This is a genomic window from Thalassospira sp. ABD4_177 (assembly GCF_056160125.1).
On the sequence record NZ_JBSWWO010000001.1, the window covers coordinates 1,644,151 to 1,757,519 of the forward strand.

At 55.8% G+C, this 113,369-nt stretch carries 106 protein-coding genes; 68 read left to right on the forward strand and 38 right to left on the reverse strand.

Annotated elements, in window-relative coordinates:
- The first annotated feature begins 4 nt into the window (after positions 1-4).
- The 12 genes from ACXAF0_RS07520 (at position 5) to ACXAF0_RS07575 (ending at position 9,021) form a co-directional block, all read left to right on the forward strand.
- Complete coding sequence (locus ACXAF0_RS07520) at positions 5-1,408, forward strand: hypothetical protein (RefSeq protein ID WP_475345270.1); 1,404 nt, start codon at positions 5-7, stop codon at positions 1,406-1,408.
- Positions 1,409-1,452: 44 nt separating this feature from the next.
- Positions 1,453-2,559, forward strand: coding sequence for a phage head spike fiber domain-containing protein (locus tag ACXAF0_RS07525; RefSeq protein ID WP_475345271.1), 1,107 nt, complete (start codon positions 1,453-1,455; stop codon positions 2,557-2,559).
- Positions 2,560-2,568: 9 nt separating this feature from the next.
- Complete coding sequence (locus tag ACXAF0_RS07530; protein WP_475345272.1) at positions 2,569-2,874, forward strand: hypothetical protein; 306 nt, start codon at positions 2,569-2,571, stop codon at positions 2,872-2,874.
- A gap of 125 nt (positions 2,875-2,999) precedes the next feature.
- The gene (locus ACXAF0_RS07535) at positions 3,000-3,263 is read left to right on the forward strand and encodes a hypothetical protein (protein ID WP_475345273.1); all 264 of its coding nucleotides are present in this window, start codon (positions 3,000-3,002) and stop codon (positions 3,261-3,263) included.
- Positions 3,264-3,516: 253 nt separating this feature from the next.
- Positions 3,517-3,762, forward strand: coding sequence for a type II toxin-antitoxin system ParD family antitoxin (locus ACXAF0_RS07540; protein ID WP_475345274.1), 246 nt, complete (start codon positions 3,517-3,519; stop codon positions 3,760-3,762).
- Complete coding sequence (locus ACXAF0_RS07545) at positions 3,752-4,048, forward strand: type II toxin-antitoxin system RelE/ParE family toxin (protein ID WP_475345275.1); 297 nt, start codon at positions 3,752-3,754, stop codon at positions 4,046-4,048. The genes ACXAF0_RS07540 and ACXAF0_RS07545 overlap by 11 nt, the downstream gene beginning before the upstream one ends.
- A gap of 146 nt (positions 4,049-4,194) precedes the next feature.
- Positions 4,195-5,697, forward strand: coding sequence for a phage terminase large subunit (gene terL, locus ACXAF0_RS07550; RefSeq protein WP_475345276.1), 1,503 nt, complete (start codon positions 4,195-4,197; stop codon positions 5,695-5,697).
- A gap of 285 nt (positions 5,698-5,982) precedes the next feature.
- Positions 5,983-6,288: a hypothetical protein gene (locus tag ACXAF0_RS07555; protein WP_044829400.1), complete on the forward strand. Its 306-nt coding sequence runs from the start codon at positions 5,983-5,985 to the stop codon at positions 6,286-6,288.
- Between the two features lie 143 nt (positions 6,289-6,431).
- Positions 6,432-6,755, forward strand: a complete 324-nt coding sequence (locus ACXAF0_RS07560; protein ID WP_475345277.1) for a hypothetical protein — start codon at positions 6,432-6,434, stop codon at positions 6,753-6,755.
- Positions 6,752-7,213, forward strand: coding sequence for a cell wall hydrolase (locus tag ACXAF0_RS07565; protein ID WP_475345278.1), 462 nt, complete (start codon positions 6,752-6,754; stop codon positions 7,211-7,213). The genes ACXAF0_RS07560 and ACXAF0_RS07565 overlap by 4 nt, the downstream gene beginning before the upstream one ends.
- A 174-nt stretch (positions 7,214-7,387) precedes the next feature.
- Complete coding sequence (locus ACXAF0_RS07570) at positions 7,388-7,873, forward strand: 3TM-type holin (RefSeq protein WP_475345279.1); 486 nt, start codon at positions 7,388-7,390, stop codon at positions 7,871-7,873.
- A 416-nt stretch (positions 7,874-8,289) separates the two neighbouring features.
- Entirely contained in the window at positions 8,290-9,021 is a 732-nt protein-coding gene (locus ACXAF0_RS07575) for a hypothetical protein (protein ID WP_475345280.1), read from the forward strand.
- Positions 9,022-9,057: 36 nt separating this feature from the next.
- On the opposite strand, the gene ACXAF0_RS07580 is transcribed toward ACXAF0_RS07575, so the two are convergent.
- Positions 9,058-9,450: a hypothetical protein gene (locus ACXAF0_RS07580; protein ID WP_475345281.1), complete on the reverse strand. Its 393-nt coding sequence runs from the start codon at positions 9,448-9,450 to the stop codon at positions 9,058-9,060.
- A 100-nt stretch (positions 9,451-9,550) separates the two neighbouring features.
- Positions 9,551-10,471 carry a PhzF family phenazine biosynthesis protein gene (locus ACXAF0_RS07585; RefSeq protein WP_475345282.1) on the reverse strand — a complete coding sequence of 307 codons (921 nt, stop codon included), beginning with the start codon at positions 10,469-10,471 and terminating at the stop codon, positions 9,551-9,553.
- Positions 10,472-10,544: 73 nt separating this feature from the next.
- Here ACXAF0_RS07585 and ACXAF0_RS07590 point away from each other — a divergent pair, with 73 nt between their 5' ends.
- A complete protein-coding gene (locus ACXAF0_RS07590) occupies positions 10,545-11,462 on the forward strand; it encodes a LysR family transcriptional regulator (protein WP_475345283.1) in 918 nt (305 codons plus the stop codon).
- A 37-nt stretch (positions 11,463-11,499) separates the two neighbouring features.
- Positions 11,500-11,859 carry a DUF952 domain-containing protein gene (locus tag ACXAF0_RS07595; RefSeq protein WP_475345284.1) on the forward strand — a complete coding sequence of 120 codons (360 nt, stop codon included), beginning with the start codon at positions 11,500-11,502 and terminating at the stop codon, positions 11,857-11,859.
- Positions 11,860-11,938: 79 nt separating this feature from the next.
- Here ACXAF0_RS07595 and ACXAF0_RS07600 read toward each other — a convergent pair whose 3' ends face one another.
- Positions 11,939-12,112, reverse strand: coding sequence for a hypothetical protein (locus ACXAF0_RS07600; RefSeq protein WP_475345285.1), 174 nt, complete (start codon positions 12,110-12,112; stop codon positions 11,939-11,941).
- A 126-nt stretch (positions 12,113-12,238) separates the two neighbouring features.
- Between ACXAF0_RS07600 and ACXAF0_RS07605 the strand changes: the two genes are divergently transcribed.
- Together ACXAF0_RS07605 and ACXAF0_RS07610 are read left to right on the forward strand one after the other, a co-directional pair.
- Positions 12,239-12,823 carry an exopolysaccharide biosynthesis protein gene (locus tag ACXAF0_RS07605; RefSeq protein ID WP_475345286.1) on the forward strand — a complete coding sequence of 195 codons (585 nt, stop codon included), beginning with the start codon at positions 12,239-12,241 and terminating at the stop codon, positions 12,821-12,823.
- A gap of 152 nt (positions 12,824-12,975) precedes the next feature.
- Positions 12,976-13,914, forward strand: coding sequence for a UDP-glucose 4-epimerase family protein (locus tag ACXAF0_RS07610; protein ID WP_475345287.1), 939 nt, complete (start codon positions 12,976-12,978; stop codon positions 13,912-13,914).
- Positions 13,915-13,989: 75 nt separating this feature from the next.
- On the opposite strand, the gene ACXAF0_RS07615 is transcribed toward ACXAF0_RS07610, so the two are convergent.
- Positions 13,990-15,102: an NADH:flavin oxidoreductase gene (locus tag ACXAF0_RS07615; RefSeq protein ID WP_475345288.1), complete on the reverse strand. Its 1,113-nt coding sequence runs from the start codon at positions 15,100-15,102 to the stop codon at positions 13,990-13,992.
- A gap of 153 nt (positions 15,103-15,255) precedes the next feature.
- On the opposite strand from ACXAF0_RS07615, the gene ACXAF0_RS07620 reads away from it, so the two are divergent.
- The 10 genes from ACXAF0_RS07620 to ACXAF0_RS07665 all read left to right on the forward strand — a co-directional run bounded on the left by ACXAF0_RS07620 (position 15,256) and on the right by ACXAF0_RS07665 (position 24,838).
- Complete coding sequence (locus ACXAF0_RS07620; protein ID WP_475345289.1) at positions 15,256-15,633, forward strand: winged helix-turn-helix transcriptional regulator; 378 nt, start codon at positions 15,256-15,258, stop codon at positions 15,631-15,633.
- A gap of 208 nt (positions 15,634-15,841) precedes the next feature.
- Positions 15,842-16,354: a sigma-70 family RNA polymerase sigma factor gene (locus ACXAF0_RS07625; protein WP_044829386.1), complete on the forward strand. Its 513-nt coding sequence runs from the start codon at positions 15,842-15,844 to the stop codon at positions 16,352-16,354.
- A gap of 141 nt (positions 16,355-16,495) precedes the next feature.
- Positions 16,496-17,551 (forward strand): FecR family protein, encoded by a 1,056-nt coding sequence (locus ACXAF0_RS07630; RefSeq protein ID WP_475345290.1) that lies wholly within the window; start codon positions 16,496-16,498, stop codon positions 17,549-17,551.
- Positions 17,552-17,737: 186 nt separating this feature from the next.
- A complete protein-coding gene (locus ACXAF0_RS07635) occupies positions 17,738-20,197 on the forward strand; it encodes a TonB-dependent siderophore receptor (RefSeq protein WP_475345291.1) in 2,460 nt (819 codons plus the stop codon).
- A 7-nt stretch (positions 20,198-20,204) separates the two neighbouring features.
- Positions 20,205-21,452: an MFS transporter gene (locus tag ACXAF0_RS07640; protein ID WP_475345292.1), complete on the forward strand. Its 1,248-nt coding sequence runs from the start codon at positions 20,205-20,207 to the stop codon at positions 21,450-21,452.
- Positions 21,452-21,898 (forward strand): hypothetical protein, encoded by a 447-nt coding sequence (locus tag ACXAF0_RS07645; RefSeq protein WP_475345293.1) that lies wholly within the window; start codon positions 21,452-21,454, stop codon positions 21,896-21,898. The genes ACXAF0_RS07640 and ACXAF0_RS07645 overlap by 1 nt, the downstream gene beginning before the upstream one ends.
- A gap of 102 nt (positions 21,899-22,000) precedes the next feature.
- Positions 22,001-23,131 (forward strand): quinone-dependent dihydroorotate dehydrogenase, encoded by a 1,131-nt coding sequence (locus ACXAF0_RS07650; RefSeq protein ID WP_475345294.1) that lies wholly within the window; start codon positions 22,001-22,003, stop codon positions 23,129-23,131.
- Between the two features lie 72 nt (positions 23,132-23,203).
- A complete protein-coding gene (locus ACXAF0_RS07655; RefSeq protein WP_475345295.1) occupies positions 23,204-24,085 on the forward strand; it encodes a TIGR01459 family HAD-type hydrolase in 882 nt (293 codons plus the stop codon).
- A complete protein-coding gene (locus ACXAF0_RS07660) occupies positions 24,082-24,663 on the forward strand; it encodes a hypothetical protein (protein WP_475345296.1) in 582 nt (193 codons plus the stop codon). The genes ACXAF0_RS07655 and ACXAF0_RS07660 overlap by 4 nt, the downstream gene beginning before the upstream one ends.
- Positions 24,644-24,838, forward strand: coding sequence for a hypothetical protein (locus tag ACXAF0_RS07665; protein WP_475345297.1), 195 nt, complete (start codon positions 24,644-24,646; stop codon positions 24,836-24,838). The genes ACXAF0_RS07660 and ACXAF0_RS07665 overlap by 20 nt, the downstream gene beginning before the upstream one ends.
- A gap of 54 nt (positions 24,839-24,892) precedes the next feature.
- Here ACXAF0_RS07665 and ACXAF0_RS07670 read toward each other — a convergent pair whose 3' ends face one another.
- Positions 24,893-25,807 carry a DMT family transporter gene (locus ACXAF0_RS07670; RefSeq protein WP_475345298.1) on the reverse strand — a complete coding sequence of 305 codons (915 nt, stop codon included), beginning with the start codon at positions 25,805-25,807 and terminating at the stop codon, positions 24,893-24,895.
- A gap of 195 nt (positions 25,808-26,002) precedes the next feature.
- Between ACXAF0_RS07670 and ACXAF0_RS07675 the strand changes: the two genes are divergently transcribed.
- The 4 genes from ACXAF0_RS07675 to ACXAF0_RS07690 are packed head-to-tail and all read left to right on the forward strand — an operon-like array spanning position 26,003 to position 30,766.
- Positions 26,003-27,553: an ABC transporter substrate-binding protein gene (locus tag ACXAF0_RS07675; protein WP_475345299.1), complete on the forward strand. Its 1,551-nt coding sequence runs from the start codon at positions 26,003-26,005 to the stop codon at positions 27,551-27,553.
- The gene (locus ACXAF0_RS07680; RefSeq protein WP_475345300.1) at positions 27,550-28,491 is read left to right on the forward strand and encodes an ABC transporter permease; all 942 of its coding nucleotides are present in this window, start codon (positions 27,550-27,552) and stop codon (positions 28,489-28,491) included. Before ACXAF0_RS07675 ends, ACXAF0_RS07680 begins: the two co-directional genes overlap by 4 nt.
- Positions 28,488-29,330 (forward strand): ABC transporter permease, encoded by an 843-nt coding sequence (locus tag ACXAF0_RS07685; RefSeq protein ID WP_475345301.1) that lies wholly within the window; start codon positions 28,488-28,490, stop codon positions 29,328-29,330. Before ACXAF0_RS07680 ends, ACXAF0_RS07685 begins: the two co-directional genes overlap by 4 nt.
- Positions 29,330-30,766: an ABC transporter ATP-binding protein gene (locus ACXAF0_RS07690; RefSeq protein WP_475345302.1), complete on the forward strand. Its 1,437-nt coding sequence runs from the start codon at positions 29,330-29,332 to the stop codon at positions 30,764-30,766. Before ACXAF0_RS07685 ends, ACXAF0_RS07690 begins: the two co-directional genes overlap by 1 nt.
- A gap of 124 nt (positions 30,767-30,890) precedes the next feature.
- Here ACXAF0_RS07690 and ACXAF0_RS07695 read toward each other — a convergent pair whose 3' ends face one another.
- Positions 30,891-31,745: a D-amino-acid transaminase gene (locus ACXAF0_RS07695; RefSeq protein ID WP_475345303.1), complete on the reverse strand. Its 855-nt coding sequence runs from the start codon at positions 31,743-31,745 to the stop codon at positions 30,891-30,893.
- Positions 31,746-32,131: 386 nt separating this feature from the next.
- On the opposite strand from ACXAF0_RS07695, the gene ACXAF0_RS07700 reads away from it, so the two are divergent.
- Entirely contained in the window at positions 32,132-33,040 is a 909-nt protein-coding gene (locus ACXAF0_RS07700; protein WP_475345304.1) for an arylamine N-acetyltransferase family protein, read from the forward strand.
- Between the two features lie 135 nt (positions 33,041-33,175).
- Here the strand turns inward: ACXAF0_RS07700 and ACXAF0_RS07705 are convergent, their stop codons facing one another.
- Positions 33,176-33,937: a substrate-binding periplasmic protein gene (locus tag ACXAF0_RS07705; RefSeq protein WP_475345305.1), complete on the reverse strand. Its 762-nt coding sequence runs from the start codon at positions 33,935-33,937 to the stop codon at positions 33,176-33,178.
- 89 nt (positions 33,938-34,026) lie between these two features.
- Positions 34,027-34,410, reverse strand: a complete 384-nt coding sequence (locus tag ACXAF0_RS07710; RefSeq protein ID WP_475345306.1) for a c-type cytochrome — start codon at positions 34,408-34,410, stop codon at positions 34,027-34,029.
- Between the two features lie 195 nt (positions 34,411-34,605).
- Here ACXAF0_RS07710 and ACXAF0_RS07715 point away from each other — a divergent pair, with 195 nt between their 5' ends.
- Positions 34,606-34,875 carry a hypothetical protein gene (locus ACXAF0_RS07715; RefSeq protein WP_475345307.1) on the forward strand — a complete coding sequence of 90 codons (270 nt, stop codon included), beginning with the start codon at positions 34,606-34,608 and terminating at the stop codon, positions 34,873-34,875.
- A gap of 24 nt (positions 34,876-34,899) precedes the next feature.
- Here the strand turns inward: ACXAF0_RS07715 and ACXAF0_RS07720 are convergent, their stop codons facing one another.
- Positions 34,900-36,063 (reverse strand): hypothetical protein, encoded by a 1,164-nt coding sequence (locus ACXAF0_RS07720; protein ID WP_475345308.1) that lies wholly within the window; start codon positions 36,061-36,063, stop codon positions 34,900-34,902.
- 218 nt (positions 36,064-36,281) lie between these two features.
- Complete coding sequence (locus tag ACXAF0_RS07725) at positions 36,282-36,950, reverse strand: TetR/AcrR family transcriptional regulator (protein WP_475345309.1); 669 nt, start codon at positions 36,948-36,950, stop codon at positions 36,282-36,284.
- A 163-nt stretch (positions 36,951-37,113) separates the two neighbouring features.
- Here ACXAF0_RS07725 and ACXAF0_RS07730 point away from each other — a divergent pair, with 163 nt between their 5' ends.
- Both ACXAF0_RS07730 and ACXAF0_RS07735 read left to right on the forward strand, forming a co-directional pair.
- On the forward strand, positions 37,114-38,253 hold the full coding sequence (locus tag ACXAF0_RS07730) for an efflux RND transporter periplasmic adaptor subunit (RefSeq protein ID WP_475345310.1): 1,140 nt from the start codon (positions 37,114-37,116) through the stop codon (positions 38,251-38,253).
- 11 nt (positions 38,254-38,264) lie between these two features.
- A complete protein-coding gene (locus ACXAF0_RS07735) occupies positions 38,265-41,411 on the forward strand; it encodes an efflux RND transporter permease subunit (protein WP_475345311.1) in 3,147 nt (1,048 codons plus the stop codon).
- Positions 41,412-41,658: 247 nt separating this feature from the next.
- Here ACXAF0_RS07735 and ACXAF0_RS07740 read toward each other — a convergent pair whose 3' ends face one another.
- Positions 41,659-43,248: an FGGY-family carbohydrate kinase gene (locus ACXAF0_RS07740; protein WP_475345312.1), complete on the reverse strand. Its 1,590-nt coding sequence runs from the start codon at positions 43,246-43,248 to the stop codon at positions 41,659-41,661.
- A 213-nt stretch (positions 43,249-43,461) separates the two neighbouring features.
- Between ACXAF0_RS07740 and ACXAF0_RS07745 the strand changes: the two genes are divergently transcribed.
- Complete coding sequence (locus ACXAF0_RS07745) at positions 43,462-44,223, forward strand: HAD family hydrolase (protein ID WP_475345313.1); 762 nt, start codon at positions 43,462-43,464, stop codon at positions 44,221-44,223.
- On the opposite strand, the gene ACXAF0_RS07750 is transcribed toward ACXAF0_RS07745, so the two are convergent.
- Positions 44,220-44,951 (reverse strand): FadR/GntR family transcriptional regulator, encoded by a 732-nt coding sequence (locus tag ACXAF0_RS07750; RefSeq protein WP_475345314.1) that lies wholly within the window; start codon positions 44,949-44,951, stop codon positions 44,220-44,222. The genes ACXAF0_RS07745 and ACXAF0_RS07750 overlap by 4 nt on opposite strands.
- Before the next feature lie 163 nt (positions 44,952-45,114).
- On the opposite strand from ACXAF0_RS07750, the gene ACXAF0_RS07755 reads away from it, so the two are divergent.
- The 3 genes from ACXAF0_RS07755 to ACXAF0_RS07765 all read left to right on the forward strand — a co-directional run bounded on the left by ACXAF0_RS07755 (position 45,115) and on the right by ACXAF0_RS07765 (position 47,919).
- A complete protein-coding gene (locus tag ACXAF0_RS07755; RefSeq protein WP_475345315.1) occupies positions 45,115-46,104 on the forward strand; it encodes an aldose epimerase family protein in 990 nt (329 codons plus the stop codon).
- Between the two features lie 98 nt (positions 46,105-46,202).
- Entirely contained in the window at positions 46,203-46,919 is a 717-nt protein-coding gene (locus ACXAF0_RS07760; protein ID WP_475345316.1) for a FadR/GntR family transcriptional regulator, read from the forward strand.
- Positions 46,920-47,022: 103 nt separating this feature from the next.
- Positions 47,023-47,919, forward strand: a complete 897-nt coding sequence (locus ACXAF0_RS07765) for an SMP-30/gluconolactonase/LRE family protein (protein WP_475345317.1) — start codon at positions 47,023-47,025, stop codon at positions 47,917-47,919.
- Positions 47,920-48,003: 84 nt separating this feature from the next.
- Here ACXAF0_RS07765 and ACXAF0_RS07770 read toward each other — a convergent pair whose 3' ends face one another.
- Entirely contained in the window at positions 48,004-48,768 is a 765-nt protein-coding gene (locus tag ACXAF0_RS07770; RefSeq protein ID WP_475345318.1) for a 2-keto-4-pentenoate hydratase, read from the reverse strand.
- Positions 48,769-49,046: 278 nt separating this feature from the next.
- Here ACXAF0_RS07770 and kdgD point away from each other — a divergent pair, with 278 nt between their 5' ends.
- The 5 genes from kdgD (at position 49,047) to ACXAF0_RS07795 (ending at position 53,974) form a co-directional block, all read left to right on the forward strand.
- Positions 49,047-49,973 (forward strand): 5-dehydro-4-deoxyglucarate dehydratase, encoded by a 927-nt coding sequence (kdgD, locus tag ACXAF0_RS07775; protein ID WP_475345319.1) that lies wholly within the window; start codon positions 49,047-49,049, stop codon positions 49,971-49,973.
- Between the two features lie 247 nt (positions 49,974-50,220).
- Complete coding sequence (locus ACXAF0_RS07780; protein WP_475345320.1) at positions 50,221-51,213, forward strand: TRAP transporter substrate-binding protein; 993 nt, start codon at positions 50,221-50,223, stop codon at positions 51,211-51,213.
- A 96-nt stretch (positions 51,214-51,309) separates the two neighbouring features.
- Positions 51,310-51,855, forward strand: coding sequence for a TRAP transporter small permease (locus ACXAF0_RS07785; protein ID WP_475345321.1), 546 nt, complete (start codon positions 51,310-51,312; stop codon positions 51,853-51,855).
- Positions 51,856-53,142 (forward strand): TRAP transporter large permease, encoded by a 1,287-nt coding sequence (locus ACXAF0_RS07790; RefSeq protein ID WP_475345322.1) that lies wholly within the window; start codon positions 51,856-51,858, stop codon positions 53,140-53,142.
- A 37-nt stretch (positions 53,143-53,179) separates the two neighbouring features.
- Complete coding sequence (locus ACXAF0_RS07795) at positions 53,180-53,974, forward strand: NAD-dependent epimerase/dehydratase family protein (protein WP_475345323.1); 795 nt, start codon at positions 53,180-53,182, stop codon at positions 53,972-53,974.
- 111 nt (positions 53,975-54,085) lie between these two features.
- Here the strand turns inward: ACXAF0_RS07795 and ACXAF0_RS07800 are convergent, their stop codons facing one another.
- The gene (locus ACXAF0_RS07800) at positions 54,086-55,432 is read right to left on the reverse strand and encodes a flagellin N-terminal helical domain-containing protein (RefSeq protein ID WP_475345324.1); all 1,347 of its coding nucleotides are present in this window, start codon (positions 55,430-55,432) and stop codon (positions 54,086-54,088) included.
- A gap of 249 nt (positions 55,433-55,681) precedes the next feature.
- On the opposite strand from ACXAF0_RS07800, the gene ACXAF0_RS07805 reads away from it, so the two are divergent.
- The 4 genes from ACXAF0_RS07805 to ACXAF0_RS07820 all read left to right on the forward strand — a co-directional run bounded on the left by ACXAF0_RS07805 (position 55,682) and on the right by ACXAF0_RS07820 (position 60,388).
- Positions 55,682-56,206: an RNA polymerase sigma factor gene (locus tag ACXAF0_RS07805; protein ID WP_475345325.1), complete on the forward strand. Its 525-nt coding sequence runs from the start codon at positions 55,682-55,684 to the stop codon at positions 56,204-56,206.
- Positions 56,207-56,281: 75 nt separating this feature from the next.
- A complete protein-coding gene (locus ACXAF0_RS07810) occupies positions 56,282-57,352 on the forward strand; it encodes a FecR family protein (protein ID WP_475345326.1) in 1,071 nt (356 codons plus the stop codon).
- Positions 57,353-57,478: 126 nt separating this feature from the next.
- Positions 57,479-59,884 carry a TonB-dependent receptor gene (locus ACXAF0_RS07815; protein WP_475345327.1) on the forward strand — a complete coding sequence of 802 codons (2,406 nt, stop codon included), beginning with the start codon at positions 57,479-57,481 and terminating at the stop codon, positions 59,882-59,884.
- Positions 59,885-59,974: 90 nt separating this feature from the next.
- Entirely contained in the window at positions 59,975-60,388 is a 414-nt protein-coding gene (locus ACXAF0_RS07820) for a hypothetical protein (RefSeq protein WP_475345328.1), read from the forward strand.
- 15 nt (positions 60,389-60,403) lie between these two features.
- On the opposite strand, the gene fhuB is transcribed toward ACXAF0_RS07820, so the two are convergent.
- From fhuB to ACXAF0_RS07840, 4 genes are read right to left on the reverse strand one after another with little or no spacing between them, the layout of a single operon-like run.
- Positions 60,404-62,416 (reverse strand): Fe(3+)-hydroxamate ABC transporter permease FhuB, encoded by a 2,013-nt coding sequence (gene fhuB / locus ACXAF0_RS07825; protein WP_475345329.1) that lies wholly within the window; start codon positions 62,414-62,416, stop codon positions 60,404-60,406.
- On the reverse strand, positions 62,413-63,348 hold the full coding sequence (locus ACXAF0_RS07830; protein WP_475345330.1) for an ABC transporter substrate-binding protein: 936 nt from the start codon (positions 63,346-63,348) through the stop codon (positions 62,413-62,415). Before ACXAF0_RS07830 ends, fhuB begins: the two co-directional genes overlap by 4 nt.
- 12 nt (positions 63,349-63,360) lie before the next feature.
- Positions 63,361-64,326, reverse strand: a complete 966-nt coding sequence (locus tag ACXAF0_RS07835; protein WP_475345331.1) for an iron-siderophore ABC transporter substrate-binding protein — start codon at positions 64,324-64,326, stop codon at positions 63,361-63,363.
- Between the two features lie 42 nt (positions 64,327-64,368).
- Positions 64,369-65,145 (reverse strand): ABC transporter ATP-binding protein, encoded by a 777-nt coding sequence (locus ACXAF0_RS07840; protein ID WP_475345332.1) that lies wholly within the window; start codon positions 65,143-65,145, stop codon positions 64,369-64,371.
- 304 nt (positions 65,146-65,449) lie between these two features.
- On the opposite strand from ACXAF0_RS07840, the gene ACXAF0_RS07845 reads away from it, so the two are divergent.
- Both ACXAF0_RS07845 and ACXAF0_RS07850 read left to right on the forward strand, forming a co-directional pair.
- Positions 65,450-66,340 carry an SMP-30/gluconolactonase/LRE family protein gene (locus tag ACXAF0_RS07845; RefSeq protein ID WP_475345333.1) on the forward strand — a complete coding sequence of 297 codons (891 nt, stop codon included), beginning with the start codon at positions 65,450-65,452 and terminating at the stop codon, positions 66,338-66,340.
- A 135-nt stretch (positions 66,341-66,475) separates the two neighbouring features.
- Positions 66,476-68,038 carry a YbaY family lipoprotein gene (locus ACXAF0_RS07850; protein WP_475345334.1) on the forward strand — a complete coding sequence of 521 codons (1,563 nt, stop codon included), beginning with the start codon at positions 66,476-66,478 and terminating at the stop codon, positions 68,036-68,038.
- A gap of 81 nt (positions 68,039-68,119) precedes the next feature.
- On the opposite strand, the gene ACXAF0_RS07855 is transcribed toward ACXAF0_RS07850, so the two are convergent.
- Together ACXAF0_RS07855 and ACXAF0_RS07860 are read right to left on the reverse strand one after the other, a co-directional pair.
- Entirely contained in the window at positions 68,120-68,626 is a 507-nt protein-coding gene (locus ACXAF0_RS07855) for a GNAT family N-acetyltransferase (protein ID WP_475345335.1), read from the reverse strand.
- 23 nt (positions 68,627-68,649) lie between these two features.
- Positions 68,650-69,783 (reverse strand): type III PLP-dependent enzyme, encoded by a 1,134-nt coding sequence (locus tag ACXAF0_RS07860; RefSeq protein ID WP_475345336.1) that lies wholly within the window; start codon positions 69,781-69,783, stop codon positions 68,650-68,652.
- Positions 69,784-70,409: 626 nt separating this feature from the next.
- Here ACXAF0_RS07860 and ACXAF0_RS07865 point away from each other — a divergent pair.
- Together ACXAF0_RS07865 and ACXAF0_RS07870 are read left to right on the forward strand one after the other, a co-directional pair.
- Positions 70,410-70,823 carry a DUF3830 family protein gene (locus ACXAF0_RS07865; protein WP_475345337.1) on the forward strand — a complete coding sequence of 138 codons (414 nt, stop codon included), beginning with the start codon at positions 70,410-70,412 and terminating at the stop codon, positions 70,821-70,823.
- 110 nt (positions 70,824-70,933) lie between these two features.
- Positions 70,934-71,539 carry a DedA family protein gene (locus ACXAF0_RS07870; protein ID WP_475345338.1) on the forward strand — a complete coding sequence of 202 codons (606 nt, stop codon included), beginning with the start codon at positions 70,934-70,936 and terminating at the stop codon, positions 71,537-71,539.
- A 742-nt stretch (positions 71,540-72,281) separates the two neighbouring features.
- Here ACXAF0_RS07870 and ACXAF0_RS07875 read toward each other — a convergent pair.
- From ACXAF0_RS07875 to ACXAF0_RS07895, 5 genes are all read right to left on the reverse strand, one after another.
- Positions 72,282-73,928, reverse strand: coding sequence for a U32 family peptidase (locus ACXAF0_RS07875; protein WP_475345339.1), 1,647 nt, complete (start codon positions 73,926-73,928; stop codon positions 72,282-72,284).
- A gap of 207 nt (positions 73,929-74,135) precedes the next feature.
- Positions 74,136-75,656: an alanine/glycine:cation symporter family protein gene (locus ACXAF0_RS07880; protein WP_475345340.1), complete on the reverse strand. Its 1,521-nt coding sequence runs from the start codon at positions 75,654-75,656 to the stop codon at positions 74,136-74,138.
- A 33-nt stretch (positions 75,657-75,689) separates the two neighbouring features.
- Positions 75,690-76,124, reverse strand: coding sequence for a universal stress protein (locus ACXAF0_RS07885; RefSeq protein ID WP_475345341.1), 435 nt, complete (start codon positions 76,122-76,124; stop codon positions 75,690-75,692).
- 349 nt (positions 76,125-76,473) lie between these two features.
- Complete coding sequence (locus ACXAF0_RS07890) at positions 76,474-77,721, reverse strand: allantoate amidohydrolase (protein WP_475345342.1); 1,248 nt, start codon at positions 77,719-77,721, stop codon at positions 76,474-76,476.
- 20 nt (positions 77,722-77,741) lie between these two features.
- Positions 77,742-78,407, reverse strand: a complete 666-nt coding sequence (locus ACXAF0_RS07895) for a DUF1028 domain-containing protein (protein WP_475345343.1) — start codon at positions 78,405-78,407, stop codon at positions 77,742-77,744.
- A gap of 243 nt (positions 78,408-78,650) precedes the next feature.
- On the opposite strand from ACXAF0_RS07895, the gene ACXAF0_RS07900 reads away from it, so the two are divergent.
- From ACXAF0_RS07900 to ACXAF0_RS07925, 6 genes are all read left to right on the forward strand, one after another.
- Positions 78,651-80,219, forward strand: a complete 1,569-nt coding sequence (locus ACXAF0_RS07900) for an ABC transporter substrate-binding protein (RefSeq protein WP_475345344.1) — start codon at positions 78,651-78,653, stop codon at positions 80,217-80,219.
- Positions 80,220-80,308: 89 nt separating this feature from the next.
- Positions 80,309-81,256, forward strand: coding sequence for an ABC transporter permease (locus ACXAF0_RS07905; protein ID WP_475345345.1), 948 nt, complete (start codon positions 80,309-80,311; stop codon positions 81,254-81,256).
- A complete protein-coding gene (locus tag ACXAF0_RS07910) occupies positions 81,253-83,190 on the forward strand; it encodes a dipeptide/oligopeptide/nickel ABC transporter permease/ATP-binding protein (RefSeq protein WP_475345346.1) in 1,938 nt (645 codons plus the stop codon). Before ACXAF0_RS07905 ends, ACXAF0_RS07910 begins: the two co-directional genes overlap by 4 nt.
- Entirely contained in the window at positions 83,183-84,190 is a 1,008-nt protein-coding gene (locus tag ACXAF0_RS07915) for an ABC transporter ATP-binding protein (RefSeq protein ID WP_475345347.1), read from the forward strand. The genes ACXAF0_RS07910 and ACXAF0_RS07915 overlap by 8 nt, the downstream gene beginning before the upstream one ends.
- A 37-nt stretch (positions 84,191-84,227) precedes the next feature.
- Positions 84,228-85,097, forward strand: a complete 870-nt coding sequence (locus ACXAF0_RS07920) for a FadR/GntR family transcriptional regulator (protein ID WP_475345348.1) — start codon at positions 84,228-84,230, stop codon at positions 85,095-85,097.
- A gap of 33 nt (positions 85,098-85,130) precedes the next feature.
- Positions 85,131-86,195, forward strand: coding sequence for an osmoprotectant NAGGN system M42 family peptidase (locus tag ACXAF0_RS07925; RefSeq protein WP_475345349.1), 1,065 nt, complete (start codon positions 85,131-85,133; stop codon positions 86,193-86,195).
- On the opposite strand, the gene ACXAF0_RS07930 is transcribed toward ACXAF0_RS07925, so the two are convergent.
- The gene (locus ACXAF0_RS07930; RefSeq protein ID WP_475345350.1) at positions 86,186-86,611 is read right to left on the reverse strand and encodes an acyl-CoA thioesterase; all 426 of its coding nucleotides are present in this window, start codon (positions 86,609-86,611) and stop codon (positions 86,186-86,188) included. The genes ACXAF0_RS07925 and ACXAF0_RS07930 overlap by 10 nt on opposite strands.
- A 791-nt stretch (positions 86,612-87,402) precedes the next feature.
- On the opposite strand from ACXAF0_RS07930, the gene ACXAF0_RS07935 reads away from it, so the two are divergent.
- Genes ACXAF0_RS07935 through ACXAF0_RS07945 form a run of 3 tightly spaced genes read left to right on the forward strand, consistent with a single transcriptional unit; the run spans position 87,403 to position 91,371 of the window.
- Positions 87,403-88,761, forward strand: coding sequence for an NAD(P)-dependent oxidoreductase (locus tag ACXAF0_RS07935; RefSeq protein ID WP_475345351.1), 1,359 nt, complete (start codon positions 87,403-87,405; stop codon positions 88,759-88,761).
- A 26-nt stretch (positions 88,762-88,787) separates the two neighbouring features.
- The gene (gene preA, locus ACXAF0_RS07940) at positions 88,788-90,065 is read left to right on the forward strand and encodes an NAD-dependent dihydropyrimidine dehydrogenase subunit PreA (RefSeq protein ID WP_475345352.1); all 1,278 of its coding nucleotides are present in this window, start codon (positions 88,788-88,790) and stop codon (positions 90,063-90,065) included.
- A 34-nt stretch (positions 90,066-90,099) separates the two neighbouring features.
- Positions 90,100-91,371 (forward strand): allantoate amidohydrolase, encoded by a 1,272-nt coding sequence (locus tag ACXAF0_RS07945; RefSeq protein WP_475345353.1) that lies wholly within the window; start codon positions 90,100-90,102, stop codon positions 91,369-91,371.
- A gap of 109 nt (positions 91,372-91,480) precedes the next feature.
- On the opposite strand, the gene ACXAF0_RS07950 is transcribed toward ACXAF0_RS07945, so the two are convergent.
- The 3 genes from ACXAF0_RS07950 to ACXAF0_RS07960 form a co-directional block, all read right to left on the reverse strand.
- Complete coding sequence (locus ACXAF0_RS07950) at positions 91,481-92,296, reverse strand: substrate-binding periplasmic protein (RefSeq protein ID WP_475345354.1); 816 nt, start codon at positions 92,294-92,296, stop codon at positions 91,481-91,483.
- 161 nt (positions 92,297-92,457) lie between these two features.
- Entirely contained in the window at positions 92,458-93,234 is a 777-nt protein-coding gene (locus tag ACXAF0_RS07955) for a substrate-binding periplasmic protein (RefSeq protein ID WP_475345355.1), read from the reverse strand.
- A gap of 186 nt (positions 93,235-93,420) precedes the next feature.
- Positions 93,421-94,059 carry a TetR family transcriptional regulator C-terminal domain-containing protein gene (locus ACXAF0_RS07960; RefSeq protein WP_475345356.1) on the reverse strand — a complete coding sequence of 213 codons (639 nt, stop codon included), beginning with the start codon at positions 94,057-94,059 and terminating at the stop codon, positions 93,421-93,423.
- A gap of 755 nt (positions 94,060-94,814) precedes the next feature.
- On the opposite strand from ACXAF0_RS07960, the gene aptA reads away from it, so the two are divergent.
- The 7 genes from aptA to hydA all read left to right on the forward strand — a co-directional run bounded on the left by aptA (position 94,815) and on the right by hydA (position 103,055).
- A complete protein-coding gene (aptA, locus tag ACXAF0_RS07965) occupies positions 94,815-96,146 on the forward strand; it encodes an omega-aminotransferase AptA (RefSeq protein WP_475345357.1) in 1,332 nt (443 codons plus the stop codon).
- A 276-nt stretch (positions 96,147-96,422) separates the two neighbouring features.
- Positions 96,423-97,259, forward strand: a complete 837-nt coding sequence (locus tag ACXAF0_RS07970) for a nitrilase-related carbon-nitrogen hydrolase (protein WP_475345358.1) — start codon at positions 96,423-96,425, stop codon at positions 97,257-97,259.
- A 256-nt stretch (positions 97,260-97,515) separates the two neighbouring features.
- Positions 97,516-98,307 carry an ABC transporter ATP-binding protein gene (locus tag ACXAF0_RS07975; protein WP_475346232.1) on the forward strand — a complete coding sequence of 264 codons (792 nt, stop codon included), beginning with the start codon at positions 97,516-97,518 and terminating at the stop codon, positions 98,305-98,307.
- Positions 98,297-99,226: an ABC transporter permease gene (locus ACXAF0_RS07980; protein WP_475345359.1), complete on the forward strand. Its 930-nt coding sequence runs from the start codon at positions 98,297-98,299 to the stop codon at positions 99,224-99,226. Before ACXAF0_RS07975 ends, ACXAF0_RS07980 begins: the two co-directional genes overlap by 11 nt.
- Entirely contained in the window at positions 99,223-100,380 is a 1,158-nt protein-coding gene (locus tag ACXAF0_RS07985; RefSeq protein ID WP_475345360.1) for an ABC transporter permease, read from the forward strand. Before ACXAF0_RS07980 ends, ACXAF0_RS07985 begins: the two co-directional genes overlap by 4 nt.
- 61 nt (positions 100,381-100,441) lie before the next feature.
- Positions 100,442-101,422, forward strand: a complete 981-nt coding sequence (locus ACXAF0_RS07990) for an ABC transporter substrate-binding protein (RefSeq protein ID WP_475345361.1) — start codon at positions 100,442-100,444, stop codon at positions 101,420-101,422.
- 181 nt (positions 101,423-101,603) lie between these two features.
- Positions 101,604-103,055: a dihydropyrimidinase gene (gene hydA / locus ACXAF0_RS07995; RefSeq protein ID WP_475345362.1), complete on the forward strand. Its 1,452-nt coding sequence runs from the start codon at positions 101,604-101,606 to the stop codon at positions 103,053-103,055.
- A gap of 81 nt (positions 103,056-103,136) precedes the next feature.
- Here hydA and sugE read toward each other — a convergent pair whose 3' ends face one another.
- Positions 103,137-103,457, reverse strand: coding sequence for a quaternary ammonium compound efflux SMR transporter SugE (gene sugE, locus ACXAF0_RS08000; RefSeq protein WP_475345363.1), 321 nt, complete (start codon positions 103,455-103,457; stop codon positions 103,137-103,139).
- A 260-nt stretch (positions 103,458-103,717) separates the two neighbouring features.
- Here sugE and mobA point away from each other — a divergent pair, with 260 nt between their 5' ends.
- Positions 103,718-104,353 (forward strand): molybdenum cofactor guanylyltransferase MobA, encoded by a 636-nt coding sequence (gene mobA, locus ACXAF0_RS08005; RefSeq protein WP_475345364.1) that lies wholly within the window; start codon positions 103,718-103,720, stop codon positions 104,351-104,353.
- An 8-nt stretch (positions 104,354-104,361) separates the two neighbouring features.
- Here mobA and ACXAF0_RS08010 read toward each other — a convergent pair whose 3' ends face one another.
- The 8 genes from ACXAF0_RS08010 to glpD form a co-directional block, all read right to left on the reverse strand.
- A complete protein-coding gene (locus ACXAF0_RS08010; RefSeq protein WP_475345365.1) occupies positions 104,362-105,228 on the reverse strand; it encodes a tetratricopeptide repeat protein in 867 nt (288 codons plus the stop codon).
- Positions 105,229-105,355: 127 nt separating this feature from the next.
- A complete protein-coding gene (locus ACXAF0_RS08015) occupies positions 105,356-107,104 on the reverse strand; it encodes an ABC transporter substrate-binding protein (protein ID WP_475346233.1) in 1,749 nt (582 codons plus the stop codon).
- A 137-nt stretch (positions 107,105-107,241) separates the two neighbouring features.
- A complete protein-coding gene (locus tag ACXAF0_RS08020; protein ID WP_475345366.1) occupies positions 107,242-107,514 on the reverse strand; it encodes a DUF2160 domain-containing protein in 273 nt (90 codons plus the stop codon).
- 24 nt (positions 107,515-107,538) lie between these two features.
- On the reverse strand, positions 107,539-108,342 hold the full coding sequence (locus tag ACXAF0_RS08025; RefSeq protein WP_475345367.1) for a carbohydrate ABC transporter permease: 804 nt from the start codon (positions 108,340-108,342) through the stop codon (positions 107,539-107,541).
- A gap of 1 nt (position 108,343) precedes the next feature.
- Positions 108,344-109,216 (reverse strand): carbohydrate ABC transporter permease, encoded by an 873-nt coding sequence (locus ACXAF0_RS08030; RefSeq protein ID WP_475345368.1) that lies wholly within the window; start codon positions 109,214-109,216, stop codon positions 108,344-108,346.
- A gap of 14 nt (positions 109,217-109,230) precedes the next feature.
- Complete coding sequence (locus ACXAF0_RS08035) at positions 109,231-110,325, reverse strand: ABC transporter ATP-binding protein (protein ID WP_475345369.1); 1,095 nt, start codon at positions 110,323-110,325, stop codon at positions 109,231-109,233.
- Positions 110,326-110,340: 15 nt separating this feature from the next.
- Positions 110,341-111,441, reverse strand: coding sequence for an ABC transporter ATP-binding protein (locus ACXAF0_RS08040; protein ID WP_475345370.1), 1,101 nt, complete (start codon positions 111,439-111,441; stop codon positions 110,341-110,343).
- Positions 111,438-112,994, reverse strand: coding sequence for a glycerol-3-phosphate dehydrogenase (gene glpD, locus ACXAF0_RS08045; RefSeq protein WP_475345371.1), 1,557 nt, complete (start codon positions 112,992-112,994; stop codon positions 111,438-111,440). The genes ACXAF0_RS08040 and glpD overlap by 4 nt, the downstream gene beginning before the upstream one ends.
- Positions 112,995-113,369: the final 375 nt, after the last annotated feature.

Consider the following 113,369-nt stretch of genomic DNA (forward strand, 5'->3'; position numbering starts at 1 on the left):
AGCTATGGGCGCTGTTTTTGCCAATCAGATCCGGGCCGCCATCGCCTTTCTCGGCGACGGCGCGCGCGAGAATTTTCCGTTTGATTTTGATGTGTTTGATGCCGGTGATGTCCGGGTCGTCATTGATGGCAGTGAAACCGAAACCGGCTTTCACATCGCCCTAACGCCCACTGATCAGGGCGGCGGTGGTGTCGTGCGGTTTGAAACCCCGCCGGCACATGGCAGCACCATCACCCTTGCAAGGCAATTGCATTTGCGCCGGCTGAGTGCCTTTGACGCCATGTCGATCCCGCGGGGTGATGCGCTGGAGCGCGATCTTGATTTCATGACGGTGGCCCTTGGCGATGTCGACCGCGCCCTTTCGGGGACCTTGCGGTTCGGTGCGGACCAGGATGTACCGGCATCGGCGGAATTGCCGGGGGTTGAACCCGGTCGGGCCCTGATCTGGAGCACGGATGGCAGCGGGCTTGCCAATGGTCCAACCGGCGATGAAATCGCGCAGGCGGCCACCAAGGCAAGCCAGGCACAGGATGCCGCCAGCCGGGCCGAGGCCGCCGAAAGCCGATCTGAAACGGCTGCTGCGTCGTTCGAGCGATCAAACGCCTCGGCGATGCTTAATCTTGATTTTCGCAGTGGCGATTTGCTGGCGTGGGAGGATGAGCGTCGCATGCCAGTGATCGATGCGCCGGTCAGTCGGATCATGGATATCCGCGAAACCGGATCGCTGGTCAGGCTATCGAGCGGGGCGCAATTGACCCTGCCGGTGGCATCGCTTGCGCGCAATGGCGTGCGCTATCGCGTGTTTAACGGCGACGGAACCGTGGTCGATATCACAACAGCCGCGGGCAATGTCATCCGTCCGACAAATGGCGGGGCGGAGGCGACGGTTTATCCGCTGCCAACACGCGGTGACATGGTCGATCTGATCTGTGATGGCACGCGCTGGTTTGCGGCCCCGATCCATGAGAGCGGCCCGGTGATCAAGCTTTCGCGCGTCGCCAGCCAATCCATCCCGGCGGGTGGTGCGTTTCTGATTGAGTGGGATCAGGTGATCGAAGACAGCCACGGGCTTTATGACAGTGGCGTGCATGGCGTGACGGGACTTCCGCCGGGCTTTTATCATGTTGATATCGCTGTGCATTTTCCCATTACCGACCAGTCGGTCTCTACGACATTGTCGCTCGAACGCTTTGATGGCACCGATTGGTCCAGCCATTTGCAAAGCAATGACATCACCGCCATGGGCAGTGGCGCGTCGCACAGTTTGCGGCTGAATGGTATCGCCCGGATCGGCACCACGCCGGGGAACGGATTGCGCCTGCGCCTTTGGCATAGCGATAGCCAAACGCGCGAGATCGGCGACCATGATCTTTTGACCTGGTGTCACATCCATCGCATTGGCGGCTAGCGCGCCACCTTCAACCCACAGCCAATTAAATGGAGATGCATCCAATGGGATTGCGTTATCAGCCGCTTGCGGCCGGCATGAGCGTCGCGCGCGCCAGCACCAAACTTGTGCGTGGCCCAACCGGCCTGCTTGAAACCCGCGCGATTGATGAGCCCGCCTATGATCATGATGGGCTTGGCCGGCGTCTGGGCCTTTTGATTGAGGGGGCGGCGACCAATTTGCTGCGCTACTCGGCCGCCTTTGACAATGCGCTTTGGGAAAAGAACAGCGGTGTGACGGTCACCAACAGCGCCATTGCTGCCCCGGATGGCAGCCTGACCGCGATGCAACTTGATCTGCCCGGTAGTTCCGGCGGTGCGGACGGGCTTTATCAGAATGTCGGTGGGCTTGTCTCAAGCGAAACCTATAGCTTCGCCATCTGGATGCGGGCTGTTTCGGGCACGGCCGATATCACGCTTGGCGGCATTGACGGGCCGTCCGCACATGGTTTTACGGTGGATGAAACCTGGCAGCGGGTCTGGACTTCGGAACCGGCATCCGGCACCACGCGCTATCCGAAAATCAGCACGGCGATCAGCGCGCTTCCGGCCTCCGTCCTGATCTGGAATGCGCAGCTTGAAATCGGACCGGCACCGACGAGCGATATCATCAGCAACGGCATCCCGGCCGCGCGGGCGTGCGATGATGTGCGCCTGATCCCTGGCGACTGGTTCGCGCAAGGGCGCGGCACATTGGTGTTTGATATTCAGACCGCGCGCGATTGGGTGGGTATCTGGCGGATTGTGCAGCTTTATTCCTTAAGCCTCAATGACGATCATCTTGATCTTGGTTATGACAGCGACGCCGATCAGCTGCGCATTTCGCTGCGCAAGGATGGCGCGCCCATTGTCACCCAGTCGCTTTACGGCACTCTTGCCAAGGATACCAGCCATCGCATCGCGCTGGCCTGGGATGATGATGTGATTTCGGTCGGGCTCGATGGTGTGGTGCTGTCCTCACCCGACGGCTTTGCCATGCCACGCAATTTTTCCAACATCGTGCTGGGATCATTTGGCGGTACGGAAAAGGCGATGAACGGGCACCTGCGCAATCTCGCCTATTGGCCGGAAAAGCTCAGTAACGCGCGGTTGTCGGAGCTTTCAACGATTTAGGGATGGGGTATGCGTGAGCCGGAAAACACCGATCCAGTCGCGATCTTGCGCGCCGATCTGCTACGCGATTTGCCCGGTGATATCAAGCGGGTGCGCAATGCCTATCGCCGGGCCGCACAGCAAGCGGCCCTTCTGCGCGATGCCAAGGATTTCAATACCCATCAGGCGGCGTGCAAAACTGCACTCGGGCATCTTGATGGTTTGATTAAGCTCTTGCGTTGGGCGTCGGAGGGGCATGGCGAAGCGGTGATTGCTTCAGATGACGCTAACGATCTGGTCGCCAAAGCGAAGGAGGCGCTTGGAGGCACTGGTTGAAGGATTTGTGCAAAGCGTTGTGATCTGTGTGCGTTGGCATCACATCCGTGATTGTTGAGACGTCCTTGAAAGCTGCCGGCATAGGTCGCGCAGCGATAAATGCCTAACTTTAGAAAGGACAAATCATGAAGAATGCGATGATTGTTTTTGCCAGCTTGATGTTTATCGCAAGCCCCGCGCTTGCAAATGGAAGTGATGAGGAATCGTCGAGCTCAAGCTCGGAAGACAGCCTGATTGAACTGGTGCAGGGCGCGACCCAAAAGCAGAAATGCTGGTCTGCTAAAGATTGCACAGGCAAGGTCCTTAGCAATCGTGATGCCCATAACTGCAAGGTCAAGTCAAAGGGCAAATCCTGGGAAAGCAAATTCGGGGTTTGCACAAACCTGTGAGGTGGAATTTCCATCGTGATCTTAGGGGCATTCGGCGGCAATCGTCGCCGAGTGCCTTTGGGGCCGCTTTATGTCGATGGTATCGACACATTGTCACTGTATGTCGAAATTTTGCGGTTTCATCGACATGACGTGACATCACAAGTTTGCCAAGGGAGAGGTCCGGCGGATGATTTGGGATCGCTTGATATCTGCGATTGCACAAACGGAAGATACCAAGATATAGTAGTTATTGGTATCAAGGAGGTTCGTCATGGCACGGAACACATCAATTTCGCTGGGTGAGCATTTCACCGGTTTTATCGATGGACAGGTCAAGTCGGGGCGTTACGGCTCTGCCAGTGACGTTGTGCGTGCGGGATTGCGGCTTCTGGAAGAGCACGAAACGAAGGTGCGCGCATTGCAAGATGCGTTGATTGAGGGTGAGCAATCCGGGCCTGCAAAACCGTTTGACGGTGATGCCTTTCTGGCCCGGATGAAAGCCGAGCATGGCGAGTAATGCACGCTATCGGCTTTCCCCACGGGCGGAGGCCGACCTTGAAGGCATCTGGCTTTACACAAAGCAGCGTTGGTCGGTCACACAAGCGAATAATTATATCGGCAAATTCTTACAGGCATTTTCTGACTTGGCGACATCACAACGCACTGGTCAGAAATGTGATGTGCGCGAGGGATACTTTAAAATTCCGGTCGGCGCGCATGTGGTTTATTACCGGCAGCCAAAGGGTGCCATTGAGGTTGTCCGTGTTCTCCACGCGCGGATGGATGTGAACCGGCACCTTTGAGGGTTTGTCTCCTCCCGTTTTTGCGGAAACTTACCAGACATTGCCATTATCAAATCGATGTTGCTCGTGCCTTCCGAATTTGGAACGCGTGATGTGTCATATCTGCTTGGGTCAATGATTCATAATATGGATAGGGAGGCGGGGTGATGCCAACAACTCAGTTTGCCCGCTTCGCCGAATTCGTCTGGATATGGGATCAGATGTTGGGGCTTGGCTTGCCCGCCCATCATCGCAAGATGGCGGACTGGCTGGAGGAGTGCTGGGAGAGCGGCAAGCGTGAGATGCTTTTGATGGCGTTTCGCAATTCCGGCAAATCGACGCTGGTCGGGTTGTTTTGTGCCTGGCTGCTCTATCGCGATGCGGATTTGCGCATTCTGGTTCTGGCTGCCGATCTGGATCTGGCGAAAAAGATGGTGCGCAACGTCAAGCGTGTGGTTGAGCGTCATCCGTTGATGAGCACCCTTTTGCCCGAAAAGCTTATCGATTGGGGGAGCGAGCGGTTTACGGTGGCGCGGACGGCGGTGCTGCGTGATCCGTCGATGCAGGCGGTGGGGATTGGCGGCAATATTACCGGGTCGCGTGCCGATATCGTCATTTGCGATGATGTCGAGGTGCCGAAAAACAGCGATACCGCCCACAAGCGATCAGAACTGCGCGAAAAGCTTTCCGAGATTGCCTATGTGCTGGGGCCAAAGGGCGCGCAGCTTTATGTCGGCACGCCGCACAGCTATTACTCGATCTATGCCGATGAGGCCCGGGTTGAGGTCGGCGAGGCCGCGCCGTTTCTGTCGGGTTTTTCACGCTTTGAGCTGCCCATCGTCAATAAGGACGGGACATCAAACTGGCCGGAACGGTTTGATGCGGCCGCGATCAAGGCGATGCGTGCCCGCACGCCGGAGCGCAAGTTTCAAAGCCAGATGATGCTTGAAATGGTCGCACCCGTGGCCGGGATGCTCGACCCGGAAAAACTGCCGTTCTATGACAGCGTGGCCGAGATCACCCACGGCAATGGCCGCATGACGCTTCGCATTGGCGGGCGCACCATGGTCGCCAGCGCCTGTCATTTTGATCCAAGTTTTGGCTCGATGCGCGGCGACGGGGCGGTTGTGGCATGTGTTTATATCTGCGATCAGGGTGAATACTGGCTGCAGGATATGGCCTGGTTACGCGCATCTGATCCGGCAGAAAATGGCGACATGCCCTGGCGCGATGAGGCCAGCCAACTTTGCGCGCAGGTCGCAGGCTTCATGGCGCGCCATCATTTGCCGTCGGTTCGGGTGGAGACCAATGGCATTGGCCGGTTCCTGCCCAATATCTTGCGCCGGGAACTGAAATCAATCGGATGGGCGGCCAGCGTCGTAGAACATTATGAAAGCACGCACAAAGCCACCCGGATCGAGGATGCCTTTGGGGCGGTGATGGGGGCGGGGTTGTTGCATGTGCATGAAGGCGTTCGTCAGACGCCGTTTATCCGCCAGATGCGTGATTGGCATCCCGATGGCAATGGCCCGGATGACGGGCTGGATGCGGTGGCGGGCTGCATTTTGCATGATCCGGTGCGTCTGCCACGGGTTGATATGCCGATCAGGCGCGCCGACTGGCGGGGCAAAAGCGGGATGTTCCGGGCCGAAAGCCAATTCAATCCGTGAGGGAAGAAAAAACTTTCCCACAATGCCAAATGGTTAGCAGGGCCCTGTATCACATTTGTGAAATGTTCATGGAAAATTCAGCTTTGATCCCTACGTTTATTATATGAAAGAATAGTTTTTAGATTGTTTCACTATACTAAAGTGAGTTTTGAGCCAGATAGAACAGGGTTTCCGGCCCGATGTTGTCGGGGCAGGAAGCGGCCAAAGATCATTTGTTGATCCATTTTGCAGTACAGGAAAACAAGACGTCCATGTGGGCGCACCTGACTGTCAGGAGGCCTTGCCATGTTGAAAACACTGAGCTTGATCGCTGTGGTGGCAGGTGCCGTTGCAGTTACCATTCCCCAAGCCTCGGCATCCCCGGTTTGCGGGGATCGATCCAAGGTGATCGATAGCCTGAGCGCGAAATATTCCGAAGAACCGGTCGCGGTCGGCGTGACGTCCAATGGTGGCGTGATCGAGGTGCTCAAGGCACCCGATGGCCAGACCTGGACCATCCTGTTTACCTATCCATCCGGCCCAAGCTGCCTTGTCGCCTCTGGCGAGGCCTGGCAGGACCTGGAAGAAAAGCTGAAAGGCCCGGCAGCTTAAACACAGTGCCGTTCGCCTCCTGAATATTCCTGACCGTTTATCCTGCCCGGGGTGCTCCCTGTCGCTCCGGGTGGAAGGGACGGTGACCTAACCCGCAAGCCGTTGGTTTGCGGGTTTTTCTTTGTCTGAAAATCGAGGCCCTCATGACCTTGCCTGTGACCCAGACGGTTGATGTGATCTGGTGGATCACGGCTGTTGAAATTCCTGCTGTCGCCAGCCTGTTCTGGCTGCATTGGCGCATGCGATCCGAACTGCTGGGTCGCGTTGAACAGTTGCGCACCCGCGAAGAAACGGATGCTAGCGACCTGCGCGATGCCGTGGCGGCGTTTAAGCTCGATGTCGCGCGCAATTATGTCTCCATCCCCTATCTCAAGGATGTCGAAAAACGCCTGACCGGTCATTTGCTCCGGATCGAGGCCAAGCTCGACATGCCCCCAATCCCCGGCAAAAAGGATCTGAGCCTATGACCGAACCCCAAACCCTGACGGCACAGCCGGTTACCGACCCCGATGCCCTGTCCGAGGTAGAAGTGCTTGCCCGAACCCTTTATGGCGAGGCGCGCGGCGAAGAACTCGCCGGGATTGAGGCGGTGGCAGCGGTCATCCTCAACCGCGTGGCGGTGGCGCAAAAGCGCGGGCGTTATTGGTGGGGCAATGACGTCAAATCGGTGTGCCTGAAACCGGCACAGTTTTCCTGCTGGAACGAAGCGGACCCCAACCGCAAGAAGCTTCTGGCCCTCAGCCCGCGTGACCCGGCCTACCGTTTGTGCAAACGCATCGCCAAGCGCGCGGTGGCGGGCGATATTCCCGATCCGACCGACGGCGCCACCCACTATCACACCCATGCGGTCGATCCGTTCTGGGCGCGCGGCCATGTGCCGGTCGCCGAGATTGGCGGGCACCTGTTCTATCGCGACATCGGATAGTCCGATGGCCGCTATTGCCGCCAAGACGGACTGCAAAGAACCATTGGCTCCGCTTCCGGTGCTCACGTACTAAAACGTACGCTGCGCGCCGGTTCTCGCCAATGCTCCTTTTCGTCACGCCTTAACGACAATCCCGACCATCGGTTGGATGTACGAATTTGATGGAGAACTTAGATGATCCCGGCATTGCTCGCCCAAATCGGCCTGCCGCTTTTGATGAAGGCGGTGGGTGCGGGGCTTGATCATATCGACAACCCGATCGCCAAAACGGCGGCCGAGGGCCTCAAACAGGTCGAAACCGCCGTCACCAAGGGCGACGTCACACCCGAACAAATCACGGCCGCCAACCGCCACACCGAACGCATGGCCGAAATCGAGCTAAAGCGTGATACCGAAACACTGAAATCGGTCAACCGCACCATCCGCGCCGAGGTGGCCAGCGAAGATGCCTTTGTCAGGCGCTGGCGTCCCAGCTTCGGCTATGCCGTCGCACTCACCTGGATCATGACCATGGGCGCAATTGCGGCTGCCATCATCCTCACCCCGCTCCAGGCCCCGGCCATCATCGCCGCCCTGGTCAATACCAGCCCGATCTGGGGCATTGCGTTGGGGGTTTTGGGCGTGAGTGTGGTCAAGCGGAGTGCGGATAAGCGAACTTGAAATCGTCTAGCTACTTTAGTTTTCAGACTTAACGAATGATCTCACATTTTGAACTTGGAGAAACACGTGAAAATTTGTGAAGCGTTTCTTAACCAACTTTTTGTAACGTTTTACGAACAAGTTTGTGAGAGTATTTTGAAACACAAATTCGTGTTCGTGTTTTAGCACGAATTTCGTTGCAAAATTGCGGGCGGTCTTCTACAAACATTTTTGTGAGCTTTGGGAAGGTTTCCTCATGCACGCGTTTGTGTGAGACAACTCCCTTAGTCAAAGTTTCGGGGCCGGGTGACAGTTTGCTGTTACGCCGGCTCAACTTTTTTCTACTTTCTTGAGCTAAATTTGCAATCTAGTGATTTGGGTGAAAGTAGATGTAGTGCATTCTTGCGCAACTTACGCGTAAATTATAAAAAACAAACATGCACTATATTAGAGAAAATCGACCAGTCACTCCAGTGGTGCCGATCGGCAAAGCTCCAAAGTACATTGTGCTCGGGACTGAGCATGGCTATGGCAAGTTCATTTCAGAGCCAAGATTGGCAAAATACAGGCAGATCGCGAAAGACGATGAAGCGCTAGCAATGCGCTATTACAACTGGAATATCCGGTTGTCCGAATCTCTGCACTTGCCTTTGCATTACTTAGAGGTTGGTCTTAGGAATAGCATTTCAGAAGTCATGAACAAGAGGTTCGGCGTAGAATGGCCGTTGCTTGCAAAACAGCGCCGCGACTGGGGGAATAATTGGGGGCCTATTCCTGAATTAGGTGCAGGAGCTCAAGAAAAAATAGTACATGCGAGAAAAAAGGTAAGGCGAAGGGATAAAACGCCAAACTGTGTTATTGCGCAGATCACATTTGGTTTTTGGAGGCGAATGTTTGATCGGGAGTATGATCAAACGCTTTGGAAAAATGGTGTGCGTTCTGTCTTCAGGAATTCTAAGGACTTATCTCGTGAGGATGTGTTTAGGCTTCTGAGAGGGCCAGTTGAGTTGCGTAACCGTATCGCTCATCACGAGATCATTTTCACCAAAGATGTTCAGAAGACATACAAGTCGACTGTCAAGTTAATCGGCTGGATGAATCCTAACGTGCAGGATTTGGTGAACTATCACTCAGATTTTCCCAAGGTTCTTGGAGCTCGGCCAAAGTAGGCTGTCCCTCTAAAGGAATGTGAGAGTGTAGCAGCTTCAACTGCGTTGAAGGTGCTCTAAGAAGGTCTCAACGTCTTTTTCCGAATATCCCAATAAAGCTCCCATCCGCGCGGAATCAGCGTCGTGATCTGCGACCATTCCGGCGCATAGATTTCGGCACATCTCCAACGCTTCATCAATCCGCCATTCTTCGCTAGGGAGGGCGTAGAACAGATAACGCATTGGGTAAGGGTCTTTGGGGATGATCTCTTCAACGCGGATGATCTGGCCTGCGTCGACATGCGGGGCGAAGTCGGATTCTGGGAAGTAGTCGCTGACGTGGACCGCGTCCGAGAACATCGCCATCGGCTTTGTACCGGCCAGCATCAGTTCCAGTTCGCGGTCATTGTGCGGGCCGATGCCCGGCGGGAGTTCGAAATCATCATCCATGCGGCAAGTTTGCCACGAAAGTCGCTTGAAGCACAGGGAGGACGTTTCTGCGGGCGTCAGAGTTTGGCTTGCCCGCAGAAACGTTTGTTTTGGGTGCTGATTATAGCGCAATCTCAAGGTTCTTCATCACCTTGCCCTGGCCGCCGGCGAGAAGGCCGGTGATGCGGTCGTTTTTGAGCTCCAGCGTGACCTTGATCTGGCTTGGGGACGGTTCGGTCATGAACTCGCCCTGGGCGATCAGGAACGTGTCCTTTTTCATGTCCAGAAGATCATGGAGCACGCAGGCCAGCGGGCCGGCGGCCATGCCGGTGGCGGCTTCCTCGGCAATGCCATAGCGCGGGGCGAACATGCGGGTGGTGGCGTCGATGTTTGCGTCGTCAGCGCCACCGGTTTCGGTGGTGAAGATGTAATAGCCGATCAGATCCAGCTTCTCGCTGATCGCATTGATGGCGTCCTGATCGGGTGTGATGTTGGCCAGCGTTTTCTGATCTTTGACCGCGATGACGATGAAGTTATTGCCGGTGTTGACCAGAACCGGGCGGGCGCGGTCATCGAGATCATCGGATGTGATCGCAAGCGATTTCAGTACATCACACAGCGTGACACCGTGATCCGTCCAGCTGCTGGCCGGGGTGTAGGTCGGGGCGAGTTGCTCCATATAGGCCATGCCGTGATCAAGGATGATCTTGCGCGGGCCATCGACGGTTTCCTTTGACGTCTCGCCATCGCCAAAGCGTGCCAGCTCGGCGAGGTAGGAGAAGGTCGCGATGGTCGCGTGGCCGCAATGGGCGATGCGTTTGGTGGGGGTAAAGAAATCAAGTTTGATGCCGCAGGTCTCGGATTTCGAGACAAAGGCGGTTTCCGACAGACCGACTTTCTGTGCAATGATGAGTTTTTGATCGTCGCTATATTGATCGGCATCAAGCACGACACCGGCCGGGTTGCCGCCCTGACCATTTTTCACAAAGGCATTGACGATCTGGACCGGGACGGTGTGGGTGTTTTCTTGAGATGTACTCATGACTCTATTCCTGCTAAAATCTGTGTTGAAGCTGTTTTAATCGTTTTGGCAGGGATTCTGGACTCATATATAGATGAAGAAATCTCATGAAAGTGGACGGGAATACCTGATTGCCCGGGCGAGTCATCTGGCCCCGGTACTTGCCGCGATTGCCAGTGAAAACAGTTTCAGCAAGGCGGCCGAAAAGCTGGGCGTGCATCAGTCGGCTGTTAGTCACCGGATTACGCAGCTTGAAGAGGCGCTTGGCTTTGCGCTGTTTGAGCGCACCACGCGCCAGATCACGCCGACCGAATATGGCCGGGTGCTGTGTGCGGCGGCGATTGAGTCCGTCAATGTCTGGAATCAGGCGTTTGACCGGCTGGAGAAATTCAGAACGGCGGGGACGGTGCGGCTGTCGGTGGCATCGGCCCTTGCGATGAAATGGGTGCTGCCCAATCTGGCGTCGGCACAAGACGCCGGGCTTGAGATTGCTTTGGATGTCAATGACAGGCCGGTGGATTTCAGCAATGGCACGATTGACGCCGCCATCCGCTTTGGCGCCGGGCCGTATCCTGGGCTGCATTCGACATTGTTGAAAAAGGCCGAGATCGTGCCGGTAGCCAGTCCCGGTTATTGCGACGAGGATCGGGCATTTGCGGATGTGGTTGGCGCGTCCGAGATTACCCTGCTCAAGGATGCGGTGGGCGAACGCGATGGCACGGATTTCAGTTGGGGCTATTACGCCGGGCAGGCGGGGTTGGATATCAACGAGGATGCCAAGGCACTCGCCTTTGATCGCGCCGATCTGGTGTTGCAGGCCGCCATCAATGGCATGGGCATCGGGCTGGGTCGCACCCTTCTGATTGAAGGCGATATTGCCCAAGGGTTCCTTAAGGCCGTGGGCAAGCCGGTGCCGATGAAATCGGCTTATTGGCTGGTTTGCAGCCCGGAATTTGCCAAGACAGAGCGCCATGCGGCACTTCTGGGGTGGCTTAAAGATCAGATGAAATAGGCTTGCCGTTTCGGGTTCGGCTGCCTAAATTCCCGCCATGACAAATATAACAGATAACATCATCTACCGCGTTCTTGGCGCGGATGAATGGGCGGAAGCGTTAAGCACGGGTCAGTATGACGGTGCGCCGCATGATATTGCCGATGGCTTTATCCATTTCTCGACCCGGGACACGTTGGCCGCGACCCTTGCCCTGCATTATGCCGGGCGGGATCATTTGAAGCTGCTGCATGTCCCGGTTGATCCGATTGAGGCCAAGCTGAAATGGGAACCGGCCCGAGGCGGCACGCTGTTCCCGCATCTTTATGATGTGCTCTCGGTCGAACATGTCACACGCGTCGATGACATCCGCCTTGATGAAGACGGTGTGCACATCCTGCCCAAAGATTTGCGTTAAACGCGCATGCGCGCGGTTTGCATGCCGCGCGGCTTCCACAGATATAACCGCCCGCCGCCTTTCTTGGTGCCGGTATCGATCACGCCGGGCAGGTGTCCGGCGCGCACGGCATTGAGGAATCGTGGCCAAGTTTGACCTTGTCGCCGATATAAAGCCCGTCCCAGTCATCCCGAAAGATTTCATGGAAATGAAACGGGCCGGGATCGCGCGCGGCAAGGGTTGCTTTCAGTTTATCGATATCAAGCTGTGTCATGATGTGATCCAACCATGATCGCAACAGGACTGCATTGTTCTGGCGCAATTTCGCGGAAACAACCGCGGGCGCCTGGCGTTATGGGATCATGCAAATCAAAGTTTTCAATGGCCGAAAGTTCGGGTGATGGCAGATCACAAACGATCGTCAGTCAAGGATATCGTTGCGCGCATTGATACATGCGCGGCGGAAAACCGGCAGATTTCGGTTGGCGATATTGTGGCCGAGTTCGGCCAGCGCAGTCAGGGGCCGTTTCTTTTGGTGCCGGCCCTGATCGGGATTTCACCGATTGGCGGGATTCCGTTTGCGCCGAGTTTTCTGGCGGTGTTGATTGCGGTGTTTTCCCTGCGGATCATCATCGGACGCACATCCTTGTGGTTGCCGGGTATCCTGTCACAGCGCGAAATCGAAGGCGACAAGGTGCATGCGGGGCTCAAACGGATTGATCCCGTGGCCAAACGCATGGATCGCTGGTTTCACGGGCGACTTGAAAGCCTGATCAGCCCGATTGCCGTGCGGGTGGCAGCGGCCATGTGCCTTATGCTGTCGCTGTTTGTGCCGGTGTTTGAGCTGGTGCCGTTTGCCGCCATTGCCCCGATGTCAGCGATTGCCGCCTTTGGCCTGGCGATCCTGGTCAGTGACGGGCTTTTGATGTTGGCTGCCCTTGGCTTGACAGCAGGCACGGTGATTTTCCTGTTCCAAATCATTTGAAGACCAAAGAAGGAACTGACAGGCAAGATTGCTGTCTTGATATCTCTTCAGTGGTAAAAAGTGCTTTCTTGCAGGAATGGGAGGCTTTAGCTTTTGGCGGCAAGCTTAGCCCGCGGGCGCCGTGATGATTTCGTTTTGCTAACTGGGATTTTATGAAGATATTGCTGACCGGCGCGACCGGATTTATGGGAAGTCGTCTGGCTGATGTTGTGGCACACCGCCCGGATGCGGAGTTGACGGCAGCCGTTCGTCGCCCTGTTAAAGATCTGCCCGGACGCGTTGTTAAGGTTGATGCGCTTGACAGTGATACGAACTGGCATGCTGCCTTAGCTGGCCAACAAATCGTCATCCATGCAGCAGCGCGTGCCCATGTCATGAAGGATAGCGCAGCGGACCCACTGGCCGAATACCGGCGTGTCAATGTTGATGGCACGCTTAATCTGGCGCGTCAGGCAGCAGAAGCGGGCGTTAAGCGCTTTGTCTTTATCAGTTCGATCAAAGTTAATGGGGAAGAGACCCGCAAAGGCCACCCGTTCACAGCTGATAGCATTCCGGACCCGCAAGACGATTACGGCATCTCCAAATGGGAGGCAGAACAGGGACTGGCGCAATTGGCTTCTGAAACCGGGATGGAGTTCGTTGTCATCCGCCCGACGCTTGTTTACGGGCCTTCGGTCAAAGGCAACTTTGCCAAACTGATCGCGCTGCTTGATAAGGGTTTTCCGCTGCCTTTCGGGGCCATTCACAATCAACGCTCGCTGGTGGCGCTGGATAATCTGATCGATCTGATCATGACCTGCGCTGAACACCCCAAAGCGAAAAACCAGGTTTTTCTGGCCAGTGATGGCGCGGACGTCTCGACAACGACGCTGTTGCGTGAGTTGGCTTCAGCCATGGGTAAATCTGCCCGATTGGTGCCTGTGCCAGAGTCCTGGCTGATGTTAGGGGCCAAACTTCTTGGCAAAGAAGCGGTGGCCCAACGGGTTTTGGGATCGCTTCAGGTCGATATTTCCAAAGCACGGGATCAATTGGGATGGCAGCCGCCTTTGACGTTGCGTGAGGGCTTTTCAAGATGTTTCGAACCCAAGTGAAGTAAGAAAACAGCCCGCTGGGGAAAGGGCGGGCTGTTTTTGCGTGGCACAACAGGGGGGGATGGTGCAGCGGACCTACACCAGTTCTGCCAACGCAGAGGCGTTGAAATCTTCAAGCTGATCAAAGGCGCCGTTTTTGACCTTGCTCGGCCATTGGGCATCGGTGATCAGCGCACGGCCAACCGCGATCAGATCGAACTCGTTCTTTTCCATGCGCGCGATCAAATCATCGAGGCTGGATTTTTCGGAGGCTTCGCCGGAAAACGCGCCGATGAAGTCCGAGGACAGGCCGACAGAGCCGACGGAAATTGTCGCGGCCCCGGTCAGTTTTTTCGCCCAGCCGGCAAAGTTAAGGCCCTTTTCGCCGTCGATCTCGGGGAATTCCGGTTCCCAGAAACGGCGTTGCGATGCGTGGATGATATCGACACCGGCCTCGACCAGCGGGGCCAGCCAATCGGTCATTTCATCGGGGGTGTAGGCAAGGCGGGCGGTAAAGTCCTGCTGTTTCCATTGGCTGACGCGCAGGATGATCGGGAAGTCAGGGCCGACGGCTGCGCGCATGGCCGAAACCACTTCGCGGGCAAAGGTTGAGCGTTCCTTGATCGTCTTGCCGCCAAAGCGATCGGTGCGCAAGTTGGTGCCCGACCAGAAGAACTGATCAATCAGATAACCGTGCGCGCCATGAATTTCAAAGGTATCAAATCCGGCATTCTTGGCATCCAGGGCGGCCTTGGCAAAGGCCGCGATGGTATCAGATATATCCGCATCGCTCATGGTGTTGCCGCGCGGATCATCTAGGCCGACAAGGCCCGACGGGCTTTCGACCGGGGCATCGGGTTCCCACTCATCCGGGGTCCGGGTGGAGCCGGTATGCCAGATCTGCGGGCCCATTTTACCACCAGCGGCATGCACGGCATCGGCAACCGATTTCCATCCGGCCATGGCGGCATCCCCATGGAACAGCGGAATATGTGGCAGGTTACGCGATGCCGGGCGGTCGACAACCGTACCCTCCGACAGGATCAGGCCAGCACCGCCTTCGGCGCGTTTGCGATAATATTCCGCATTGGCCGGGCCCGGAATGCCGTCCGGCGCCTTGTTGCGGGTCATCGGCGCCATCACGATGCGGTTGGGCAGTTCGAGCGTTTTCAGCTTGAAAGGCTGAAACAGAATATCTGTTTTCGTCATCACGGAATTCTCCGGTTCATGAAAGTCTATGATGGCAACTAGATATATGTTATATACTTGGTGTCAATCAGGCACCTTGAGGTAACCAGGTATACTCGAGGAAACTGCACATCTCTGGTTGAGGCTGCCGCAAGATGATTGGAAAGCGCGCTGATGAAAGAATGTTCGATCGAAAAATTTCATGCCACATGCCCGTCGCGCGAGCTGTTTGATCAGATCGCCGATAAATGGTCGATGATGATTTTGGCCGTGCTGGCCGACGGGCCGCTGCGCTTTAACGCGATCAAGCGCGGGCTTGAGGGTATCACGCAAAAGGCCCTGACCCAGACCCTACGTAAGCTGGAGCGCAACGGCATTGTCGCGCGTAATGTGATTGCGACATCCCCCGTCGCCGTCGAATACGAAATCACCCCGCTCGGCCGCAGCCTGATCGAGCCGTTCAAGGCGCTGTATCACTGGACGCGCGAAAAAATGCCCGAAGTCGAAGCGGCACGCGAAGCATTTGACAAGCGCATTAAAGAAAGTGCCTGAGCAGCGGCAAGGGCCAGATATAAGCATCATTCCAGTTTGATTTTCCCCGCCATTGCGACGGATCGGTCCGGGTAATGCGTGAAAACTGTTGCGTGGTTCATCGCAAAATATTAGAGGTTATTGCGAATGATCCGCATTTGAATATTTGAATGCGGTGGCGGTCGCCGGTTCCAAGGGGGCCGCAAGGCCTGTGCAGGAATGACCAGCTTTGGGTAAGCAGCCAAGCAGCATTGATATCTTTGTCACGCACCGTCGGGCGTTGCTGAATTATGCCAGCAGCATCGTCGGCAGCCGTGCGCATGCCGAAGATGTCGTGCAGGAGGCCTGGCTTCGCTTTGACGAGGCATCAAGCGGCAAATTCCTTGAAGATTCGACAAGCTATTTGTTCCGGATTGTCCGAAATCTGGCCTTTGACGGTCAGCGCCGACTAAAGCGCGAAGGGCAGGTCATTACCGATGATGATTTCGAAGCGGCAGCCAATATGCCCGCCAATAGTGCGCCGTCACCGGAAATGGTCGCGCTTTACAAGGACGAATATGCGCTGGTGATGGAGGCGTTGGCAGAACTGCCCGAACGCACCCGCATGGCATTTGAAATGCACCGGTTTGGCGGGGCGAAGCTGCGCGAAATTGCGCTGGCGCTTGATATCTCGTTGCCACTCGCACACCGTCTGGTTGCCGACGCGCTACAACACTGCAAGGAGAGGCTCGGATGGCCTTGATCTTGTTTGGGTTTGGAAAGTTGTATAAAAACGCGCGCGCCAGACGTTTCATCATTAGGGAAACTGTTTTGAGCCGGTTTCGTGATTGTTCCGGCAGATCACCGGTGCTGTGGAAAAGACGGGCAGCGTTGAAGGAAGCTTATGACGGCAGACGCGCAACAGATTGAAAAAATCGCATCTCGCGAAGCGACGGACTGGTTCCTTTTATTGTCCGAGGAACCGGACGACGTATCGTTGCGTCGTGCGTTCGAGGCGTGGCTGGCCGACAGTCCTGTGAATGAAACGGCATGGTACGCCATGCAGCAGGCGTCCGAGGCGATGGATAAAACAAAACCTGTCTTGGCGGACAAATGGCAGGCCCGTTTGGCGGAAGTCCGCGATGAGGCGGTCAAGCCGTCGGACGCGGAAAATGTCACCAACATCGCATCACATCCCCGTCGCGGTGTTCAAGCTCCAAGCTGGAAAATTGGTCGGCTTGCGACGCTCGGTGGCGGTGTTGTTGCCTTGGCAGCATGTCTTCTGATTGCTGTAATCGGTCCTTCGGTTCTGCGTGGGATTCAATCAGACTACGCGACAGGAACTGCGGAAACCCGGACGGTGATGCTTGATGATGGCAGTGCAATTACACTGGCCCCGGAAAGTGCGGTAACGGTTTCGTACAGTGCTGATCAGCGTACCATCGGACTTTTGGAGGGCGAGGCGTTCTTTGACGTTGCGGCGAATCCCGAACGTCCTTTTGTTGTTGAGGCCAGCGAGGTTGAAACAACCGTACTTGGTACCGGGTTCGAGGTATTGCGGGGGCAGGACGGTGTCGGTGTTTCGGTCGAGCACGGTCAGGTCCGCGTAGATTACGTCAAGGAGGGCATGTCGCCGGTCATGGCGACACTTGAGGCCGGGCAATCGGTCCATGTTGATTGGTCCGGTGGGGCTGCTCGCGGTGAAAAACCGCTAACCCAGATTGCGACCTGGCGCGCACACCAGCTGATCGCACGTGATGAAGCGCTTGGATCGGTGGTTGATCAGATGCGCAGCTACTATGGCGGGAAAATCGTCGTAGTGGGTGATGCACTGTCGGCCGAACCGGTCACGGGCGTTTATAATTTGGCCGATCCGATAGAAGCCCTGTACGGGATTGCCCGCGCAGGCGATGCCGAGATCTGGCAGGTTTCCCCATGGTTGGTGATTGTTTCGCGTTAATTTAACTACGCAAAATCAGTTACTTACAAAAAATCTCCAAAAATTTAGAGAAAAAACGAAACAGGCGACGTTCCATCAATAGAAGCGCCATTGAGATGCAATCTCATTCGCAATGGCGGAATGCAAACAAGCCAATAGAAGGTGGAACAGATTGTGACTATGGGGGTTATTACCTGCTTCGGGGGAATGAAACGCACGCTTGCTTTTGCTGGCGCGTTGGCGGTGACAACGGCTTTGAGCTCTGTATGTGGCTCTTTGCCGGTTATGGCGCAGGAAACATCTGCGTCATCGGGGTTTGCTGAAAAGTTTCAGGCCGTTCAGAATTTTGACATTGCCGCCCAGCCGCTGACTGATGCGCTCGTGGCCTTTGGTCAGCAATCGGGGATTCAGGTTACGGTGAATGGTGATGTTGCCCGCGATGTGTCGGCACCTGCTGTGACGGGGGATATGTCGAGCGAAGCCGCCCTGCGCCAGCTTTTGGCAGGCAGCGGGCTTACATTCACTGTTTCCAGATCGACGGTCGAAATCCAGCGCGTGGCTGCAAGCGGCGAAGATAGCAGTGTGCTTCCGGCGGTTGTTGTTGAAGGCAGCGCGCGTCGCGGCGCATCAACAGATGTCGTCGATGGCTATATCGCAACGACGAGTGTGAGCGGAACCAAAACCAACACGCCGCTGATTGAAACACCGCAATCCATTTCGGTCGTGACACGTGATCAGGTCGAGGTCCAGCAGGCGCAAAGCATCACGCAATCCTTGCGCTATACATCCGGTGTTGCCGCCGAGGTGCGTGGTTCGGCATCGCGCTATGACATTCCCTATATCCGTGGTTTTGGCTCGCCCAGTGATCCGATCCAGTATCAGGACGGGCTTAATATGGTGCGCGGTCCGGGATATGCCTTTCCGCAGACCGAGACATACGGTGTTGAGCGGGTAGAAGTCCTGAAAGGTCCGGCCTCGACGACCTATGGTTCGGCCATGCCGGGTGGTCTGGTCAATGTCGTGACCAAGCGCCCGACCGAGGAAGAACGTGGCGAGGTCGAAGTTCTTGTTGGCAGCCATGATCGCTATCAGCTGGCAACCGACGTTTCCGGCCCTGTGACCGAAGACAATTCGCTGCTCTATCGCTTTGTTGCGCTGGGTCGTGACAGCGAAACACAGGTGGTCAACACCAAGGAACAGCGCGTCTATGTCGCACCGGCCCTGACCTGGAAGCCGGCCGATGACACTACGCTGACCATGCTGACCCATTATCAGCGCGATCCCGAAGGCGGCTATTACGGCATCCTGCCAACCGTCGGGACGGTCTGGAGTAGCCCGGCTGGTGCCATTCCACGCAGCTTCAATGATGGTGACCCGGCTTTCTCCGACTTTGATCGTGAACAGTTTTCTGTTGGGTATGAGTTCGAGCATGTCCTGAACGACACTTGGGCGTTTCGCCACAATCTGCGCTATCTCGACATTGATGTCTCGACCAAGGATATCGCAACCAGCAGCCTTGCCGCAGACAACCACACGATTAACCGCTATGCGCTGACCACGGATGAACAGACCCGGGGTATCAGTTCGGATTTGCAGGCGCAGGCCGATTTTGCCACGGGTATGATCGATCATACGGCACTGTTCGGGTTTGATTACAAATACTCGGATTCCTCGCAATATCGTCTTTATGGCTCCAGCGCGCCGACGATTGATTATCTCAACCCGGTTTACGGTGTTGCGACGTCTGTATCCCTGTCGTCCTTTGTTGATCAGGACCAGACCATGAGCCAGTCCGGACTTTATGTTCAGGATCAGCTTGATATCGGCAACTGGAACTTCCTGTTCGGCGGGCGCTATGACAACGTTCAGACCATAACAGACAACCATCGAACCAGCGTGCGTCAGACCCAGAATGATGACGCCTTTACCTGGAAATCCGGTGCTGTGTACAACTTTGAAAACGGCATCGCGCCCTATGTCAGCTATGCGACGTCCTATCTGCCGGTCAGTGGCACTGACAATAACGGCGATGCAATGGACCCGACGACGGCCGAGCAATATGAAGTCGGTTTGAAATATGAACCGACCAGCTTTGATGCCCTGTTTACCCTGGCCTATTTCGACATCACTCAGGAAGATGTCGTCAGCCAGATCAACCCCAACCAGCGCTATCAGACGGGTGAGGTGGAATCCAAAGGTGTCGAGCTTGAAGCCAAGGTTGCCCTGACCGAGCAGACAAACGCGATTGCCAACTTCACCTTCACGGATGCCGAAATCACCAAAAGTGTCGTCAACGATCTTGGCGATGCGCCGATTGCCATTCCCGATATGACCGCATCCCTCTGGCTGGATCACAAATTTGATCGTGGCTTTGTTGATGGTCTGAAGATTGGCGGTGGCGTGCGTTATGTCGGCGAAACGGTCGGCGGGTATAGCCCGAATGCCGCGAGTGCAAGCGCGCAGCGCATCGATGTGCCGGGCTATACCTTGTTTGACGCCATGCTGGGTTACGATCTTGGTGCGCTTGATAGCAGTCTGGAAAACCTTTCAGCCCAGATGAATATCACCAACCTGGCTGATGAAACCTATGTCACCTGTCTTGCCAATAACTTCTGTAACTATGGCAATGGCCGGACGGTTTATGTCTCGCTGAAATACGCATGGTGAGGCACGCATGTCTTCGATGATGAATGCAGGTGCGGAGGGGAAATTCCCCTCCGCCTTTCGCCGTCAAGCCCTGATCCTGTTTGGGCTAAATGCGCTTTATGTCGGGTTTGGCATGATCATTGGCGTGGTCAATGGTGGTTTGCCGACCGTGATGCGCGCACAGGGGATCGACATTTCGACCGCGGGCTGGCTGTATCTTTTGTATTTGCCCTTTGGTCTGACGTTTCTCTGGGCACCGGTGATTGACCGGTTGCGTGTGCCGTTTTCATCGCAACGGGTTGGCTGGATCGTCTCCATGCAGGCGCTTGCGGTTCTGGGGTTGGTGGTTGTTGCCTTTAACGAAGGGCTTGCACCACTGGCACTTTTTGTTTTGGGCTTTGGCATCGTCCTTGCCATTGCGACGATGGACATTGCGCTCGATGCCCTGGCGGTAAAGCTTGTGGAGGCCGACTGGCGACCGAGCGCATCTGCAACCAAGCTTGCCGCACTGTCGGCGGGCAGCATGATCGGCGGCGGGGCATTTGTTGCCCTTGCGGGTGATCTTGGCTGGCAGCTGACGTTTCTTATTCTGGCTGCTGTGCTGGTGGTTCTTCTGTTTCCGGTGTTGTCGCTACGCAAGTTTGACGGGCAGGAAAGCGCGGCGCCAGAACAGCTTGAGGCGATCAGCGGTGGTGCCAGTCTTCTGCGTTTGTTGCGTGACCGGGCGTCGCGCAACAGGTTGATCATCTTGTGTATTGCCTGTGGCATCATGTTTCCGCTGGTCGGGTTGAACCGATTGATGCTGGTCGATATTGGCGTGCCGGTATCTGAAATCGGCTGGATCGTCGGGACGTTGGGCCCGGTTGCGATGTTGGCAACTTCGGCGGTGTCGATCCCGTTGATGCGGTATCTGGGCCTTGTGCGAACGATGCTGTTCTTTGCCGGTATTGCCTTGGCTTCACTCGTTGCGATGCTTGTTGGCTATTCCATCGAACATCAGCTGGTCGCGATCATCGGGGCGGTGGCGATTGGCGCCGGGGTCAGTGGCGTTTACGTCACAATTGCTGCCAAAATCCTTGGCTGGTCAGTTGGGGCGCAGCCCGCAACCGATTATGCCGCCTATTACGGAATCAGCCGTTTCGTCAGCACACTGATGACGGTTGGCGCGACCCAGATCGTACCCCTTTTGACGTGGGGACTGTTTTACGGGGCCGGTGCGGTTGCATTCCTTGTGATGGTGTTCCTGTTGCTTGTCCTGTTTGGAAGAAATGACTGATGACTGTTGAAAATTCCGTTCCCGCCGGTTTCATCGGCCCGGCCCCGCGTGCAGACTTTTTTGATCTTGGCCACTGGCCGGTCGTGTTTGTCCGCTTTCCAGAGCTTCACGAAGAAGACCGCGTGAATGGCGTGCTTGAAGGGTTGGCACGTTTGCTGGCGCAGGAGAAACCGTTTGTCGCGGTCTGGATCCCGGCAAGCCATGATCATGATGACGAACCGCATGAGGATGAAAAGACCTCCAATATCTGGATCAAGAACCATCGCGAGGCGCTTAATACCTACTGCAAGGGCTATGTTTATGTGACGACGGATGCAGAGCTTGGCGCACTTCTGACCAAGCGGATCGATACGATTTCGGGCCGGTTGTTCAATTTCCCGATGGAAGTCGTTGCCGACCGGGACGCTGCACTTGCAAGTGCACGCCGTATGCTTGATCAGGCATAAAATCGGCCATATTCTAACAGGGCAGGGCGCGATTGTGCCTTGCCCTGTCGGGCGTGCACGCGTAAGAAAAGGGCATGTCTTTTCAAGCACGGAGTGTGACGCGTGGGGTGGTATAAGTCACTGGTTTTGCCGATTGTCCGCTGGATCGATGCCGAGACCGCCCATGGTCTGGCCATCTGGGCGTTGAAAAACAATCTGGTGCCGCGCGATGATGACGCGACGGACGCAACCCCGATCCTCGAGACCGAGGTTTTCGGACGCAAATTCGCCAATCCGGTCGGGCTTGCTGCCGGCTTTGATAAAAACGGCGAAGTCCCCAACCAGATGCTGTCGCACGGGTTTGGTTTTGTCGAAATCGGCTCCGTCACGCCACTGCCCCAACCGGGCAACCCGAAACCCCGTCTTTTCCGGCTTTATTCCGACCGGGCGGTGATCAACCGCATGGGCTTCAATAATGAGGGTGCTGAGGCCGTTGCCAATCGCCTGCGCAAACGCGCGCGCCGTGGCATTCTTGGCGCCAACCTTGGTAAAAACAAATATTCCGAAGATGCCGCTGATGATTACGCCAAGGGGGTCGAGGCCCTTGGTCCCTATGCCGATTATCTGGTGGTCAATGTGTCTTCGCCCAACACGCCGGGCCTGCGCGCTTTGCAGGGCCGTGCCCCGCTTGAAAAGCTTTTGAAAGCTGTCATCAAGGCGGGCAACAGCTTTGCCAAGGGTGTGCCGGTGTTGCTCAAGGTCGCACCGGACCTGACTGAAGAAGACAAATCCGACATCGCCGCCGTGGTCACCAAGGTCAAGCTGGATGGCATGATCGTTTCCAACACCACGATTGATCGGCCGGTTGGGCTTAATTCCTATGATCAGGATGAAAAGGGCGGCCTGTCCGGCCCGCCATTGATGGCGCCCTCGACCAAGGTTCTGGCAGATTTTTACCGTTTGACCGAGGGCAAGGTTCCCTTGATCGGGGTTGGCGGCATTGCATCGGGCAAGGATGCCTATGAAAAGATACTCAATGGCGCATCGCTGGTGCAGCTTTATTCCTCGCTGGTCTATCACGGGGTTGAGCTGGTCGCGGACATCAAGGAAGACCTGTCACGGCGTCTGCGCAAGGATGGCTTTTCCAATGTCGCGGATGCGGTCGGGGCGGCCTTCCCGGAAATTTCGGGCAAGAACATCCCGGTCGATGAAGCCCGTGCCGCGCGTGAGGCCGAGGCCGCCAAGAAAAATTAAGCCTGTGTTTTTTGGTTTCGCCCATGCCGATAACCCCCAAGGCAATTTTTATCTTTAAACAGGAACACCCGAATGCAAACCGCCTCCTATGAAATGATCAATGGCCTGTCCGAGGTGATTGGCAAATATGATGCCGTGATCCTTGATCTTTGGGGCGTGGTGCATGACGGGGTGACACCCTATCCAAGCTCGATTACCGCGATGACAGCCCTTAAGGAAGCCGACATTCCGGTTGCGCTTCTGTCGAACGCGCCGCGCCGGTCCTCGGTCGTGATCAAGCGCATGGAAGATATGGGCATTTCGCGTGATCTGTATGGCCCCGCAGTCGCGTCGGGCGAGGTCGCCTATGCCCAACTGGTTGCGCGCTCTGATCCCTGGTACGCCAAGCTGGGCCGCAAGGTGCTGATGGTCGGGCCCGTGCGGGACATGTCGATGTTTGAAAAGCAGGATGTCGAAATCGTCACCGAGGTCGCGGATGCCGACTGGGTCCTGGTCACCGGCCCGAACGAGGATCATGATCCTGTTTCGAAATACGAGGACCTGCTGCATGCGCTTAAGGCCCGTGACCTGCCGGTGCTGTGCCCGAACCCGGACCGTGAAGTGATCCGCGGTGGCAACCGCATCATCTGTGCCGGTGCCATTGCCGGACGTTACGAAGAGCTTGGCGGTAATGTCCGCTGGGAAGGCAAGCCATTGGCAAGCGCCTATGACTTCTGTCTGCAGGCGTTTGACAAGGGGCCGGATGCCAAATTGCTGGTCGTGGGTGACAGTATCTCGACCGATATTGCCGGCTCCAACAATGCCGGTCTTGACGTTGCCCTTGTCACGGGCGGCATCCACGCCGATGAACTCGGTGCTCCGCGCGGCACCCTGCCGGAACGGGGAAAGCTTGATGCCCTTCTGGCCGCCACGGGTCGTCACATCACCTACGCGATGGGGGATTTCTGCTGGTGAGCGAGTTCTACCGGCCAGAACTGGTTGAAGCACTCAGGTTGGTTGCAGAGGCATCAGATGCCGTTGCCAATCAAGGGCATCTGAGACCGGTTCTTGTTGGTGGCGCAGTCGCTGAACTTGCTACTTTGGGAGAGCTGGTTTCCGGTGATCTCGATATCGTCACACCTTGGCAGGAAGAGTTCGAAGCTGCGTTGCAGGATGCCGGTTTTGTCAGAAGTATCGGGCCGGGTTCCTTTTCGCGTGGATTTCAGCATCCATTTCTTGATGTTGGCGTGGAAGTCGTTGGCAGAACGCTGATGGATGGCCGCGGAAGCTATGATCGCGTTTTTCTTTTGCGTCTCGACAATGGCCGTGCCGTGAGCGTCATCTGTATTGAGGATCTGATTGCAGACAGAATGGCGCAATATAACTGTCCGCCTAACTATGACGAGCAGGCCTTGGATCAGGCGCAAAAGCTCTACCAGCTTGCGTTTGAGGTCGATAAAGACTACCTTAATAAGCGAATTGTCGAAGAGACAGTTGGTGATTTTGATTTGGCGTTTTTGGAAAAGAAAGCTGATGCGCGAGATAACGATTGAAGAATTGGCAGCGAAAGTGAGCCAGAAGAAAGCCGAGCTCGGCTATTCTGGTGGTGGCTTTGTGCAGCCAAATTCTGGTCGTCGTCGCACCGAAAGCAAACGCGCGCTGCTTCGAAATATTGCTGCCGCTGCCGCTGAGCGCGGTGAGGAGCCGACCTTCAAAGCAAACTACTGAGCTGTTTTCACGGCTGTTGCTGACACCCGCTTTCAGTTTGAAGGCGGGTTTTGTTTACTCGCTCTCTGCCGCGACCTTGCTTTCACGGAAGATGACGAAGAGGCCACTGGCGGTAATGATCGCCGCGCCGACAAAGGTCAGCATGTCGGGCGTTTCACCCCAGAACAGCCAGCCAAGCGCGGTGGCCCAGATCAGTGCGGTGTAGTCAAACGGGGCCACCGTGGGCGCCTCGGCAAACCGAAACGCCTGCGTGATCATGGTGATCCCGATCGAACCAAAAGCAGCAATTGCGAGAAACAGCCAGATGTCTTCGGCCCGGACCGCTGTCCAGACAAACATCACCGGAATGCTGGTCAGGATCGCACTGGTCAGGCTGAGATATAGCAACAGCGTCCACATGGTTTCGCGGGTATCGACAAAACGTGCGCTTAGCATCAACAGCGCATAGGCGAGTGCGGTGGCGATGGGCAGCAGCGACATGACTTCAAACGTTGCCGCCCCCGGCCGGACAATCACCAGCACACCGAGAAAACCGACACTGACGGCAAGCCAGCGCCGCCAACCGACCCGGGCAATGAAAATTGCCGATAGGGCGGTGATGAAAAGCGGGGCGACAAAGGCCAATGCTGTGGCCTCGGCCAGACCCAGATGGTGGATGCTGGTAAAGAACATCACGGTGGCGGTAATCCAGATGACGCCGCGCATGAAATGCACACCCACCCGGCTTGAGCGCAACCCGCGATAGCCGCCCATCTTAAGGGCGAGCAGAAAGGCAAAGGGCAGGGCGATCATGTTGCGCAGGAAGATGATCTGGAACGGGGAATAATGATCCATCAGGCTTTTGGCCAGCGCATCATTGATGCAAAGTGCGGCCACCCCGCCACACATGGTCATGATGCCGGCAAGGTTGTTCTGGCGTGAAGGCGTCTGGCTGGCCAATGGGGCTTCCTGCTTTGTGGTGGTGCGCATTTCCACCTTTAGGGCAATTGCGATGATGTGACCAGAAAAGAAGCTGGGCGGTATCGGTTTAATGGCATCTGCCCTCGATTTCACGCCGATGACAAACTTAATTGAGAGTACTTCGCAAAACCGATTGACATTGAAGGCGGGATCGGATTTGTAACGTTACGTTATAACATTACATTTGTGATTGAGGAGTTCACAATGACCCAATCGGTTTTGCGTAACCTGTATGTATCCGCCGGAATTCTTGCTCTGGCGATGACGACAGGATTTTCTGCGCCTGTGATGGCTGCGGCTGATGATGAAATCCTTGATATTGCCAGCCCGCTTGAAATTTCCGGGCTTGATCCGGCCAAGTCGGGATACGTTTTTAGCCGCATGCAGGTAGCTGAAACTCTGTTCACCGTCAACCGTCAGGGTCAACTGGTGCCGATGCTGGCAAGCGACACCCATGTCAGCGATGACGGTTTGACCTGGCATATTGAGCTGCGTGATGGTGTTGAGTTCCATGATGGCAGCGCCATGACGGCGGAGGTCGTGGCAGGTGACCTCAAGCGTGCGTTTGATCGCCCGGGTGTTCTGGGTCGTGCACCGATTACGGGGATTTCGGCGGAAGGTAATGAAGTCGTCATTACCCTGTCAGAGCCGTTTTCCATGTTGCCGGCCTTTCTGGCCCATTACAGCACCATCATTCTGGCACCGAAATCCTTTGATGAAGCTGGCGATGTTACTGCGATCATTGGGACTGGTGCCTATCGCGTGGATGACGTGATCCCGCCGCTGCGTGTCGAGATGAGTGCCTTTGAAAACTGGTGGAATGGCAAGGCCGAGATTGAAAAGGTCAGCTACCTTGCTGTTTCGCGTGGGGAAACCCGTGCGATGATGGCGCAAAGCGGTGATGCTGATCTGGTTTTGTCTTTGCTGCCGGTTGCGGTCAATCAGTTGAATAATGATCCATCGGTCAATGTCGAGATCGCGACAGTTCCGCGTACTCGTCTTTTGAAATTCGATGTGTCAAAGCCGTTCTTTGATGACGTGATCGAGCGTCAGGCGCTGAGCCTTGCGATTGACCGTAAGGCGATTGCTGCTGTGGTCATGCGCAATGTTGATCTTGCGGCAACCCAGATGTTCCCGCCATCGATTGTCGGCTGGAACAATCAACAAATCCCGGCTTTTGAATTTGATCCGCAAAAGGCGCGCGATCTTCTGGCCGAGGCAGGCTGGGTCGAAGGATTGGACGGTATTCTTGAAAAGGATGGCAAGCGTTTCTCAATCACGCTGCGCACCTATGCCAGCTGGCCGGACCTTCCTTTGATCGCGACCGCGCTTCAAAGCCAGTTGAAAGCGGTGGGTATCAATCTGGAAATCTCCGTTGGAAGCTATACCGAAATTCCGTCGGGTCATGCAGATGGCACCCTTGAGATCGCGCTGATCACACGCAGTTTCTCGATGGTGCCTGATCCCTTGGCAACCGTGATGGCCGATTATGGTCCCGGCGGTGCAGATTGGGGGGCGATGAACTGGAACAATGACGAGGCCGCTGATCTTCTTGCCGCACTTGGTCGCACGACCGACAGTGCTGTCCGCGCTGATATGCAAAACCAGCTAACATCGATCCTGCAATATGAGCTGCCGACCATTCCGGTGGTCTGGAGCGAACTGGCCGTGGCGACAACGGACAAGCTTGAAAACCTGTTTGTCGACCCGTTTGAGCAGAACTACTACCTGTCTGACCTGCGGTGGGTAAAATGAAGCAACTGATAGCAACCCGTTTGTTACAGCTGGTTGCCGTTGTCCTGATTGTCGGATCGATCAGCTTTGCGCTGATGTATTTCCTGCCGGGTGATCCGGCCTTGCGCATTGCCGCAGGTCGCTATGGTCCGGACATGATGGATAATGCGATATCGGATATGGTCCGGGCCGAACTTGGCCTGGACCAGCCGGTATTGTTCCGGTTTCTGGCGTGGATGGGGGACCTGATCCGCTTTGACCTTGGCCATTCGCTGGTGTCTGGTGCGCCGGTTCTGCACGAAATTGCCCTTCAGCTTGGCTATACCCTTTGGCTGGCAGCGCTTGCCTTTGTGCTGGCGCTTGTGGTCGGCCCGCTTGTCGGGGCGATTGCCGGGTTGTTCCCGGGATCAATTTTTGATCGGGTCAGTCTTCTGGTTGCCGTTGCCTTGCGCGCCGTGCCGCCCTTTGTGCTGGCGATTGTTTTCATGATGGTGTTTGGCGTGACATTGCGCTGGTTCCCGACCGCCGGATTTGGCGGCTGGAGCAACATGGTCCTGCCATCCCTGACACTGGCGCTTGGTCTGGCGGCGATGTCATCAAGGGTGATGCGCGACGCCATGAGCGAAGTGGCGGCAAGTCCGTATTTTGCCCATGGCCGCTATAAGGGGCTGTCAGACCGCACCGTCGTGATGCGTCACGGCATACGAAACGCGTCGTTACCAGTGGTGACCTATCTTGGTTTGCAGATGGTTTATCTGGTCGAAGGCGTGGTGGTGGTTGAATCCATCTTTGCCTTTCCGGGCATTGGTCATGCGCTGGTCCATGCCATCATTGCGCGTGATGTGCCGATGGTGCAGGGAACGGCGCTGGCGATGGGCGGCTTGTTTGTGCTGCTGAACATCATTGTCGATCTGATGTGTTTGCGTCTTGATCCCCGACTGGGTCGGAGGGCCGCATGAATACAGCATCTTTAACCCACTTGCCGGTCGAACTGCGCGATGGTGCCAAGCCGACCTTCTGGCAGCCGGTGCGTATTGTCGGTGCGGTCATCCTTCTGGCCCTTTTGGCGTTTGCCTTTGTCGGGCCCTTGGTGGTCGGGGCCGATCCGCTTTTTCAGGATTATCTTGCGGTGCTTGTCGCGCCGGGTGATCCGGCCCACTGGTTGGGGACGGACCATTTCGGGAGATCCATGGCCGCGCGCCTGGTGCACGGAGCCCAGCTTTCCTTTGTCATGGCCTTTGTTACAGCACTGAGTGCTGCTGTGCCGGGCATTGCTCTTGGCATTCTTGCGGCCAGCCGGGGTGGTTGGGTCGAGCGCGGGCTTGTTGCCCTGTCTGACATTATTCTGGCCTTGCCGGGATTGTTGTTGGTGCTTTTGTTGATGGCGTTTGCGCCGGGTAAGTTTGGGCCACTTTATCTTGGTCTTGCGCTTTATCTGTGGGTGGAGTTTTTCCGCGTGGCACGGATTGAAACGGCGCGTGTTTTGGCTTTGCCATGTTGTGAAGCCACCCGGTTGCTGGGCTTTGGGCCGTTTTACGTGTTTGCTCGGATCGTTCTGCCGGCTCTTGCGGGGCCGATGATGACGCTGTTTGCCTTTGCCATGGGCTCGGCCATCATTGCGGTCAGTACATTAAGCGCCATTCATGTGGGGCTTCGTCCGCCGACCCCGGAACTTGGCGCGATGATCGTCGAACTGATGCCCTATTACAGCGAAGCCCCGCTTCAGGTTCTGATGCCCGCAGGCGTGATTTTCCTGCTTGTGCTGTCGCTTCAGTTGCTTGCCGGGAGAAAAAGCTGATGAGTTCTGAAATCAGACTGGAAAACCTCAGCATCAAGACCCGCGATGGCACGGTTCTGGTGCGTGATGTGTCTTTTGCGTTTGGTTCGGGTAATCCAATCTGTCTGATTGGGGAAACCGGATCAGGCAAAAGCCTTGTCATGCATGCGGTGATGGGAAGCCTGCCGGATGAATTGATCTGCGAAGGGGCCATCTTGCTTGATGGTGAAAACCTTCTGGCATTGTCAGCCGCAGAACGCCGCGCATTGTGGGGACGCAAATTCTCGTTGCTGCCGCAAGAACCGTCGCGATCGCTTGATCCGACGATGAATATCCGATCACAAGTCGCCGAGATTTATCCGGCCTTGCATCGGGTGTCATGGAATGACGCCAAGACCCGTGCGATGAAGGATTTGCAATCGGTGGGGCTTGATCACGCGGCCAGATCATTTCCGTTCGAGCTGTCTGGCGGTATGGCGCAGCGCGCGTCAATTGCGATGGCGCATGCGGCGGGAAGCATGGTGCTTCTGGCGGATGAACCGACCAAGGGGCTTGACCGTGCCCTTTGTGACGTTGTCGCCGGGATGATCAATCATGAAGTATCACTTGGCCGTACGGTGATGGTGATTACCCATGACCTTGAACTTGCCATGCAGACCACGGGCATGATCGGCGTCATGCGCAATGGTGTGCTCGTGGAATTGGGCAAGGCCGATAGCGTGCTTCATGCACCAAGTGACCCATACACCAAGTCGCTTGTCGCAGCCCTGCCCAGTCAGTGGGATGCGTCTTCGCAAAACACCAACGTATCAGACGATGCGGTGATTGCAGCCCGCAGCCTTGGCAAGTCTTTTGGCGAGAAGGCGCTTTTCAAAGAGCTTGACCTGACATTGCGATCTGGCGAGATCACGGTTGCGCTGGGGCCAAGTGGCTGTGGGAAAAGCACGCTCGGCAATATCCTGCTGGGATTGATCAAGGCCGATTTCGGTACGGTCGAAAGACCGGGAAATCTGCCTTCCTTCAAATACCAGAAAATCTATCAGGACCCGCCAGCCGCCTTCATTCCCCATCAAACGCTTGGCGATGCCTTTGCCGACTTGCGTAAACGTCATGGCATTGATGGTGCGTCGATCAACCGGATGCTTGAGGGGCTGGGGCTTGAGCCCGGACTGTTGGCTCGTCGACCCGATGCGATTTCTGGCGGTGAGCTGCAACGCTTTGCCATTGCGCGGGCCTTGTTGCTTGAACCTGCAATGCTATTTGCCGATGAAGCAACATCGCGCCTTGATCCGGTCAGTCAGAAACGGGTGATCGACCTTCTGGTCGCACAGGTACGCGAACGCAATCTGGCCCTGATGCTGGTGACCCACGATCATGTCCTGGCAAACAAGATTGCCGATCACGTGATTGATCTGGGCTCTTTGCCTGTCAACGGGGATCAAAGGACTGCTGCCTAAGGGGCTGGCAATAGCCCAACTTGTTAATGCATGACCAAATGCAAAAACGCCGCCCGAAAACGGGCGGCGTTTCGCAGTTTGATCGACATTGAGGAGACGATCATACGGATCATTTAACGGCAGATCAGAGGGCCATCTTGCGGTTGGCTTCGATATAGATCTCGCGCAGGCGTTTGGCGACCGGGCCCGGTACGCCTTCGCCAATCGGCTTGTCGTCAATTTCAACCACCGGGCAGACAAAGGCCGATGCCGAGGTCGAGAAGGCTTCAGCCGCGTTCTGGGCTTCTTCGACGGTGAAGTGGCGTTCTTCGACCTTGAGCTGCAGTTCTTCGGCGCATTTCAGAACCGATGCGCGGGTGATGCCATGCAGGATGTCGGTCGACAGTTCGCGGGTGACGATCGTGCCGTCCTTGGTAACGATATAGGCGTTGTTGCTCGACCCTTCGGTGATGTAACCATCCAGCACCATCCAGGCATCATCCTTGCCTTGTGCGGCGACGTCGGTTTTCAGAAGCGACGCATAGAGCAACTGCACGGTCTTGATGTCCGAGCGGCGCCAGCGGATATCGGGGAAAGTCATGATCTTCTGACCGCGTTCGGCCAGCGGCGAGTTGATCAGCGATTTGGATTGGGTGAACATCACGATGGTTGGCGGGGTGGTTTTGGAAATCGCGAAATCACGATCACCGGCCGAGCCACGCGAAACCTGCAGATAAATCAGGCCTTCGGTGATGTCATTGACTTTCACCAGTTCGCGGTGCGCTTCAAGAAGCTGGTCGATATCGGGTTTGAAATCGAATTTCAGTTCCTTGAGCGAGCGTTCCAGGCGCTTCATATGACCCATAAAGTCAATCAGCTTGCCATCAAGGACCGAGGTGACCTCATACACGCCGTCGGCGAACAGGAAGGATCGGTCAAAAATCGAAATCTTTGCTTCGGTTTCCGGCAAAAACTCGCCGTTCACATAAACAGTGCGCATGGTAACTTTCCTGTCTGACAAGCGGATCTTTTGCGATCCGTTCTGTGTGGATAAAGCGACGTTCCCAAAGGTCTGCCTTATGATGCGATCTTGTTTCGACCCACGGCGACCGTCTGTTTTACGTTCCTTAGACTCTCAAATATCACAGGCGCACGCAATCTGTCGTGCAAAAGCTCTATATCGTGCGTGTAAAAGGTGAATTGTTGTTTCTGTGGGTGGGAGTCAACGTGATTTGAGTATTATATGGTCCGCATTTTGCGGATTTATTCGCAGATTATTCGATTTCATCTTTGTGGTGATTTTCTTTTTGACCTTAACATAGGTTTAGGTTCTATCGTCCTGCATCAGAGGAACAAAAACGTCTTTGAAACGGATGGAGCCCTGTGATGAACAGCCCGCAACCAATCGCCGACGAAGTGCTGGTCGCCAATGACCGCCATGGTCTTCAGGGCCGCATCAATGCCAGTTGGGCAAAGCCGATCCGCGCGCCGGAACCGGAAGTCGATCTGGACGCCTATTTCGACCGGATCGGCTATGAGGGCCCGCGCACGGCCACCCTTGATGTGCTTCAGGCGTTGCATGCCCTGCATCCGGCCAACATCCCGTTTGAGGCGATTGACGTGTTGCTGGGCAAACCGATCAGCTTGGCGCCTGCCGATATTGACCGCAAGCTGATCCACGAAGATCGCGGCGGATATTGCTTTGAGCATAATTCCCTGTTTGGCCGGGTGTTGCGCAGTCTGGGTTTTGAGGTCCAAGCCCTGGCGGGGTGCGTTTTGTGGGGCTATGGCGCCCATGAATTGCCCCGCCCGCGCTGTCATATGGCCAATCGGGTCATGATTGACGGTGAAGCATGGCTGGCTGATGTCGGTCTGGGCGGCTGTGTACCGACCGCACCGCTTTGGCTGGCCACCAGTGCGCCGCAGGTCACCCCGCATGACACCTATCGCGTGATCACGCTCGCGCATGGCTATCGTATCGAGCTTGAACGCGGTGGTGTCTGGAAGCCCGTGCAAGAGATTGATTTCGCGCCGGTGGCGGATGTCGATTTTGATGTCATGAACTGGTATGCCGCCCATCATCCGGAAGGCGGCTTTAACACCGATCTTGTTGCGGCCAGATCCGCCGCATTTGCCCGCTTTACGCTGCGCAACAATCATCTGACCATCCGCTTGGTCAGTGGCGAGGAGGAACGTCACACGCTTTCGATCGGCGACATTGCCCAGACGCTTGAGGATATCTTTGGCATCACGCCCAAGCCGGAATGGCAAAAGGTTTTCACCAAACTCGCATAGTGCCACAGCACCACAACGAAATAACGAATAGCACCGGGGTCCGCGGACGATTGTGCGGTGTGCGCGGGACCGGTGTTATAAAGGCCATGACGGGGCTGCACCCCTGTCATGGCCTTTTGTTAGTGATCGCGTGAGTTAGAACCGCAACATCAGCCCGTGTTTCTCGACAAGTTGGGCGTAGGTACCTGATGATTTGACCTCTGCCATCGCGGTGTTGAAGCGTTTGAGCAATGCGTAAGTATCAGGATAGGTTTTTGATGTCATCAGATGCAGGCCCGCGCCGTCAATCAGCGGGTTCTCAAGCGTATAGAAGTTCGCTGCCTCTTCGGGCGGGAACAGTTGACGGATCTGATACCACCCCAGCGTGGTTGCCCCGGGAAAGAGATCGATCCGTCCGGCTTTGAGGCGTCTTAAATTCTGTTCTTCGGAATGGGCGAAATCGACATCAAGGCCGGCTTTTTCAAACCAGCTTTCATAATAGTAGCCATGAACTCCGCCAATTCGAAGACCTTGAAGGTCAGTTAGGTCTGAATAGTTATATCGCGGTTTGACACCAGCAGCGTCGTAGGCAAAGAAATGGGAGTCAGCCAGGTATATTGTGTCTGAGAAGGCGAAACTCCGTTCGCGAACATCTGTTTTAAGGTAAGGGATGGCACCCCAGGCATTATGGTTTTCGACTTCCTGCTCGCAGCGGCGCCAGGGCATGATTTCAAAGCGGAATTTTACCCCCATCTTGGTCCCGATTTCGGTAAACAGTTCGGGCAGAAAACTGTTTTCAACATCCTCGTTGATATAGGGCGGATAGATGTTGGTGGCGATCACGATCGGTTCCTGCGCCTTTGTGCTCAAAGGTAACAAAAGCAATGTCAGGGCCGCAATAATAAGCCGGTGAAACAAGGCCGTCTCCGGTGCCGAAAAAACAGGGGATATGTTTCATATGGCAAGCGGATCGGGATTGTTAAGGGGCTGAGATGCGCAAAGGTTTACTAATTGGTTTTTGCATTCGCTTCCTGCGTGAGTTTTTCCATATAGCTCAGCAGATCGGCGATGGTTTCCGGCGTAAAGGAAAATTCCGGCATCGTCATGTTGTCATGCGATACCGTGATGCCCTCGGCCAGGGCTTCTTCAAGGTTTTCAAGCGGCCAGCGTTGCCCGAAACTGGCAAGCGGTGGGGCGCTGGTCACGTTCGGATAGGGCAGGGGATCCCCGTCAAACTTGGGGTGGCAGCGCAAACAGGTTTGTTCCGCAATGGATTGGCCGCGGGTTACATCACCATATTCCTCGCCCTTGTGCGACATGTAATCCCCGATCCCCCACATGCCGGCGGCGAAAATGCCGGTCACAAGAATGACAAGGCTGCTTTTCTGCATGCTGTGCTCCCCAAAGGCCGTGTGGATTGTCTTATGATCGGTTGTATAGCAAGGCAAGGTAACGAATTTCCTAAGGCATTCCGATACGAAGAAATGGCAGATTGGACTTGATGGTCAGGCGAATGCGCGGCTTGAGATAGACACCGAATTCTTTGCCGGATCCTTGAGGTTTGCAAACTGATAATTGTCCGCCTGATGGATCGGTCCGACATCCAACCCGGCGTTAATAAACGCGTTTCGGACGCTTTCGACATCTTCGACGTCGAACACCAGCTTAAGCAGGGATTGACCGGCTGTCTGGCCCTTGCTTGCGGGATGGAGCATCAGGATCAACCCGCCATCCGGGCGACGGAGTTCAACAATGCGATCACCGTCAATGACAAAGGCCTGCTAGCCGAAATGCTTGCTGTAAAACGCCACCACGGCGTCAATGTCATGGCAATAAAGCACTATTCGGCTGCATAGACCGGTGGTTGCAGCCGCCATTACCTAGCTGCCATCCGCGGTACGAAACACCGTCAGGCCATTGATCACAATCCGGCCATCGGGCAGCAATTGGCCATCATATTCGGTGGTGCCTTGCGGGCCGGGGCGACCGGCGGCAAGGCCGTTGACGGCAAAGGGGACAAGCGCGCCAAGCAAGGTCGGGCTGTCGGGCGTGCCCAGCAGATCGACAAGCTTGTCCTGACCCAGAAGACGAAAATCGAAATCACCGGTAAAGCCGTATCGTGCGGCGGCCTGGGCCATGAATTCGCCGGAACCAAGGGCTTCAAGGCCACGGGATTCGACATAGAACTCGTCAACCGTGACCGGGGCGCCATTTTGCGCGGCCTTCTTCCACAGTGCATCGCCGATCTGGCGACGGGCAAAGCGCGGAGCGGTGCCGGTCAGGATATCGTGGAAGCCCTTTTCAATGATCGGCTGGGCTTCGGACCAGGGCAGGCCCGCACTGCTGGTTTTGACCCTTACTGTGCGCGGCTGCAGAAGGCTTGGCAGCCACAAGCCATCATGGGCGTAATCAAGATGGGTGCTGCCGTCTTCACCGGGATAGAGCGTAAAGTTGGCCGATTTGATCGAGCCCCGCTTTTCCCGGTTCGGGCCGGTCCATTCTGCCGCCTGCCAGGCAATGCGTGCCATTTCCGGCAGCCATTGAATGATCAGGCCATTCAGCATCCAGTGTTTGCGCGTGACCGTTTCTTCACCAACCAGAAAATCGGCAAAGCCGTCAAAGGTCACCGGCACATTGCGCGCGGTATCCCAGCGCAAATAGCCCCCTGCATTACGCAGCGTCAAATCGCGCTGATCGCTGGTGGCTTCGGCCAGCATCTTGGCGGTTTCGGGCAGTTTGACATCGAGATCAACCTGTTCGGCGCTGTCGGTGTCGCGCACAGAGACCAGAACATCATCCATCACCAGTTGGCGCGGGGTGGAATAACCGCTGAGATCAAGCGAAATACCGTCATAGACCAGCTCGACCGCATCACCGTCCACGGTGCGCGCATCGACCTCGGTCGCAGCGATACCCGATTGCATCAGGATGGCATCAACCGCAGTGCGGGCATCTTCGATGGAGATGGCGTTGGCGCGCGGGATCAGACCTGTAATCGAAATTGCAAGGACGCCAAAGCCGGTAAGTGCCTTTCGCAGCTGCATGTCGTGATCCTTTTGCTTTGCCTGGATGCAAAAATGCATCGCTCTCATTTGGGGAACACGAACCAGAGTTTATCGCAATTTTGGTAATGTTAGGGCAAAATAAATCACATGTGATGCAGGTCACCTAGGGGCAAAATGGCCGCGCCCATACCGTTCCTGACAGGATGTTGTCAGCAGCGAGGGGTTAGGAATACCTGATGTCATCTAGAAGATGGGGGCTATTCACCGCAGCCAAACGTTTCGCGCGTTTCGGGTGTCGCAATACCGCACAGGAATGTATCAACCGCCCGCGATACGCGTTCACTGATTTCCTGTTCGGTCATGGGCGGGCGGGGATTGTGTTTCATGATGCGCGATTGCCAGTCACCAATGATCAGGCATTCGAACATTTCCGCCGAATGGTCCGGATCGTCAATTTTTATCCGGCCAAGTTTTTCCTGACGCGACAGGTAATCGGCAAGGTGCTTGCGGGTGCTGTCGGGTCCGACTTCAAAGAATTTCTCAATCAGGGGGAGAAAATGCTGGCCTTCGGAATACAGAATTTGAGTGAAGCGGGCGACTTCCTCGGTTACAATCTTTTGGGCCAATTTGGTCCCGAAGTCCGTCAGGGCATCACGGGGAGGGAGATCGGTTTCCAGCGAAATATGCAGTTCCGCGGAGAACTCCTTGCATTGTTCGGTCATGACGGCTGCAAGCAAGCCATCCTTTCCGCCAAATGCCTCGTAAAGGGTTGTACGTGACCCGCCTGATTGCGAAATAACATCGTTAAGGGTCACGCCGGAAAAGCCACGTTCAAGCAATAACGCCCATGCAGCATCCATCATCGCGCGACGGCGTGCCGTACCGCGAGCGTGTTGTTTTTCAAGCTTTTCTGGCGTTTCACTCATCTTTCTTGGCTTTGCTCTGATTGGGCCTTGATCGTGCAGCGCACAAAGTGTACTGTACCGTACAGTATTTATAAAAGCAATGGCAAAGCCCACCACACTGCTTTGCGCGGACTTAGAAGGAATAAGCATTTTGTCCATGCGATCTTGTTTGAAATTCGCTGGTATGGCAGCGCTTGTCGTTCTTGTTGCAGCCTGCAGCGAGGAAAATAATGGCGGCGAGCAGCAGGCCAACGCCCAGCAGCAGCCCCAGGCGACACCGGTCGGCACCGTAACGCTTGAAGCGCAGACCGTTGGTCTGGTCGAAGAAATGCCGGGCCGTACCGTGGCCTTCCGTCAGGCAGACATCCGTCCGCAGGTCGATGGCATTATCAAGGAACGCAACTTTACCGAAGGTGCGTTTGTTGAAGCCGGTCAGCAGCTTTACATGATTGATCAGGAAGTTTACCTCGCCCGTGTTGACGCGGCGCAAGCCGAACTTTCCCGTCAGCGTGCCACCCTTGATCAGACGACCAAGACGCGTACGCGTTATGACCCGCTGATCAAGTCGCAGGCCGTCAGCCAGCAGACCTATGACGATGCGGTTGCCGCCGAAGCACAGGCAAAGGCAGCGGTTGCCGCAGCCCGTGCCGAGCTGGAGCAGGCGCGTATTGATCTTGCCTACACCACGGTCACGGCACCGATTTCCGGTCAGATCGGGTCTTCGGATTATTCCGAAGGTGCGCTGGTCACGACCAACCAGTCGGCAAAACTGACGACGATTACCCAGCTTGATCCGATCTATGTTGATGTCACCCAGGCCGGTGGCCGCTTGCTTAAAATCAAGCAGGCGGTTCAGAACGGCCGCATCAAGGGTGTTGCCGAAGGTCAGATTGAAGTTAACCTGATCATTGATGCGACCGGTGCTGAATACCCGCATGTCGGAACGCTGCAATTCTCCGACGTTACGGTGAATGAAACCACCGGCACGGTCCGTCTGCGTGCGGTCTTCCCGAACCCGGAAGGTACCCTTCTGCCCGGCATGTTTGTCCGTGGTCAGGTCCGTCAGGGCCATCTTGAGGACGCCTTCCTTGTCCCGCAGAAAGCCGTCATGCGCCGCCCGGATGGTTCGGCTTATGCCTATGTCGTCGAGGATGGCAAGGTTGCTTCGCGCGATCTGACGATTGAAAAATCGCAGGGTCAGGATTGGCTGGTCACCGATGGTCTTGAAGACGGTGTTCAGGTGATTGTTGATGGCCTTCAGCGCATCGGACCGGGTGCCCCGGTCGCGCCGCAGCCTGTTGAAACCGCCAAAGCCGCCGAATAAGGACTTATTCAATGGCAAAATTCTTTATTGATCGCCCCGTCTTTGCCTGGGTTGTCGCCCTGGTGATCATGCTGGCGGGGGGACTTTCGCTTTGGCAGTTGCCGGTGGAGCAGTATCCATCGATCGCGCCGCCTTCTGTCGAAATTGAAGCATCCTATCCCGGTGCTTCGGCCCAGACTGTTGAAAACACGGTCACCCAGGTGATCGAACAACAGATGAACGGTCTTGATTATCTGCGCTACATGTCCTCGACCTCGTCGGGCAATGGTCAGGCGTCGATTACCCTGACCTTTGAACCCGAAGCCGATCCGGACATCGCCCAGGTTCAGGTGCAGAACAAGCTGCAGGCTGCCATGTCATCCCTTCCGGCCGAGGTGCAGGAACAGGGTGTGACGGTCAGCAAGTCCAGCGGTTCGTTCCTGATGGTTGTCGGCTTTGTGTCGGGCGATGGTTCGATGAATGCCGAAGACCTTTCGGACTTTGTTGTCTCGTCTGTCGAAGACCCGATTGCGCGTGTGAACGGTGTTGGTTCGGTGCAGGTGTTTGGTGCCCAGCATGCCATGCGCATCTGGCTCGATCCGAACAAGATGCTGTCCTATAATCTGACCGTGATGGATGTGAATGCCGCCATCGAGGCGCAGAACACCGAAGTCACGGCCGGTCAGATTGGCGGTGCACCGGCAATTTCCGGCCAGCAGATCAACGCAACCATCACGGCCCAAAGCAAACTGCAAACGGTCGATGAGTTCGCCAACATTCTGTTGAAAGTTGAAACCGACGGGGCGCAAGTCCGTCTGGGTGACGTCGCACGTATCGAAATCGGCGGCGAAAGCTATGACATTGTCGGGCGCTACAATGCGCAGTCGGCAACCGGTATCGGTATCAACCTTGCAACCGGTGCCAACGCGCTTGATACCGCCGAGGCGATCAAGGCCCGCTTGGCCGAGTTGCAGCCGTTCTTCCCGCAAGGGATCGAGATTGTCTATCCCTATGACACGACCCCGTTTGTCGAAGTCTCGATCGAGGAAGTGGTCCACACCCTGTTTGAGGCGATTGTGCTCGTCTTCCTGGTGATGTTCCTGTTCCTGCAGAACTGGCGGGCGACGCTCATTCCGACGATTGCGGTGCCGGTTGTCCTGCTGGGGACCTTCGGGGTGCTGGCGGCATTCGGCTATTCGATCAACACGCTGACCATGTTTGCCATGGTTCTGGCCATCGGTCTTCTGGTGGATGACGCGATTGTTGTGGTGGAAAACGTCGAACGTGTGATGCACGAAGACGGTCTGCCGCCGCGCGAAGCCACCCGGAAATCCATGGGCCAGATCACTGGTGCGCTGATCGGTATTGCGTTGGTTCTCTCAGCCGTGTTTGTGCCGATGGCGTTCTTTGCCGGGTCGACCGGGGCGATTTATCGTCAGTTCTCGATCACGATCGTTTCGGCGATGGTGCTTTCGGTGGTCGTGGCAATCGTTCTGACACCGGCCCTTTGTGCGACCATGCTGAAACCCGGTCACACCGACCCGTCCAAGAAAAAAGGTCCGTTCGGCTGGTTTAACCGCGGCTTTGATAAGACCAACAACTTCTATCAGGGCAGTGTTGGCCATGTCGTGAACCGTAAATGGCGCTATCTGTTTGTGTACGGCATTCTTGTTGCCGCACTCGTTGCATTGTTTGGCCGTTTGCCGGGCTCCTTCCTTCCGGAAGAAGACCAGGGCATCATGTTCACCATGGTGCAGTTGCCGGCCGGTGCTTCACAGGAACGTACGCTTGAGGTTCTGAAAAAGCTCGAAACCCACTTCATGGAGAACGAGGCCGAAAATATCGATGGTCTGTTCACCGTTGCCGGCTTCTCCTTTGCCGGGAGTGGCCAGAATGCGGGTATTGCGTTCGTGAACCTCAAAGACTGGTCGGAACGTACCCGTCCGGATCAGTCAGTCGATGCGGTGATCGGGCGTGCCTATGGTGCGTTTGCCGGTATCCGCGAAGCCATGGTCTTTGCCTTTGCCCCGCCGGCGATTGTCGAACTGGGTACGGCAAACGGCTTTGACCTGCAGCTTGTTGACCGTGGTGGCGTTGGCCATGAGGCCCTGATTGCCGCCCGTAACCAGCTGCTGGGCATGGCATCACAGGACTCCCGTCTTGTTGGTGTGCGTCCGAACGGTCTGAACGATACGCCCCAGTTCAACATCAACATTGATCAGGAAAAGGCCAGCGCCCTTGGTGTAGACCTTGCTGATATCAACCAGACGCTGGCAGCAGCTTGGGGTTCAAGCTACGTTAACGACTTCATCGAAAACGGTCGCGTCAAACGGGTCTACATGCAGGCGGATGCCAAATACCGCATGATGCCCGAAGACATGGATTACTGGTATGTCCGCAACCAGTCGGGCGAGATGGTACCGATTTCGGCTGTCTCGACCAGTGAGTGGACATATGGTTCTCCGCGTCTGGAACGCTTCAATGGCCTGTCTTCGCTCAACATTCAGGGTGCAGCCGCACCGGGTGTTGCGTCTGGTGATGCCATGAACGCGATGGAGCAGCTTGTCTCGCAGCTTCCGGGCGATATTGGTCTGGAATGGCAGGGGCTGTCTTATGAGGAACGCGAAGCAGGCGAACAGGGCCCGGCACTTTATGCCCTGTCCATGATCGTCGTCTTCCTATGCCTGGCTGCCCTTTATGAAAGCTGGTCGATCCCGATTTCGGTGATGATGGTTGTGCCGCTGGGTGTCCTTGGTGCGGTGATCGCAGCGATGCTGCGCGGCCTGCCCGATGACGTCTACTTCCAGGTGGCCATCCTGACCACGATTGGTTTGTCGGCCAAGAACGCCATTCTGATTGTCGAGTTCGCCCGCGAACTGTACGACGACGGCATGAGCCTACTTGATGCAACCGTCGAAGCTGCCCGTCAGCGTCTGCGTCCGATCATCATGACGTCGATGGCCTTTACGCTTGGTGTTGTGCCGCTGGCGATCTCGACCGGTGCTGGTGCCGGGGCCCGTGTGGCCGTTGGTACCGGTGTGATGGGCGGCATGATTTCGGCAACGGTGCTTGCGATCTTCTTCGTGCCGCTGTTCTTTGTTCTGATTGTTGGCACCTTTGCCAAGAACCGGAAGAAAAAGGACGAAGTCCAGGCAGCCCACGAACATCCGGCTGAATAATATTTAAGGCCAGCCTTGATCAAAAGGCTGGCCTTAAACGGCATCGCGCCGTGACGGTGCAGAATTTTTACTTCTGCATGATCCCCCGACCCCGCCGTTGCGCGTGCGAAAGAAAGGGCCGATGCGTTTGCATCGGCCCTTTTGTTTTGACCTCAACCCATAGGGACGTCAAGCGCCTTTTGGATAGGGTGGGCTGCGCCAAACCTGCTTTTGGGGGGCAAATATGGCGCTTTTCCGCGGCGAAAGATCAGGATTTGCTCATAAGATCAAGGTTCTGGCGATCTGTGTGCATCTGATGGAAAATCGCGTAGCGGCGGTCATGATCGGCCTTGGCAGCAGGGTCGGGCGCATGATTGCTTTCCTTGCCCGCCATCTTGCGGGCCGCCGTTGCAAGACCGCCATCGGCGTCAAGTGCACCAGCCGCCAACATGGCAGAGCCGAGAAGAACCGGCTCCTCACAATCTGACATCACAACCGTGCAGCCGGTCACATCGGCATAAAGTTTCACCAGCACCTGGCTTGCCGTGTGTCCGCCACTCAGATGGATATGGGTGATGTCATAGCCGGTATCGTTCATCGCATCGATGATATGGCGCGTGCCGTACGCAATCGCGCAGGCGGTCGCCCAGTAAAGCTTAAGGAAGCTTTCCTCGCTTTGATCAAGTGTCAGACCGGAAATCACACCCAGCGCCTCGGGATCGGCCAGCGGGGACCGGTTGCCATGGAAATCAGGCAATACATGCAAGCGCGGGGCAAGGTCGGTTTTCTCTGCCATCATCGGCATCAGTTTTTCACCGGCAAGCTTGTGCGCATCGCGCCCCATGGCATGGGAAAACGGATGCATGGCAACGATATGATCGAGCAACGCGCCGGTCGCTGACTGCCCGCCCTCGTTGAGCCAAAGGTTGGGCGCAATTGCCCCAAAATAGGGGCCCCAAACCCCCTTGATAAAGCGCGGTTCACGTGACATCGCCATATGGCAGGTCGAGGTCCCCGCGATCATTGCGAAATGCTGATCAAGGTTGCCATCAAGATATTCACCCAGCGTGCCCAGCGCGCCGGCATGGGCATCAATCAGACCGGCACCAACAACACAATCGGTCGTCAGGCCAAGGTCAGCCGCCCCCTGTTCGGACAACGATCCGATCAGCTCGCCAACCGCAAGGGCAGGGTCATGCATGTTGATCTTGTCGTTCAAGTCTTCCATGTCGATGGATTTCAGGAAATCGCGATCCCATGGTTCATCCTGATGGGCAAGATAGGTCCATTTACACGTCACCGTGCAGCAGGACCGCGCGTTGCTGCCGGTTGCGCGGAAAGACAGGAAATCGGCCAGATCATAGGCCGCGCCCATTTTCTGCCAGGCGGCATCATGATGGCGTTTCAGCCACATCAGCTTGGGAATTTCCATTTCCGGCGACATGGTGCCGCCGATATATTCCAGAACCTTCGCACCGGTGGCGGTGCATTCCTCGGCCTCGCGCACCGCGCGGTGGTCCATCCAGACAATCACATCCCAGTTATCTGCGCCATTGGGGGTCACGCCCAGCGGCCGGTTATCCTGATCACGGATCACGAGCGAGCAGGTCGCATCAAAGCCGATGGCCGCAACATCGCGCGGTGCGACCTTGGATTTGTCGAGTGCATCACGGACCGACTGGCAGACCGACTGCCAGATATTTTCAGAATCCTGTTCAACGAAATCGGGTTTTGGCCGGTTCATGGCAATCGCATGGGCGGCACTGCCAAGCAGTTTGCCATTGGCATCAAACACGCCGGCGCGCGCACTTCCGGTGCCGACATCCACGCCGATAAAGCAAGGATCACTGGGACTCATGATGGGATACTCCTCCGCAATTCCCCCGGCTTTCTTGGTGTTTGATGGGGCCGGGAGGTCTTTTGTCTGGTCTGTTATTTGATCTGTTCTGGGCTCAGTTTGGCCTGAGTTGATCAAAAGTTCATTGATTGGTCAAATGTTCATTTTTGTTGACGCTGAACTTGCCTGTTCGATACGCTAGCCACAACATAAATGAAACAAGCCAGGTTCAACATGGCCCGAGGAAACGAAGTCCAAGGCCCGACCGATGCTGTCGGTGCCAAGATCGTAACGTCAGCATCAGACATCAAAGGTCTGTTTGACGCCTGTCGTGTTGTCCTGTTTGACTGCGACGGGGTGCTGGTCAATAGCGAACCGATCTCGCTGGCGACCCTTGTCGATGTGCTTGATCATTTTGGCGCCCCGCTAAGCCTTGCTGAAGTATCAGATCGCTTTACCGGAAGATCAAGCTCCGCCCCGATCGAATATATCAAGGAGCAGACCGGGCAGAACGTAACGGCGGCCTTCAAGCCGTTTTACTATGAAATGCTGTTTGCTCGTTATGACCGCGATCTGACTAAAATCGATCAGATCGATGATGTGCTGGCCGCCCTTCAGGCGCGCGATGTTGCCTTTTGCATTTCATCAAGCAGCTCGGTCGAACGTCTGGAAAAAACCATGCAGGTCACGGGCCTTGGTCCATGGTTCGACGGTCGGGTCTATAGTGCCGATTTCGTCCAAAACGGCAAACCGGCCCCGGACCTTTTCCTGCATGCTGCCAACGGCATGGGCCATGCGCCGACTAACACCATCGTGATCGAGGATTCCGTTGCCGGTGTGACGGCGGCACGGGCTGCTGGCATGAAATGCATCGGGTTTGTTGGTGGTGGGCATTATGTCGCGGACCGCGAAGCGGCAAGCCAGCGGCTTTACGCAGCCGGGGCCGATATCGTGATCGCGGACATGGCCGTTCTGGCCAGGGCGATTGCGGCTTAACGCTGTGTCAGAAGTTTCTGATAGCGGGTCTGGCTTTGGCTCAAATGGGCGCGCATCGCCTTGCGGGCGGTATCCTCGTCGCGGGCGGCAATCGCATCATAAATACTTCGATGTTCACCCATGATCATCTGCATATAGGCTTTCTGATCCTTGGCCTCGGGCGGGCGGCGGCGCAGCTGGGCGCGCGGGATGGTTTTATCGCCCAGATGTTCCAGAAACTCGGCAAAGCGACGGTTGTTGGTTGCTGCGGCAATCGCGCTGTGAAACTCGAAATCGGCCTGTTCGGTGGGATCGCCTTTTTCAAGGGCCTGTTCCATTTTGACCATCGCTTCAAAGATTTTGGTCTGCTGCGCGACCGAGCTTCGTGTGCAGGCAAGGCCGGCGGCCTCGATCTCGACCGCCATGCGCAGCTCCAAGATTTCCAGAACGTCCGAGACTTGCGCGTAATCGACCGCAAAGATCGATGTTTCGCTGCTGCGTACCTGTGGTGAAAGAACAAAAACGCCGGCCCCCTGGCGCGGCTCAAGCAGGCCATCGGCTTTAAGGGCGGCAATCGCTTCGCGCACCACGGTCCGGCTGACCCCGAACTGTTCGGTCAGAACCGGTTCGGTTGGCAGTTTGGTTCCGGGTTCACGTTGGCCACTTTCAATCTCGTGGCGCAGGCTGGCGATGACTTTTTCGGTCAGCGAAACTTTGCGGGGCGGTGTCGCTACACGGGGCTTGTTCATTTTGCGTATCCGATAAATCCGGTGTAAAACAACCAGATATAAAAATGGCGGTTTGGCGTTAAGGTTTGGTTGGCGCCAACAGAGTTACCATCTTCAATTAATCGAGGAATGATACCTCTGTAAAGTCATCATATGATTTCGGTTGGATTTGAGGCGCGCAGGAATGGCCAAAAAAGGCGAACCTGAATACCGCTGGAACAGTGGTCCTTTTCAGATCGGGATTGTCCCCGATGGCGGGGCGATATCGCTGATCGACTGGATCCGGCCAGATGGCAAAGGCATCATCAATCTGTTGCGGCCCGTAACGGCTGATGCGATTGCATCTGGCAATCCGTCAAGTCTGGGCTGTTTTCCGATGGTGCCGTTTGCCAATCGGCTGGCCTTTTCCGAATTTGAATTTGATGGTCGCATCGTCAAGGTCCCGGCCAACCGCCCGCCAAGCCCGCATGCCATTCATGGCTTTGGCCGGTCTTCGGAATGGAAGATTGAACGGCCAACGGTCGACACATTGCGCTTCAATCACAAACATGACGATCCGCACAGCGGCTTTGTCTATGTCGCCTGGCAGGAATTCAAGGTGACCGAGAGTGATGTGACGATTGAAATCGGTGTGCGCCATCTTGGTCGGACCCCGATGCCCTATGGTATTGGCCTGCATCCTTGGTTCCCGGGGGGCGATGATGTATCGGTGGCCTTTATTGCATCGGACAGTTTCGCAACTGACGAGGACATGCTGCCAACCGCGCGCACGGTGATTGATCTTGGCCGGGATTTCTCCGATGGCCGCATGATCCGTCATAACCTGGCGCTTGATGCACATTATGCCGGTTGGCATCTTGAAGCTGACATGCTTTGGGGCGATGCGGGCTATGGCGTGAAAATGATTGCCAGTGACACGCTTTCCAACGTTCAGTTCTATATCCCCGAAGACGGCAAAACGTTTTGTGTTGAGCCGGTCTCACACGTGCCAAACGTCCATAACCGCCCGGAATTCAAAGAACATGGCGACCTTGTCGTACTGGATAAGAACCAGACGCTTAGCGGTACCATGACGTTGATCCCCCATCTGCTCGATCAGCCCGATAACGATCTGGTCGATGAAGACGAAGTATTTGGAAAGCCCGGCAACCGCGACTATTCACTGGTCGATTGACGCGCAAAAGCCCGCCAAAGTGCCGGGGCTTTACCGACCCGGATTTTGTCGATAAAACTTACAAGTAAGTTTTACAAGATAACAAGTCCGGGGGACGGATGTCCGAGCTGCTGCTAAGAGTCCAGAAACGCGAAAAACTCGCCGATCAGCTTTATGGCCAGATCCTTGAGCAGATTGTCTCTGGCGATCTCGCCGAAGGATCAAAGCTGCCGTCGGAAAACGAGATTTGCGCGTCCTTTGGCGTGTCGCGCCCGGTCGTGCGCGAAGCCCTGCGCAAGTTGCAATCCGATGGGCTGGTCTATGCCCGTCAGGGTGTTGGGTCATTCGTGAAAAAGCGCCCGCCCCAAGGCCTGATCGAGTTTGGCGGGGTCAGTGATGTCGCAGGGCTCCTGCGCTGTTTTGAGGCGCGCTCTGCGATTGAAGGCACGACCGCCCGCATGGCGGCCCAGCGTGCCAGTTCCCGTCATCATCGTGAAATTGAAAACGCGCTTAAAATGCTTGAAGACGGGGTGGCAGCAGGCGACATCGCCGATAAGGCCGATCTGGCCTTTCACATGGCGATTGCGCGCGCCAGCGGCAACGAGATTTTCGTCACCATCCTTAATTCCCTTCATGAAGTGATGGCAAAATCCATGCGCGTGGCGCTGAACATCACGCGCGGCGGATCGGCCGAGCGCGCCCAAAAGGTCCTGTCCGAGCATCGCCAGATTTATGATGCGATCCTGGGCCATGATGGCGATAGTGCCGAACTTCTGATGCGCTATCACCTCCATCAGGCGCGCCAGCGCGTTACCGATCACGCCCGCGACAAATAACGTCCATCCCCCATCCTGATGGCAAAGCCCTGTTGACAAGCAGGGGCCGGTTACGGCACACCTGAACACAACAATAATTAATCATATGAATTCGGGAGTGTATATGATGATGGGTGGTGTGATGTATCAGCCGGAAGTGCTGTCTGATGAAACCTTCACATTGGCGGAATGCCCCAACTGGGACGCAGACCGCAACCGGCTTTACTGGACCGATATCCTCAATGGCAAGCTGCACGCGCTTGATATCGAAACCGGCGCGCGCAAGACATGGACCTTTGACAGCGAGCTTGGCTGTTTTGGGCTGACCGATCGTGGGCGCATCATCGTGGCGCTGCGCAAGGATATCGTTTTCCTTGATCCCGAAACCGATGAACGCACGCCGCTGTGCCGGATCGAAGACGGGATCAACAGCCGCACCAATGACGGCAAGATCGGCCCGGACGGGGCGTTTTGGGTCGGCACCATGGACGACAATCCGGAAAAGATGCCGATTGCCTCGCTCTATCGCATCACGGCAGATGGCAAGGTCGAAGAAAAGGCGACCGGCTTCAAGATTTCCAACGGCATTGCCTGGTCTTCGGACGGATCAAAAATGTATCATTCCGACTCACGCGGGCCATGGGTCAATCGTTGGGATTTCGATGTTGCGACGGGCAAGATTTCCAACTGCACGCGCTATCTTGATCTGGATGACACATTGGGCCGCCCGGACGGTGGCGCGGTTGATCTTGAAGGCTGCTACTGGTCTGCCGGGGTGTCGGCGGGCAACCTCAATCGCTTTGCCCCGGATGGAACGCTTTTGAAATCCATTCCGATGCCCATGCCCAACCCGACCATGCCATGTTTTGGCGGGCCGGACATGAAAACGCTTTATGTCACCAGCCATCAGGAAAATTACAGCCCGGAAAAACGCGCCGAATTCCCCGATGCCGGCAAGATCGTCAAGCTGCGGGTTGAAGTGCCGGGTGTACCGGTCACGAAATTCCGCGAAAACGGCTAAGCCAGCCAAAAGGTAAAACAAAAGCCATGCGATGGGATGTCGCATGGCTTTTTTGTTGGGGCTTTGCTGATCGCAAATCGGCGGTCAGACCTTTTTGATTTCAGCCGTCACCGTGCCAAGCCCTTCAAAGATGGCTTCGATTTTACCATGCGAGATAATGGTTGGAAGTGCGCAGGCCCCGGTGGTCACAACGTCCCCAGCCTCCAGGCTTTTACCCCGCTTGGCAAGGAAACCGACCAGATATTCAAGGCCGCCAAAAATTTCCGGCCAGGCATCAGGATCGTCGTTGCAGGCAAGCACTTCACCGTCGCTTTTGGTGGTGACTTTGCCGCCGATGAAGCCAAGATCGCGCCAGCCTTCAATCTCCTGACCCAGGACAAAGTGACTGGTCGAATTAAGGTCCGCCAGCGTCTGGATCGGATCCTGTTTTTCATGATAGCGGCGGCTGGCAATCTCGATCGCCAGATGCATGCTTTTGATGTGATCAAGGATGTCGCTTGATGTCGCATCCGGGGCAGGGGTGCTGTCCATGACAACGGCAATTTCCGCCTCGATATTGGGAAAGTTGATGTCATCGGTGGTGATCACCGCGCCATCACCCAGGATGCGCCCCGCCAGCAACGGCCCGACAAGCGGGCCATTCGCGCCGATCTTTTCCTGTGCCGCGTGGGTGGCAACCGCAAGCTTCCAGCCAGCCTGTGCAATGCCGACCTTTTCCAGGGTGGCATCCTGAATGGCATAGGCTTCGTCAAAGCTCTCGGGGGCGATGTCTTTGGGCAGGGGATCAATCAGGGTGTGGTTGGTAAAAGCATCGGCAAGGATGCGACTGGCGGCAGTGATATCGGTCATGTTCGGGCTTCTTGCTTGTGGCGATAGAATTGGATCGCCAGAGCCTAGCGGGCTTTGACGGAAAAGTCATCATACCAATCGACCCGATTCGAAAAATACACCCCGAATATTGCGCTTTAGACCAAAGTCGCAGACCAGAAGAATATGGCTCAAACCTTAGTTTTTCCGTGTTTCAAGGGGCTGTTGAAAAGTCTGAGTATTATGTTTGACAAAGTAATATGATGAATTTATAGAATCGTCATGGTTATTTTGACGCATTCAGACATTAGGGACGCTTGATGCACTATCTAGAGATGAAAAAGGCGATTGGCGCCGGGTTGCTTTCTTTTCCGGTGACGCCTTTTGATGCCAACGGGGCGCTTGATCTTGCAACCTATCGCGCACATGTCAGCTGGCTGTCGCAATTCCCGGCAACCGCGCTGTTTGCTGCGGGTGGGACGGGCGAGTTCTTTTCCCTGACCCCGGGCGAGGTCGTCGAGACCGTCCGCGCGGCCAAGGAAGTCGCGGGCGATACCCCGATCATCGCTGGCTGTGGCTATGGTACGGCCATGGCCGTGGATCTGGCCAAGGCCTGCGAAGAAGCTGGTGCGGATGGTCTGTTGCTGTTGCCGCAATATCTGATCGGGGCGGAGCAGGAAGGCCTGTTTGCCCGGGTGAAGGCAGTGTGTGATGCGGTTGATATCGGCGTGATTGTCTATAACCGCGACAATTCCATCATTACGGCAGAAACACTCGCCAAGCTGTGTGAGGTTTGCCCGAACCTGGTCGGGTTCAAGGATGGCCATGGCAATATCGAAATGGTGACCAAGGTTTGCACCGTTATTGGTGATCGCCTGTCCTATATTGGTGGCATGCCGACGGCTGAGGTTTTTGCCAAGGCGTACAAGGCGGTTGGCGTAACGACCTATTCCTCGGCGATTTTCAACTTCCTGCCGCAGCAGGCGCTTGATTTTTATGATGCGCTGACCCGCGATGATGACGCGGCCATGGAACGCGTGCTGAAGGAATTCTTCTATCCGTATCTTGATATTCGTAATCGCGGCAAGGGCTACGCCGTTTCCATCGTCAAGGCCGGCATGCGCGTGATCGGACGTGATACCGGCCCGGTACGCAGCCCGCTGACCGATTTGACGGACGGGGAACATGACATGCTGGCCGATGTGATCCGCAAGGCTTATGGCGAGGGCGCATTGCGCGCCGCATAAACCGATGTTGGCGATGCCAGCACAAGACCTGCTGATACCCCGGCAGGTGGTTCTGCCGGGGGTAACTTGTGAACCCAACTGACAATTGGGACACAGGATTTTGAATGGACTATTCGACTAGTTGTTAATATTTCTTACAGTTGTGTTTACAAGTAGCGATTTGTAAGATTATATGACAAGAACAAGACCCAAAAGGGCGAACAAGGCTTTAACGCAATAGACAGCTAATTGTCTGGGAGGAACCCAAATGAACAAGTTTATGAAGACCACCACACTGACGATTGCGGCCGCAGCCGTTTCGGTTGCGCTGGCATCCGGTGCGCAGGCCAAAGAATGGCGCGGCTGGAACATCCATCCGCCGGAATACCCGGTTTCGACCGGCATGGAAGAATTTGCCAAGCAGATTAATGAAAAATCCGGTGGCGACCTTGAAGCCAAGGTCTATCACGGCGGTGTTCTGGGCAACCAGCCTGATGCCATTCAGCAGGTTCGCCTTGGTGGTCTGGACTGGGCTGTTTTCAATCTCGGCCCGCTCGGTGAAGTGGCGCCCGAAGCCAACGTTGTTTCGCTGCCCTTCATCTTCAAAAGCGTCGATGCCATGCATGACGTCATGGACGGCCCAGCCGGTCAGCAGATCGCCGATGGCCTGATCGAAGCCGGCCTGCAGCCGCTTGGCTGGTATGATTCGGGCGCGCGTTCCTTCTATAACTCCCAGCACCCGATCAACACACCGGCCGACCTTGAAGGTCTGAAATTCCGTGTGATGAGCAACGATCTTTATGTGCAGATGGTTGACTCGCTTGGCGGTAACGCAACGCCGATGGCTTATAGCTCGGTCTATCAGTCGCTGAAAACCGGTGTGATCGATGGTGCGGAAAACAACTATCCGTCCTATGACAGCTCCGGCCATTTTGAGGCGGCCAAATACTACTCGGTCACCCAACATCTCATCCTTCCGGAATGCCTGTGCATGAACAAAGCGCTTTATGACGGCCTTTCGGACGAAGAGAAAAAGATCGTTCACGAAGCTGCTGATGCGTCGGTAACGCTACAGCGTGCGGCCTGGGCCGCCCGTGCCGAGCAGTCCAAGGAAAAAGTCATTGCAGCGGGTATCGAAATTAACGAAATCGCTGACAAGCAGGCGTTCCAGGATGCCATGCAGCCGGTCTATGACAACTTCCTGAAAGCCAACCCGGATCTGGCAGGTCTGGTAAAGGCGATGCAGGACGCGCAGAAATAAGACCTGAAAATCTTGATGGGCGACGAGAAACTCGTCGCCCTTCTTTTTGACTGTGTTTATTCTATTTCCGGTTTATCTTTTTCTGGCGGCGCGTAGATGCTTTCTCGTCTTATCACTTTGATCGACCGTCTCGGGGGGGGCATCGCAGGTGTGCTGAACCTGATTGGTGGTTTGGCGCTTGTGAGCCTTATCCCCAGCTTTGCCTGGCTGGTGTTTGGACGATATGTCCTTAATGAAACGCCAACCTGGGTGGAACAGGTGTCACTTATCCTGATTGTCCTGATCACCTTCCCGGTGGCCGCAGCCGGCATGCGCGACAACAGCCATCTTTCCGTTTCGTTTTTCCGTGACGCCTTGCCGCCTAAAATCGCGGCAATCGTGGCTGTGATCAGTTATGGCGCCATGGCGTGGTTTGGCTACTGGATGCTGATGGGCGGAATGGATCTGGTGGCCTTTAACTGGGCCAAAACCATGTCGATCATTCATATTTCCGATGGCTGGCGATCCGTGCCGATGGCGGTCTGCGGTGCCGGGATCATGTTTTACAGTGTGGTGCATATCCTCAAGATCATTGCCGGATGGAAAACTATTGCACGCGCCGGACTTTATCACGATGACTTGCTTAACAAGGATGCTGAATAAATGGGCATGACCATTCTTCTTGGCGTGTTTGCCATCGGTATTCTGATTGGTATGCCCGTTGCTATCGCACTTGGTGTTGCTGCCCTTGGTGCGTTTTTCTTCGAAGGATTGCCCACCCTGATTGCCTTTCAACGCATCGGATCGGGTGTCAGTGCCTTCTCGCTTTTGGCCATTCCGTTCTTCATCTTTGCCGGCGAATTGATGCTTCATGGCGGGATTGCCTCGCGGCTGGTACAATTTGCAACCGCCCTTGTCGGTAGTCGCCGCGGCGGCCTTGGCATTGTGAACGTGTTTTCATCGATGCTCTTTGGGGGCATCTCTGGATCAGCCGTGGCCGATACTTCTGCCCTTGGCTCGATCCTGATCCCGGTGATGAAAAAGGAAGGCTACCGCGCGGATTATGCCGTCAACGTCACGGTGACCTCATCGATTGCGGGCATCATGATCCCGCCCAGCCACAACATGATCCTGTATGCCGTGGCCGCAGGCGGGGGCATTTCGATTTCCAAGCTGTTCATGGCCGGTGTCGTGCCGGGTATCATCATGTGTGTGTTGCTGGGCCTTGCCACCTGGCTGGTTGCGATCCGGCACGGCTATCCGGCGGAACCGTTCCCCGGTTGGTCGGTGGTCTGGCGCACCGCAGTTCGCGCCATTCCGGGATTCTTTACGGCCGTGATTATTGTCGGCGGTGTCTTGAGTGGCGTGTTTACCGTCACGGAATCTGGCGCCATCGGGGTTGCCTATGCGCTGATTATTACCGGCTTTGTCTATCGCGAGCTCAGCTGGACGGGCTTTGTTGCCGCGGTCAAACAATCGGCCAAGACGACAGCCCTTGTGATGCTTCTGGTCGGCTGTGCGTCGGCTTATGGTTACATGCTGGCTTTTTATCAGGTGCCTGATGCCCTGGCAGAGGCGATTACCGGCATCACCGACAATCCGATCATGGTTCTTCTGATGATCAATGTGATGCTGCTGGTGGCTGGCATGATCATGGATATGGCGGCCCTCATCCTGATTTGTACGCCGATCTTCCTGCCGCTTGCCATGCAGTTTGGCATGGATCCGATCCAGTTCGGCATGGTGCTGATGATGAATTTGGGGCTTGGTCTTTGTACGCCGCCGGTCGGATCGTGCCTGTTTGTCGGGTGCGCAATTGGCGGGGTCAAAATCGAAAAAGCCGTGCAGTCGATCTGGCCATTTTATCTGGCGATCCTGAGTGCGCTTTTGCTGACAACCTATATTCCTGCGATCTCCATGACGCTTCCGAACCTTGTGTTCGGCGGGTAAGTGGTCGCCGGAAGATTTGATATCAAAGAGGATGGTTATGAAACGTTTGCTGATTACCGGTGCCGGTGGAAACCTTGGCAAGATCTGCCGCGAAGGGCTTAAGGGCTATGCCGATGTCATTCGCCTGTCCGATATTTCGCCGATGGATCCGGCTGGTCCGAACGAGGAAGTCGTGCAATGCGATCTGTCCGATCGTGCAGCCGTAATCGAACTGACCAAGGATGTTGATGGCATCATTCATCTGGGCGGGATTTCGATCGAGGCGGCTTTTGATGATCTGCTTCAGGCCAACCTTGCCGGTACCTATAACCTGTATGAAGGTGCGCGTCAGAACGGGGTGGGTCGGATCATGTTTGCCAGCTCCAACCATGCGATTGGCTTCCACAAACGCACCGAAAAGCTTGATGACAAATCCGAACTGCGCCCCGATAGCCTGTATGGCGTGACCAAATGTTACGGCGAAGCGGTGGCGAGCTATTATTACGACAAGTTCGATGTTGAAACCGTGTCGTTGCGCATCGGGTCGTGCTTTGAAAAGCCGCGTGATCGCCGGATGCTCTCAACCTGGATGAGCCCGCGTGATTTCATCTCGCTGATGAAGGCGATCTTTGCCGCCCCCATGACAGGCCATCTCGTGATGTATGGGGTGTCGGACAACAAATCGAAATGGTGGAGCAACGCCCATGCGGACTTCCTCGGCTGGAAACCGCAAGACAGTTCCGAGCAATACCGTGCCGAGATCGAGGCGGCCTTCCCGCCCGAAGACCGCAAAGATCCGGCTGTGATCTATCAGGGCGGTGGCTTTGCCGCCAAGGGGCATTTCGAAGACTGATTTAACAGCGACCTTCGATCTCAAAACCGCAAAAAGGGCCCGAACGAATCTCGTTCGGGCCCTTTTTGCAACAGGTAGGCACGTCCATAAAGTTTGCCGGAACTTATGCCGTTATTGCAGCAACCTTAAAAGGTTTTGCGGCATCTGGTTGGCTTGGGCCAGCATGGCGACGCCGGACTGAACCAAAATCTGTTTGGAGGTAAAGGCCGTCATTTCGGCTGCAACATCCAGATCAAGCAGGGTGGAACGCGCTGATTCCGTATTTTCCTGCGTCGATGCAAGGTTTTGTGCGGCGAAGTCCAGACGGTTCTGGGATGTGCCGATGGCGGCACGGGCGCGCTGCAAATCATCAATCGCACGTGTCACAACTTCGACCGCGTTCTGGGCACCAGCAGCAGTGTTAATAGCATTTGTGCCAAGGTCTTCCAGCGTTTCCTGACCGAGCCCGGACGCCCCCAAAACCGAAGAGTCAACCGCGCTCAGGTCAATTGAAAGACGATCATTCGCGGTGTTGCCGCCGCCAACCTGGAAGTCAATTGTGTTGGCAAGCTTCTGCCCCTTATCCTCTTCCATGAAGAAGAACTGGCCCGCGGATGTATCGACCCCAGTTCCCATGAAATCGGTATTGGCTGAATTGAAACCGAAATCGTTGGAGCCACCCGTACCGGCTCTGACGTAATCAACAGAATCCGAGAAGTTGGTGTTTACCGTAATTGAAAGGCCCAACTCGTCGAAGTTCAACACCGCATTTTCACCGGCAGCGATCGCGCGCGTTCCGCCGGTTGCTGCCAAATCAGTGATATCAATTGATTGGGTCCGCTCGATAGAGCCGTCAATTGCCGTAAGCACAGTCATGATGACCTGCTCGCCGGAACCTTCGTTAATTCTTATCTCAATCCCGTTATCGTCGACACCATCTTCAGCTGCGTCTTGTGCCCAGTAATTGTTGTCCGTGATCGCGAACCCGTCAAAGCCGAAAGCGGGCGTGAGCGCGGCATTGGCAGTACCAGGTGTGAGGTTAATCGATACGTCACCACCATCGCCAAGCAACTGAATGCCATTAAAGTTGGTCGAGGACGCGATCCGGTCGATTTCGTCACGCAGCTCGGTGAATTCGTCATTGAGGAAGCCGCGTTCGGTATCAGAAAGGTTGCCCGATGATGCCTGCACCGCCAGCGTTTTCATCCGGACAAGGACGTCATCAATGGTGGCCATGCCACCATCGGCGATCTGCAGCATCGAGTTGGCTTGACCAACGTTAACAGATGCAGTTTTAAGCGCCTGGGTCGTCGCATTAAGTCGTGCGCCGATCGCCATGGACGCAGCATCATCGCGCGCAGAAACAACGCGCGTACCGGAGGACAGCTTTGATAGCGACCGCGTCGCCATCGCGTCAGAAGCAGACAGGTTGCGATGTGCAACATTGGCTGCATAGTTTGATATGATGTTTAGTGCCATTTTGTTGTCCTACTTGGAAATTGGCGACGATTTACTACTTGTAAAATGCGCAATTCAGGATTGAATCCTGTATTTATAATTATTATTAAAGTGCGATCTTGTCTAGGAAATTCTAATTTAGGGGAAAGGGGGCTCGTTATCGCCTCCCAAAAGGCCATCTGCTTTTTGAATTGACGCATGGTCGGGATTGCTTATAAGCACTAATGAAAATGATAACAGTTATCATTATCGAATTCTGGATGTGCAGCTATGGCGGTCTGCGACCGTTCCTGGGATAGTCTTTATCAGCAATATCGTGATCGTTTGCTGCGGCAGGTGCAGAAATATCTGCCCGCGCGCGACGAAAGCCATGACGTGTTGCAGGACCTTTATGTCCAACTGCGCCACCGGAATATCGACCCGGACGATATCGCCAACCCGCCAGCTTTTCTGATGCGCATGGCCACCAACCTGGCAATTGATGCCTTGCGCCGGAACAACCGCAACCCGGTTGAATTCACCGATCCGGCAGAAATCAGTGACATGAACGGGGCGACAAGCCAGTCAGCAACCCCGGAACAGATCAGCTCGGATCGCCAGCGCCTTGATATCATTCGACGCGCGATTGACGACCTGCCGCCGCGCTGCCGCGAAGTGTTCTTGCTGTGCAAGCGTGATCACCTCAGTACGGTGGAGGCGGCGGACCATCTTGGCATCAGTCGCAATATGGTCGAAAAGCATTTGCGTCAGGCGCTTGGACATTGCAAACAGGTGTTGGCACGCCATGAAAATTAAACATCCTCTTTTGCGCGGCTTGTTCGTCACATATACAACAACATCATCAGCCAGAAGCCGGGTTACGACACTGCCATGACCGAATTCCGCTATCCCGACGACTGCCAAAGCAATGATGACATTGCCGATTACTGGGCTGTGCGCCTTGATGATGTGCAGCTGACGGCGGCTGAAGAAATCGCCTTTGAACGCTGGCAGGCAGCAGACCCGCAAAATCCCGAACGCCTCGTCCGCGCACGTCAGATATGGCAAAGCATGGAAATCGCCGCCGCTGATCTTTCCGGTCTTGAGGATATTGGCAAAGAATCACAAGCGCCTAAGCAGGAAGACCATCTTGGCTTTGATAGCGAAGCCGTGCGTCGTGATCTCGAACGGCTGGGCGCGCTTGAAGGTGGCAATGGCCGCCTGCCGGGCATGCGGTCAGCCAAACGGCGCGCGCGTCCGATGCTGGCAATCTTCACCATTTTGTTGCTGGTAGGGCTTTGGGGCTACTCGGCGTTTCAACCCGATGCGGATCTGATTGCCGCCAGCAATCCCGGCGTTGTCAGCGAAGTGCATGAACTGTCTGATGGATCGCGTATCTGGATGGAGCCGGGCACGCGCGTTGCCATGGCCTATAGCGATCAGTACCGCGATCTGACCGTCCTTGAAGGCGGTGTATTTGTCGAGGTTGCCAAGGACAGCACAAGACCCCTTCGCATTCACCTCAATAAACTGACAGCCACGGCGGTGGGCACGGCCTTTAGCGCCTCGAAATGGGGTGGGCATGTCCGGGTTGAGGTGTCCGAAGGCACGGTGGACCTGGAAAACCGCACCGTCCGTTTGGCACGCCTGGTCGCCGGGCGGGCATCCTGGCAGGACGGGGATGGTGATATGCATTATGGCACGGTGACACTGGACCGTGTCGCGGCATGGCGCAAGGGACGCTGGGTGGTCAATGACATGCCGATTGATGAATTGTTCGCCCGTCTGTCGCCGCTGATGGATGATCAAAGCTTCGTGCGTGATCCGCGCATGGGCGACATCACCGTTTCGGGCAGTTTCGATCTGACCAAACCGGATGGGGCCTATGGTGCCATTCTGGCGGCCTATGGCCTGACAGACCGCACTGTTCCGGGCGGGTTCAGAATAATTTCAAAAAAATAGAAAATTTTACCTCCTCATTTCGCGGGGGTGTTCGTCATGAAGGTAATAGTGATTTGCATTATTATTTTCATGCGAAGGGGTTCGAACTTGAATATCGTGAAATTTGGGGAAACCGGGAAGCTCGGAATGTCCCGTCTTTTGGGCAGCACGGCACTTGTTGCCACACTGATGATTGCATCAGTTCCGCAGGCTTTGGCACAAAACTCAGCTGACACCGCACAGACCGTTACGGTCGCGGCCGGCGATCTACGCGCCGCCCTTGATCAGGTGGCCGATCAGTTTGGCTTGCAGCTTGTCGTGCAGGGGGATCTTTCCGGGATGGAAAGTGGCAACCTGTCTGCGGACATGTCGGCGCGTGATGCTTTGCAAAGCCTTCTGTCGGGGTCGGGCTACGGGTTTGAGTTCGTCTCGGATGACAGTGTGATTATCCGCCCGGTATCGGCGACCACCAGCAATGCACAAGACAACTTGATCCTGCCCGAAGTCATGGTGACCGCGACCCGTTCGCGCCGCTCGATTGCCACCATGTCGCCGTCGGTCGTGGTAATCGGCTCGGATCAGATCGAAGCCCAGTCGGCCAAAAGCAGCGATATTACCAATGTCATTCGCAACAATGTGCCGGGTTTCATGTTTGATGACCAAAGCCTGATCGCCAGCACGGAAACCTTCCGTGGCCGCGATGTGCAGGTGCTGGTTGACGGGGTGGCGCGGAACACTCCACTGCGCAATAGCAGCCGTATTCTTTCGATGATCGACATCCAGCAGGTTGAAAGCATCGAAGTCATCCCGGGCTCGAACGCGTTGAACGGTGACGGCGCGACCGGGGCGACGATCAATATCATCACCAAGACCGGTGAAGTCGGCAAAAACGTGTTTGTCGTCGATGGCCATGTCAAAAGCTACACCGATGACATCGGCGAAAGCTTCTCACCGTCCCTGACCCTGTCGGGCAGCGGTGGTATCGGCGCGGTTGATCTCGCTGCCAGCGTTACCGGCTCAAAAACCGGCAATGCCTATGACGGTTATGGCAATCAGGTGCCATCCGACGCGATGCTCGGCCAGGGCGGTTTTGACAACGCCGAAGACCTCAATGTCTTTGGCAAGGCGGGTGTGACGCTTGCAGAAGGCCATCGCATGTTCCTGTCTTCGGAAGTCGTGCGCTATCGTCAGGATATTGAATATTATCCGGACCTCGAAACCGATCCGGTGTCGGTCAAATACGACACGCCTTACCTCGCCCAGCCGCTTGAGGATGAAAGTCAGTATTTCACTGCCGGGTACGAGTTTGATTTCGGCAAGATCGGTGTTGGCGATCTGAAGCTGTTTTACAATGACAGCTACAAACAGGCTGCACGGGCAGAATACCATGCCGACCATAACCCGGGGCTTGTCTCGCTTGCCAGCAATGGCGCGATTGAAGATCCGCTGGGCCAATCGGTTATTGATACCGTCAAATACGGTGTGAAGCTCTCGACCGATACCAACCTTGATGCTGCCTATGAAGGCCTGACCCTGACTTGGGGTGGGGACCTGACCTTTGATGATGTCAAGTACCGCACGGTCAGTGACCGGGATATCGGTGCGCCGATGGAACAGGATGGCAAGGCGGTCTTTGCCCAGCTTTCGGCACCGGTCACCGAATATGTCGATCTGTCCGGTGGTGTGCGTTACGAGGAATATGACCTGACGGTCAAGGATTTCACCCGCCCGAGCTATATGCGCTACAACGGCGGTGTTGCGCAGCAGATCCTTGCCGCTGCGGCCTTTACCGGCGGCGAAACGACCTATGATGCCGTGACCTACAATGCATCTGCCGTGGTGCACTGGACGGATCGCATTGATACGTCATTTAGCTATAGCGAAGGTTTTTCTGTGCCAGATGTCGGTGCCTATACCCGCCGTGCCGGTCTGACGGGGACATCCATTCCGCTTAACTTCAATGACATCGATGTCGAGGCGTCCAAGGTCAAAACCTATGAGCTGGCAGGACGCTATGACGGGGATGATTTCCGTTCCACGGCTGCAGTTTACATGAGCACCAATGACCGCGGCGATAACTATGACAGCTCGACCAATACGCTCAGCCAAGAAAAGGAACGCATTATCGGGGCGGAGCTGACCGGCGAGTATGACATCTCGGACGATACCTATATCGGGGCCTTGGCATCCTATGTCGAAGGCCGTTATGACACCAACGAGGACGGTGATCTTGACAGCTGGCTGCCCAATAACCGCATTCCGTCGCCGTTCCGCTTTACCGGTTATGTTGATAGCTATGTCTGGGATGATCTGAACATGCGTTTTGACGGCACCTATACGGCGGGCCGTTACCGGATTGCTGATGAAAAGATCAAGCCGAGCCTGGTTTTCAATCTGTCGGGGAACTACCCGTTGCTGGGCGGTACGGCGCGTTTCGGGGTCGAGAATATTCTTGATACCAGCTACGAAAACCCGGCCGCAACAGCCCTGCGTGGCTATTCGGTTGCCGGTCATGGTCGCACGATCACGATTGGCTATCGTCGCGAGTTCTGATCGCGATCTGGCCAAGTACGGCCTGAGACATTCATAAGACCCCTGGCCCGGCGGCACCCCGCCGGGCCAATCGCGCAAGGAGAAGGCGAGATGTTCCGATCCTCAACACCGCAAAGCGACATCGTTTTGTTTGAAATGATCGATCAGCAAAGTGAGGCGGATGGTGCGGCCTATATTGCGGCCCTTGATGCATTGGCCGAACGCCGCGAACCGGCCATTCTGATCTTTCGCGTGGCGGGTTTCATCAATCAGGACCACGAAATCCGCAAACAGGCCGCCGCTTGGTTCAAGCGCAACCGCGACCGTCTGGATGTGTTTGCCAAGGGTCTGGTCCGTGTAGATGAAGGCCATCATCACGGTGATGAAGGTCATGACCATCATGATCACGACGATGAAGAAGACAGCAACTTTGCCCGCATGCTGCCCTTTGCGGTCAAACGTACTGACAACCTTGATCACGCCTTTAAACTGGCGCGCAACTGGGATTCGGTTTCAAGCGATTAAGGGGATTTCCCCGGGCTAACGTTTGCGGGCCGCCAAAATCAGGAAATAACCGGTGCCGATCAGGGCGGCGATCAGGCCGGTGGGGAGTTGGGCCGGATAGATCATGTTGCGCGCCAGCCATTCGGCGACCATCATGACATTGACCCCGATCAGAACCGCACCCAGCAAATGCCCGCCGGCAAGGCGATAACCCGCCACACGCGCCAGATGCGGGGCCATCAGTCCAACGAAGCTCAGCGGTCCGACCAGAAGTGTTGCACTGGCGGCCAGAATGGCGGCCAGCAGCATCATGGCGAACTGGAATCCGGAAATGCCAAGGCCAAGCGAAATCGACTGGTCCGTGCCAAGGGACGCCAGTTCAAGCGGTCGTCGCAGGGCGATGGCCATCATCAGAAGCACACCGGTGACACCGGCGACAATCATCACCTCGTTCATATTGGTGAAATAGGTCGTCCCGGCCAGCCATGACATCAGCATCGATGTCTGGGTGCCGCTTCGGGTCAGGACAATCCGGACCATCGCGCCCAGAATGGCGGTCATGGCAAGGCCATTGAGCAACATGTAATGCGGCGCATGGGTGAATTTGCGACAAAGGGCCAACAACACCAAAAGCGATGCAATCCCGCCCGCAGCCCCGATCACCATCAGTTCCGCGCGCTGCCCAAACCCGAAAACAGACAGCGCAAGGATCATGGCAAGGGCGGTGGCCGAGCTGACCCCGGTGATTTCGGGGCTTGCCAGCGGGTTGCGCCCGACGCGCTGAATAAGCGTCCCCGAAACCGCCAGTGCCGCGCCGCAAATCATTGCGGCAAAGGTGCGTTCTGATCGCCCGATCAGGATATCAAGACTGCTGTCCTGCCAGCCCAGAATGACAAAGCCGTTGCCATCAAGCGAGACGAACAGCGAAAACACAACACCGATCACAAGGCTGACGGCAAGCGCAATCGAAAGGTCGGTTTTGGAGACGATCTGTTGATCGCTGTGCTGATCATCATTCTGGTTGCCCGGCATGATGCGCGCCTTGCGCAGCATGAAGATGATAAACGGCGCGCCAAAAAGCGCCGTCGCCGCCCCGGTCGGCAGCGGGTCGCCGCCAAAGGCATTCAGCTGGCGGACCAGAAAGTCGACAAGCAGAAGCGCAAAGCCGCCTGTGAAAACCGAATAGATCATCAAATCGCGCGATCGCGATAGCCCGGCAATGCGAAGGGCGGCGGGGATGGCAAGCCCGACAAATCCGATCATGCCCGCCGCCGAAATTACGGATGCGGTGATAAATACCGCGAGCCCAAGGATCAGCAGGCGCAAGATGGTGACCTTTGCGCCCAATGATCCCGCCGTGTCATCGCCAAGGGCCAAAAGATCAAGCGGGCGCGACAGGGCCAGAATGGCAATCATGCCAATCAGCACACGTGGCCAGACAAACTGCGTATCGTCCCAGCCATTCTGGGCCAGATCACCGGCCCCCCACATGAAGATCGATTGCAGATATTGCTCGTTAAACAGCAAGATGATCTGCGATCCCGACTGCAACAGCAGATTGACGATCATCCCGGCGAGAATAAGCCACAGCGTCGCATTGCCGCGATTGGCTGCAATCAGATAAACCGCACCGAGCGCAATCAAACCCCCGGCAAGGGCAAAGGCCTCCTGAAACATGGCGAGCGATGCCGGGGCCAGAAGGACAAACAGGGTCAGCGCAAATTCAACACCGGCACCAACGCCAAGGGTGGTTGGCGATGCCAGCGGGTTGCGCAACACCGTCTGGATCGCCGCCCCGGCGAGTGCCAAACCCGCCCCACACAGAAACGCCATTGCAAGGCGGGGCAGGGTGCTGAAATGAAACAGGATTTGATCAAAGTCGGTTTCATCCGGGCTGAACAGGGCCTGCGAGATATTGCCGTTGGCAAGATAGGGCCAGAAATCAATCACCAGCACGGCAAGGGTCAAAACGCCCAGAATACCGGTCAGGATGGCTGGAAGGGACAGTGCCCCCCAAAGGTCCGCATTGCGCGCGGTCGCGGTGCTCATTCTTGTGGGCTGCTTTCAATCGTCTCGGTCAGAAGGCGGGCAAAGCGAAGCGCGGATGGCACCCCGCCATAGGCCCAGACGACGGGCAATTCATAAACCCGGTTGTTGCGGGTGAAATCCATCACCTTCCACATCGGGGAATTCAAAAGCTTATCGAGCACCACATCAGGCACCGGATTGGTATAGACCAGTGTTTCCTTGGCATAGGGGGCCAGGATTTCGAGCCCGCCCCGGCCAAAGCCCCATTTATTGACCTCGCCGTCATAGGCAACCGGCACATCCATCGCCGTCATCACCGACCCGGGCAACGAGATATCGGCAAAAATCCCGACATTGCTTTCATCAAAGAAGAAAACAACGTTGATCTTCTGATCCGGGCCGATGGCGGTTTTGATCCGCTTGCCATAATCGAGCATCTTTTGATCGACATCGGCGAGATAGGCTTGGGCTTCTGCCTCGCGCCCGGTGGCCTTGGCGATCTTGCCCAAAACCTCGCGGGCGGTTTCAAAGGCCGCGGTCTTGCCGTTAAACAAACGCAGTTCCAGAACCGGTGCGATTTCGGCCAGTTTTTCATACGCCATGCCGATATCGGGCACCACGATGATCAGATCGGGCTTTGATGCGCGAAGCGCTTCGAGGTTGGGCGATGCGCGCTGGCCAAGATCAACAAAGCTTTCGGGCAGGTCAGGCTTGGCAACCCAGTCGACATAATCTTGCGGGTCGGCGATCGCCACCGGATCAAGACCAAGGGCAATCACGCTTTCGGTAAAGGACCAGTTGATGGTCGCAACCCGCTTGGCCGGGGCATCAAGGCGCAGGATGCCGCGTTCATGCTCGATCTCGATCGGATCGGCCATGGCGGGCGACATCGCCGTGATCATAACGGCAGCGCACAGCAAAACCGGGCCGACAAGCGCGCGAAGGATCTTCATGCCACGTATCCCTTACGAACCACTTGCGGAGGTGTCAGTGCCGGTGACGGCATCGGCCAGCAGTTCGGCAAAGCGTGCAGCCGACAAAACCCCGCCAAAGGTCCAGCTGGACGGGATGGCATGGACATTGCCGTTACGGGCAAACGGCATGGCCTTCCAGATTGCGGAGTTAAACAGGCTTTCGCGTGTGGTCGGTGCGACCGGTTCGACATAGGCAAATTGTACATCGCCCATCTTTGCCAGATCGGACACATCGCCATTACGAAATGCCCATCCGTTGACGTCCCCGTCCCAGGCATTGTCAAAGCCCATACGACCAAGGACAGAGCCAAACAGCGACGTCTTGCCATGAATGCGGAAATGAGAGTCATCAAGAATGCGCACGACGGCGAATTTGGCATCATCGCCGACATGATCGCGAATTCGCGCTGCTGCGGCTTCAATCCGGGCATTGACCGATGCAATGACGTCTTCGGCGGTATCCGGTTTGCCCGCCAGTTTGGCAACATTGCGCAAAAGCGCCTCGGCCCGGTCAATCGCGGGTTCGTCACTGCCGGTATTGTAGATCGAATAAACCAGGGTCGGCGCATAGTCTGATAACTTGTCATAGGCCATCGAGATTTCGCTACCGATCAGGATGGCGTCTGGTTTCGCTTCATCAAGTGCTTCAAGGTTGGGTTCGCGACGGTTGCCGAGATCAATGAAATTTTTTGGCAATTCGGGTTTTACCACCCACAGGCGGTATCCGTCTGGCTCGGGGATGGCGACCGGATTAATGCCAAGCGCAAGAAGGCTTTCAGTCAGTGACCAGTTGGAGGCCACAAAGCGTTTCGGATGGGTCTCAAGTGTGATTTCGCCCATTTCATGGGAATAGGTTTCCCCAGCACTGGCAGGCAGGGACGTAACGACCACAGCAGCGGTTCCGGCGGCAATTGCAAGGCCCGCAATTTTGCGAGCCACCCAAGGCTTGAACATCATGATTTCCCTGATCCCTGTTGGCGTTGTGAAAGAACTGGCATGTTAGGCGACATAGCTGACAAACCGCTCCGGATTGCTGAGTTTGATGACGTCGATATCGGTCTGAAAAATATCGCGCAGGGTTTCGCCATGCATGAAATCACGCGGTTTCCCCTGCCAGCAGGTCTTGCCACCCCGCAGGGCCAGAATGTGATCGGCAAACCGCCCGACCATGTCGATGTCGTGCAACACGGCGATGACAGTCAGATTGTTCTGATCCTTAAGGTCGGCGACCAGTTGCAGAATGTCGCGCTGATGGCCGACATCAAGGGCCGAGGTCGGCTCGTCGAGCAACAGCACTGGTGCATCTTGGGCGAGCAGCATCGCAAGCCAGACGCGCTGGCGTTCCCCGCCCGACAGGCTTGCGACCAGACGATCGGAAAAGCCGGTCACATGGGTCAGTGCCATCGCATGATCAATCTTGGCATGGTCTTCGTCGCGATAGCGCCCAAAGGCGCCGCGCCATGGATAGCGGCCAAAGGCCACCAGTTCGCGCACGCTTAAGTGCGGCGGCACAACCGGGTTTTGCGGCAAATAAGCCACCTTGCGCGCGAAATCGCGCGTGCCATGATTGGCAAGGTCCAGCCCATCAAGGGCAATGGCGCCGGAGGCCGGTTTGTTTTTGCGCGCCAGAAGCTTGATCAGCGTGCTTTTGCCCGATCCGTTATGGCCGACAATCGCGCTGAACGCCCCGGTCGGAAAGCCGACCGTGATGCCCTCAAGCAATGTCTTTGGCTTTTTGCCATCGCTTTTGAAAGCGACGTCTGTCAGATCGAACATGGAAAGAACTCATGCGCCGGGGATGGATCACTTGCGCCATCGCCAATCGGCGGCAGATAAGCGCACTGTAAAGTCTGAGAATGCTTATCAATTACGCAACTCAAATGCAACCGAGTTGCGATTGCACGGCGCCAAAAAATAACGCGGATTGTCTATTCATCATATAAAATGACTTTTCAGATGAAGCCATTTTGGGTAGCACTAATAACCAGGGATTGTGATTGCATCCGGCTGTGTGCCGGGATTTGAATAATCACACAAATACAAAGCGGAAAAACAACCGCATCGTCATCAGGGAGAAACCATGTCCAACGTCAAAACCGTTTTGCCGAACCTGCGATGTACGCTGGGCGAAGGCCCGCATTGGGATGCCCAGGACGGGGTGCTGTATTGGGTCGATATTGTCGGCAAAACCGCCTATGCCCTGCGCCCAGACGACGGCGGGTCACGCAGTTGGACGTTTGATCAGCCGGTTGCGGCCATCGTGCCGCGTGAACAAGATGGTCTTCTGGTGGCCCTTGCCGACGGGTTGGCCTTTCTTGATCCCGAAAGCGGCAAGACCACACCGTTTGTCGCCCCTGATAGCGACCATGCAAGCAACCGATCAAATGAAAGCCGGGTCGATCCGATGGGCCGGTTCTGGCATGGCACCATGCAAAACAATATCGGGCCGAATGGCGAGGACCTGCCGGTGACGATTTCGACCGGGACGCTTAATCGTGTCGGGCCTGACGGTGAAGTGGTCCGGTTCGGCGCCAATATCGGGATTTCCAACACCTTGTTGTGGTCGGATGACGGCACGAAAATGTTCTTTGGCGATACCATCACCAATACGCTTGATGTCTACGACTTTGACATGGAAACCGGTGTTCCTTCCAACCCGAAGCCGTTCTTTGGTCCGCAGGAGCGCGGCAATATGGATGGCTCGGCGATGGATGCGGATGGTTATATCTGGAACGCGCGCTGGGGTGGGGGATGCCTGATGCGCTTTGCCCCGGATGGCAGCGTGGACCGCGTGATCGAATTGCCGGTCACCCAACCGAGTAGCTGTGTGTTTGGCGGCACTGACCTTAAAACGCTTTATATCACCTCGGCCGCGGTCGGGCTGGAAGGCAATGGCAACGCCCTTGAAGGGGCGCTTTTGTCGATCCAGGCCGATATTGCCGGGCAACCGTGCCACCGATTTAAGGGCTAAGGCGACCTTTGTGTGCCCATAATCGGGCAAGGCAGCTGTTTTGCCCATTTTTGGCCTTGGTTTTCGCTATGTTTGGCGTCACCATTATGTTGCGCGGCAAACGCGCCACCAAAAAACGAGCAAACCGGGGTTAAAATGAAACCTGTAACCGCCACAACCATGTGGGCGAGGGCAATGATTGTCCTTGGCATGGTCGGGATATTGTCGGGCTGTGCAGCCCTGCAACCGCCCGGCAACAGTGTCACCGGGTCGGTCAGTTATCGCGAACGGATCGCCCTTTCGCCAGACAATACGTTTCTTGTCGTGCGCTTGCTTGATGTATCGCAGGCCGACGCGCCGTCGGTTGAAATCGCGTCCTTGCGTCAACCGGTTGCCAACCCGCCGATGGTTTTCATCCTGCCCTATGAAGCAGAAGATATCGATCCGCGCATGAGCTATGTGGTCGAAGCGAAAATCGTCAATGAAAAGGGCGACCTTCTGTTTCGCAATGATCAGGCCTATCCGGTCCTGACCCGCGATGCGCCAAGTGATGTTGACATCCTTGTGCGCCAAATTGCGCGTCCGCAAAGCAAGGGCGATGCGTCGGGCGTTGACGCTGATATTGCCGCAATTGACGCCAAACTGACCGACATGCGGGTCATTCCCGGGCAGTATTCCGCATCCGATTATACCGTGACCTACAATGCTTATATCTCGCCAGAGGGCGAACCGGTTCTGGTCGATGAGCATCGCGATCTTGGCGATTACGGAACCAGTGACGTGAAGCTTTACTACCGCAATGGGCAGCTTTTGCGCTTTGCCGAGGACGCAAAGCGGGTCAATTACGGTGGGGCCAACGATGATCAGCCGTTGCAATACACCCTTAAACTTGATTTTGCGAAGGGTCGGTTCAAATCGGGGAGCAAAACCGTCAATGGCTTTGTCAGTCAGCCCGACGAACATGAAATCAGCGGTGCGCTGTCGCAAAGCAAGGTGGCGCTCAGTCGGATTGATGCCATGCTAAGTCAGCTTAACAGCACGCCTGACCCGCGCACCGGTCCGGAGCTGTTCATCTGTGATGACAAAAGCCGTTTTGCTGTGACCTTTGATCAGGATGCCAAGCGCGCCATTGTTGAATTCCGGGGCCGTGAACCGATCATTCTGGCGCAAATGCCAACCGGATCAGGATATGGTTATGGCAATGAAATCTATGAACTGCGCGGCAAGGGGGCAGATGCCATCTGGACAACCCCGTCCGGCGATTTCCATTGCGCCGTTTCTGCCATGCCAACCGAGGCCGCCAGCCTTACCCTTGCACCCGGCGATTTCCCGGTGGTTTCAGTCGAGGAGCTGAAAGCAGAAGGGGACGGGGTCTGGACGCGTTATTTTGATGAAATGATGCCAGCAATCACCACCTGCCTTGCCAAAAATCCCGGTGATCTGGTCTCAGTGCTGAAAGCCTGGCCGATGAACCATGGCATGGTCGGTGTGCGCACCATCAATGGCAATGGCGGGCGTCATGATTGTCTGGTGCCAGCAGACGGCATGGGGACCGCGCAGACCGAGTTGGTCGAAGTCACCACCAACATTCTGCCCGGCGAAGACATCGTCCGTTTCACTCCGGCCAGTGGTGCTTATCCCGACGGGGAATGCTTTGCCCATGAACGGCTTGTGCAGAAGGGCGTCTTTGTGGGTTGGTTGTCTGAGAAAACCTGCTGATTTGTTCAGGATCACATGCAAAACAAAAATCCCGGCCGGGGAAACCCGGGCCGGGATTTTTTGTCGATATGTTTTGATGTTCTAGTGGATCATCGCCCCGGTGGCACTCAGCATGCCGGTTGATCCGCTCAAAACATCGTCATTGCCAAGATGGATCGCCTGGAACCGGTGACGATCAAAATGGCCGGGCATCAAAAGCCCGCTTGCAGGCGCGGCATTGAAGCCAAAGCGCGCATAGTAATCCGGATCGCCGACCAGAAGAACCGAACGGTGACCGCTAGCTTGTGCGGCATTCAGGGCAGCATAAACCAGACCGGCACCCACACCGGACCCGCTATAGATCTTGTCGACAGCAAGCGGGCCGAGCAGCAAGGCATCCCCGGCATCGCCGGCATTGACATTCCACAGCCTGACCGTGCCGATCAGTTGTTTGTCATCAAAGGCGACAAACGCCAGACCGTCGGCCGGAAGGCGGTTACGGCGCAGGGTTTCAGACGACTTCTGAAACCGTGCCGGCCCCATGACACGATCCAGCAGCTTTTCACGTTCGATGTGCGCATAGGCACCTTCGCGATCAATCGTGATCATTGGCCTGTCTTTCCCAAGCGGGGTCAGATCACATAGGCGGCAAGCGGCGAGAAGCCGTTGAACGCCACGGATGCATAAGTGGTGGTATAGGCACCGGTTGCTTCAATCAGGACCTCGTCCCCGATGGTGAGCGAGACCGGCAAGTCATACGGGGTCTTTTCATAAAGCACGTCGGCAGAATCACAGGTCGGACCAGCCAGAACACACGGCGCAACATCGTCGCCGTCATGGATGGTTGTGATCGGATAACGGATCGCTTCGTCCATGGTTTCGGCAAGGCCACCGAATTTACCGATATCAAGGTACACCCAGCGCACCGGATCGTCGGCATGTTTGCGCGAAATCAGAACGACTTCGGCCTTGATCACGCCAGCATCACCGACCATGCCACGGCCCGGTTCGATGATGGTTTCTGGCATGTGGTTGCCAAAGTGGCTGTGAAGCGCATCGACAATCGCCGCACCATAAGCTTCGGTTGCCGGGATATCGCGCAGATACCGGGTCGGGAAACCGCCGCCCATATTGACCATGCGAAGATGAATGCCCTTGTCCGCCAGGGTCCGGAAGATCGACGATGCCTCGGAAAGGGCGGTGTCCCATGCATCAAGGTTGCATTGCTGCGAGCCGACATGGAAGGACACGCCATAGGCATCCAGACCCATGTGATGGGCATGCTCAAGAACTTCGAGTGCCATGCCTGGTGCGCAACCGAACTTGCGTGACAGCGGCCATTCTGCGCCAACGCCATCGGTCAGAATGCGGCAGAAAACCTGCGCACCCGGTGCTACACGGGCGATTTTTTCAACTTCTTCGACGCAATCAACGGCATAAAGACGCACACCAAGTTCAAAGGCGCGCGCAATGTCGCGTTCCTTTTTGATCGTGTTGCCAAAGGAAATGCGGTCCGGGGTGGCACCGGCAGCCATCGCCATTTCGATTTCCGGGACGGATGCGGTGTCAAAGTTGCTGCCAAGATCGGCAAGCAGGCTCAGAACTTCTGGTGCCGGGTTGGCTTTGACAGCATAGAAAATGCGCGAGCTCGGCAGGGCACGGGTAAAGGTCTCGTAGTTGCGCTGAACAACATCGAGATCAACAACAAGGCACGGGCCTTCCGGACGGTTCTGTGCGAGAAAATCAATAATACGCTGAGTTGCCATTGGGGCGTTCTCCCATTCCACGATATGGCAGCGTGCATGTACCTGATGCGTGCGCGCGGTGGAGGCGCGATGACGCGGACTACCTGCATGCTGTTTAGTCCCGGGGCCAACCGGAACTTGCGAAGTCTGCCTCGCTATGGAATGGAAAAGCCACTCCGCACGTGGGCAATGATGGTGTGCCTCTTTAGTGTCGGTGGATTTGGACGCCACCTGAGACCAAAAAAGCCCTACACCGTCGTTGCTTTAAGTAAGTCCTACGGGTTCCAGTAAGCAGGACCACCACAGGCACGTGCGACTTTGGGCAAGGCGGGATTTACGCCTGTTCCAATCTGGGCGCAAGTGGAATTTTCATGCGTTTTGTCTTGAAACAATCGCAGGATCGTCGAAGAAGTGATGCCGCAACGCAAAAAATGGCGCGAATGGCCGCGTCCGGGATTTGCAACAGGTTCAGCTGGTAGGTTTTGGTATGGGGCAATGCAATTTGCGCATAAGTTGAGGCCGATTTTCAAGGCGATTGACGCTTATGGGCGGGCGGTGTAGCCCTTGGGACATGCATTTGTCCCGGCCCGAATTTGCCGCGTCGTCTGACGCGCTGCACTTTGGAGCCACCCAGTCAGGAAGTTCTTATGTCCAATATCAAAATCACTGCAGGCCCGTTCACCTTTGACGGGGTGCTTGAAATCGAAAAGGCGCCCCATACCTGCAAGGCGTTCGTGGATCGCATGCCGTTTGAAAGCAAGGCCGTTCATGTGCGTTGGAGCGGCGAGGGTGTGTGGATGCCGCTAGGGGATTATCAGTTCGGTGTCGATTATGAAAACCACACCAGCTTTCCGGCCCCGGGCCAGATCATCCTTTATCCGGGCGGGATCAGCGAAACCGAAATCCTGCTGGCCTATGGCGGGGTGCATTTCGCCTCCAAGGTTGGTCAGCTCGCTGGAAACCACTTCATCACCATCACCAGCAATCTCGAGGACGTCGAGAAGCTTGGCAAGATGACGCTTTGGGAAGGCGCGCAGCCGATCAAGTTCGAGCTGGCATAAGTAACAGCCACTGTGGTTGTGGGATGCCTGTGTGATCGGGCGCACTTCTCTGTGCGCGCCGATTGGCATAAAAGGCCATCCCGTCTGCAATTTTTCCGGTCAGGTATAGCGTGTTTGAAACAATCAATCAGTGGGTTCAGGAATATCAGCAGTTCATCTATATCCTGATCTTTACCTACTGTGTCAGCAAGGCCAGTATCCTGCCGGTCTTTGCGGGCATGCTGGTTGCGGCTGAAAGCCTGATGGCTGTTCCGGCCTTGACTGCGATGATTGTCGGCGGGTTCATCGGCGACATGTTGCGCTTTGGGCTGGCGCGGAAATATGGCGATGCGATTGTCGCGAAAATGCCCGACGCGCTGTCGATGTGGATGCGCAAGACCCTGCGTCTGTTTGAGCATTATGGCATCGCCTATATCCTCCTGTGCCGTTATCCGCATGGGGTACGGTCCTTTGGCGTCTTTCCGGTCGGCATGAGTTCGATGTCGTTCATCCGCTTCCTGCCGCTCAGCATCACATCAGTGGTCCTCTGGGCCGGACTTTACTTCAGTCTTGGCTATAGCGTCGGCGAGGGGATGTCAGAGCTGATCGAACATAACCTTGCGATGCTGAGCCCGATGTTGCTTTTGGTCTTTATCACGATCGGCTGGTTTGCCCTGCGCCGGATCGACAAGCTTGAAGCACAGGCTGAAAAGGCCGCGGAAAGTGCCGAACACTGATCACAGGCGCATGATTACCTGACAAAGCAAAACGGCAGCCTGATGAGGCTGCCGTTTTTCGTTTGATGAAAAGGCAAATGCGACTCTTAAGTAAAGGGTGACCAAACGAAAATACTTTATACACCCAGCATGCGTTTCATTTCAGAAGTCATTTTGCTGGGAGCCCCAGATGAGGAATTTATAAATCCCGGGACATTCATGTCTCTAAGAAACTTAGTCGCCTTAATATTGAGTAGGTGTGGATTTTTTCTAATTGTGACACCGATCAGGAGACTTTCTAGAAAATCAATATCCTTATGGCCATTTTTGGAGGGATTTGAAAACGACTTACGTTTTTCAGTTATCCTAGCGTAAAAGTACAACAGAGGCGTGCACTTGTCATACGATAACAGTGCTCCATTGTATTTAACGACTTTGTGGTCCGTTAGGCATTCTTTCCGAAAAGATTGCCTGGCAGCTTTACCGACATACCAAGGTGTAACTCCTCTACCGGAACGTAGAGCAAATATATAGCAGCCACAACCATCAGCTAAGCCTGGGTCCGTTGCATCTGTTGCTTCCCAAAACGCCCTTCTACTCTCTCTATCTAGAAGGAGAGTTCCTTTGTCGTCTCTGTTCAGCTCAAACGCGCTATAAGGCAAAAATTGCACTTTTTATCCCCCCACCCTTTTTTACGTGTGTGAGGATAACTATGCGGTTATTTGTGTTACTTAGTCAACTTTGAGTGGAATTTATGGAGGGGTTATTCAGCGGCAATCGTCTTGCCGTCTTTTTCAAGCATCTCGCCCTGTTTGCGCTTGGCAAGAACTTCGCGGGCCTTGGCGTAGGTTGGGTCGTGCCAGAAGATCAGGCAGCCATTGCACCCCCGGCCACAGCAACCCTTGGTGCCAACACGTGGTGTGCGGAAGGAGCGTTCCTTCTGACGGTCATCAAGGGCGGTCTGAAGCGCATCACGCTTGGCGTCATAACGGTCTTCGTTGCCCTTGCCCATCTCGATCTTGTGGCCTTCCTGATCAAGTTTCAGGCGTTGCCATTCATCTTCCGAAAGCGCCTTTTCCTTGCGCACGATGGTCATCGGAACGATTTCGCGACGCAGGAATTCCGGGTCTTCCTGTTCAAACAGCGAGAACGGCAGACGGATCAGCGGATGGGTGTTGGCGTGCACCGCTTCACCGACCTTGCCGGTTTTGGCATCGATGAATTCATACATGCGGATGAAAATGGTCTGGCGCGAACGCGGCGGGACGATTTCGATCACGTCACCCGGCAGCATGCGGTTTTTCACCGTCATGATAAACGCGTCGTCTTCGACCTCGACGATCTGACCGGCAAATTCCCAGTCCGAGACGTTGGTGTTGCTGTCATAGCCGTGCGCGTAATTGGTCAGGCGCCCGTCATGGAAGGCAAGCGTGTAGCCCCGGTTCGGAATGGTCGAGAGTTCCTTCATATATTCTTCGGCCGACCAGTTTTCCGGATCCTTGTACCAGTCATCAATTGCCATGCGGTAGGCACGGGCAACGAGACCGGCGTAATAGGGGCTTTTGCCACGGCCTTCGACCTTGAGGCTGTCGACACCGATTTTGAGGTAATCCTCAAGCTTGGGCATGATGCAAAGATCGCGGGAGTTCAGGATGTACGATCCGCGCTCGTCCTCCTGAATTTCCATCAGCTCGCCCGGACGCATGTCTTCTTCAAGGAAGAAGTCAAACATCTCGAGGTTTTCCTCGGTCAGTTTGAGTTCCTTGACCGTGCCGTCCTTGAGCTTCATGTGGACTTTGTATTTCCAACGACAGCTATTGGCGCATGCCCCCTGGTTGGCCCCACGTTCAGCCATGAAATTCGAGAGCAGGCAACGACCGGAATAGGTCATGCACATGGAGCCATGCACAAACGCCTCGATCTTGATGTCGGGGCATTTTTCGCGGATTTCGGTGAGTTCCTCATAGGAAACCTCACGGCCGAGCACGACGAGCTTCGCGCCAATGCTCTGCCAGAATTTCACAGACTGCCACGAACAGACATTGGCCTGGGTCGAGACATGAAGATCAAGCTCCGGCGCATGTTCGCGGACAAACATGAAAACACCCGGATCGGCAACAATCAGGCCGTCGGGCTTACATTTGCGCACGGTATCGACATATTCCGGCAGCTTGTCGATATCCTTGTTATGCGAAAACAGATTGAGTGTCAGATAGACCCGCACACCATGGCTGTGGGCAAATTCGATGCCGTCGACCACGTCTTGCAGCGACATCTGGCTTTTGACGCGCAGCGACAGGTCTGGCGTGCCCATGTAGACGGCATCCGCGCCATAAAGCACGGCAACTTTCAGCTTTTCGAGCGAGCCTGCGGGCATCAGCAATTCGGAACGGCGCGATTGATCACTCATCACTTGCGGGTCTTCTTATAGGTCATACGGGAAATCTCTCTGGCGCGGCTTCTATCACAGCCTGCTGCCTGTGCCGATTAAAATCGCATATTTGCCGGGGTTTGCATAGTCACCGCCATGATCGGCTGCCATGCCATCAGCGCAAGGCGCAAACCAAAACACCCCCGCCAAGGGCAGGGGTGTTTGGAATCGTTTCAAAATTTCGGCTTACTTGACCTTTTTGATCTCGCCGCTGTCGATCTTGTTCCAGTATTGATTGATCTCGCCGCGCACGACGGGCATCAGGAAATAAAGACCGATGATGTTCGGGATCGCCATGGCAAAGATCATGGAGTCCGAGAAATCAATCACGGGACCGAGGCTCATGGAAGCCCCGACAATAACGCACAGGCAGAAGAACAGCTTGAAGATGATCTCCTTGCCTTTGCCTTCACCGACCAGATAGGTCCAGCTTTTAAGCCCGTAATAGGACCATGACAGCATGGTCGAAAAGGCAAACAGCACGACCGCCAGCGCCAGGATCAGCGGGAACCAGGTAAAGGCCGAAGCGAATGCCGCCGATGTCAGCTCAACACCGGTCAGGCCGGAATTAAGCTCGCCACTGATGGTGATGACAAGGGCGGTCATGGTGCAGATCACGACCGTATCAATGAACGGTTCAAGCAAGGCGACATAGCCCTCGGTGACCGGTTCCTTGGTGCGTACGGCCGAGTGGGCAATGGCCGCCGAGCCAATCCCCGCTTCGTTCGAGAAGGCTGCACGTTTGAAGCCCTGGATCAGCGCACCAACCACACCGCCGGCAACACCGGCACCGGTAAAGGCCCCGACAAAGATCTGGGCAAAGGCATCGCCAACCATGGAGATGTTGCTGATGATAATGATCAGGCCTGCGGTGACATAGATGATCGCCATCAGCGGCACGATTTTTTCGGTCACCTTGGCGATAGATTTAATCCCGCCAATGATCACGACGCCGACAATGATTGCCATGATGAGACCAAACAACCAGCCTGATCCCGCCAGGAAGCTGTTTTCACCGCCGGTGACATTGACGACCTGCTGGAAGGCCTGGTTGGCCTGGAACATGTTGCCCCCGCCAACAGCACCGCCGATACAGCAGATCGAAAACAGGATGGCCAGAACCTTGCCAAGGCCCGGTTTGCCTTTTTCAGCCAAACCTTTGGACAGGTAATACATCGGACCGCCCGACACACGCCCGTCAGGCAGTTCGGTGCGGTATTTCACACCCAGCGTACATTCGGTGAATTTCGATGCCATGCCAAGCAGACCGGCAAGGATCATCCAGAATGTAGCACCCGGTCCACCGATGGAAACAGCCACGGCCACACCGGCAATGTTGCCAAGCCCGACCGTGCCCGAAAGGGCGGTGGCGAGCGCCTGGAAGTGTGAAACTTCACCGGCATCTTCGGGATGGGAATAGTCGCCCTTCACCAGCGATATGGCGTGGCCGAATTTGCGAAACTGCACAAAACCGAAATAGAGCGTAAAGATCGTTGCAGCCACCACCAGCCAGCCGACAATCAGCGGAAAGGCAGTGCCGGCAATCGGCACGGAATAGAACATGGTACCGGCAATCACATTTGAAATCGGTGCGATCGCCTGATTGATTTTCTCATCAAGGCCGGCTTCCTGCGCGTGTGCGATTTGCGGCAGGATGGCCGACATCATTGCAACGGCGCTGGCCGCTGCTGTCTTTTTCCAGAACATGATGCTTCTCCGGTTAAACTTCGTGTGATTGCCTCAGGGAACGACAGTGACCGGAACAGGCGATGCCTGAACCAGAGTAAGCGGCAAACTGCCCAGCAGCCGCGCGCCCAGCGCCGATCCACCTTTCCGGCCGACAATGATCTGGCATGCGCCCTTGTCTTCGGCGATTTTGCAGATCAGTTCGCCGGAATGGCCGTAACGGACTTCCGAAGTTACCGGTATTTTAAGCTTGTTAAGTGCCTCCAAGGCGGGCTTGAGCGTTTCCTCTGCCCGCGACAATTCTTCTGTTCGCCGTTGATGGCGTTCTTCAAGTTCCTGTGTCGACAGGAAGCTGTATGGGGACCATTCAAGGACGTAAACCAGATGGAGGGCGCAGCCCTCGGCCGTTGCACGTTTGCCCGCGAATTCCACGGCGCGCTGTGCGGCATCAGTTCCGTCATAGCCCACAATAATTGGCTGATCGGTCATGTGCTTTCTTCTCCTGATCAGAGACTGAAATGTCGAACTGAGATACTCCCACTTCTCAAAATACAGGTGTCGGCCTGTACCATGCCGCCCCAGGGTCGCAACCCCGGCCAATGACGCCAGCACACGACGGTTCCCCCGAATTGCATTTCACCGACGTCACGTGAAACGACATGGAGGAATGATACATAAAACTGAAATAAATTCGCCAAAAAGTTGATCAGGCGCGATGTTGGTTTCTGGTTTGGATGCGTTTTTCAGGGGTAAAACAAAATAAAACGCGCCGAAAGGATCGGCGCGCGTGGGAATATTTTGCAAGAACGCTTAAAAAAAGTGCGTATAACCGGCGCCGTCAGCGCGAAGATTTGCCCAAAAGCCCCTTAATTGGCCCGACCATTTGTAAAAAGTCGATCAGAACCTTGGCGGCAACATCAATGTCCTCAGGCGTGACGGCCTCATCGGGATGGTGACTAAGCCCGTCGCGACAGCGTACAAACAGCATGCCGATATCACACAGGTCATGCATGGCAAGCCCGTCATGGCCCGCTCCGCTAAACAGGCGATAAGGTTCAATCCCCTGTTCGCCAATCGCCTGACCCAGCCCATCCATGATCCAGTTGGCACAGGGCACACCTTCGGCCTCGTAGGTCAGGTCGGCTGATATTTCTACGCGCCGGTTGGTCCCGATATTGGGCAGGGCAGACAGGATCTGCCCGCGGCCATTGACCCGGACAATGCGTTCAGGTGCGCGCAGCTCAATGGTCAGGTCCACATGATCGGGGATGACATTGACCGCATTCGGGCTGACTTCAATTTTGCCAACAACACCAACCATACCGTCGGTCATCGAACAGACGCCTTCGACCTGATGGATGACATCGGCGGCCGCGACCAGCGCATCATGCCGGTCATTCATGGGCGTGGTGCCAGCATGGCTTGCCTTGCCCTGAATGCGGATGCGGTGGCGTTCAATGCCGGTCAATGCCGTGACAACGCCGACCGGCAGGCCCCGTTTTTCAAGAACCGGACCCTGTTCGATATGGGTTTCGATAAAGCCCAGCACATTGGCCTTGTCGTGTTTGAGGGCAGGGATGTCTTCGGGCGTACAGCCAAAGTCACGCAAGGCGTCGGCAACCGAAATGCCCTTGTCATCGTTGGCTTCAAGCGATTTCGGGTCATGCTTGCCGGCAAGGGCGCGCGACCCGACAAGGGTTGATTGAAAGCGCGTGCCTTCCTCGTCGCCAAAGGCGACGACTTCAATCCCGAATGGCAGATCGACACCTGATTTATTGAGATGCTCAATCACCGCAATCGGCAGGGCCACGCCCAGCATGCCATCATACTTCCCGCCAGAAACGACCGTGTCCTGATGTGATCCCATGATCAGGGTGGGGGCGCCATCAAGTGCCTTTTGGTCGCGTCCGACAATGTTGCCCGCGGCATCGATTTCACTGATCAAACCGGCCTTGGTCATCCAGTCCTGGATCATTGGGGTGACCGCGCGGTGCTCGTCACTCAAAAACAGGCGGGTAACGCCCGGGCCCGGCTGGCTGTGGGTGGCGGCGTCTTCAAGGCGGTCATAAATCAGTTGGCCAAGCATGGCGGTTGGGGCCCTGTTTCCTAGTATTGGTGGGGATTGTCGGGTGTCGGCAGGCGATCAAAGAAGCGGCGATATTCCGGGTTCTGGGTTTTACCATACAAGCGCATCAGTTCGCGCAGCGGATCGGAATGATCATCAACGCGCAGATCAAGCGGCAGGCGGTCTGGTGACATGACCTTGATCATGGCCGATGTCGTGCCGCGCACATCCCCACCGGCATCAAACCCGGCAATCAGGGCTTCGAGGATGCATTTTTCAAACGGCTCCTCGCCATCACGCATGGTTTCGAACCGTTCGCGCATGACATCGGGCACGTTGGGATGGGCCAACATATTGCCGGCAATCGCCAGATCGCGTTCGGTAATCTGGGCGGTTTCTGATCGGTTTTTCTCGCCGGTCCAGACGGCGGTTTCACCGTTGTGATCAAGAATGATCAGCTGTCGCCAGTCGCGTCCATTGTCCTCGCGGGTCAGTTTTTCACGCACCGACTCCGCACGTTCGCCCTGTTCAAGCAGTGAAAGCCCGTTGATCCCGTACCAGAAATTTGTCGAGAATCCCTGTGTGGCGATGGCGCCGACACCGGGTCTGATATGTGGAACAAATCCGCCCACAGCCAGATTTCCCGTCGCACTCGCAATGCCGATCGCGTTGGTTTTCGGGTCTCTGGCAACGATTGTGTAGGTCATGTTTCCCGCCTGATGGACAGCTTGGTCGAAGGTGCTGCCTTGCATTTATCATGATAAATATTTGCTCAATTCGAATTTATCATTATAAATATGTTTTGCAACCGTGACATCCGAATGCATCGACAACGGGTTCGGAACTCGGGAAACGTCCAATCAAAAAAAGAACACCTCACAAGCGGTGCGTTGTCGATCGGTTCGGTATGAACCGGGGGTAACAGGAAGGTTTCAACATGGGAGGCTTGAATGAAAAGCCTGTTTAAGGGGGTGCTTGCAGCAGCAGCCCTTGCGGTTTCCGCAATCGGTTTCGGCCCGGCCGAAGCACAGACACCACCAGGTGTGCTGGTGGTCGGTCAGATTGCCGAACCCAAATCACTTGATCCGGCGGCGGTGACCGCCGTGAACGATTTCCGCATTCTGATGAATGTTTATGATGGTCTGGTGCGTTACAAGGACGGCACGCTCGAAGTCGAGCCCGCCCTTGCCGAAAGCTGGACGATCTCTGATGACGGGACGGTTTACACCTTCTCCTTGCGCGATGGTGTGACCTTCCATGACGGAACGCCGTTCAATGCCGAGGCGGTGAAATACAATTTCGACCGTATGCTCGATGAAAATCATCCCGAACATGACACCGGTCCTTTCCCGCTTTCGTTCTTCTTTAGTGCGGTGGAAGAGGTCGAGGTCGTTGATGATCTGACCGTCAAATTCCAACTGAACGCGTCCTATGCGCCGTTCCTGTCCAACCTTGCCTATCCAACCGGCCTGATCGTTTCGCCGACGGCAGTGCGCGAAGGTGGCGCGGATTATGGTCGTAACCCAGTGGGAACCGGCCCGTTCAAGTTTGCCGAATGGGAAAGTAACGCCAAGGTGGTTGTCGTGCGCAACGACGATTACTGGGAAGATCCCGCCAAGCTTGAAGCGGTGGTGTTCCGTCCGATCACGGATGCCAACACCCGTGTGGCAGAGCTGATGGCAGGCGGTATTGATCTGATGGTCGAAGTGCCGCCAGACAGCCTGACCCAGCTTTCGGGTGATGATAACTTCAGTGTCTATGAACAGGCAGGCCCGCACCTTTGGTTCCTGATCCTGAACTTGAAGGAAGGTCCGTTCAAGGACAAGAAAGTCCGTCAGGCGATCAACTATGCCATCGATAAAAAGGCACTGGTTGAAAACGTGCTTCAGGGGACCGCCGAAATCGCAACCGGGCCGACCCCGCCGGCATTTGCATGGGCCTATAACGAGCAACTGCAGCCTTATCCGCATGACATCGAAAAGGCCAAGCAGCTGATCAAGGAAGCCGGTGCCGAAGGTGCCGAGGTGACCTTCTATGTCACCGAAGGCGGTTCGGGCATGCTTGATCCGGTGCCGATGGGCGCTGCCATTCAGGCAGACCTGGCCCAGATCGGTCTGACCGTGGCCATCGAGACCTATGAGTGGAATACCTTCCTTGGCAAGGTGAACCCGGGTCTTGAAGGCAAGGCGGACATGGCAGAAATGGCATGGATGACCAACGATCCGGACACCCTGCCGTATCTGGCACTGCGCACCGATGCATGGCCGGACAAGGGTGGCTTCAATTCGGGGTATTATTCCAACCCGGAAGTCGACAAGCTTCTTGAAGCAGCCCGCTCTTCGACCGATCAGGCCGAACGTGCCAAGCTGTATCGCGAGATGCAGGAAATCGTCTATGACGATGCGCCGTGGGCCTTTATCGCGAACTGGAAACAGAACGCGGTTTCAAGCACGCTGGTTGATGGCTTCAAATTGCAGCCGTCCTTCTTCCTGCTGCTTGATGACGTCGTAAAGAACTGATCTGATACATCAATGCCGGGGCATGGCCAGCCTGCCCCGGCATTCTTGTTTTAATTCCCGTTTCCCGCACATAGCCAGACGAGCCTGCCATGCACGTCTATATTTTACGTCGATTGATCCTGATGGTGCCGGTGTTACTCGGCCTGACCGTGATCGTTTTTCTGATTATGTCGATGATCCCCGGTGATCCGGCATTGGCGATCCTTGGATCCTATGCCACGCCGGACAATGTCGCGAAATTGCGCGCCGATCTTGGTCTGGACAAAACCATGGTCGAACAATACTGGATCTGGCTGACCAATATGCTTCAGGGCGATTTCGGGCGATCCTATAGCCTGAACCGACCGGTCCTCGATGAAATTCTCGAACGGTTTGGTGCGACCCTGATCCTTGCGGGAACGTCGCTTGTTCTCTGTACAATTTTTGGCCTTCTGACCGGTATTATTTCGGCCGTGCGTCAGTATGGCTGGGCCGACAAGGCCCTGACCTTCGCGGTTCTGATTGGCATTTCCGTGCCCAGTTTCTGGCTGGGTCTTTTATTGATGATGTTCTTTGCCGTTGAATTGCGGTGGCTTCCGGTCAGCGGCATGTATGCGATTTATGGCGGCGGGGATTTGCCCGATCTGATCCGCCATCTGATTTTGCCCTCGGTAACGTTGGCGGTCGTGGCGACCGGGATTATTGCCCGACTGACGCGATCCAACATGCTTGAAGTCCTGCGTCAGGATTTCATTCGGACCGCGCGGGCCAAGGGGCTTGATGAAAATCGGGTGATTTATCGCCATGCTTTCAAGGCGGCCCTCGTCAATGTCATTCCGGTGATCGGGGTGCAGGCGGGCTTTGTTCTGGGGGGCGCGGTTTATATTGAAACCGTGTTCCAGTGGCCCGGTATCGGCCGCATGCTGGTCAATGCGATTTCAACCCGTGATATCCTGCTGGTGCAGGGTGGGGTTGTTCTGGTCGCGGGCAGTTATGTGCTGTTCAATCTGTTTGCTGATGTGTTGCAGCATCTGCTTGATCCGAGGGTGAAGGCATGACCAGCAACACAGCAACAGCACCAGACATCAAAACCAAAAAGCGCTCCGCACGGCCATCGGCCCTCAAGCTTCTGGCGCGCAACCAGCTTGCCCTGATGGGGGCGGCGATCCTGGCCCTTGTGGTGGTGATTGTCCTGATCACGCCGATCCTGCCGCTGCCCGATCCGGATGTGACCAACCCGGCGCAACGTTTGTTGCCGCCACTATCCGATGGGCATCTTTTGGGCACCGATCACCTTGGCCGTGATTTGCTGTCGCGTTTGCTTTGGGGCACGCGGGTCAGTCTTGCAGTCGGGATTTCGGCATCTTTGGTTGCTGCCCTGTTCGGGTCGACCATCGGGATCGTGTCGGGCTATTTCGGTGGGCGGACCGACAACATCATGATGCGCGGCATCGATATGTTGATGGCCTTTCCATATATCCTGCTGGCCCTGGCGATTGTCGCGGCCCTTGGTCCGGGGCTCATGAATGCGCTTTATGCCATTGCGGTCGTCAATATCCCGTTCTTTGCGCGAAACATTCGCGGTGTCACGGTGGGCATCGCGCACCGGGAATTCGTTGATGCCGCCAAGCTGTCGGGCAAGGGGCATATCCGGATCCTTCTGACCGAAATCCTGCCCAATGTGATGCCGGTGATCGTGATTACGATTTCGACCACGGTGGGTTGGATGATCCTTGAAACCGCGGGGCTTAGCTTCCTGGGGCTTGGCGCACAGCCGCCGCAGGCCGACCTTGGCTCCATGCTGGGCGAGGGGCGCAAACTGATCACAACCGCACAGCATCTTTCGGCCATTCCCGGTGCGATGATCTTTATCCTGGTGATGAGCATCAATTTGCTGGGTGACGGCATTCGCGATGTGCTGGATCCGCGTTTGAAATCCGGCGCGCTGGCCCGTCCGGCACCGCTGACCAAAATTGATCGCAGCGACGAAGGCACGGGTACCGCGGTTTCCGATGACACGGTCCTGGCTGTTGATGAGCTGCGCACCGAATTTGTCCTGGGTGACGATACCTATAAGGCCGTCGGTGGTGTCAGTTTCTCGGTCGGGAAGAATGAATGTGTGGGGCTGGTGGGTGAGTCCGGATCGGGCAAATCGGTCACCGCGCTTTCGCTTTTGGGGCTTGTCGCATCGCCACCTGGCACGATTGCCGGCGGGCGGGTGATGTTTGATGGCAAGGACGTGTTTGACATGTCCGAACGTCAGGTCCGCGACATTCGCGGCGGCAAGGCGGCCTATGTCTTCCAGGATCCGCTTTCAACGCTGCATCCGCTGTTTTCGATTGGCGATCAGCTGGTTGAGGCGATCCGCGCCCATAATGCCATCAGCTACAAGGATGCCTGGGCCAAGGCGGTGAAGTTGCTGGGCATGGTGCGTATTCCCAATCCGGAACGCCGGGCGGAAAACTATCCGCATGAACTTTCGGGCGGTATGCGCCAGCGTGTCGGCATTGCCATGGCGCTTGCCAATGAGCCGCGCCTGATCATTGCCGATGAGCCGACAACGGCCCTTGATGTCACCGTGCAGGCGCAGATTTTGAAACTGATGAACAATCTGCGCACCGATCACGGGACCTCGGTCCTGTTCATCACCCATGATTTTGGTGTGGTGTCGGAAATCTGTGATCGTGTGGCGGTGATGTATGCCGGACGGATTGTTGAGATGGGCACCACCGAACAAGTGCTCCGCCATCCGGCCCATCCCTATACCAAGCGGCTGATTGATTGCGTGCCGCGTCTGGGCGAACCGGATCGCAGGACTGCGGCCATTCCGGGCTTGCCGCCAGCAGTCAACAACCTGCCTGCCGGCTGTGCCTTTGCCGATCGCTGTGAACGGGCAGAGGATAAATGCCGGGTTGGCGAGATCAGCTTTGATGATCTGGGCGACGGGCATGGGGTGCGCTGTATCAAACCGATGGAGGCGGCAAATGTCTGAGACGTCTGACGTCGTTTTGCAAACAAGCGACCTTGTTCGCACCTTTGGCGGCGGTCGCACATTGTTTGGCGGGCAAAAGCCGACGGTCTATGCCGTGCGCGGTATTGATGTGGCCGTGCGCAAGGGCGAAACGCTTGGTATTGTCGGGGAATCCGGCTGTGGCAAGTCGACACTGGCGCGCATGCTGGTCGGGCTTGATCACCCGACGGAAGGCACGATTACGCTGACCGGATCGGATATGAATGATCTGATGGCCGAGGATCGCAATGCCCTGTCCAAGCGTATTCAATATGTCTTTCAGGATCCGATCAGCTCGCTTAATCCGCGCAAATTGATCCGTGAAACGTTGGCAGCACCTTTGCGTCATTTACGCGGGCTTTCGGGCGATGCGCTTGATCAGCGGATGAAGGAATTGATGGATGCGGTCAATCTGCGTCCGGAATTTCTTGATCGTTATCCGCATGAATTTTCCGGCGGGCAGGCGCAGCGCATTGGCATTGCCCGGGCATTGGCCGCTGAACCGGAAATCATTGTGCTCGATGAGCCGGTCTCGGCCCTTGATGTTTCGGTGCAGGCGCAGGTTTTGAACCTTCTGGCGGAGCTCAAGGCGCAATTTGGTCTGACCTATGTATTTATCAGTCATGATCTTTCGGTGGTCGAGGCGGTCAGTGACCGGGTGGCAGTGATGTATTTCGGCCGGGTGGTTGAACAGGCGCCCGGACGCGCGCTTTTTGAAAAGCCGCAGCATCCCTATACCCGGTTGTTGCTTGATAGTGCGCCGGTCCCGGGCAAACGCGGCCTGACGGTCGAAGATGCCAGCGCCGAATTGCCCGATCCGCTGGCGCCGCCACCGGGATGTGCCTTTGCACCGCGCTGCCCACGGGCCCAGGATGATTGTGTTGCCACCGTACCGGATGCACAATATGGGCTTGATAATCATGATGCGGCATGTCTGCATCCGCTCAATCCGGTGACAACGTCGGCAAACAGGATAGAATAGGCGCCGAAATGCCTTTTGGCGCGACAGGGAAACACAAATGACAAAGAACCCGATCAAGGGGCCGAAACAGGACTTGGAACTGACCACACGCCCGCGCAAGCGCGAGCGCAAGCGTTCCGATATCATTGCCGACGCGCTAAAGGATTACATCGCGCAAACCGGCCTGCGCCCGGGCGAACGTCTGCCACAGGAAGCCGAGCTGATCACCCTTCTGGGCGCATCAAAGGGCACGGTGCGCGAAGCGTTGAAATCCATGGAAACCCAGGGGATTATTGCCACCCGAACCGGACCGGGCGGCGGGGCGTTCATCGATACCGTGTCCGAGGGGCGTGCTGTCGAACTTCTGGCCAACTATTTCTTTTTCAAGGATCTGACGATCCGCGACATTTACGAGCTCCGGATATTGCTGGAACCGGAAATGGCCGCGGCCTGTATCGGCCATCTGGAAGAGGATGATTTCGAGCGCCTTGAAGAGGTCATGACATGGTATGCAAGCCATCCGACCTCGATCGAGGAGGCCCGGCTGCAACGCATCAAGGAACTGGAATTCCATCTGATGCTGGTGGAGCTTTGCCCCAATCCGCTGTTGTCCTTTATCTGCCGCTTCATGATCGATTTGCTGATGAATTTGACGGTGTGCAAAAAGATCTATGACCAGCCCAACACCGAACTGCGCGAAACCGGCCGCAACTATCAGTTCCGCCTGATTGAGGCGCTGCGCAAGGGGGATGGGGAAACCGCGCGTGCGGTGACCTATCAGCATATGTGTGCCGCCCAACGTTTGATGGAAGAACAGGAAGCAGTGGTTGAAAACCGTTTCTTCCGGTCAGGCAATATCGATGTGCCGCGCGATCTGTCGCCAAGTGCCGAACTGCGGGCACTTTCGGGACTTGCGACCAAACACTGATGTCAAAGCAGATAATATTCAAGGACGGGGATCATGTCTGAAACCCATATCGAACGGCAGTATCTCAGCGCTGTTCTGGCAAAGCTTCTGACGATTGACAGCCCGACGGGCATGACCGAGGAAGCGGTTGAGTTTGTCTGTGCGGAATTGCGCGATATGGGGGTTGCGTTTGAACTGACCCGTCGTGGGGCGATCCGTGCGACCGTGCCGGGTAAACAGCAAAAACCGCACCGGGCCGTTGCCGCACATCTTGATACGCTGGGGGCGATGGTCAAACAGATCAAGGATAATGGCCGTCTTGAAGTTTCCATGATCGGGCATTGGTCATCGCGCTTTGCCGAAGGCGCGCGTGTGACGGTCTATACCGATCACGGCAAGACCATCCGCGGTACCATCCTGACCATCAAGGCGTCGGGTCATACCTATAACACCGAAATTGATACCCAGCCCGCAACCTGGGAGCAGCTTGAATTGCGCCTGGATGCGCGGGTGTCAAACGGCGCTGATGTGCGTGCGCTTGGCGTTAATGTCGGGGATATGGTTGCGGTTGATACCAATGCCGAATTTACCGACAGCGGCTTTGTCGTGTCGCGCCACCTTGATGACAAGGCCGGTGTGGCGGCAGTGCTTGCGGCAATCCGTGCGGTGGTCACGGGCAAGGAAAAGCTGCCGGTGACCTGCAAGTTTCTGTTCACCATTGCCGAGGAAGTCGGTCTTGGGGCGCCGCATATTTTGGATGATGACATTGCCGAACTGGTGGCGGTGGATAACGGCACCTTTGCGCCCGGCCAAAATACCAGCGAATATGGCGTGACCATCGCGATGAAGGACATGTCAGGCCCGTTTGACCGCAAACTTAATCGTCATCTACTTGATCTTTGCGAAGCCGGCGAAATTGAACATTCGCGCGATGTTTTCAAATTTTATCGCAGCGATGTCGCCGCCGCCCTTGAGGCCGGATATGACACGCGGGCATCCTTGATCTGTTTCGGGCTGGATGCCTCGCACGGGCATGAACGCGCCCATATCTTCAGCTTTGTTTCCGTCGCGGAATTGCTGGTGGCCTACCTTAAAAGCCCGATGGTCGATCAGGCCTGAGATGCGCTTTCTTCCGGCGTGGGATCAAGCGGGCGCGGACGGCCGTCTTCATCTAGGGCTACGAAGGTAAACACGCCCTCGGTCACTTTATCGGATGTTTCTTCAAACCGGGTCTGGCGCCAGGCTTGCACATTGATGCGAAGCGATGTGCGCCCGACATGAATGATGTCGGTAAAGAACGATACCTCATCCCCCACATGAACCGGACGCAGGAACGACATGCTGTCGACAAAGACGGTCGCCGTTCTGCCCTTAGCACGCCGTGCGGCAGCAGTGCCCGCTGCAAGGTCCATCTGTGACATCAGCCAGCCGCCAAAAATGTCCCCGGTCGGGTTGGTGTCAGACGGCATGGCAACGGCACGAACCGACGGTTGACGGTCGGGCAGGGTGTCGGTTGCATCGTTTTTAAGGGTCATCAAAGGCGTTCCGATATGGGTTTATGCGACAACGTTACTTTAGTTTGTCCAATTAAAGCCAGCATAAAATATTGCCAAATCAGGGACATGCGAGATGTTCGATGCCCTGAAAAACCATCGCTGTTGGCTTATGCCAAACCGCAGTTTTCCAAGGCGAACAGGGGTGTTTTGGTCTTCAACCAAGAATTCGGATTTTTAATCTTGACCAAATGATCAGGATTGGACATGCTGTTTCTGTCAGAGAGAGGCATCTGCACGTGTCATCAACCGGGGATAACCCCGAAACCATAAAAACACGGCAGATTAATAGGGTTAGGACCCATCAATATGATCGGAATGGCAATCGATATGAATACGCGATTCTAGGAAAATTCAGCAGGGCGGGGTGGTGCCCCGGCCAATGGATTTGACGCTGCAGCGCGCATTCATATCGATTGTCCTTCGGATCACTCAGATTGGCACGGACTACTTTGTCGCAAAAACTTGAAAGATGTATATCTTCCTGCGTTTTTGCTCCGCGTATCCGCACAAATCTGAGAGACCATTGCGGTCATATTGATGGGGCCTAGCCCAAGGGAAACAGTTCGGCACAAGCCGGACGGATACGCCAAGAATGTCAGTACGAGAGATCTTGAGTTGGTCGGGCCCGCCCGTCCACGTGACGCCATAGTTGTATCCTGATCGCGCGCAAGCTGCGATCACATCTGGCCCGCGGTCGATTGTATTTTCATTCTTGTTTTGTCTCTCGATGACGTCAGGAGAGGACGCCTTTTTGGCAGGGAGACAAACAAATGACCACCTTGCAGGCCAAGCAAGCTTCAAAATCCGGCGCCGTTCATGGCGGTGCTGGTCACAATGACGCAGATGACGGTTTTTCCGACCTGCACCCGGCCTATTCCACGCTGCAGGCCATGGCGGAAAGCAACCGCTGCCTGTATTGCTATGATGCGCCATGCGTCACCGCATGCCCGACATCAATCGATATTCCAAGCTTCATTCGCAAAATCAGCACCGGCAACCCGGATGGCGCGGCAAAGACCATTTTGTCAGCCAACATCATGGGCGGCACCTGTGCCCGGGCTTGCCCGACCGAAGTGCTGTGTGAAGAGGCCTGCGTTCGTAACGTCGCCGAAGATACCGCCGTCGAGATCGGCAGCCTGCAGCGCTATGCGGTTGACCATCTGATGGAGCGTGATCTGCCCCATCCGTTCAAACGGGCGCCCAAAACCGGCAAGACGATTGCCGTTGTCGGTGCCGGTCCGGCGGGCCTTTCATGTGCGCACCGTGCCGCGATGCTGGGCCATGACGTTGTCGTCTTTGAATCCAAGCCGAAGCCGGGCGGGCTCAATGAATATGGTCTGGCCGCCTATAAGATGACCAACGATTTCGCCCAGCGCGAAGTCGAGTTCCTGATGGGCATTGGCGGGATTGAAATCGAATATAACAAGGCGCTTGGCAAGGACATCAATCTTGCCGACCTTAAAGCCAAATATGATGCCGTCTTTGTCGGTGTCGGTCTTGGGTCGACCAATGATCTGGGCCTTAAGGGCGAAGATTTCCCGGGCGTTGATGATGCCATCACCTTCATCGAAAAACTGCGTCAGACCGAACCGAAATCCGACATGCCGGTTGGCGACAAGGTCATTGTGATCGGTGGTGGTAACACCGCCATTGATGCAGCTGTGCAGGCCAAGCGCCTGGGGGCTGAGGAAGTGACCCTTGTGTATCGCCGGGGTGCGGAAAACATGTCCGCGACCGAGTTCGAACAGGACCTTGCCAAAACCAACGGCGTTGTTGTGCGCTATTGGGCGAAACCGGTTGCGATCAAGGCCAATGGCAAGCTGTTTGGCATGGAGTTCGAAAAGACCGTGCTTGATGCCAATGGCAAGCTTGTCGGTACTGGCGAAACCTTTGACGTGCGTGCAGACCAGATTTTGAAGGCCATCGGACAAAAAATCAAAACCGATGACCTCGCCGGCATGGAGATCACCGGCGGCAAGATCGTGGTCGATGAGTCCTATCAGACAACCGCCCCGGGCGTGTTCGCCGGTGGGGACTGCATCAAGAGTGGCGAAGACCTGACCGTTCAGTCGGTCGAGGATGGCAAACAGGCCGCCATCGCCATTGATGCATTCCTGAAATCCGTCTGAACCGCTAGCCAAAGGGAGAGAGAAAAATGGCTGATCTAAGCTGCAAAATCGCCGGTATTGATTCGCTAAACCCGTTCTGGCTGGCATCCGCGCCGCCGACGGATAAAAAATACAACGTCGTTCGTGCCTTTGAAGCCGGCTGGGGCGGGGTTGTCTGGAAGACGTTGGGTATTGATCCGCCCGTGGTTAACGTGTCGTCGCGCTATGGCGCCCACCATGACCAGAACCGTCGTCTGCTGGGCATCAACAATATCGAGCTGATCTCGGACCGCCCGCTTCAGACCAACCTGCAGGAAATCCGCGAGTGCCGGGTCGAATACCCCGATCACGTTATCATCGGGTCGATGATGGCCCCGATCGAGGAACGCGCCTGGAAGGACCTGGCCCAGCAGATCGCCGAAAGCGGTGTGCATGGTCTGGAGCTTAACCTGGGTTGCCCGCATGGCATGTGTGAACGTGGCATGGGCTCGGCCATTGGTCAGGTGCCCGAAATGGTCGAACAGGTCACCCGTTGGGTGAAGGACGCGGTCGATATTCCGGTCTTTACCAAACTGACCCCGAACATCACCAACATCCTGTGGTCGGCCGAAGCAGCACTTAAGGGCGGGGCGGATGCCGTATCGCTGATTAACACTGTTAACTCGATCATCTCGGTTGATATCGACAACATGGTCCCGGAACCGGTTGTTGACGGCAAAGGTACCCATGGCGGTTATTGCGGATCGGCGGTCAAGCCGATTGCGCTCAACATGGTTGCGGAAATCGCCCGCACGCCGGAAACCCGCGATCTTGAGATTTCCGGTATTGGTGGCATCACCACCTGGAAAGACGCGGTGGAATTCATGTCGCTGGGTTCAAACGCGGTTCAGGTCTGTACCGCTGCCATGATTTATGGCTTCCGCGTGGTTGATGACCTGATTGATGGCATGAGCCAGTGGATGGATGACAAGGGGTACACCAGCGTCGAACAGTTCACCCGTGCAGCCGTTCCGCAGGTCTCCGACTGGAACGAGCTGAATATGAACTTTGACACCAAGGCGGTGATCAACCCGGATAACTGCATCGAGTGCGGTCGTTGCCACATTGCGTGTGAAGATACTTCGCACCAGGCGATCACCATGACCGACAAGCCGGAAGGCGGCCGTTTGTTCGAGGTCGTTGACGAGGAATGTGTGGGTTGTAACCTGTGCTACCACATCTGCCCGGTTCCCGATTGCATCACCATGGAACCGGTCAAAACCGACAAGCCGCCCATGACCTGGCCGGAACATCCGCTTAATCCGATGCGCATGGCCGCAGAATAACCCAAAGCGCCACCAACCAAGAAGGACTGACTAAATGACTGCTCAACCCAGTGTACGTAACCTGTCTATTGATGGTGATCGCCTTTGGGATAGCCTGATGGAAATGGCCAAGATCGGCAAAACCGACAAGGACGGCGTCTGCCGTCTGGCCCTGACCGATCTTGACCGTGAAAGCCGTGATCTGTTCATCGAATGGTGCAAGGCCGAGGGCTGCTCGATCCGTATCGACAAGATGGGCAACATCTTTGCCCGTCGCGAAGGCCGTAATCCGGACCTGCCCCCGGTCGTGATGGGCAGTCACCTCGATAGCCAGCCGACCGGCGGCAAGTATGATGGCGTTTATGGCGTTCTGACCGGGCTTGAGGTCATCCGCACGCTCAATGAAGCCAAATACGAAACCGAAGCGCCACTGGAAGTCGTTTGCTGGACGAACGAGGAAGGCTCGCGCTTTGCCCCGGCAATGGTGGCATCGGGTGTCTTTGCCAAGGTATTTGATCTTGAATACGGTCATTCCCGTGCCGATGTCGATGGCAAAACCATGGGCGAGGAACTCGAACGGATCGGCTATATGGGGCCGGACGAAGCCACCATTGATGCCCACCCGATGGGGGCCTATTTCGAAGCCCATATCGAACAGGGCCCGATCCTTGAAGACGAAGGCAAGGATGTCGGTATTGTCACCGATGCCCAGGGCCAGCGTTGGTATGAAGTCAAGTTCACCGGTGTCGAAGCCCATGCCGGCCCGACCCCGATGAAAACCCGTAAGGATGCACTTTTGGGTGCAGCACGCGTGATCGAGCTTGTCAACAAGATCGGTCTGGATCGATCCCCGCTGGCCTGTGCGACGGTCGGCATGATGCAGATCCATCCGAACTCGCGCAACGTCATCCCGGGTGAAGTCTTCTTTACGGTTGATTTCCGCCATCCCGACGATGCGGTTCTGGCCGATATGGACAAGGCGTTCCGGGAAGGGGTTGAAAAAATCGCTTCTGACATCGGTCTTGAGACCGAGCTTGAGCAGATCTTCTATTATGCACCGGTGCCGTTCGATAAATCCTGCGTCGATGCGGTGCGCAAGGGTGCTGAACTTGGTGGTTTCTCGGCCCGTGAAATCGTGTCGGGGGCGGGGCATGACGCCTGCTATCTCGCCCAGGTTTGCCCGACGGCAATGATCTTCATCCCGTGTGTCGATGGTATTTCCCATAACGAGATCGAGGAAATCCACAAACCATGGTCGGATGCCGGTGGGCAGGTTCTGCTTAATGCGGTTCTGACCAAGGCCGATGAAACCGTGATGACGGAATAGGTATCGCTGTTTCGCGCAGGGCGACCTTCCGAACCGGAAAACTACTTTCGCAAAAAGCAGGGCGTATCATATGCCCTGCTTTTTTTTGTTTATCGGTGGGCAAGGGCGGTCAGCTTTCGCCTTCGGACATGTCGGTCAGATGATTGCGGGTCCAGAATTCGATCGTGCCGTCTTCGCTCAGTTCCTCGATCAGAAGATTGATCTGTTTGACATGCGCCATGCACGGGCTTTTGCGTGAAAACATGAAACGCACTTCGTTGCTGTCGACCGGCGGTTCGACGATCTTGATATCGTCGCCGAGTTTGTCGCGATAGATATTGGTCAGCCCGTCAAACCGGCCCAGCATGACGTAATCCACCCGGCCGTTCATCAACACGTCAAAGATGCGGTTGCCCGTTGGTGAGAAAATCATATCGAGCCGCTGTTCGGCGAACTTGTCGATATAGTCGCCATAGCTGCCACCGTGCGGGCGGGCCCCGCGATAGCCGATCAGATCATGCAGGTCGGTGACCGCAAACCGGTTGTCGCGATGCTGAAACACCATGATGTCGTCATTGGCGAACGGCACACTGTAAAAGTGGATCTGGTCGCGTTCATGGGTGAAATAGGCCCCGGCAATGACGTCAAGTTCGCCGTTGCGCAACATCTGGATGGCGCGTGGCCACGGGATATCAAGATTGAGATCAAGCTTCAGGTCACTGCGCTTGGCGTAATCTTGCAAAATGTCGATGGCAAGACCGGTATGCTGACCATCGTCGTTGATATAGGTGATGGGCTCCCACCCATTGGCACCGCCAACCGAAAGAGTACGGCAGGTGGTTTTGACGGCGGCCGTCTGTGCTGGCTTGGTCGAGGCGTATTGGGCAAGGGCGGGGGATACCAGCTGCGGTATTCCGCTCCAAAGAACCCCGGCAAGCAGACACATGCCGACTGCACAAATTGAGAGCCTGATGCACACCATGATCGTCTGAAACGTCGTTATTATAAGTGATATCTAAAGTTGGGTAGTTCTTTATATTGTTCAACTATACAGAGGTGGTGTGTATTCGGCGAAAAACTGCGAAAAAGAGGCGCAAAAGGGTGGGATCAGCTCCCGGCCTCATGATCGAACACGGTCTGATCCAGATGATACTGGGTGCGTTCCTTGATGGTGCCGTTTTGCGTAAGTTCGGCAATCAGCAGATTGATCCGTTCAACATGTTCAACGCACGGGCTGTTGCGCGAAAACATCAGGCGGACGGGATTGCGATCAACCGGCGGCTCCACCGGGATGATCGTGTTCTGGGCGCCCAGTTTTTGAAGCGTTGCTACCCCATCGTAACGTGCAAGCAACACATAGTCGACATGCCCGGCAAGCAGTAGATCGAAGATGTGGTCATTGATTGGTGAATAAACGATATCAAGCTGCTGTTCGGAATAGGCGTCGATCTTGTTGCCAAGGCTGCCGCCGTGTGGGCGGGCGCCCTGATATCCCTTCAGATCATCGATCCCGGAATAGCCAAACCGCCGCTCAGCATGCTGAAAGACCATGATGTCATCGGTGTAAAACGGATCGCTATATTGAAACACCCGTTTGCGTTCGTCATTGAAATAGGCACCTGCGGTGACATCAATCTTGCCCTGAAGCAACAAATCAAGGGCCCTGGCCCAGGGGAGTTCGATATCAACCTGGACATTGATGTCGTGACGCTTTGCGTATTCGCGGATGATATCAATCCCCAGACCGGTTTGCCGACCATCGGGTGCGATATAGGAAACCGGTTGCCAGCTTGCCGGACCGCCGATGGTGATCCGGTCACAGGTTGTTCTTTGATCACCGGGTTGCTGGGCTTTGAGGGGCGATACAGCGCCTGCTGTTAGCACGGCCATCGCACAGAATGAAAATATTCTAATAAATTTGGCGTTTGGCAGCTTTAGCCGCATTTTTCCCGCCCCGTCCGTTTCCGCGTTATGTCTGATTATGCAGATATGAACGGGGGCTTATCTATTCAACTTGCGTCGATGACAAACAGCGTTCCCGGCCGAAAAAAAAACGGTGGTGTTTGACGATCAGGCGAGGCCAACACCCTTGAGGATGATGCGCACGACATTTTCCTTGGCTTCGGCGAACTGTGCGTCGGTGAGTGGTTTGTCGTTGTTGAAAATTTCGATCTGACGGCCAAAGTCGGCATAGTGCTGGGTGGTGGCGAAGATCATGTACATCAGGGTGTAGGGTTCGACGTCATCCATCTTGCCCTCACGGATCCAGCCCCGGATGGCCACTACGCGGCTATCGAGCCAGTTTTTGACCGTGGTCGAGATATATTCGGATGAGAATTTGGCACCACGAATGATTTCATGGGCCCAAAGGCGCGACCCATAGGGGCGCACGCGCGACAGATCCATCTTGGCTTCGATATATCCGCGCAGGATAAGGGCGGGGTCGGCACTGTTATCGAACGTCATGGCGGCTTCAAGCCAGTGGTCGCAGACATCTTCCATGATGCGACGATAAAGTGCCTCTTTGGTGCTGAAATAATAATGCACATTGGCCTTCGGGACGTTGGCGGTTTCAGCAATCCGCGCTGTGGTTGCGCCCTTGAACCCGAAATCGGCAAAGACCCGTTCGGCAGCCGCCAGAATCTGTTCTTCGTTTTCCTGACGGATGGCTGCCTTGTGTGCGCCGTTTACTGCGGGTTTTGTGCTCATTTTATGGTCCCGTTTCGCGCCGATTTTGGTGGTTCTCAATCGGGCTTTGTGTTTTGTGTCATTTATCTTGACCGTTTGGTCAGGTTAAAATAACCTCTACTTCTAATATCAAAAAGAAACTTTTTTTATGCGCGTCTGGCCGAGGGTCCAAACTTATCCAAATGACCGTTCCGGTCTCCCGGATTTGTGCGGATATGCGAAGCAAAATTGCAGGAAGATGCACATCTTTCAAGATTTTGCGACAACGTAGGCCGTGCAAATCCGGGTGATCCGAAGGACAACTGATATGAGAGAAAGCCTCTGCGTCAAATCCTTTGATTGGGGACTATCCCAATCTGCAGGCTTTTCCTTGCTTTTTCTCTCATATCAATTGCCGGATCGATCATTTGGATGAGTTTGGACCCTAGCCATGGTCAAGAGTCGGTTTTGTCCGAAATATCGAACAGTCCCGATGAAAGATAAACACAAAATAGACGCCGTAAACAAAAATCAGGGTCGCCGAAATGGTGTTTGACGGTCGAATATTCGAAACAGTTCCGCGGTGGTGTTAAAGCGCTAGTGCATGGGCATGTCTCATGCTAACGACTTTGATGTGCCCGTATCACGGGCCTTTCCGGAAGGCGAATGTGCGACATTTTGGTCAGTGGACCAGATACCTTTCGCGAAACGGGAAGAACAAAATCAGATGCCGGTGGACGGTGCCCGCCACCGAACCGGTCGAGAGAAGCACTTAAAAAGGTACGGGAGACCTTTTGATGACAGCCACCACGAAAATCAGCCGTCCGAACGATCTTTCGGCGTTCTGGATGCCGTTTACGGCCAACCGTCAGTTCAAGCAGACCCCGCGTATGCTGGTCTCGGCGGACGGCATGTATTACAAAACCGACGACAACCGCGACATTCTTGACGGCACCGCAGGCCTTTGGTGCTGCAACGCCGGTCACAAGCGTCCGAAAATCGTCGAAGCGGTCAAGGCACAGATGGATGAGCTGGATTACGCACCGGCGTTCCAGATGGGCCATCCCAAGGCGTTCGAACTTGCAAGCCGCCTTGCGCAGCTAATGCCGGGCAATCTCAACCATGTGTTCTATACCAACTCCGGTTCTGAATCGGTTGAGACCGCGCTTAAAATCGCCCTGGCCTATCACCGTGCACGCGGCGATGGTCAGCGCACCCGTCTGATCGGTCGCGAACGCGGCTATCACGGTGTGAACTTTGGCGGCATTTCTGTCGGGGGTATTTCGGGCAACCGCAAGACCTTTGGCCAGATGCTGGGCGGCGTTGACCATATGCGTCACACCTATCTGCCCGAAGAAAACGGTGTCACCCGCGGCATGCCCGAACACGGGGCATATCTGGCCGAGGATCTCGAACGCATCTGCGCGCTGCATGATCCGTCAACGATTGCGGCTGTAATTGTTGAGCCGGTTGCGGGCTCCACGGGTGTTCTGATCCCGCCAAAGGGCTATCTGGAGCGCCTGCGCGAGATTTGCACCAAGCATGGCATTCTTCTGATCTTTGATGAAGTCATCACCGGTTTCGGTCGCCTCGGTGCGCCGTTCGCTGTTGATTACTTTGGTGTTCAGCCGGATCTGGTCACGACGGCCAAGGGCCTTACCAACGGCACCATCCCGATGGGCGCTGTGTTTGCCACCGACGACATCCATGATGCCTTCATGACCGGTGCGGAAAACATGATCGAGCTGTTCCATGGTTACACCTATTCAGGCAACCCGGTTGCCTGTGCGGCCGCCATGGCAACGCTTGAGACCTATGAAGAGGATGGTCTTTATACCAAGGGCAAGGATCTTGGTCAGTATTGGGAAGATGCAGTGCACAGCCTGATCGACCTGCCGCTGGTCAAGGATGTCCGTAACTTGGGCCTGATCGGTGCGATCGAGCTGGAGCCGATTGAAGGCTTCCCGACCAAGCGTGCCTTCAATGCCTTCCTCAAGGCGTTCGAGAAAGGCATCCTGATCCGGACCACGGGTGACATTATTGCGCTGTCGCCGCCGCTGATTCTTGAAAAATCACACATTGATCAGCTGTTCGGCACCTTGCGCGAAGTGCTTAAAGAGATCGATTAAGATCACGACATGCGCCCCTTGTCCGGTCAAACGGGCAGGGGGCAACAGCGTGCAGGGCTGATAAAAATCAAACGGTTCTGCAACGCTCGGAGGAAACATCTGTTTCGCGATTTTTCTGATCGCGTCCCGTCTGGGAATGGACCCGCATAAAACAAAACAGGGTTCTTGGGGCGCGCGAAGACATAAGTCCATCAGACCACAAAAGTGGCAAGGACATAAAAATATCAGATCAAGGAGGTATCTCGGATGTCGATGCTGAGAGGCGGACTGATTCAAATGAGTCTGAAAGGGTCAACCGATCAGACGCCAGAAGAAATCCGCAAGGCCATGATTGACGCACATCTGCCCTATATTGAAGAGGCAGCCAAAAAAGGTGTGCAGGTCCTGTGCTTTCAGGAAGTTTTCACCCAGCCTTATTTCTGTCCGAGCCAGGACAAGAAATGGTATGCGGCCGCGGAAAAAATCCCCGATGGCCCGACCACGCAGCTGATGTGTGAATTGGCAGCAAAATACAAAATGGTGATCGTTGTTCCGATCTATGAGGAAGACATCACCGGTGTTTATTACAATACCGCTGCCGTGATTGATGCCGACGGTACCTATCTTGGGAAATACCGCAAAACCCACATCCCCCATGTCGCCGGTTTCTGGGAGAAATTCTTCTTCAAGCCGGGCGCATCGGATTGGCCGGTCTTTGATACCCAGTATTGCAAGCTTGGCGTTTACATCTGCTATGACCGCCACTTCCCGGAAGGCTGGCGTGCGCTCGCACTTAACGGGGCAGAATATATCGTCAACCCGTCGGCGACCGTTGCCGGGGTGTCGGAATATATCTGGAAACTCGAACAGCCGGCATCGGCTGTTGCTAATGGCTGCTTCATCGGCGCGATCAACCGCGTTGGCACCGAGGCGCCCTGGAACATTGGCGAGTTTTACGGTCAGAGCTATTTCGTCAATCCGCGCGGCGAGATTGAATCCCAGGCGTCACGCGATCAGGACGAATTGCTGGTCCATGACATGGATATGTCGATGGTGCGCGAAATTCGCGACAATTGGCAGTTCTTCCGCGACCGTCGCCCGTCGACCTATACCCGTCTGACCGACGGAAACTGATTTCATGATACCCGCGAGCGGTCTTGTACTGCTGCTCGCCGTTTTGCCTTGATCGACAGCTGGGGTATCATTCCCCATTCCCGGCAATGACCGGGCAAGGGCTTTATGCGTTTGATCAAATGTCGACAGGGTTCAGGGCAACGTCCCTGAGGGAGGCTTCCAATAAGTCGGGCCAGAAATCTCTGGTCCGGAAGAGAGACATACGATCAGGGGAAACCCCATGACGCTAAAACAAGTCGTCAATAATGTTGCTGAGATGCCCGCATCAAAAAAAGCTGTTGTTGATATCAAAAAACTGTCGCTGACCTTTCAGACGGCAGATGGTCCTGTGTACGCCCTTTCCGATGTCGATTTGACCATCGAAGAAGGCGATTTCGTTTCCTTTATCGGTCCGTCAGGTTGCGGCAAAACCACGCTTTTGCGCGTGATTGCCGATCTGGAGCAAGCCACCGGCGGTGACATTTCGATCAATGGTGTTTCGCCGCACGAAGCCCGCGAACAACGTGCTTATGGCTATGTGTTTCAGGCACCGGCCCTGCTTCCGTGGCGCTCGATCGAACGCAACGTGACCTTGCCGCTCGAAATCATGGAAATCTCCAAGGAAGAACGCGTCAAGCGCGCCCAGGAGGCCCTGAAACTGGTCGAGCTCAATGGCTTTGAAAAGAAATTCCCATGGCAGCTGTCTGGTGGCATGCAGCAACGCGCATCGATTGCGCGTGCCCTGTCCTTTGACGCCGATCTTCTATTGATGGATGAGCCGTTCGGCGCCCTTGATGAAATCGTGCGTGATCACTTGAATGAACAGCTTCTGAAGCTGTGGGCGCGGACCAACAAGACGGTGGCGTTTGTCACCCACTCCATCCCCGAGGCGGTCTATCTGTCGACCAAGATTGTCGTCATGTCACCGCGTCCGGGACGGATCATTGATGTGATCGAAACCGATTTCCCGAAAGACCGCACACTCGATATCCGCGAAACGCCGGAATTCCTCGAGATTGCGCATCGGGTACGTGAAGGGCTGCGTGCGGGGCACAGCAATGACGAGTAATGCTGCTTCCATGACCGGCACGCTTGCCGGACCATCGATCTGGACGCGCATGATGTCGGGCCAAACCGGACCGGTCTGCGTTGTTCTGATCGCGCTTCTTGTTTTGTGGTATGTCGGGGCCGTTTTCATGAACGCACCGACCCAGATTGACCGTTATGACCGTGCTGATCAGGCCTGGACCACCGGCCAGTTGATCGAAGATACACTGGCACAGGATCGTCCGATCCTGCCGGCCCCGCATCAGGTCGCGGTCGAGATGTATAAAACCATCTTTGCCATCAAGATCACGTCGAAACGCTCGCTGGTTTATCACAGCTGGGTGACGCTTTCCTCGACCCTTCTGGGCTTTGGGATTGGTACCTTGCTGGGCGTGTTGCTGGCGGTGGGGATTGTTCATGTCATGACGCTTGAAAAAAGCCTGATGCCATGGGTGATTTCATCGCAAACCATTCCGATCCTTGCGATTGCGCCGATGATCATCGTTGTTCTGGGTGCCATCGGGATCAAGGGACTGGTGCCAAAGGCGGTTATTTCGACTTATCTGTGCTTCTTCCCGGTCACGATCAGCATGGTCAAAGGCCTGCGGTCGCCGCAAGTCATCCAGCTTGACCTGATGCGGACCTATAATGCCTCGAAATGGCAGACCTTCTGGCAGCTTCGGTTGCCGTCCGCCATGCCGTACCTGTTTGCCAGCCTGAAAGTCGCGATTGCGATCAGTCTGGTCGGTGCCATCGTTGGTGAATTGCCGACCGGGGCGCAGGCCGGTCTTGGTGCGCGTTTGCTTGCCGGCTCCTACTATGGACAGACCATTCAAATCTGGTCGGCCCTTCTGACAGCGGCTTTTGTGGCGGCCATCCTTGTGGTGATCGTTGGCTGGTGTGAACGCAAGGTCCTTGCGCGCATGGGGGTAAAGCAATGACCAAGATGAAACTTGATAAATTCTGTCTTGTTGCGGCGATCGCGGCTTTGCTGGCCCTGATCTTTCCGCTTTCGGGCATTGATGGTGATACCGGCAAACAGGTTGCCTTTGTTGGCGATATTCCGGGTCTTGCCATTGCCATGGCGCTTTGCGTGATTGCCGGTGCGGCCTTTACCTGGCTTGGTGTGCGTTCGGTCAAAGCTGGCGTCGTCATTCTGGCGGTTGCCGTGTTTGGCTGCTGGCAGGCGGTGAGTGTTCTCTATGATCACGGTGTCGCCGGGTATGCCGGGCTTGGTTTCTGGTTGTTCATCCTGTCGCTTTGGGCGTTTGTCTGGCGCGGGATTGATGTGATTGCCAATTTCCACAGCCTAGATCGCAGCAAGCAGCATCTTGCCAACGTGATTGTGCCAGTGGCCTTTGGCGTATGGCTTCTGTTTGTCTGGGAAGTCGTCGTTTCGGGCTTTGGCGTGCCGCAGGTTCTTCTGCCGCCGCCCAGCATGATCGGCGAACGCTTTGTGAATTCCACCGACATTCTGGCATCCGACTTCCACCAGACCTTCGTGAAGGCGGTGCTGAGTGGCTATGTCATGGGTTGTGGATCGGCCTTTATCGTTGCGATTGCGGTGGACCGTGTGCCGTTCCTAAAACGCGGTCTTTTGCCGCTGGGCAACATGGTTTCGGCCCTGCCGATCATTGGTGTCGCACCGATCATGGTGATGTGGTTTGGTTTTGACTGGCAGTCAAAGGCAGCCGTGATCGTGATCATGACCTTCTTCCCGATGCTGGTGAATACCGTCACCGGGCTGAATGCGGCCGGAAACCTTGAAAAGGATCTGATGGCGACATACGCGTCGGGCTATTGGTCAACGCTGTTTCGTCTGCGTTTGCCGGCAGCCATGCCGTTTGTTTTCAACGCACTTAAAATCAATTCCACGCTTGCGCTGATTGGCGCAATCGTCGCCGAATTTTTCGGCACCCCGATTGTTGGTATGGGCTTCCGCATCTCGACCGAGGTGGGGCGGATGAATATCGACATGGTCTGGGCGGAAATCGCATTGGCGGCCCTTGCGGGGACCGCCTTCTACGGAGCCGTGGCTTATATTGAGAGAAAAGCAACGTCATGGCATCCGTCATTCCGGGTACGTCGCCATTAAAGGCATAAAACAAGACGACCCGCCGGGAGGACTTGACTACAACCTGAGGAGACATCGACGAATGAATAAGTTTATTTCGACTGCTATGGGGTTGAGTTTCGGGTTGGCATCGTTTTCCGCGATGGCAGCAGACGAGGTAACCCTGCAGCTTAAGTGGGTCACGCAGGCCCAGTTTGCAGGCTACTATGTCGCACTCGACAAAGGTTTCTACGAAGAAGCCGATCTTGATGTGACGATTAATCCGGGTGGTCCGGACGTTGCCCCGCCGCAGGTGATTGCTGGTGGTGGTGCCGATGTGATCATTGACTGGATGCCGTCCGCATTGGCATCGCGCGAAAAGGGTGTGCCGCTGGTCAACATCGCACAGCCGTTCGCCAAATCGGGCATGATGCTGACCTGCCTGAAGGAAACCGGCATTGAAAGCCCGGACGACTTCCCGGGTCGTACCCTTGGTGTCTGGTTCTTCGGTAACGAATATCCGTTCCTGAGCTGGATGTCGAAACTCGGCATTCCGACCGAAGGCGGCGATGATGGCGTGACCGTCCTTAAGCAGGGCTTCAACGTTGATCCGCTGATCCAGAAGCAGGCCGATTGTGTGTCGACCATGACCTATAACGAATACTGGCAGGTAATTGATGCCGGTATCCCGGCCGAAGACCTCAAAGTCTTCAAATACGAAGACCAGGGCGTCGCAACCCTTGAAGACGGTCTTTATGTTCTTGAAGACAACCTGTCGGATCCGGCATTCGTCGACAAGATGGCACGCTTTGTCGATGCCAGCATGAAGGGCTGGAACTGGGCGAAAGAAAACCCGGAAGACGCTGCGATGATCGTTCTTGATAACGACATGACCGGTGCCCAGACCGAAAAACACCAGGTCCGCATGATGACCGAAATCGCCAAACTGCTGGGTGATTCCGCGGTTCTCGACGAAGCAGCTTATCAGCGTACCGTTGACAGCCTGCTTTCGGGTGGTTCCGATCCGGTGATCACCAAGGAGCCGGAAGGTGCCTGGACCCATGCTGTGACCGACAAGATGTAATCCTCTCATCTTGTGATCTTTGCCCGTCCGGCGGGGTTTTGGCCTCGCCGGACGGGATTGCCTCCCGAACGACGAACGAAGAACGACGACGATTGAATACCCTCGGGGTGTTTGCAGACAACGGGTGAAATGCCGGGATGGCCCGCAACTTTTCAGCCCTCAGACAGACAAGGAGCCACCCATGTCCATGGTTATTCGTGGCGGAACCATTGTTACCGCAGACCTGACATACAAATCCGATATCCTGATCGAAGACGGCAAGATTGCCGCGATCGGCGACAACCTGACCGGGGACAAGGTGATCGAGGCCGACGGCTGCTATGTGATGCCCGGCGGTATTGATCCGCACACCCACATGGAAATGCCCTTTATGGGCACCTATTCCGAAGACGATTTCGAAAGCGGCACCAAGGCCGCAGTTGCCGGCGGCACGACCATGGTTGTCGATTTCTGCCTTCCGGCACCGAACCAGTCGCTGCTGGAAGCGCTTCAAGCCTGGGATAACAAGTCCTCCAAGGCGGTGTGTGACTATTCCTTCCACATGGCGATCACCTGGTGGAGCGAGCAGGTCTTTGATGAAATGAAGACCATCGTGCAGGAAAAGGGCATCAACACCTTCAAGCACTTCATGGCCTATAAGGGGGCGCTGATGGTTGATGATGACGAAATGTTCGCATCCTTCTCGCGCTGCTCGGAACTGGGCGCAATGCCGCTGGTTCATGCCGAAAACGGCGATGTGGTCGCAACCCTTCAGGCGAAATTGCTGGCCGAAGGCAATAACGGCCCGGAAGCACATGCCTATTCCCGTCCGGTGGATGTTGAAGGCGAGGCATGTAACCGTGCGATCATGATTGCCGATATGGCCAATGTGCCGCTTTATATCGTGCATGTATCGTGCGAACCGGCCCACGAAGCCATCCGCCGTGCGCGCCAGAACGGCAAGCGCGTCTTTGGCGAACCGCTGATCCAGCACCTTATTCTGGATGACAGCGAATATAAAAACACCGACTGGGATCACGCCGCACGTCGCGTCATGTCACCGCCGTTCCGTAGCAAGGAACATCAGGATGGTCTGTGGAATGGTCTGGCTTCGGGCAGCCTGCAGGTTGTTGCAACCGACCACTGCGCATTTACGACCGAACAGAAACGCATGGGCGTTGGCGACTTCACCAAGATCCCGAACGGTACGGGCGGCCTTGAAGACCGCATGCCGCTTCTCTGGACCTATGGCGTTGGCACCGGCCGTCTGACCCCGAACGAGTTCGTGGCAGCCACTTCGACCAACATCGCCAAGATCCTCAACATCTATCCGCGCAAGGGTGCGGTTCTGGTGGGGGCGGATGCCGACCTTGTGGTCTGGGATCCGAAGGCCTCGAAAACCATCACCGCGGATCATCAGCAGTCCTCGATTGACTACAACGTGTTCGAAGGCATCGATGTTACCGGCCTTCCGCGTTACACCATCAGCCGCGGCCGCATTGCCGCTGAAGAAGGTGTGGTTGTTGCCAAATGCGGCGACGGCGAATTCATCGCCCGCGAACCGTATCCGGCCGTCAACAAGGCGCTTTCCAAATGGAAAGAAATCACATCCCCGCGTAAGGTTGAGCGCAGCGGTATTCCGGCTGGCGTCTAAGCCCGAACGGCATAAAGACCAAAAGAAACGGGGCAGCTACTGGCTGCCCCGTTTTGCATTCGTGTCTTTGTTATCTGCGCCTTACGACGGGCTATACAATTTCAGCATCACGATCCCCGACAGGATCAGCGCAATCGCAACCAACCGTCCCGGATTGGCGGGTTCGCCGACCATGATGATGCCAAAGATGACCGCACCCGCCGCACCGATGCCGGTCCAGATGGCATAAGCCGTTCCGATCGGGATTGAGCGCATGGCGATGGAAAGCAGCCAGAAGCTTGCAGCGATTGCGGCAATGGTAAGCGCACTTGGGATCGGCTTGGTGAAGCCTTCGGTGTATTTCAGGCCAATCGCCCAGCAAATTTCGAGAAATCCGGCAATAACCAACGCTGTCCAGGCCATGGGGGCCTCCTGTCTTGCGGGGCCGTCCCCATTGATCGGATCAGGAATACCGGTCGTCCGGTATCAAGGTGGAAAGTCGAAATATTCTAATCAGTCTAATTCAACGCGCTAACTGCGACAATGTAAAAATGACGCAGTGCAGCATGAATGTCCCGGCTTGAATATGCCGTGATGGCAAGACGACAGATGCATACTGCCAAGCTCTCGACTATGATGAGGTCATCAAATTACGTGCCTCAATTCAAAGGTTTGCCGATACCGTGACGAAACCTGATCAACCGCAATCCCAACTCATCCCGACCCTTGGCCTTGTTCTGGCCGGGGGTGAAGCGCGCCGCATGGGCGGGGATAAGGCGTTTCGCGAGGTGGGCGGCAAAAGCCTGATCGGGCGGGTGATTGATGTTGCCCAAGTGCAATGCGATCAGGTGATGATTTCTTCCAATGCCAGGGCCGACGGGTTCGCAAATTACGGCTTGCCGGTCGTGGCGGATCATCCGACACCGGGGCAGGGACCATTGGGTGGCATTCTGGGTGGTCTGTTGGCTTTGCCCGATGGTATCGACTGGCTGGTGACGTTTCCGGTCGATTGCCCGGTTGTGCCGATGGATATGGTGGGGCGCTTGCAGGCCGCTGCCGAAGGTGCTGGCGCGAAAGCAGCCTTTGCCAGCCATGCCGACCGTGACCATTACCTTTCAAGCATCTGGCATCGTGATGCCGCCAAAGTCATTGCGGATTTGCTGGCATCCGATGATCGCCGAGTGCGCGGACCGTTACAGGCGCTCAATGCACCGCGGGTGGTGTTTGAGGATGAGGTTGCCGGGCTGGAGCCCTTTACCAACGTCAATACGCCGGATGATCTGAAGCTGATTAGCCGTGCCCTTGCCAGCGCTGTATAAAAGCAGGGTTAGTCAACCGCACAGGCCCGCCACGGTTGCCACGGCTCGTAATTTTTAAAGAAACCGGCCAGGAAGTGATCGACCCGTTCGCGGTTGATCGCGCGGTCTTTGGGTGAGAGGTCCTTGTCGAACTGGCCGCAATTTTCCTCGACCGCGTCGCCGATGGTTTTCCAGTCGACATCTTCGTTATGGCCGGGCATGCCGGTCGCAATCGCGCACCAGCCAACCGCCTCGGCCTTGTCATCAACCGTGCGGGCTTCTTTGGCAAGATAGGCGGCTGCACGCATTTCACCATGTTGGGCGGCGCGCCGCAGATAGGTCAGGCGATCGATATCGCTTTTGGCAAAGCGGTTGGCAAGCAGGGTGGCCGCACGCGGATCGCCAAGCTCCCACGCCTGTTTCAAATGCGCTTCGGCCTTTGCGCCGTTGCCCTGATCAAGGGCATCAAGGGCCAGCCACAGCATCGCCTGGGTGTTGTTGTGTTGGGCCGCCGCGGTATAGAGACCGCGTATTTCGGCCTTGTCACCGCCCATGGCTTCAAGACGCCTAGCCATGACGACGCTGGCATCGGGGTTGTTGCCCTCTGACGCCTGTTCCATCAGCGCCCAGCCGGCATCTTCATTGGCCGCGACGCCAACTCCATTGATGGTCTGACAGGACAGAAGATACTGCGCGGTGGCATCGCCATTGTCTGCCAGCGAAGAAAAAATACCTGCCGACTTTTCAAATTCCCCGTGGCGATAGGCATTGATGCCGTCATCGAGTGCCGAGGACGCCACGGCGCCGGTGGAAAGAAAACCGCTCATGGCCAGTGCCGTGAGGGCAGCACGGCCAAGAGCGGGAACAGTCCGGCGGGGGGAGGAAAACAGACGCATGGAAACGTTACCTTTGCCCGCAAAATACCGGGCGGTCGGATATGAAAAAATCAAAAGGGATCAACAAAGCCCGGGACGGTCGGGGGCGAAAAAATCACCCCCGACACCCCCAGTAGTGTAGCCCGAGTTACTGGGCTGCACGCCATTCCGCGATCAGATCGTCATATTTGACGGTCTCACCCTGCGGTTTTTCGTTGTCGAGCGGCGGTTTCGGTGCGCCCGGCTGGTCGTACCAGTACTGCGCATCACGCTCTTCGTTCAGCTTCGGTGCACATTCGCCACCGATGCCGGCACGTTCAAGACGCTGCAGGACGCGGTCCATGGAGTTCGCAAGGTTGTCCATGGCTTCCTGCGGGGTCCGTTCGCCGGTAACAGCTTCGGCGACGTTCTGCCACCAGAGCTGTGCCAGTTTCGGATAATCCGGAACGTTGGTGCCGGTCGGCGACCACTGGACACGGGCCGGCGAACGATAGAATTCAACCAGACCACCCCAGTTCGGAGCGATGTCGGTAAGTTCCTGGGTATCCAGGTCAGACTGACGGATCGGTGTCAGACCGGTGAGGGTCTTTTTCAGCGATACGGTTTTCGAGGTGGTGAACTGTGCATAGAGCCATGCAGCTTTGCGGCGCTCAACCGGGGTGGACTTCATCAGAGTCCAGGAACCCACATCCTGATAACCAAGCTTCATGCCTTCTTCCCAGTATGGGCCGTGCGGCGACGGGGCCATACGCCATTTCGGCGTGCCATCGTCATTCACAACCGGGGTGCCTTTTTTCGCCATGTCGGCGGTAAAGGCGGTGTACCAGAAGATCTGCTGTGCGATCTGGCCCTGTGCCGGAACCGGACCCGCTTCACCAAAGGTCATGCCAGCTGCTTCTGCCGGGGCATAGGCCTTGAGCCAGTCGATGTATTTGGTCAGAGCATAAACCGCTGCCGGGCCGTTTGCGGCACCACCACGGGTGACACTCGAACCAGCAGGCGAGCAACCTTCAACACGGATACCCCATTCGTCGACCGGAAGACCGTTCGGAAGGCCCTTGTCGCCGGCACCAGCCATGGAAAGCCACGCATCGGTGAAGCGCCAACCGAGCGACGGGTCTTTCTTGCCGTAATCCATGTGGCCATAGACTTTCTGGCCATCGATTTCACCAACGTCATTGGTGAAGAATTCGGCGATATCTTCGTAAGCCGACCAGTTGACCGGAACACCCAGGTCATAGCCGTACTTGTCTTTGAACTGCTTCTGCAGGTCTTCACGCTGGAACCAGTCATAGCGGAACCAGTACAGGTTCGCGAACTGCTGGTCAGGAAGCTGATAAAGCTTGCCATCCGGACCGGTGGTGAAGGACAGACCGATGAAGTCATCAAGGTCCAGGGTCGGGGACGTTACGTCCGAACCTTCGCCAGCCATCCAGTCGGTCAGCGGCACAACGGCGTCATAGCGCGCATGCGTACCGATCAGGTCGGAGTCATTGATGAAGGCATCATAGATGTTGCGGTTCGACTGCATCTGGGTCTGCAGTTTTTCGATCACATCGCCTTCGCCGATCAGGTCATGGGTCAGGTTGATCCCGGTGATTTCCGAGAAGGCCTTTGCCAGAACCTTGGATTCATATTCGTGCGTGGTGATGGTTTCGGACACCACGTTGATGTCCATGCCGCGGAACGGTTCTGCTGCTTTGATGAACCATTCCAGTTCGGCCATCTGGGCGTCTTTGCTCAGGCTCGACGGCTGAAACTCGCTGTCGACCCATTTCTTCGCTGCGTCGGTATATTGATCTGCCATGGCCGGATTTGCCAGCACAGCAAGACCAAGGGCGACAGCAACTGCGCTGCCTTTAACAACGCTCGAAGCACCTTTGGCTTTAACGATCATGTCGTTTTCTCCCTGGTCGTCTTCCTTATTGCTCATCCGGTAAACCCGGTCATCAACACTGGGGGAAGACGGACAGCCCAGCGCAATGAATAGATCAGGAACGGCAGCGCTGTAGGACGCACTGCCGTTCCGGTGACTTAGCCCCAGCGCATCACAATGACGAGCCAGACAAGCGCGATGATGGAGCCGATCCAAAGGGCGGCATCGGTAAATGCCAGCCAGCCCAGATGGATGTAGGCGGCGCCCACCAAACTGATAAACAGACGATCACCGCGTGTGGTGGTCAGTGGCAAAAAGCCACGCCGTGGAACGGTCGGTGAAACCGCCTGCCAAATTCCCATCCCGATCAGCATCAAGAAGATGCACCCAAAGAATGCGGCGGTAATCGGGGTCCAGGCCATCCATGCCATTTTGATATTCCTCCTGTTTTCCGATTACACGCGACCCATCGCGAAACCTTTGGCGATGTAGTTGCGAACGAACCAGATCACCAAGGCGCCCGGGACGATTGTGAGAACACCCGCTGCTGCCAGCACACCCCAATCAAGCCCCGATGCCGAAACGGTACGGGTCATGGTGGCTGCAATCGGCTTTGCATCGACCGAGGTCAGCGTACGGGCCAGCAGAAGCTCCACCCAGCTGAACATGAAGCAGAAGAACGCCGTCACACCGATGCCCGAACGGATCAGCGGAATGAAGATCGTGGCAAAGAAGCGCGGGAACGAATAACCGTCCACATAGGCGGTTTCATCGATTTCCTTGGGGATACCCGACATGAAACCTTCGAGGATCCAGACCGCCAGCGGCACGTTAAACAGGCAGTGCGCAAGTGCCACAGCAATATGGGTGTCAAACAGGCCGACACTTGAATAGAGCTGGAAGAACGGCAACAGGAACACGGCCGGCGGTGCCATGCGGTTGGTCAATAGCCAGAAGAACAGATGCTTGTCGCCGGTAAAGTTGAACCGCGAGAAGGCATAAGCAGCGGGCAGGGCAACCACCAGCGAAATCACCACGTTGATGCCAACATAGATCATCGAGTTGATATACCCCGTATACCATGCCGGATCGGTCAGGATGGTGGCATAGTTGGCCAGTGTCGGATTGTCCGGGAACAGGGTCATTGCGCCCAGGATTTCCGTATTGGTCTTGATCGACATGTTGAACAGCCAATAGATCGGAACCAACAGGAACAGGATATAAAGAAGAAGTCCGATATGTCGTTTCTGGAACTGCATTTTATTGTTCCCCCTGCTTTCCGGCGTTCATCACGACGGTATAGAAAACCCAGCAAACCAGCAGAATGATCAGGAAGTAGACCAGCGAGAAGGCCGCAGCAGGACCAAGGTCAAACTGACCGACTGCCATCCGGGTCAGGAACTGGCTGAGGAAGGTGGTTGCGTTACCCGGACCGCCACCCGTCAGGACGAACGGCTCGGTATAAATCATGAAGCTGTCCATGAAGCGCAGCAGAACACCGATCACGAGAACCGACTGCATCTTCGGCAGCTGAATAAAGCGGAACACGGCCCAGCGCGATGCGCCGTCAATCTTGGCCGCCTGATAATAGGCATCCGGGATGGAGCGCAGACCGGCATAGCACAGCAGCACAATCAGGCTGGTCCAGTGCCAGACATCCATGACAAGTACGGTCAGCCACGCATCCATCGGGTTCTGGGCATAGTTGTAATCAATGCCCATCAGGTTGATCAGATAGCCACCCAGACCAATGTCTGCACGGCCAAAGATCTGCCAGATGGTGCCGACCACGTTCCATGGAATAAGCAATGGCAGGGCAAGCAGAACCATCGATGCCGACACCCCCCAGCCCTTGCGCGGCAAGGTCAGTGCAACGGCAATACCCAGCGGGATTTCGATGAACAGCACCGAAAGCGTATAGATGATCTGACGCACCAGCGCGTCATGCAGGCGGCTGTCGCCAAGAACCTGTTCAAACCATTCGGTGCCGACAAAGAAACGCGTCTGCGGATCGAAAATGTCCTGAACCGAATAGTTCACAACCGTCATCAGCGGAATGATCGCACTGATCGCGACGATAAAGAACACTGGCAGGACGAGGAACCAGGCCTTGTTGTTGGTAATCTTGTTCATTTCCTCATCCCCCCTTACGCGACCAACTGACTGTCGGCGTAAAGCTTGGTCCATTCCGGTGCGAAACGCAGAATGCCGGACTGACCGACAACCTGTTCGTCTTCGCCAAGCTTGACCTTGATTTCAGATGCGCCAAACCGGGTGGTCGCGATCTTGAACTGGCCAAGGTCCTCGACCTTGGTGATGTTGACTTCGATCCCGTCTGTACCCTTGTCGGCATTGCCGGTTTCAAGGGTCAGGAACTCGGGGCGAATACCCAGTTCGATCTTGCCGCTTTGTTTTGAAATGGCGTCAAGGTGACGATCCGAAAGACCGATACGCTGCCCGTCAACCCAGGCCGCACCATCATCGATCTTGCAATCCATGATGTTCATGCCCGGGCTTCCGATGAAGTACCCAACAAAGGTATGGGCCGGATTTTCAAACAGTTCCTGCGGGGTGCCCAACTGCACGACCTTGCCGCCATACATGACAACGACCTTGTCGGCAAAAGTCAGGGCTTCGACCTGATCATGGGTGACATACACCATGGTCGGGCGCAGCTTGTTGTGAATTTCCTTGAGCTTGCGGCGCAGAACCCACTTCAGATGCGGGTCAATCACGGTCAGCGGTTCGTCAAACAGAATGGCCGAGACATCGTCACGCACCAGACCACGACCCAGCGAGATCGTCTGTTTTTCATCCGCACCAAGGCCGCGCGCCTTTTGCTTGAGCTTGCCGGTAAGGTCAAGCATGCCTGCGATTTCCCGCACACGGGCATCAACGCGCTTTTCATCCACACCACGGTTGCGCAGCGGGAAGGCCAGGTTGTCATAGACCGTCATGGTGTCATAGATCACCGGGAACTGGAAAACCTGCGCGATGTTGCGTTCTTCCGGGGCCAGTTGGGTGACGTCCTTGCCATCAAACAGGACCTGCCCGTGGGATGGGGTCAAAAGACCGGAAATAATGTTAAGAAGCGTGGTCTTGCCACAGCCCGACGGGCCCAAAAGGGCATAGGCCCCGCCATCTTCCCAGACATGTTCCATCCGACGCAGCGCATAATCCTCGTCCGTTTTCGGATCGGGGAAGTAGGAATGCGCAAGGCTTTTAAGATCAATACGTGCCATTTTACTTACTCTTCCTCACGCCGCTTTGCCGTTGGTAACTTCAACCGGCGGGGCGGCCACGAGCGCACCGTTCGCATCAAAGGCAAACAGGCGTGTCGGATCGACATAGAACTGGGTGGCTTCGCCAAGGCGCGGGTTGTGAACACCTTCTTCCTGGATTACCCAGGACACATCATTGAAATGCACATGGACAAAGGTCTCCGAACCGGTGATTTCAGCCAGCTCGACCTGTCCCTGCATCGCGACCGTGTCGTCCCCAGTCGGATCAACCGACAGATGGTTGGCGCGGATGCCAAGGGTGTAATCACCATTGCCAAGGTTCGCCAGATGCCCCGCAAGCGGGACCTGATGACCGCTTTTCATGAATATCGCGCCATCGCGAACTTCGGCCTTCACCAGGTTGATCGGCGGATCTGAAAAGATCAGGCCGGTCTCGACCGAGGCCGGGTTGTGATAAACCTGTGTCGTCGGACCAAACTGGGTCATCCGGCCTTCATGCATGACCGCGCACTTGCCGCCCAGAAGCAGCGCTTCCATCGGCTCGGTCGTGGCGTAAACAACGATGGTGTCGCGTTCGGCCAGAAGGTTGGGGATCTCTTCGCGGAGTTCTTCACGCAGCTTGTAGTCAAGGTTGACCAGCGGCTCATCAAGCAGCAGCAATTTGCAATCCTTGACCATGGCGCGGGCCATGGCGGTGCGCTGCTGCTGACCGCCCGAAAGTTCCTGTGGCAGGCGATCAAGCAGATGTTCGATATGCATGAGTTCGGCCGTCGAACGCACACGCTTGTCGATCTCTGCCTTATCGACACCCTGCAGCTTCAGCGGTGATGCGATATTGTCGTAAACGTTCATCGACGGATAGTTGATGAACTGCTGATAGACCATGGCGACATTGCGTTTCTGTACGGCCATGCCGGTCACATCGGCATTATCGACCAGAATGCGGCCTTTGGTCGGGGGCTCAAGCCCCGCCATGATCCGCATCAGGGTGGTTTTCCCGGCAAGTGTACGCCCAAGCAGGACGTTGAACGATCCCGGTTCGAGCGTCATCGACACATCGTCGATATGGGTCTCCCCACCCACGGTCTTGGTTATGTTTTCAAGCGTAAGGGTCATTTTCCAGTATTTCCTTCGCCCGCTTTCACGGTGTTTTTCGATGTCGGTTCGGTTTTGAACCATTGGACAATGGCATTACGCGTCTCATCCGAAAGGTGCAGCCCCAATTTGGAGCGGCGCCACAAAATATCATCGGCCGTTCTGGCCCATTCCTGATCCACCAGATAGCGCAATTCGCACTCATATACGTCGTCACCCAAGTGCTTTCCAAGCCCTTTCAGATCGCTGGCGTCGCCTATGATCGTGTTGGTGAGTGTGCCGTAGTTTTGCACGTAGCGGTAGATTTGTGCGTCCGGAATCCAGGGAAACTTCTTGTGCATCGCGGTAAGATACCGCTCGAAATCCGCATCGGGGATATCGCCGCCCGGAAGCGGTTTTGTCGCCGTCCAGCGTGTGTCATCGCGGCCAAGCAGCGGGCAAAGCTTGCTCATCGCGGATTCAGCGAGCTTGCGATAGGTGGTGATCTTGCCGCCATAGATGTTTAGAAGCGGCGCACCATCATCGGTCTGATTGCCCCGGTCAATTTCCAGAACATAATCACGGGTTACCTGCGATGCGTCCTCGCTGCCGTCGCCATAAAGCGGGCGAACGCCAGAATAGGCCCAGACAACATCATCGGTGGTGATTTTCTTTTCGAAATAGGTATTGGCCAGTTCGCAGAGATATTTGGTTTCATCTGCGCTGATCGCGACCTTGGCCGGATCGCCCTTGTAATCACGATCCGTCGTGCCGATCAGGGTAAAGTCCTGCTCATAGGGGATGGCAAACACAATGCGCCCGTCCGGGTTCTGGAAGATGTAGCAATATTCATGGTCAAACAGTTTGGGCACCACAATGTGGCTGCCCTGAACCATGCGAATGCCCTGTTTCTTCTTGGCCTCAACCCGGCTTTCAAGCAGTTCGGCACACCAGGGACCGGCGGCATTGACCAGTGATTTGGCCTTGATGTTTTTTTCCGACCCGGTATCGATATCGCGCAGGGTAACAGTCCAAAGATCGCCTTCGCGTTTGGCCGACACACATTCGGTGCGCGTTTCGATATCCGCACCGCGTGCGCGCGCATCCATGGCATTCAAAACCACAAGACGTGCGTCCTGAACCCAGCAATCGGAATAGACAAACGCCTTTTTCATGCCGTTCACCAGCGGGGCACCAGCCGGGTGGGTGGCAAGCTTGATGCCCTCTGACCCGGGCAGCTTTTCGCGCCCACCAAGGTGATCATACAGGAACAGGCCCAAACGGATCATCCATGCCGGGCGCAGGCCCTTAACGTGGGGCAGGACAAAACGAAGTGGCCAGATGATGTGCGGGGCGGCGCGCAGCAGAACCTCGCGCTCAATCAGCGCCTCACGCACAAGGCGGAATTCATAATGCTCAAGATAGCGCAGGCCACCATGGATCAGCTTCGTGCTGGCCGACGAGGTCGCGCTGGCAAGGTCATCTTTTTCACAAAGATAAACGCTCAGTCCACGTCCCGACGCATCACGCGCGATGCCCGTGCCGTTGATCCCACCGCCAATGATGGCGATGTCAAATGTTTCTGGAGTGAGCAACCGATTCCTCCCCAATTGCTCTTATTTGTGACAGCTGTTCTCAACTGCCGTTCTGTTGTTTCACAAAAGTTACGGATGGCCCAAAATAATTGCAAGCGAAAATTATGATGATTTGAAATTTTCGATAATGAACGTCACCTGCGGGTTTGCAACAGATTGTAATTATTGAAATATTGTTAAGTGCCATGTGCAGGGGCGGGGTTTCTGATGCTTTATCTCGTTTGCAATCAGGGCGGTAAATCCATGTGAATCGGTTAAAACTGAAAAAAAAGAGCCGGAAGTATCCCGGAATCTGCGGTGTTGAAGGTCGTTATAAGTTTTGCGATTGCTAATGATTATCATTGTTGTTAGTTTGCGCCACCCGGCTGTTTGTGA

Excerpts from the sequence above, each read along its gene's own strand:
- ACXAF0_RS07615 (WP_475345288.1), bottom strand. The coding sequence starts at position 15,102 with ATGACGAAAACAGATATTCTGTTTCAGCCTTTCAAGCTGAAAACGCTC.
- ACXAF0_RS07750 (WP_475345314.1), bottom strand. The coding sequence starts at position 44,951 with ATGAACAAGCCCCGTGTAGCGACACCGCCCCGCAAAGTTTCGCTGACC.
- ACXAF0_RS07915 (WP_475345347.1), top strand. The coding sequence starts at position 83,183 with ATGTCTGAGACGTCTGACGTCGTTTTGCAAACAAGCGACCTTGTTCGC.
- ACXAF0_RS08020 (WP_475345366.1), bottom strand. The coding sequence starts at position 107,514 with ATGGCATGGATGGCCTGGACCCCGATTACCGCCGCATTCTTTGGGTGC.
- ACXAF0_RS07810 (WP_475345326.1), top strand. The coding sequence starts at position 56,282 with ATGACCGAATTCCGCTATCCCGACGACTGCCAAAGCAATGATGACATT.
- ACXAF0_RS07710 (WP_475345306.1), bottom strand. The coding sequence starts at position 34,410 with ATGCAGAAAAGCAGCCTTGTCATTCTTGTGACCGGCATTTTCGCCGCC.
- ACXAF0_RS07535 (WP_475345273.1), top strand. The coding sequence starts at position 3,000 with ATGAAGAATGCGATGATTGTTTTTGCCAGCTTGATGTTTATCGCAAGC.
- ACXAF0_RS07790 (WP_475345322.1), top strand. The coding sequence starts at position 51,856 with ATGGGCATGACCATTCTTCTTGGCGTGTTTGCCATCGGTATTCTGATT.
- ACXAF0_RS07780 (WP_475345320.1), top strand. The coding sequence starts at position 50,221 with ATGAACAAGTTTATGAAGACCACCACACTGACGATTGCGGCCGCAGCC.
- ACXAF0_RS07720 (WP_475345308.1), bottom strand. The coding sequence starts at position 36,063 with ATGCAGCTGCGAAAGGCACTTACCGGCTTTGGCGTCCTTGCAATTTCG.
- ACXAF0_RS07735 (WP_475345311.1), top strand. The coding sequence starts at position 38,265 with ATGGCAAAATTCTTTATTGATCGCCCCGTCTTTGCCTGGGTTGTCGCC.
- ACXAF0_RS07575 (WP_475345280.1), top strand. The coding sequence starts at position 8,290 with ATGCACTATATTAGAGAAAATCGACCAGTCACTCCAGTGGTGCCGATC.
- ACXAF0_RS07745 (WP_475345313.1), top strand. The coding sequence starts at position 43,462 with ATGGCCCGAGGAAACGAAGTCCAAGGCCCGACCGATGCTGTCGGTGCC.
- ACXAF0_RS08040 (WP_475345370.1), bottom strand. The coding sequence starts at position 111,441 with ATGACCCTTACGCTTGAAAACATAACCAAGACCGTGGGTGGGGAGACC.
- ACXAF0_RS07985 (WP_475345360.1), top strand. The coding sequence starts at position 99,223 with ATGACCAAGATGAAACTTGATAAATTCTGTCTTGTTGCGGCGATCGCG.
- ACXAF0_RS07905 (WP_475345345.1), top strand. The coding sequence starts at position 80,309 with ATGCACGTCTATATTTTACGTCGATTGATCCTGATGGTGCCGGTGTTA.
- ACXAF0_RS07945 (WP_475345353.1), top strand. The coding sequence starts at position 90,100 with ATGACTGCTCAACCCAGTGTACGTAACCTGTCTATTGATGGTGATCGC.
- kdgD (WP_475345319.1), top strand. The coding sequence starts at position 49,047 with ATGCACTATCTAGAGATGAAAAAGGCGATTGGCGCCGGGTTGCTTTCT.
- ACXAF0_RS07885 (WP_475345341.1), bottom strand. The coding sequence starts at position 76,124 with ATGACCGATCAGCCAATTATTGTGGGCTATGACGGAACTGATGCCGCA.
- ACXAF0_RS07925 (WP_475345349.1), top strand. The coding sequence starts at position 85,131 with ATGTCTGAAACCCATATCGAACGGCAGTATCTCAGCGCTGTTCTGGCA.
- terL (WP_475345276.1), top strand. The coding sequence starts at position 4,195 with ATGCCAACAACTCAGTTTGCCCGCTTCGCCGAATTCGTCTGGATATGG.
- ACXAF0_RS07975 (WP_475346232.1), top strand. The coding sequence starts at position 97,516 with ATGCCCGCATCAAAAAAAGCTGTTGTTGATATCAAAAAACTGTCGCTG.
- ACXAF0_RS07800 (WP_475345324.1), bottom strand. The coding sequence starts at position 55,432 with ATGGCACTAAACATCATATCAAACTATGCAGCCAATGTTGCACATCGC.
- ACXAF0_RS07590 (WP_475345283.1), top strand. The coding sequence starts at position 10,545 with ATGAAGAAATCTCATGAAAGTGGACGGGAATACCTGATTGCCCGGGCG.
- ACXAF0_RS07755 (WP_475345315.1), top strand. The coding sequence starts at position 45,115 with ATGGCCAAAAAAGGCGAACCTGAATACCGCTGGAACAGTGGTCCTTTT.
- ACXAF0_RS07630 (WP_475345290.1), top strand. The coding sequence starts at position 16,496 with ATGACGGCAGACGCGCAACAGATTGAAAAAATCGCATCTCGCGAAGCG.
- ACXAF0_RS07570 (WP_475345279.1), top strand. The coding sequence starts at position 7,388 with ATGATCCCGGCATTGCTCGCCCAAATCGGCCTGCCGCTTTTGATGAAG.
- ACXAF0_RS07695 (WP_475345303.1), bottom strand. The coding sequence starts at position 31,745 with ATGCGCACTGTTTATGTGAACGGCGAGTTTTTGCCGGAAACCGAAGCA.
- ACXAF0_RS07740 (WP_475345312.1), bottom strand. The coding sequence starts at position 43,248 with ATGAGTCCCAGTGATCCTTGCTTTATCGGCGTGGATGTCGGCACCGGA.
- ACXAF0_RS07620 (WP_475345289.1), top strand. The coding sequence starts at position 15,256 with ATGAAAGAATGTTCGATCGAAAAATTTCATGCCACATGCCCGTCGCGC.
- ACXAF0_RS07555 (WP_044829400.1), top strand. The coding sequence starts at position 5,983 with ATGTTGAAAACACTGAGCTTGATCGCTGTGGTGGCAGGTGCCGTTGCA.
- ACXAF0_RS07960 (WP_475345356.1), bottom strand. The coding sequence starts at position 94,059 with ATGAGCACAAAACCCGCAGTAAACGGCGCACACAAGGCAGCCATCCGT.
- ACXAF0_RS08030 (WP_475345368.1), bottom strand. The coding sequence starts at position 109,216 with ATGAACAAGATTACCAACAACAAGGCCTGGTTCCTCGTCCTGCCAGTG.
- ACXAF0_RS07895 (WP_475345343.1), bottom strand. The coding sequence starts at position 78,407 with ATGACCTACACAATCGTTGCCAGAGACCCGAAAACCAACGCGATCGGC.
- ACXAF0_RS08035 (WP_475345369.1), bottom strand. The coding sequence starts at position 110,325 with ATGGCACGTATTGATCTTAAAAGCCTTGCGCATTCCTACTTCCCCGAT.
- ACXAF0_RS07865 (WP_475345337.1), top strand. The coding sequence starts at position 70,410 with ATGTCCAATATCAAAATCACTGCAGGCCCGTTCACCTTTGACGGGGTG.
- ACXAF0_RS07890 (WP_475345342.1), bottom strand. The coding sequence starts at position 77,721 with ATGCTTGGCCAACTGATTTATGACCGCCTTGAAGACGCCGCCACCCAC.
- ACXAF0_RS07640 (WP_475345292.1), top strand. The coding sequence starts at position 20,205 with ATGTCTTCGATGATGAATGCAGGTGCGGAGGGGAAATTCCCCTCCGCC.
- ACXAF0_RS07610 (WP_475345287.1), top strand. The coding sequence starts at position 12,976 with ATGAAGATATTGCTGACCGGCGCGACCGGATTTATGGGAAGTCGTCTG.
- ACXAF0_RS07675 (WP_475345299.1), top strand. The coding sequence starts at position 26,003 with ATGACCCAATCGGTTTTGCGTAACCTGTATGTATCCGCCGGAATTCTT.
- ACXAF0_RS08015 (WP_475346233.1), bottom strand. The coding sequence starts at position 107,104 with ATGATCGTTAAAGCCAAAGGTGCTTCGAGCGTTGTTAAAGGCAGCGCA.
- ACXAF0_RS07680 (WP_475345300.1), top strand. The coding sequence starts at position 27,550 with ATGAAGCAACTGATAGCAACCCGTTTGTTACAGCTGGTTGCCGTTGTC.
- sugE (WP_475345363.1), bottom strand. The coding sequence starts at position 103,457 with ATGGCCTGGACAGCGTTGGTTATTGCCGGATTTCTCGAAATTTGCTGG.
- ACXAF0_RS07970 (WP_475345358.1), top strand. The coding sequence starts at position 96,423 with ATGAGTCTGAAAGGGTCAACCGATCAGACGCCAGAAGAAATCCGCAAG.
- ACXAF0_RS07805 (WP_475345325.1), top strand. The coding sequence starts at position 55,682 with ATGGCGGTCTGCGACCGTTCCTGGGATAGTCTTTATCAGCAATATCGT.
- ACXAF0_RS07840 (WP_475345332.1), bottom strand. The coding sequence starts at position 65,145 with ATGTTCGATCTGACAGACGTCGCTTTCAAAAGCGATGGCAAAAAGCCA.
- ACXAF0_RS07530 (WP_475345272.1), top strand. The coding sequence starts at position 2,569 with ATGCGTGAGCCGGAAAACACCGATCCAGTCGCGATCTTGCGCGCCGAT.
- hydA (WP_475345362.1), top strand. The coding sequence starts at position 101,604 with ATGTCCATGGTTATTCGTGGCGGAACCATTGTTACCGCAGACCTGACA.
- ACXAF0_RS07690 (WP_475345302.1), top strand. The coding sequence starts at position 29,330 with ATGAGTTCTGAAATCAGACTGGAAAACCTCAGCATCAAGACCCGCGAT.
- ACXAF0_RS07725 (WP_475345309.1), bottom strand. The coding sequence starts at position 36,950 with ATGAGTGAAACGCCAGAAAAGCTTGAAAAACAACACGCTCGCGGTACG.
- ACXAF0_RS07580 (WP_475345281.1), bottom strand. The coding sequence starts at position 9,450 with ATGGATGATGATTTCGAACTCCCGCCGGGCATCGGCCCGCACAATGAC.
- ACXAF0_RS07920 (WP_475345348.1), top strand. The coding sequence starts at position 84,228 with ATGACAAAGAACCCGATCAAGGGGCCGAAACAGGACTTGGAACTGACC.
- ACXAF0_RS08010 (WP_475345365.1), bottom strand. The coding sequence starts at position 105,228 with ATGCGTCTGTTTTCCTCCCCCCGCCGGACTGTTCCCGCTCTTGGCCGT.
- ACXAF0_RS07785 (WP_475345321.1), top strand. The coding sequence starts at position 51,310 with ATGCTTTCTCGTCTTATCACTTTGATCGACCGTCTCGGGGGGGGCATC.
- ACXAF0_RS07830 (WP_475345330.1), bottom strand. The coding sequence starts at position 63,348 with ATGAAGATCCTTCGCGCGCTTGTCGGCCCGGTTTTGCTGTGCGCTGCC.
- ACXAF0_RS08025 (WP_475345367.1), bottom strand. The coding sequence starts at position 108,342 with ATGCAGTTCCAGAAACGACATATCGGACTTCTTCTTTATATCCTGTTC.
- ACXAF0_RS07815 (WP_475345327.1), top strand. The coding sequence starts at position 57,479 with ATGTCCCGTCTTTTGGGCAGCACGGCACTTGTTGCCACACTGATGATT.
- ACXAF0_RS07950 (WP_475345354.1), bottom strand. The coding sequence starts at position 92,296 with ATGTGTCTGCTTGCCGGGGTTCTTTGGAGCGGAATACCGCAGCTGGTA.
- ACXAF0_RS07820 (WP_475345328.1), top strand. The coding sequence starts at position 59,975 with ATGTTCCGATCCTCAACACCGCAAAGCGACATCGTTTTGTTTGAAATG.
- fhuB (WP_475345329.1), bottom strand. The coding sequence starts at position 62,416 with ATGAGCACCGCGACCGCGCGCAATGCGGACCTTTGGGGGGCACTGTCC.
- ACXAF0_RS07655 (WP_475345295.1), top strand. The coding sequence starts at position 23,204 with ATGCAAACCGCCTCCTATGAAATGATCAATGGCCTGTCCGAGGTGATT.
- ACXAF0_RS07935 (WP_475345351.1), top strand. The coding sequence starts at position 87,403 with ATGACCACCTTGCAGGCCAAGCAAGCTTCAAAATCCGGCGCCGTTCAT.
- ACXAF0_RS07605 (WP_475345286.1), top strand. The coding sequence starts at position 12,239 with ATGGCAGATCACAAACGATCGTCAGTCAAGGATATCGTTGCGCGCATT.
- ACXAF0_RS07730 (WP_475345310.1), top strand. The coding sequence starts at position 37,114 with ATGGCAGCGCTTGTCGTTCTTGTTGCAGCCTGCAGCGAGGAAAATAAT.
- ACXAF0_RS07880 (WP_475345340.1), bottom strand. The coding sequence starts at position 75,656 with ATGTTCTGGAAAAAGACAGCAGCGGCCAGCGCCGTTGCAATGATGTCG.
- ACXAF0_RS07700 (WP_475345304.1), top strand. The coding sequence starts at position 32,132 with ATGAACAGCCCGCAACCAATCGCCGACGAAGTGCTGGTCGCCAATGAC.
- ACXAF0_RS07540 (WP_475345274.1), top strand. The coding sequence starts at position 3,517 with ATGGCACGGAACACATCAATTTCGCTGGGTGAGCATTTCACCGGTTTT.
- ACXAF0_RS07600 (WP_475345285.1), bottom strand. The coding sequence starts at position 12,112 with ATGACACAGCTTGATATCGATAAACTGAAAGCAACCCTTGCCGCGCGC.
- aptA (WP_475345357.1), top strand. The coding sequence starts at position 94,815 with ATGACAGCCACCACGAAAATCAGCCGTCCGAACGATCTTTCGGCGTTC.
- ACXAF0_RS07990 (WP_475345361.1), top strand. The coding sequence starts at position 100,442 with ATGAATAAGTTTATTTCGACTGCTATGGGGTTGAGTTTCGGGTTGGCA.
- ACXAF0_RS07875 (WP_475345339.1), bottom strand. The coding sequence starts at position 73,928 with ATGAGTGATCAATCGCGCCGTTCCGAATTGCTGATGCCCGCAGGCTCG.
- ACXAF0_RS07665 (WP_475345297.1), top strand. The coding sequence starts at position 24,644 with ATGCGCGAGATAACGATTGAAGAATTGGCAGCGAAAGTGAGCCAGAAG.
- ACXAF0_RS07635 (WP_475345291.1), top strand. The coding sequence starts at position 17,738 with ATGAAACGCACGCTTGCTTTTGCTGGCGCGTTGGCGGTGACAACGGCT.
- ACXAF0_RS07930 (WP_475345350.1), bottom strand. The coding sequence starts at position 86,611 with ATGACCCTTAAAAACGATGCAACCGACACCCTGCCCGACCGTCAACCG.
- ACXAF0_RS07685 (WP_475345301.1), top strand. The coding sequence starts at position 28,488 with ATGAATACAGCATCTTTAACCCACTTGCCGGTCGAACTGCGCGATGGT.
- ACXAF0_RS07565 (WP_475345278.1), top strand. The coding sequence starts at position 6,752 with ATGACCGAACCCCAAACCCTGACGGCACAGCCGGTTACCGACCCCGAT.
- ACXAF0_RS07520 (WP_475345270.1), top strand. The coding sequence starts at position 5 with ATGGGCGCTGTTTTTGCCAATCAGATCCGGGCCGCCATCGCCTTTCTC.
- ACXAF0_RS07670 (WP_475345298.1), bottom strand. The coding sequence starts at position 25,807 with ATGCGCACCACCACAAAGCAGGAAGCCCCATTGGCCAGCCAGACGCCT.
- ACXAF0_RS07585 (WP_475345282.1), bottom strand. The coding sequence starts at position 10,471 with ATGAGTACATCTCAAGAAAACACCCACACCGTCCCGGTCCAGATCGTC.
- ACXAF0_RS07545 (WP_475345275.1), top strand. The coding sequence starts at position 3,752 with ATGGCGAGTAATGCACGCTATCGGCTTTCCCCACGGGCGGAGGCCGAC.
- ACXAF0_RS07760 (WP_475345316.1), top strand. The coding sequence starts at position 46,203 with ATGTCCGAGCTGCTGCTAAGAGTCCAGAAACGCGAAAAACTCGCCGAT.
- ACXAF0_RS07850 (WP_475345334.1), top strand. The coding sequence starts at position 66,476 with ATGAAACCTGTAACCGCCACAACCATGTGGGCGAGGGCAATGATTGTC.
- ACXAF0_RS07765 (WP_475345317.1), top strand. The coding sequence starts at position 47,023 with ATGATGATGGGTGGTGTGATGTATCAGCCGGAAGTGCTGTCTGATGAA.
- preA (WP_475345352.1), top strand. The coding sequence starts at position 88,788 with ATGGCTGATCTAAGCTGCAAAATCGCCGGTATTGATTCGCTAAACCCG.
- ACXAF0_RS07715 (WP_475345307.1), top strand. The coding sequence starts at position 34,606 with ATGGATCGGTCCGACATCCAACCCGGCGTTAATAAACGCGTTTCGGAC.
- ACXAF0_RS07835 (WP_475345331.1), bottom strand. The coding sequence starts at position 64,326 with ATGATGTTCAAGCCTTGGGTGGCTCGCAAAATTGCGGGCCTTGCAATT.
- ACXAF0_RS07770 (WP_475345318.1), bottom strand. The coding sequence starts at position 48,768 with ATGACCGATATCACTGCCGCCAGTCGCATCCTTGCCGATGCTTTTACC.
- ACXAF0_RS07645 (WP_475345293.1), top strand. The coding sequence starts at position 21,452 with ATGACTGTTGAAAATTCCGTTCCCGCCGGTTTCATCGGCCCGGCCCCG.
- ACXAF0_RS07560 (WP_475345277.1), top strand. The coding sequence starts at position 6,432 with ATGACCTTGCCTGTGACCCAGACGGTTGATGTGATCTGGTGGATCACG.
- ACXAF0_RS07525 (WP_475345271.1), top strand. The coding sequence starts at position 1,453 with ATGGGATTGCGTTATCAGCCGCTTGCGGCCGGCATGAGCGTCGCGCGC.
- ACXAF0_RS07900 (WP_475345344.1), top strand. The coding sequence starts at position 78,651 with ATGAAAAGCCTGTTTAAGGGGGTGCTTGCAGCAGCAGCCCTTGCGGTT.
- ACXAF0_RS07980 (WP_475345359.1), top strand. The coding sequence starts at position 98,297 with ATGACGAGTAATGCTGCTTCCATGACCGGCACGCTTGCCGGACCATCG.
- ACXAF0_RS07795 (WP_475345323.1), top strand. The coding sequence starts at position 53,180 with ATGAAACGTTTGCTGATTACCGGTGCCGGTGGAAACCTTGGCAAGATC.
- ACXAF0_RS07855 (WP_475345335.1), bottom strand. The coding sequence starts at position 68,626 with ATGATCACGATTGATCGCGAAGGTGCCTATGCGCACATCGAACGTGAA.
- ACXAF0_RS07860 (WP_475345336.1), bottom strand. The coding sequence starts at position 69,783 with ATGGCAACTCAGCGTATTATTGATTTTCTCGCACAGAACCGTCCGGAA.
- ACXAF0_RS07595 (WP_475345284.1), top strand. The coding sequence starts at position 11,500 with ATGACAAATATAACAGATAACATCATCTACCGCGTTCTTGGCGCGGAT.
- ACXAF0_RS07910 (WP_475345346.1), top strand. The coding sequence starts at position 81,253 with ATGACCAGCAACACAGCAACAGCACCAGACATCAAAACCAAAAAGCGC.
- ACXAF0_RS07845 (WP_475345333.1), top strand. The coding sequence starts at position 65,450 with ATGTCCAACGTCAAAACCGTTTTGCCGAACCTGCGATGTACGCTGGGC.